Origin of the sequence: Kitasatospora sp. NPDC051984 (genome assembly GCF_044593455.1) — a bacterium.
GTDB lineage: Bacteria > Actinomycetota > Actinomycetes > Streptomycetales > Streptomycetaceae > Kitasatospora.
Map to the genome: position 1 here is coordinate 1 of NZ_JBIUCB010000012.1, position 113,119 is coordinate 113,119.

The 113,119-nt window shown below is 72.7% G+C and carries 106 protein-coding genes (1 of these 106 cut by a window edge); 58 read left to right on the forward strand and 48 right to left on the reverse strand.

Features of this window, described 5'->3' with window-relative positions; genetic code table 11:
• On the reverse strand, positions 1-761 hold a 761-nt coding region (locus ACIHEI_RS22790; protein ID WP_396607864.1), incomplete at its 3' end, for an arginine deiminase family protein.
• 102 nt (positions 762-863) lie between these two features.
• Positions 864-2,360, reverse strand: a complete 1,497-nt coding sequence (locus ACIHEI_RS22795; protein ID WP_396607865.1) for an APC family permease — start codon at positions 2,358-2,360, stop codon at positions 864-866.
• A gap of 414 nt (positions 2,361-2,774) precedes the next feature.
• Between ACIHEI_RS22795 and ACIHEI_RS22800 the strand changes: the two genes are divergently transcribed.
• Entirely contained in the window at positions 2,775-3,401 is a 627-nt protein-coding gene (locus ACIHEI_RS22800) for a GNAT family N-acetyltransferase (RefSeq protein WP_396607866.1), read from the forward strand.
• 69 nt (positions 3,402-3,470) lie between these two features.
• Here the strand turns inward: ACIHEI_RS22800 and ACIHEI_RS22805 are convergent, their stop codons facing one another.
• On the reverse strand, positions 3,471-4,412 hold the full coding sequence (locus tag ACIHEI_RS22805; protein ID WP_396607867.1) for a S8 family serine peptidase: 942 nt from the start codon (positions 4,410-4,412) through the stop codon (positions 3,471-3,473).
• A gap of 341 nt (positions 4,413-4,753) precedes the next feature.
• Here ACIHEI_RS22805 and ACIHEI_RS22810 point away from each other — a divergent pair, with 341 nt between their 5' ends.
• Positions 4,754-9,121 (forward strand): PQQ-binding-like beta-propeller repeat protein, encoded by a 4,368-nt coding sequence (locus ACIHEI_RS22810; RefSeq protein WP_396607868.1) that lies wholly within the window; start codon positions 4,754-4,756, stop codon positions 9,119-9,121.
• Between the two features lie 116 nt (positions 9,122-9,237).
• On the opposite strand, the gene ACIHEI_RS22815 is transcribed toward ACIHEI_RS22810, so the two are convergent.
• The 4 genes from ACIHEI_RS22815 to ACIHEI_RS22830 all read right to left on the reverse strand — a co-directional run bounded on the left by ACIHEI_RS22815 (position 9,238) and on the right by ACIHEI_RS22830 (position 14,159).
• Positions 9,238-9,906, reverse strand: a complete 669-nt coding sequence (locus tag ACIHEI_RS22815) for a class F sortase (RefSeq protein WP_396607869.1) — start codon at positions 9,904-9,906, stop codon at positions 9,238-9,240.
• Positions 9,907-9,988: 82 nt separating this feature from the next.
• A complete protein-coding gene (locus ACIHEI_RS22820) occupies positions 9,989-11,833 on the reverse strand; it encodes a putative Ig domain-containing protein (protein ID WP_396607870.1) in 1,845 nt (614 codons plus the stop codon).
• A 310-nt stretch (positions 11,834-12,143) separates the two neighbouring features.
• Complete coding sequence (locus tag ACIHEI_RS22825) at positions 12,144-12,944, reverse strand: ATP-binding cassette domain-containing protein (protein WP_396607871.1); 801 nt, start codon at positions 12,942-12,944, stop codon at positions 12,144-12,146.
• Positions 12,945-13,022: 78 nt separating this feature from the next.
• Entirely contained in the window at positions 13,023-14,159 is a 1,137-nt protein-coding gene (locus ACIHEI_RS22830) for a TetR/AcrR family transcriptional regulator (protein WP_396607872.1), read from the reverse strand.
• Between the two features lie 119 nt (positions 14,160-14,278).
• Between ACIHEI_RS22830 and ACIHEI_RS22835 the strand changes: the two genes are divergently transcribed.
• The 4 genes from ACIHEI_RS22835 (at position 14,279) to ACIHEI_RS22850 (ending at position 21,186) form a co-directional block, all read left to right on the forward strand.
• Complete coding sequence (locus tag ACIHEI_RS22835) at positions 14,279-15,493, forward strand: glycoside hydrolase family 1 protein (RefSeq protein ID WP_396607873.1); 1,215 nt, start codon at positions 14,279-14,281, stop codon at positions 15,491-15,493.
• A 25-nt stretch (positions 15,494-15,518) separates the two neighbouring features.
• Entirely contained in the window at positions 15,519-16,790 is a 1,272-nt protein-coding gene (locus ACIHEI_RS22840; RefSeq protein ID WP_396607874.1) for an MFS transporter, read from the forward strand.
• Between the two features lie 37 nt (positions 16,791-16,827).
• Entirely contained in the window at positions 16,828-19,284 is a 2,457-nt protein-coding gene (locus ACIHEI_RS22845; protein ID WP_396607875.1) for a beta-glucosidase, read from the forward strand.
• A 261-nt stretch (positions 19,285-19,545) separates the two neighbouring features.
• Complete coding sequence (locus ACIHEI_RS22850; RefSeq protein WP_396607876.1) at positions 19,546-21,186, forward strand: family 20 glycosylhydrolase; 1,641 nt, start codon at positions 19,546-19,548, stop codon at positions 21,184-21,186.
• A 7-nt stretch (positions 21,187-21,193) separates the two neighbouring features.
• On the opposite strand, the gene ACIHEI_RS22855 is transcribed toward ACIHEI_RS22850, so the two are convergent.
• Positions 21,194-22,138, reverse strand: coding sequence for a PQQ-binding-like beta-propeller repeat protein (locus ACIHEI_RS22855; protein WP_396607877.1), 945 nt, complete (start codon positions 22,136-22,138; stop codon positions 21,194-21,196).
• Between the two features lie 202 nt (positions 22,139-22,340).
• Here ACIHEI_RS22855 and ACIHEI_RS22860 point away from each other — a divergent pair, with 202 nt between their 5' ends.
• On the forward strand, positions 22,341-22,757 hold the full coding sequence (locus ACIHEI_RS22860) for a nuclear transport factor 2 family protein (protein ID WP_396607878.1): 417 nt from the start codon (positions 22,341-22,343) through the stop codon (positions 22,755-22,757).
• An 18-nt stretch (positions 22,758-22,775) separates the two neighbouring features.
• Here ACIHEI_RS22860 and lanL read toward each other — a convergent pair whose 3' ends face one another.
• The 4 genes from lanL to ACIHEI_RS22880 form a co-directional block, all read right to left on the reverse strand.
• A complete protein-coding gene (gene lanL, locus ACIHEI_RS22865; RefSeq protein ID WP_396607879.1) occupies positions 22,776-25,292 on the reverse strand; it encodes a class IV lanthionine synthetase LanL in 2,517 nt (838 codons plus the stop codon).
• Between the two features lie 2 nt (positions 25,293-25,294).
• A complete protein-coding gene (locus ACIHEI_RS22870) occupies positions 25,295-25,456 on the reverse strand; it encodes an SflA family class IV lanthipeptide (RefSeq protein WP_392952492.1) in 162 nt (53 codons plus the stop codon).
• Between the two features lie 196 nt (positions 25,457-25,652).
• The gene (locus ACIHEI_RS22875) at positions 25,653-27,896 is read right to left on the reverse strand and encodes an MMPL family transporter (RefSeq protein WP_396607880.1); all 2,244 of its coding nucleotides are present in this window, start codon (positions 27,894-27,896) and stop codon (positions 25,653-25,655) included.
• Positions 27,897-28,031: 135 nt separating this feature from the next.
• Positions 28,032-28,520, reverse strand: a complete 489-nt coding sequence (locus ACIHEI_RS22880; RefSeq protein ID WP_396607881.1) for a tyrosine protein phosphatase — start codon at positions 28,518-28,520, stop codon at positions 28,032-28,034.
• A gap of 348 nt (positions 28,521-28,868) precedes the next feature.
• Here ACIHEI_RS22880 and ACIHEI_RS22885 point away from each other — a divergent pair, with 348 nt between their 5' ends.
• A complete protein-coding gene (locus ACIHEI_RS22885; protein WP_392952501.1) occupies positions 28,869-29,735 on the forward strand; it encodes a hypothetical protein in 867 nt (288 codons plus the stop codon).
• A 180-nt stretch (positions 29,736-29,915) separates the two neighbouring features.
• Positions 29,916-30,557: a hypothetical protein gene (locus tag ACIHEI_RS22890; RefSeq protein WP_396607882.1), complete on the forward strand. Its 642-nt coding sequence runs from the start codon at positions 29,916-29,918 to the stop codon at positions 30,555-30,557.
• 9 nt (positions 30,558-30,566) lie between these two features.
• Here the strand turns inward: ACIHEI_RS22890 and ACIHEI_RS22895 are convergent, their stop codons facing one another.
• Positions 30,567-31,214 carry a response regulator gene (locus ACIHEI_RS22895; RefSeq protein WP_396607883.1) on the reverse strand — a complete coding sequence of 216 codons (648 nt, stop codon included), beginning with the start codon at positions 31,212-31,214 and terminating at the stop codon, positions 30,567-30,569.
• Positions 31,211-32,272, reverse strand: coding sequence for a sensor histidine kinase (locus ACIHEI_RS22900; protein WP_396607884.1), 1,062 nt, complete (start codon positions 32,270-32,272; stop codon positions 31,211-31,213). The genes ACIHEI_RS22895 and ACIHEI_RS22900 overlap by 4 nt, the downstream gene beginning before the upstream one ends.
• Before the next feature lie 239 nt (positions 32,273-32,511).
• Between ACIHEI_RS22900 and ACIHEI_RS22905 the strand changes: the two genes are divergently transcribed.
• The 13 genes from ACIHEI_RS22905 (at position 32,512) to ACIHEI_RS22965 (ending at position 46,167) form a co-directional block, all read left to right on the forward strand.
• The gene (locus ACIHEI_RS22905) at positions 32,512-33,054 is read left to right on the forward strand and encodes a hypothetical protein (RefSeq protein WP_396607885.1); all 543 of its coding nucleotides are present in this window, start codon (positions 32,512-32,514) and stop codon (positions 33,052-33,054) included.
• A gap of 268 nt (positions 33,055-33,322) precedes the next feature.
• A complete protein-coding gene (locus tag ACIHEI_RS22910; protein WP_387642598.1) occupies positions 33,323-33,676 on the forward strand; it encodes a DUF1508 domain-containing protein in 354 nt (117 codons plus the stop codon).
• Positions 33,673-34,053, forward strand: a complete 381-nt coding sequence (locus ACIHEI_RS22915) for a hypothetical protein (RefSeq protein ID WP_396607886.1) — start codon at positions 33,673-33,675, stop codon at positions 34,051-34,053. The genes ACIHEI_RS22910 and ACIHEI_RS22915 overlap by 4 nt, the downstream gene beginning before the upstream one ends.
• A 357-nt stretch (positions 34,054-34,410) precedes the next feature.
• Positions 34,411-35,430 carry a PstS family phosphate ABC transporter substrate-binding protein gene (locus ACIHEI_RS22920; RefSeq protein ID WP_396607887.1) on the forward strand — a complete coding sequence of 340 codons (1,020 nt, stop codon included), beginning with the start codon at positions 34,411-34,413 and terminating at the stop codon, positions 35,428-35,430.
• Between the two features lie 108 nt (positions 35,431-35,538).
• The gene (locus tag ACIHEI_RS22925; RefSeq protein WP_392952527.1) at positions 35,539-36,123 is read left to right on the forward strand and encodes a hypothetical protein; all 585 of its coding nucleotides are present in this window, start codon (positions 35,539-35,541) and stop codon (positions 36,121-36,123) included.
• 289 nt (positions 36,124-36,412) lie between these two features.
• Positions 36,413-38,887, forward strand: a complete 2,475-nt coding sequence (locus tag ACIHEI_RS22930) for a hypothetical protein (RefSeq protein ID WP_396607888.1) — start codon at positions 36,413-36,415, stop codon at positions 38,885-38,887.
• A gap of 94 nt (positions 38,888-38,981) precedes the next feature.
• The gene (gene pstC, locus ACIHEI_RS22935) at positions 38,982-39,992 is read left to right on the forward strand and encodes a phosphate ABC transporter permease subunit PstC (RefSeq protein WP_396607889.1); all 1,011 of its coding nucleotides are present in this window, start codon (positions 38,982-38,984) and stop codon (positions 39,990-39,992) included.
• Between the two features lie 14 nt (positions 39,993-40,006).
• Entirely contained in the window at positions 40,007-41,185 is a 1,179-nt protein-coding gene (gene pstA / locus ACIHEI_RS22940; RefSeq protein WP_396607890.1) for a phosphate ABC transporter permease PstA, read from the forward strand.
• A 32-nt stretch (positions 41,186-41,217) separates the two neighbouring features.
• Positions 41,218-42,897, forward strand: coding sequence for a substrate-binding domain-containing protein (locus tag ACIHEI_RS22945; protein ID WP_396607891.1), 1,680 nt, complete (start codon positions 41,218-41,220; stop codon positions 42,895-42,897).
• A 65-nt stretch (positions 42,898-42,962) separates the two neighbouring features.
• A complete protein-coding gene (locus ACIHEI_RS22950; RefSeq protein ID WP_392952539.1) occupies positions 42,963-43,844 on the forward strand; it encodes a sortase domain-bontaining protein in 882 nt (293 codons plus the stop codon).
• A gap of 98 nt (positions 43,845-43,942) precedes the next feature.
• Complete coding sequence (locus ACIHEI_RS22955; protein WP_392952542.1) at positions 43,943-44,818, forward strand: phosphate ABC transporter ATP-binding protein; 876 nt, start codon at positions 43,943-43,945, stop codon at positions 44,816-44,818.
• Between the two features lie 179 nt (positions 44,819-44,997).
• Positions 44,998-45,549, forward strand: a complete 552-nt coding sequence (locus tag ACIHEI_RS22960; protein ID WP_387642579.1) for a YceI family protein — start codon at positions 44,998-45,000, stop codon at positions 45,547-45,549.
• 186 nt (positions 45,550-45,735) lie between these two features.
• A complete protein-coding gene (locus ACIHEI_RS22965; RefSeq protein ID WP_387863221.1) occupies positions 45,736-46,167 on the forward strand; it encodes an SsgA family sporulation/cell division regulator in 432 nt (143 codons plus the stop codon).
• A 390-nt stretch (positions 46,168-46,557) separates the two neighbouring features.
• On the opposite strand, the gene ACIHEI_RS22970 is transcribed toward ACIHEI_RS22965, so the two are convergent.
• The 3 genes from ACIHEI_RS22970 to ACIHEI_RS22980 all read right to left on the reverse strand — a co-directional run bounded on the left by ACIHEI_RS22970 (position 46,558) and on the right by ACIHEI_RS22980 (position 48,204).
• Positions 46,558-46,860, reverse strand: a complete 303-nt coding sequence (locus tag ACIHEI_RS22970; protein ID WP_396607892.1) for a hypothetical protein — start codon at positions 46,858-46,860, stop codon at positions 46,558-46,560.
• Between the two features lie 361 nt (positions 46,861-47,221).
• Entirely contained in the window at positions 47,222-47,515 is a 294-nt protein-coding gene (locus ACIHEI_RS22975; protein WP_396607893.1) for a hypothetical protein, read from the reverse strand.
• Between the two features lie 158 nt (positions 47,516-47,673).
• Positions 47,674-48,204, reverse strand: coding sequence for a hypothetical protein (locus tag ACIHEI_RS22980; protein WP_396607894.1), 531 nt, complete (start codon positions 48,202-48,204; stop codon positions 47,674-47,676).
• 235 nt (positions 48,205-48,439) lie between these two features.
• Between ACIHEI_RS22980 and ACIHEI_RS22985 the strand changes: the two genes are divergently transcribed.
• The 3 genes from ACIHEI_RS22985 (at position 48,440) to ACIHEI_RS22995 (ending at position 51,393) form a co-directional block, all read left to right on the forward strand.
• Complete coding sequence (locus ACIHEI_RS22985; protein ID WP_396607895.1) at positions 48,440-48,814, forward strand: hypothetical protein; 375 nt, start codon at positions 48,440-48,442, stop codon at positions 48,812-48,814.
• Positions 48,815-48,949: 135 nt separating this feature from the next.
• Positions 48,950-50,083, forward strand: coding sequence for a PLP-dependent cysteine synthase family protein (locus ACIHEI_RS22990; RefSeq protein ID WP_396607896.1), 1,134 nt, complete (start codon positions 48,950-48,952; stop codon positions 50,081-50,083).
• Positions 50,080-51,393, forward strand: coding sequence for an MFS transporter (locus ACIHEI_RS22995; RefSeq protein WP_396607897.1), 1,314 nt, complete (start codon positions 50,080-50,082; stop codon positions 51,391-51,393). Before ACIHEI_RS22990 ends, ACIHEI_RS22995 begins: the two co-directional genes overlap by 4 nt.
• 104 nt (positions 51,394-51,497) lie before the next feature.
• Here ACIHEI_RS22995 and ACIHEI_RS23000 read toward each other — a convergent pair whose 3' ends face one another.
• Entirely contained in the window at positions 51,498-51,770 is a 273-nt protein-coding gene (locus ACIHEI_RS23000) for a hypothetical protein (RefSeq protein ID WP_396607898.1), read from the reverse strand.
• A gap of 244 nt (positions 51,771-52,014) precedes the next feature.
• On the opposite strand from ACIHEI_RS23000, the gene ACIHEI_RS23005 reads away from it, so the two are divergent.
• The 4 genes from ACIHEI_RS23005 (at position 52,015) to ACIHEI_RS23020 (ending at position 56,598) form a co-directional block, all read left to right on the forward strand.
• Complete coding sequence (locus ACIHEI_RS23005; RefSeq protein ID WP_396607899.1) at positions 52,015-53,037, forward strand: ArsR/SmtB family transcription factor; 1,023 nt, start codon at positions 52,015-52,017, stop codon at positions 53,035-53,037.
• 175 nt (positions 53,038-53,212) lie between these two features.
• Positions 53,213-53,764, forward strand: a complete 552-nt coding sequence (locus tag ACIHEI_RS23010) for a hypothetical protein (protein WP_396607900.1) — start codon at positions 53,213-53,215, stop codon at positions 53,762-53,764.
• 129 nt (positions 53,765-53,893) lie between these two features.
• Complete coding sequence (locus ACIHEI_RS23015; RefSeq protein ID WP_396607901.1) at positions 53,894-55,327, forward strand: dihydrolipoyl dehydrogenase family protein; 1,434 nt, start codon at positions 53,894-53,896, stop codon at positions 55,325-55,327.
• A 248-nt stretch (positions 55,328-55,575) separates the two neighbouring features.
• Positions 55,576-56,598, forward strand: coding sequence for an LLM class flavin-dependent oxidoreductase (locus tag ACIHEI_RS23020; RefSeq protein WP_396607902.1), 1,023 nt, complete (start codon positions 55,576-55,578; stop codon positions 56,596-56,598).
• Positions 56,599-56,655: 57 nt separating this feature from the next.
• Here ACIHEI_RS23020 and ACIHEI_RS23025 read toward each other — a convergent pair whose 3' ends face one another.
• Genes ACIHEI_RS23025 through ACIHEI_RS23035 form a run of 3 tightly spaced genes read right to left on the reverse strand, consistent with a single transcriptional unit; the run spans position 56,656 to position 58,638 of the window.
• A complete protein-coding gene (locus ACIHEI_RS23025) occupies positions 56,656-57,321 on the reverse strand; it encodes an ABC-2 transporter permease (RefSeq protein ID WP_396607903.1) in 666 nt (221 codons plus the stop codon).
• Positions 57,318-58,196: an ABC transporter ATP-binding protein gene (locus ACIHEI_RS23030; RefSeq protein ID WP_396607904.1), complete on the reverse strand. Its 879-nt coding sequence runs from the start codon at positions 58,194-58,196 to the stop codon at positions 57,318-57,320. The genes ACIHEI_RS23025 and ACIHEI_RS23030 overlap by 4 nt, the downstream gene beginning before the upstream one ends.
• Positions 58,186-58,638: a GntR family transcriptional regulator gene (locus tag ACIHEI_RS23035; RefSeq protein ID WP_396607905.1), complete on the reverse strand. Its 453-nt coding sequence runs from the start codon at positions 58,636-58,638 to the stop codon at positions 58,186-58,188. The genes ACIHEI_RS23030 and ACIHEI_RS23035 overlap by 11 nt, the downstream gene beginning before the upstream one ends.
• A gap of 121 nt (positions 58,639-58,759) precedes the next feature.
• On the opposite strand from ACIHEI_RS23035, the gene ACIHEI_RS23040 reads away from it, so the two are divergent.
• Entirely contained in the window at positions 58,760-59,305 is a 546-nt protein-coding gene (locus tag ACIHEI_RS23040; protein WP_396607906.1) for a hypothetical protein, read from the forward strand.
• Here ACIHEI_RS23040 and ACIHEI_RS23045 read toward each other — a convergent pair.
• From ACIHEI_RS23045 to ACIHEI_RS23075, 7 genes are all read right to left on the reverse strand, one after another.
• Entirely contained in the window at positions 59,268-59,663 is a 396-nt protein-coding gene (locus ACIHEI_RS23045; RefSeq protein ID WP_396607907.1) for a hypothetical protein, read from the reverse strand. The genes ACIHEI_RS23040 and ACIHEI_RS23045 overlap by 38 nt on opposite strands.
• A gap of 60 nt (positions 59,664-59,723) precedes the next feature.
• Positions 59,724-60,785, reverse strand: coding sequence for a LacI family DNA-binding transcriptional regulator (locus tag ACIHEI_RS23050; RefSeq protein WP_396607908.1), 1,062 nt, complete (start codon positions 60,783-60,785; stop codon positions 59,724-59,726).
• A 142-nt stretch (positions 60,786-60,927) separates the two neighbouring features.
• Entirely contained in the window at positions 60,928-61,764 is an 837-nt protein-coding gene (locus tag ACIHEI_RS23055; RefSeq protein WP_396607909.1) for a hypothetical protein, read from the reverse strand.
• Positions 61,765-62,037: 273 nt separating this feature from the next.
• Positions 62,038-62,859, reverse strand: coding sequence for a hypothetical protein (locus ACIHEI_RS23060; protein ID WP_396607910.1), 822 nt, complete (start codon positions 62,857-62,859; stop codon positions 62,038-62,040).
• A 173-nt stretch (positions 62,860-63,032) separates the two neighbouring features.
• On the reverse strand, positions 63,033-63,866 hold the full coding sequence (locus ACIHEI_RS23065; protein WP_396607911.1) for a hypothetical protein: 834 nt from the start codon (positions 63,864-63,866) through the stop codon (positions 63,033-63,035).
• A gap of 182 nt (positions 63,867-64,048) precedes the next feature.
• Complete coding sequence (locus tag ACIHEI_RS23070; protein WP_392952592.1) at positions 64,049-64,879, reverse strand: hypothetical protein; 831 nt, start codon at positions 64,877-64,879, stop codon at positions 64,049-64,051.
• A gap of 368 nt (positions 64,880-65,247) precedes the next feature.
• Positions 65,248-66,330, reverse strand: a complete 1,083-nt coding sequence (locus tag ACIHEI_RS23075) for a TerD family protein (RefSeq protein ID WP_396607912.1) — start codon at positions 66,328-66,330, stop codon at positions 65,248-65,250.
• A gap of 201 nt (positions 66,331-66,531) precedes the next feature.
• Between ACIHEI_RS23075 and ACIHEI_RS23080 the strand changes: the two genes are divergently transcribed.
• On the forward strand, positions 66,532-68,205 hold the full coding sequence (locus tag ACIHEI_RS23080) for a PP2C family protein-serine/threonine phosphatase (RefSeq protein WP_396607913.1): 1,674 nt from the start codon (positions 66,532-66,534) through the stop codon (positions 68,203-68,205).
• Positions 68,206-68,233: 28 nt separating this feature from the next.
• Here the strand turns inward: ACIHEI_RS23080 and ACIHEI_RS23085 are convergent, their stop codons facing one another.
• Entirely contained in the window at positions 68,234-68,812 is a 579-nt protein-coding gene (locus ACIHEI_RS23085) for a DUF4240 domain-containing protein (RefSeq protein WP_396607914.1), read from the reverse strand.
• A gap of 135 nt (positions 68,813-68,947) precedes the next feature.
• Positions 68,948-69,811, reverse strand: a complete 864-nt coding sequence (locus ACIHEI_RS23090) for a universal stress protein (RefSeq protein ID WP_396607915.1) — start codon at positions 69,809-69,811, stop codon at positions 68,948-68,950.
• Between the two features lie 230 nt (positions 69,812-70,041).
• On the opposite strand from ACIHEI_RS23090, the gene ACIHEI_RS23095 reads away from it, so the two are divergent.
• Positions 70,042-70,728 carry a pyridoxamine 5'-phosphate oxidase family protein gene (locus tag ACIHEI_RS23095; RefSeq protein WP_396607916.1) on the forward strand — a complete coding sequence of 229 codons (687 nt, stop codon included), beginning with the start codon at positions 70,042-70,044 and terminating at the stop codon, positions 70,726-70,728.
• Positions 70,729-70,742: 14 nt separating this feature from the next.
• Here ACIHEI_RS23095 and ACIHEI_RS23100 read toward each other — a convergent pair whose 3' ends face one another.
• Together ACIHEI_RS23100 and ACIHEI_RS23105 are read right to left on the reverse strand one after the other, a co-directional pair.
• Positions 70,743-72,236, reverse strand: coding sequence for a DUF1214 domain-containing protein (locus tag ACIHEI_RS23100; protein WP_396607917.1), 1,494 nt, complete (start codon positions 72,234-72,236; stop codon positions 70,743-70,745).
• A 103-nt stretch (positions 72,237-72,339) separates the two neighbouring features.
• Entirely contained in the window at positions 72,340-73,512 is a 1,173-nt protein-coding gene (locus ACIHEI_RS23105; protein ID WP_396607918.1) for an MFS transporter, read from the reverse strand.
• Between the two features lie 38 nt (positions 73,513-73,550).
• On the opposite strand from ACIHEI_RS23105, the gene ACIHEI_RS23110 reads away from it, so the two are divergent.
• The 6 genes from ACIHEI_RS23110 (at position 73,551) to ACIHEI_RS23135 (ending at position 80,922) form a co-directional block, all read left to right on the forward strand.
• Positions 73,551-74,171, forward strand: coding sequence for a CGNR zinc finger domain-containing protein (locus ACIHEI_RS23110; protein WP_396607919.1), 621 nt, complete (start codon positions 73,551-73,553; stop codon positions 74,169-74,171).
• A gap of 48 nt (positions 74,172-74,219) precedes the next feature.
• Positions 74,220-75,689, forward strand: coding sequence for an SDR family oxidoreductase (locus ACIHEI_RS23115; RefSeq protein WP_396607920.1), 1,470 nt, complete (start codon positions 74,220-74,222; stop codon positions 75,687-75,689).
• A gap of 101 nt (positions 75,690-75,790) precedes the next feature.
• Positions 75,791-78,010 (forward strand): NADP-dependent isocitrate dehydrogenase, encoded by a 2,220-nt coding sequence (locus ACIHEI_RS23120; protein WP_396607921.1) that lies wholly within the window; start codon positions 75,791-75,793, stop codon positions 78,008-78,010.
• 107 nt (positions 78,011-78,117) lie between these two features.
• A complete protein-coding gene (locus ACIHEI_RS23125; protein ID WP_392952622.1) occupies positions 78,118-78,588 on the forward strand; it encodes an NUDIX domain-containing protein in 471 nt (156 codons plus the stop codon).
• Between the two features lie 225 nt (positions 78,589-78,813).
• Positions 78,814-80,154: an NAD(P)/FAD-dependent oxidoreductase gene (locus ACIHEI_RS23130; protein WP_396607922.1), complete on the forward strand. Its 1,341-nt coding sequence runs from the start codon at positions 78,814-78,816 to the stop codon at positions 80,152-80,154.
• 108 nt (positions 80,155-80,262) lie between these two features.
• Complete coding sequence (locus tag ACIHEI_RS23135) at positions 80,263-80,922, forward strand: zinc ribbon domain-containing protein (RefSeq protein ID WP_392952627.1); 660 nt, start codon at positions 80,263-80,265, stop codon at positions 80,920-80,922.
• A gap of 225 nt (positions 80,923-81,147) precedes the next feature.
• Here ACIHEI_RS23135 and ACIHEI_RS23140 read toward each other — a convergent pair whose 3' ends face one another.
• Positions 81,148-81,627: a DUF1877 family protein gene (locus tag ACIHEI_RS23140; protein WP_396607923.1), complete on the reverse strand. Its 480-nt coding sequence runs from the start codon at positions 81,625-81,627 to the stop codon at positions 81,148-81,150.
• A 500-nt stretch (positions 81,628-82,127) separates the two neighbouring features.
• The gene (locus ACIHEI_RS23145) at positions 82,128-82,373 is read right to left on the reverse strand and encodes a hypothetical protein (protein ID WP_387642498.1); all 246 of its coding nucleotides are present in this window, start codon (positions 82,371-82,373) and stop codon (positions 82,128-82,130) included.
• A 161-nt stretch (positions 82,374-82,534) separates the two neighbouring features.
• On the opposite strand from ACIHEI_RS23145, the gene ACIHEI_RS23150 reads away from it, so the two are divergent.
• Both ACIHEI_RS23150 and ACIHEI_RS23155 read left to right on the forward strand, forming a co-directional pair.
• Positions 82,535-83,173 carry a helix-turn-helix transcriptional regulator gene (locus tag ACIHEI_RS23150; protein ID WP_396607924.1) on the forward strand — a complete coding sequence of 213 codons (639 nt, stop codon included), beginning with the start codon at positions 82,535-82,537 and terminating at the stop codon, positions 83,171-83,173.
• A gap of 32 nt (positions 83,174-83,205) precedes the next feature.
• Positions 83,206-83,682, forward strand: coding sequence for a DUF3291 domain-containing protein (locus ACIHEI_RS23155; RefSeq protein WP_392952636.1), 477 nt, complete (start codon positions 83,206-83,208; stop codon positions 83,680-83,682).
• A gap of 95 nt (positions 83,683-83,777) precedes the next feature.
• Here ACIHEI_RS23155 and ACIHEI_RS23160 read toward each other — a convergent pair whose 3' ends face one another.
• The 3 genes from ACIHEI_RS23160 to ACIHEI_RS23170 form a co-directional block, all read right to left on the reverse strand.
• A complete protein-coding gene (locus tag ACIHEI_RS23160) occupies positions 83,778-84,548 on the reverse strand; it encodes a hypothetical protein (RefSeq protein WP_396607925.1) in 771 nt (256 codons plus the stop codon).
• Between the two features lie 43 nt (positions 84,549-84,591).
• Positions 84,592-85,533 (reverse strand): serine/threonine dehydratase, encoded by a 942-nt coding sequence (locus ACIHEI_RS23165; RefSeq protein WP_396607926.1) that lies wholly within the window; start codon positions 85,531-85,533, stop codon positions 84,592-84,594.
• A gap of 66 nt (positions 85,534-85,599) precedes the next feature.
• The gene (locus ACIHEI_RS23170) at positions 85,600-86,253 is read right to left on the reverse strand and encodes a DUF5701 family protein (RefSeq protein WP_396607927.1); all 654 of its coding nucleotides are present in this window, start codon (positions 86,251-86,253) and stop codon (positions 85,600-85,602) included.
• A gap of 200 nt (positions 86,254-86,453) precedes the next feature.
• Here ACIHEI_RS23170 and ACIHEI_RS23175 point away from each other — a divergent pair, with 200 nt between their 5' ends.
• Positions 86,454-87,779 carry a cryptochrome/photolyase family protein gene (locus tag ACIHEI_RS23175; protein WP_396607928.1) on the forward strand — a complete coding sequence of 442 codons (1,326 nt, stop codon included), beginning with the start codon at positions 86,454-86,456 and terminating at the stop codon, positions 87,777-87,779.
• A gap of 47 nt (positions 87,780-87,826) precedes the next feature.
• Here ACIHEI_RS23175 and ACIHEI_RS23180 read toward each other — a convergent pair whose 3' ends face one another.
• Positions 87,827-88,630 carry a VOC family protein gene (locus ACIHEI_RS23180; protein ID WP_392952650.1) on the reverse strand — a complete coding sequence of 268 codons (804 nt, stop codon included), beginning with the start codon at positions 88,628-88,630 and terminating at the stop codon, positions 87,827-87,829.
• Positions 88,631-88,916: 286 nt separating this feature from the next.
• Here ACIHEI_RS23180 and ACIHEI_RS23185 point away from each other — a divergent pair, with 286 nt between their 5' ends.
• Positions 88,917-89,351, forward strand: coding sequence for an STAS domain-containing protein (locus ACIHEI_RS23185; RefSeq protein WP_387642483.1), 435 nt, complete (start codon positions 88,917-88,919; stop codon positions 89,349-89,351).
• Positions 89,352-89,475: 124 nt separating this feature from the next.
• Here ACIHEI_RS23185 and ACIHEI_RS23190 read toward each other — a convergent pair whose 3' ends face one another.
• A complete protein-coding gene (locus ACIHEI_RS23190; RefSeq protein WP_396607929.1) occupies positions 89,476-91,056 on the reverse strand; it encodes a sigma-70 family RNA polymerase sigma factor in 1,581 nt (526 codons plus the stop codon).
• A 602-nt stretch (positions 91,057-91,658) separates the two neighbouring features.
• On the opposite strand from ACIHEI_RS23190, the gene ACIHEI_RS23195 reads away from it, so the two are divergent.
• Positions 91,659-91,949, forward strand: coding sequence for a hypothetical protein (locus tag ACIHEI_RS23195; RefSeq protein WP_396607930.1), 291 nt, complete (start codon positions 91,659-91,661; stop codon positions 91,947-91,949).
• Positions 91,950-91,992: 43 nt separating this feature from the next.
• On the opposite strand, the gene ACIHEI_RS23200 is transcribed toward ACIHEI_RS23195, so the two are convergent.
• Positions 91,993-93,252, reverse strand: coding sequence for an SLC13 family permease (locus ACIHEI_RS23200; protein ID WP_396607931.1), 1,260 nt, complete (start codon positions 93,250-93,252; stop codon positions 91,993-91,995).
• A gap of 142 nt (positions 93,253-93,394) precedes the next feature.
• On the opposite strand from ACIHEI_RS23200, the gene ACIHEI_RS23205 reads away from it, so the two are divergent.
• The 7 genes from ACIHEI_RS23205 (at position 93,395) to ACIHEI_RS23235 (ending at position 99,226) form a co-directional block, all read left to right on the forward strand.
• Positions 93,395-93,700 (forward strand): hypothetical protein, encoded by a 306-nt coding sequence (locus ACIHEI_RS23205; RefSeq protein ID WP_396607932.1) that lies wholly within the window; start codon positions 93,395-93,397, stop codon positions 93,698-93,700.
• Positions 93,701-93,785: 85 nt separating this feature from the next.
• Positions 93,786-94,397 carry a LysE family transporter gene (locus tag ACIHEI_RS23210; RefSeq protein WP_387863302.1) on the forward strand — a complete coding sequence of 204 codons (612 nt, stop codon included), beginning with the start codon at positions 93,786-93,788 and terminating at the stop codon, positions 94,395-94,397.
• 106 nt (positions 94,398-94,503) lie between these two features.
• Entirely contained in the window at positions 94,504-95,997 is a 1,494-nt protein-coding gene (locus ACIHEI_RS23215) for a carboxylesterase/lipase family protein (protein ID WP_396607933.1), read from the forward strand.
• Between the two features lie 217 nt (positions 95,998-96,214).
• Complete coding sequence (locus ACIHEI_RS23220; protein WP_396607934.1) at positions 96,215-97,165, forward strand: aminoglycoside phosphotransferase family protein; 951 nt, start codon at positions 96,215-96,217, stop codon at positions 97,163-97,165.
• A 155-nt stretch (positions 97,166-97,320) separates the two neighbouring features.
• On the forward strand, positions 97,321-97,731 hold the full coding sequence (locus ACIHEI_RS23225) for a hypothetical protein (RefSeq protein ID WP_387863309.1): 411 nt from the start codon (positions 97,321-97,323) through the stop codon (positions 97,729-97,731).
• Positions 97,732-97,910: 179 nt separating this feature from the next.
• Positions 97,911-98,471 carry a hypothetical protein gene (locus tag ACIHEI_RS23230; RefSeq protein WP_396607935.1) on the forward strand — a complete coding sequence of 187 codons (561 nt, stop codon included), beginning with the start codon at positions 97,911-97,913 and terminating at the stop codon, positions 98,469-98,471.
• A gap of 98 nt (positions 98,472-98,569) precedes the next feature.
• Complete coding sequence (locus ACIHEI_RS23235; RefSeq protein ID WP_396607936.1) at positions 98,570-99,226, forward strand: class I SAM-dependent methyltransferase; 657 nt, start codon at positions 98,570-98,572, stop codon at positions 99,224-99,226.
• 38 nt (positions 99,227-99,264) lie between these two features.
• Here ACIHEI_RS23235 and ACIHEI_RS23240 read toward each other — a convergent pair whose 3' ends face one another.
• Together ACIHEI_RS23240 and ACIHEI_RS23245 are read right to left on the reverse strand one after the other, a co-directional pair.
• Positions 99,265-99,537: a helix-turn-helix domain-containing protein gene (locus tag ACIHEI_RS23240; RefSeq protein WP_387642462.1), complete on the reverse strand. Its 273-nt coding sequence runs from the start codon at positions 99,535-99,537 to the stop codon at positions 99,265-99,267.
• Between the two features lie 73 nt (positions 99,538-99,610).
• On the reverse strand, positions 99,611-100,066 hold the full coding sequence (locus ACIHEI_RS23245) for a nuclear transport factor 2 family protein (protein ID WP_396607937.1): 456 nt from the start codon (positions 100,064-100,066) through the stop codon (positions 99,611-99,613).
• A gap of 107 nt (positions 100,067-100,173) precedes the next feature.
• Here ACIHEI_RS23245 and ACIHEI_RS23250 point away from each other — a divergent pair, with 107 nt between their 5' ends.
• From ACIHEI_RS23250 to ACIHEI_RS23260, 3 genes are all read left to right on the forward strand, one after another.
• The gene (locus ACIHEI_RS23250) at positions 100,174-100,752 is read left to right on the forward strand and encodes a TetR/AcrR family transcriptional regulator (RefSeq protein WP_396607938.1); all 579 of its coding nucleotides are present in this window, start codon (positions 100,174-100,176) and stop codon (positions 100,750-100,752) included.
• A gap of 113 nt (positions 100,753-100,865) precedes the next feature.
• On the forward strand, positions 100,866-101,633 hold the full coding sequence (map, locus tag ACIHEI_RS23255; RefSeq protein ID WP_387863319.1) for a type I methionyl aminopeptidase: 768 nt from the start codon (positions 100,866-100,868) through the stop codon (positions 101,631-101,633).
• Positions 101,634-102,192: 559 nt separating this feature from the next.
• A complete protein-coding gene (locus ACIHEI_RS23260; RefSeq protein WP_396607939.1) occupies positions 102,193-102,606 on the forward strand; it encodes a transglycosylase family protein in 414 nt (137 codons plus the stop codon).
• A gap of 177 nt (positions 102,607-102,783) precedes the next feature.
• Here the strand turns inward: ACIHEI_RS23260 and ACIHEI_RS23265 are convergent, their stop codons facing one another.
• The 4 genes from ACIHEI_RS23265 to ACIHEI_RS23280 form a co-directional block, all read right to left on the reverse strand.
• Positions 102,784-103,140 (reverse strand): immunity 51 family protein, encoded by a 357-nt coding sequence (locus tag ACIHEI_RS23265; RefSeq protein WP_396607940.1) that lies wholly within the window; start codon positions 103,138-103,140, stop codon positions 102,784-102,786.
• 42 nt (positions 103,141-103,182) lie between these two features.
• A complete protein-coding gene (locus ACIHEI_RS23270; RefSeq protein WP_396607941.1) occupies positions 103,183-104,595 on the reverse strand; it encodes a hypothetical protein in 1,413 nt (470 codons plus the stop codon).
• A gap of 17 nt (positions 104,596-104,612) precedes the next feature.
• On the reverse strand, positions 104,613-105,308 hold the full coding sequence (locus ACIHEI_RS23275) for a sensor domain-containing protein (RefSeq protein WP_396607942.1): 696 nt from the start codon (positions 105,306-105,308) through the stop codon (positions 104,613-104,615).
• A 176-nt stretch (positions 105,309-105,484) separates the two neighbouring features.
• On the reverse strand, positions 105,485-106,531 hold the full coding sequence (locus ACIHEI_RS23280; RefSeq protein ID WP_396607943.1) for a YihY/virulence factor BrkB family protein: 1,047 nt from the start codon (positions 106,529-106,531) through the stop codon (positions 105,485-105,487).
• 156 nt (positions 106,532-106,687) lie between these two features.
• Here ACIHEI_RS23280 and ACIHEI_RS23285 point away from each other — a divergent pair, with 156 nt between their 5' ends.
• The 3 genes from ACIHEI_RS23285 to ACIHEI_RS23295 are packed head-to-tail and all read left to right on the forward strand — an operon-like array spanning position 106,688 to position 109,630.
• The gene (locus tag ACIHEI_RS23285) at positions 106,688-107,707 is read left to right on the forward strand and encodes a hypothetical protein (protein ID WP_396607944.1); all 1,020 of its coding nucleotides are present in this window, start codon (positions 106,688-106,690) and stop codon (positions 107,705-107,707) included.
• Positions 107,704-108,993, forward strand: a complete 1,290-nt coding sequence (locus ACIHEI_RS23290; protein WP_396607945.1) for a sensor histidine kinase — start codon at positions 107,704-107,706, stop codon at positions 108,991-108,993. Before ACIHEI_RS23285 ends, ACIHEI_RS23290 begins: the two co-directional genes overlap by 4 nt.
• Complete coding sequence (locus tag ACIHEI_RS23295) at positions 108,983-109,630, forward strand: response regulator (protein ID WP_387642441.1); 648 nt, start codon at positions 108,983-108,985, stop codon at positions 109,628-109,630. Before ACIHEI_RS23290 ends, ACIHEI_RS23295 begins: the two co-directional genes overlap by 11 nt.
• 198 nt (positions 109,631-109,828) lie before the next feature.
• On the opposite strand, the gene ACIHEI_RS23300 is transcribed toward ACIHEI_RS23295, so the two are convergent.
• Complete coding sequence (locus ACIHEI_RS23300) at positions 109,829-110,782, reverse strand: polysaccharide deacetylase family protein (RefSeq protein ID WP_396607946.1); 954 nt, start codon at positions 110,780-110,782, stop codon at positions 109,829-109,831.
• Between the two features lie 361 nt (positions 110,783-111,143).
• Here ACIHEI_RS23300 and ACIHEI_RS23305 point away from each other — a divergent pair, with 361 nt between their 5' ends.
• Positions 111,144-112,319 (forward strand): methyltransferase domain-containing protein, encoded by a 1,176-nt coding sequence (locus tag ACIHEI_RS23305; protein ID WP_396607947.1) that lies wholly within the window; start codon positions 111,144-111,146, stop codon positions 112,317-112,319.
• Positions 112,320-112,340: 21 nt separating this feature from the next.
• Here the strand turns inward: ACIHEI_RS23305 and ACIHEI_RS23310 are convergent, their stop codons facing one another.
• Entirely contained in the window at positions 112,341-112,868 is a 528-nt protein-coding gene (locus ACIHEI_RS23310) for a hypothetical protein (RefSeq protein WP_396607948.1), read from the reverse strand.
• A gap of 137 nt (positions 112,869-113,005) precedes the next feature.
• Between ACIHEI_RS23310 and ACIHEI_RS23315 the strand changes: the two genes are divergently transcribed.
• Positions 113,006-113,119: the start of a sensor histidine kinase gene (locus ACIHEI_RS23315; RefSeq protein WP_392952713.1), read on the forward strand. 1,521 nt of this gene lie beyond the right edge of the window; only the first 114 of its 1,635 coding nucleotides appear in the window; the start codon lies at positions 113,006-113,008; its stop codon lies beyond the right edge, outside the window.

Below are 113,119 nucleotides of genomic sequence, written 5' to 3' on the forward strand. Positions count from 1 at the left end.
TGCGCGGTGCCGGTCAGGAACAGCTGCTGGGTGAGGGTTTCGACGGCGGTGGCGGTGGTGCGCTCGCCCATGCCGATCATGACGACGCCCGGGGCGAGGACGTGGACGTCGCCGCCCTCCACGGTGAGGCCCGCGGGTGCGGTGGTGCCGTCGAGCAGCGGGGGCGCGGTCTCGGCGAACAGCGGGTGGAAGCGGTAGATCGCGGCGGTGTGCAGGGTCTCGCGCCGGCGGGCCGGCTTCGCCATCGGGTTGAGGCTGTAACGGGCGCCGATCCAGCAGGAGTTGTCGCGCGGGAAGAGGTGGTTGGGCAGCGGCGGGAGGGCGAAGTCCTGGTCGCCGAGGGTGTGCCAGTGCAGGCTGTGCGGGTTGTGCAGCGGGAGGTCGTTCTTGAGGACGCCGCCGATCAGGTACTCGGCGAGCGTGGCGCCGTCGAGCTGTTCGCACAGGTCCCGGACCGGTTCGACCAGGGCCGGGCCGACGATGGCCGGGGCGGCCACCCGGTCGAGGAGCCAGGCGCGGGCCGGGGCCAGGTCGAGGGTCTCGGCGAGCAGGTCGGTGTAGTGGTGCACGCGCACGCCGTGGTCGCGCAGCACCTGGGCGAAGGCGTCGTGCTCCTCCCGGGCGCGCTTGGCCCACAGGATGTCGTCGAACAACAGGTCGTCGACGTTGCCCGGGGTCAGCCGGGCCAGCTCCAGGCCCGGTCGGTGCAGGATCACCTGGCGCAGGCGGCCGGCTTCGGAATCGACACGAAGGGTGGACATGAGGGTTCTCCCGGGGGTTCGGTGCGGGTGACGCGGGGTCGGACGTTCGGTGCGGGTGACGCGGGGTCGGACGTTCAGTGCGGGTGACGCGGGATCGGACGTTCAGTGCGGGTGACGCGGGGTCAGCGCGCGGCGCAGGACGGCCGGCAGGCCGGCGGGGCGGGTGCGGGCGGCCTTGCGGGGCGGTCCGGGGCGTTCCGGCGCGGTGACGGTGGGTGGGGTCGCGGTGTCCGCGGGCGCCTCGGCGACGGTCCGGGCGTTCGGCCGCTTCAGCCAGACGTAGACCGGGATGCCGAGCAGGATCGTGAACAGGCCGTAGTAGACGGTCTGGTAGCCGCTGCCCTGGATCGACCAGTACGAGAAGGCGAGCGCCAGGACGGTGACGGCGGTGTCCCGCACCAGGCGGCGGCGGTCCAGTTCCTCCCGCCCGCGGCGGACCAGCCAGAACAGCTGGGCGGCGGCCGAGACCAGGTACGGAACAACGGCGGTGAGCACGCTCAGCAGCACGATCTCGGTGAACACGCGGGTGAAACTGGTGTAGCTGATCACGGTGAGCACCGAGGCGAGGACGGTCGCCGAGAGGATGCCGAAGGCGGGCACGTCGCCGCGGCCGCGGGTGCCGGCGAAGGCGGCCGGGAACAGTCCGTCGCGGGCGGCGGCCATCGGCATCTCGGCGCAGATCAGCGTCCAGCCGTTGAGCGCGCCGAGCCCGGAGATGATCGCCGCGACGGCGACCAGGTTCCCGGCCCAGTGCCCGCCCGCGATGTTGTTCACGGCGTCGGTGAACGGAGCGGCGGACGAACCGAGTTGGGCGTGCGGGACGGTGCCGAACACGGCGAGCGTGCCGAGCAGGTAGATCGCCGCGCAGGCGAGGGTGCCGTACACGGTGGCCCTGGGCACGTTGCGCTTCGGATCCCGCACCCGGCCGGCCGCCACCGAGGCGGTCTCCAGACCGATGTAGCTGAACAGCGCGATCGCCCCGGCCGCCGAGACCGCGCCCAGCGCCGAGCCGCCACTGGCGTTGAACGCCCCGAAGTTGCCGGACTTCACGAACACCAGGCCGACCGTGGCCATGAACGCCAGCGGCAGGAACTTCAGCACCGTGGTGACCACCTGGAAGGCCCCGATGCTGCGCACGCCGGCCAGGTTGACGAGGGCCGGCAACCACAGCCCCGCCAGCGCGATGGCGACCGAAGCGCCGGTGTGGTGGCCCTTGTTGACGAACACCTCGACGTAGCCGACCCAGGCCACCGCGATGGCCGCGTTCCCGGCCCAGGCGGTGATCCAGTAGGACCAGGCGGTCAGGAAGCCGGCGAACTCGCCGAACGCCTCCCGGGCATAGACATACGGACCGCCACTGCCGGGCACCCGCTCGGACAATCGCCCGAACGTCACCGCCAGCGCCAGCGCACCGACGGTCACCAGCACGAACGCCACCAGTGAGATCGGCCCGTAGGGCGCGAGGGCCGACGGCAGGGCGAAGACCCCGGTCCCGATGACGCTGCCGACGACGAGCGCGGTGGCGGCCGGGAGCCCGAAGGTGCCGTTGCGCTGCGGCGGTGCGTCGGCCGCGGGCTCTCTGCGATCGGATACGGACATCAAGGGCTCCTTTGCCGGGACACCGGAGGACGGGGACCCGACCGTGCCGGGTGCCTACAGTGGAGATCCTCCGCCCCCGGCCGGGCGCCGCCCCAGGGCCAGGGGTCCCGCTTCCCCCGCCACCGGTCCCGCCCCCCGCACCCCCGTGGTCCCGAACCGCGGCCCCGCCCGCGCGGGCCGACAAGTCCACGACCAGGCGGTGTTGATCGGATGTCCACTCACCGCTGGTTCACTGCGAGCACCGACCCCTTCGAGGCCCCGGGAGGACCAACAGTGGTCGAGCGAACGGCAGTCGGCACGGCCGCGGCGGGCGGTACTCGCGCGCGGCCCCGCACCGGCGGGCGGCCCGACTTCCCGCCCCACCCACCACTCCGTGAGGGCCCGACGATGAATCGCCCGCCCGTGCCTCCGCCCGTGCCCCCGCCCGTGCCCCCGCCCGCGACGCTGCCTGCCCTGGAGACCGCCCGCGTCCGGCTGCGCGACCACCGCGCCGACGACCTCGACGCCCTGCGCCCGGTCTGGGGCGACGCCACCGGGATGCGCCACCTGTCGACCGGCGTCATGGACGACACCCGGATCCGGCGCAGGCTGGCCGAGGCCGTGGCGACCGCAGCCGAGACACCGCGCCGGCACTACCAGTTGGCCGCCTGCCTCCAGGGCGACGATCGCCCCGTCGGCGGCATCCGGCTCTCCGTCGAGGACGACACCACCGGGTACTGCGGCGTCCTCACCATGGCCCGGCACCTCCGCGGCTCGGGCTGCGCCCCCGACATCGGCTGGCTCATGCTCAAGCTCGCCTTCGCCGAACTCGGCCTCACCCGGGTGTGGAGCATGACGTCCCTGGAGAACACCGACGCGATCCGCGCGATCACCCGCTTCGGCTTCACCCCCAACGGCGAGACCGAACGCTACTTCCCCGAAGCCGACACCACCATGCGCCTGCTGACCCTGGAGGTCACCGCGGCCACCTGGTGCACCATGCCGGTCCCGCCCGGCCCCGGGCGTTGCCGCGCACGGCCTGACGGGGCGTCAACTCCGTGATGAATCGGTGGCGGAGGTGCCGGGCGGCCTACGACGGCGAGGTGCTCGCCCGGGACGGCGTCGTCTGCGTCACGCTGAACTACCGACTGGGCCGTTCATGTCGACGCCCGCCGCAGGCGCTCGTACGCGGTCCAGGCGTTCAGTAGCGGCGGTACCACCGAGCGCCGTACGCCGTGGAGGGCGGCTGCGCGGATTTCGGACGGGGTGGCCCGGGGGAAGCAGGAGCAGGAGGGCGAGGGTCCCGGTGACGAAGGGGACGGCCACGCTGGTGCCCGCGAGGGCGAGTGGGCGCTCGCCGGGGTTCAGGTGCACCACGGCCCGGCCCGGTGCGCCGAGGCCGCGGGTGCCGATCGAGCTGCCGAGGTTGGAGAGGTCCATCGGGCGGTTCCGGGTGTCGTAGGCGACGACCGGGATGGTCCAGGGGTGGCGGATCAGGACGGAGCTGCCCAGCCGGCCCTGGTTGCCGGCCGCGACGACGGTGAGTACGTCGTGCGCCGCCGCGTGGTCCAGGGCGGCCGTCAGCTCGCGGTGCCCGCTGCCGGACGGCCGCTCGGGCGCGACGCTCAGGTTGAGCACCCGGGCGCCGGCGTCCACGGCCTCGACGACGGCGGCGGCCAGTTCCTCGGCCGGGGCGCTCAGCGGACCGGCCCGTGCGGCAAGCGGGTTGGCTCGGTGGCCCGCGAAGATGGGACGGATCAACAGGGTGCAGTCGGGGCAGATGCCCGGCGCCGGCGAGGCGCGGTCGGCGCTCAACACGCCGGCGACGAAGCTGCCGTGCACGCAGGGGCCGTCACCGGCGCTCGCGCAGAGCGACCCGCCGGCGGCGTCCGGCCGACCGGGCAGAATGCGCAACCGCCGCCCGGCGAAGGCGGGTTGCTCGACAGCGACCAGGCCGTCGAGCAACCCGACGGCGACCTCCGGCCGCCCGGCAGTCCGCGCCATCAGTGGCCCGAGCCCGATCAGGTCGAGCGGCCTCACCGGCGCGGGTCCGGCGGGCAGCGGGCGTGGCATGGAGCATCTGTATGTACCCCGGTCCGGAGACGAGTTCGCAGTAACACGTGGGTTTCGGGGCGTAAACCTCCTTGGTTGGTGAGCCCGCGGACCGGCTCTGCCGTCGCGCCTCCTCCAAGCTGAACGTCTTCCGGAATCCGTCCGACTCGGGCGCCACCACCCTGAACCCGGCGAACCCGTGAGGTCACAGCGCACAGCCACAATCCGGCGGTGTCGGGCGTTGAATCGCCGGGAACACTGGAGGTTGGACCGGGATGTGGCCGGCAGGTTCAGGCCGTGCCCGGTGAGCTCTTGCCAGGGTGCGAGGAGTCGGACATTCGGGCGGGTTTGGGGGAGACGCCATGCGACAGGGCGCGTTGCTCGCGGGGCGGTACAGGCTGGAGTCGGTACTCGGGGCCGGCGGAATGGGGGAGGTCTGGAGGGCGTCCGATACCGAACTCAAGCGTGAGGTCGCGGTGAAGTTCCTGTTGCACGGGAACGCGGACGGCGGTCTCGATGCCCGGTTCCAGCGCGAAGCCGTCGTCGGTGCGGCTCTGCAGCACCCTGGCATCACCGTCGTCCACGACACGGGCCGGCACGAGGGGCGGCCATTCCTCGTGATGGAGTTGCTGCAGGGACACCCGCTCTCCGCGGTGCTGGCGTCGGCGCCGGGCCCGCTGGCCGTTGACGTGGCGGTCGGACTGGCCCTGCAGGCAAGCGAGGCGCTCGGGGTCGCGCACACGCATGGAGTGGTGCACCGCGATCTCAAGCCCGGAAACCTCTTTGTGCAGCCGGACGGTCGGCTGAAGGTCTGCGACTTCGGCATCGCTCATCTGCTGGATGCGACCAGGGCGCTGACCGGTACGGGCCTCGCCCTCGGCACCCCGTCCTACATGGCTCCGGAGCAGTGGCTCGGCGAGGCCATCGACGGCCGGTGCGATCTCTACGCGCTCGGCTGCGTTCTGTACGAAATGCTGACCGGTCGGCCTCCGTTCACCGGGAAATCGCCGTACGCGCTGATGCGGCAACACGTGGAGGAGACGCCGTCACCGCTGCCTGGTGGGACGGGCATCCCGCTCGGCCTGGCACAGCTAGTTCTGGCCCTGTTGGAGAAGAACCCTGAGAGCCGCCCTGCCACTGCGGACGACGTGGCCCGGCAGCTGAGGCGGATCGCCGCCGGGCGGGGCCCGAATGCTGTCGCACCGGGCGACCCCCATGCCACTTCGACAGGGAGATCCCAGGCGCCCGTCGACGATGCTCTGCGCAATCTTCTGCTGGAGGCAGCCACGGAGCTTCGGGAGCTGCCACAGGCCTTCGAGGCCCGCTGCACGGTGGCGCGCGCCGCGGCGAAGACCGATGCCGAACTCGCCCTCGGGCTCCTTGAGGAGGCCGAGGTCGGTACGCAACTGGGCTATCCACCCGATTCGCTGGTTGGCCTCGCGCGACTGGTCAAGATGGCAGCAGAGATCGCCGACTTCGCGCCGCGCCGCGCCGCGCGCATAGCCGGCGAAGCGGCACCGCTGGTTTTTGAGTATTGGACGGACATCCACGATTTTGCTCGTCGAGATCTCTTCCGCGCATTGGGGAGGACGGTACCGCGGCTCGCCGTCGAACTGGCGATTCGGCACCGCCGGGCCGGATATCTGGAGTATGTCATGGGCGAGATCGCCGAGTGCGACCAAGCGCTCGCAGAGTCGGTCATCGGTGGCTTCAGCGAAAGGTCAGGGAAGCGAGACTACCTGGCTGTTGCTACCTTCCGGCACTTTCTGAAAAACTTCCCGGTTCGAGCAGAGGCGTTCGCGCTGCGGCATCAACTACGGGACGGGTGGGAACGAGACAGGGAGCTTGCACTCGCTTGGGCCCGATTTGATGCCGGAAACGCTCAGCGGATAGCTGCAGCGATCTCCAGCCATTGGAGCCGGATCGATACCCTGTGCGAAATCGCCGCCATCAGCGCTGCGCACGACCCGGAGAAGGCGCGCGCCATTGTGGAGGAAGCCGTCAAGGTGGCTTCCTGGGCGGCCCAGGACATTGCCGGGGAGCTCCAGGAGAAGGCGGCATTGAAGGTCGAGGTGTCGCAGCCGGTCGCGGCGGCCCGTCTGATGAACGAGGCGGCTCGAGTTCTTCGCATGGACCCGGTCGGAGGAACGGGAAAGGAGGATCTCGACAAAAGGCTGCGCAGTATCGCCGAAACACGCCTGCGGATCGACTCGGCGAGCTCCGGCGTTGGCATGGTCGGCAGAAAGACATTGACAATTGCCGAGGCCCGGCGCCGAGCCGAAGAGATCCGGCAGTCGGACGACCGCGTTGAGCGCGCCACGGCACTTGCCCGGCTGGTGGAAGAGTGCCTCCCGGCGGAGCGTACATGGCTACCGCAGGTCCTTCAGGACCGCGGAGGGTCCGCTTCGCGCGGGGACACAGCGCCGGTGCAGAGTGAGCCGGGCGAGGCGCAGGCAGCGCGCGGATACTGGCACACGCATCGAATGTCCAAGGGCGTGGCCTACTGGGGTACTGAGGACGAGCACCGGAATCCGACGATTGGCGCGACGCGGATCGATGATGGGACCACAATATGGTCCGTCGTCCTGAAGGCATCTCGGCGGAGTTCGCGGCGGCGGGCGTACCGGAGAATCGGTGACCTGAGCCTCTCGGAACGTTGGGTCCATTGCACGGTGAAACTTCCCGGAGATCACGGTTCCGGGAATGAGCTGACTCTTTTCGCTATTGACCGGGAGAGCGGCCGCGTCGTGTGGCGTCGGAGCCTCCCCCAGGTCGCTGAGACGGCGTTTCCGAAGATCGTTCTGGATGAAGGTGTACTCCTTCTTGTCTTCGAGCCCGAGGGTGCCCTGGGAGCTGATTTCTTCGCATTCGACACGCAGACGGGGATTCGGCTGTGGCGCCACACCGTCCGCAACGAGAGTGTAAAAGTCAGTCTGACTGCTCGCAGGGTCCTGCTGGATATTCTCGGTGATTACGTCTGCCTTGATCGGGCCATGGGAGCCACTGTGTGGAAGTCCAAGGGGCTGGCGCGGGCCAACGCCGTGGGGAGTGACGGGATAGGTTCACCGCTGTTCGTGCAGGATAGCTTGGCCGCAGTCGGCACAGTGTCGGCAGAAGACGGAGCCAAGGGATGGTCGCATGACTTCCTTCCGTGTAAGGATTTCTCGAGCTGGGAATTTTCCGACTATCACGATCTGGTGGACCGGTGCACGCCGAGATGTGCTGTGTGGAACGACACAATCGTGGTGCTCTCCCGCATCGATCACCACACGCAATACGAGGTGGTGACGGTCCTCCACCTGGCGACCGGCGCGACAGTCTGGGAGTGCGCCATCGCCAAGGCGCCGACGGCCTCCTGGTCGTGGAACATCAGACAGCTCGCACTGCAGGACGAACTTGTGCACGTGGTGTACGCCGCGCAATCCGGCTCCGCCGGCACCTTCCAGGTTCTGTCCCTCGATCTGGGCACCGGACACAGGGTCTGGGAGCGGACGCTGGTGGCCGAGAGAACGGACTCGCCACCCTTCACCTTCGAGCCGGGGCTCGTCATGTTCCGCACCCCGGACGATCAAGAACCTGATCGGAACCGCCCGGCGTCCCTCACTCTTCCCGTCTGCGCGCCACCGAGTGCCGAGGATTCCCGTCTCGGTGCGGACAGATGGATTCCCGGAACCGCTCCGAGGATGCTCGAAGCCGCAAGCCAGTCACGTCAGTTGTTGTGGCGGGCCGAGGCCGGCGTGGTCGGGGGCCTTGTGGTGTCCGGCCACGGCCTGTACTTCCAGTACGCGGACGAGACAGGCAGCGGCGACGGCGTCGTCGACGTGCAGACCGGGACCAGGCAGTGGAGGCGCCCCGGCAATGAGGGGACCTCCACTGACGCCATCGCCCTCGACGGGAGGATCTACCGTCCGCACGAGGGCGGCGGACTGTATGTCATCAAGCCACGCAACGGCTCCCGCAAGCTGCTGCGTGAGCAGTATCCCGGAGGAATCGTCGTTCAAGGGGACGTCGACAACCGCGCTTTCATCGCATCCAAGGGCCGTGTCTCGGCGATGGCGGACGGCCGTGAGCTGTGGTCCACCCAGACTCATGACGCCCCGTCGGACGGCTCGCTGCTCGCTGTGGGTGAGGACCTGCTCTGCCTCAACAGCAGCCCTCTCGGAGCCGGCCATCCAGCGACCTGCCTCAGCGCCCTCGCGGTGTCGGACGGTCAGCCCGTCTGGCACTTCGATTGCGGGGACCTGCCGACCGACGTTTCCTTCGGTGCAGGGCACGTCTTCGCTCATACCGGCACCGCGCTGATTGCGCTGGAGGCAGCCACCGGCACACTTCGATGGCGAGTCGAGCTTCCCTTCCTGCCGCTGGCAGGGCCGAAGCCCGGGTCTCTTGCCGTGGCGTCAGACGTTGTGCTCACTGTCCGGTCCGGCGCACTTCTGGCCTACGATGCCGCGACCGGGGTGCAGCTCTGGGTGAGCCGCTGTTCTCCGGCGAGCGGCCTTCGAGCCGTGGGAGCGGAGGTCCTCTTCCACGACACGGACGCGCTGCACTCCATCGCTGTCCGAACCGGAAAGGCCAACTGGTCGTACGCGATGACATCAGGCGGGGTGCGACCGCTCTTCGACGTGGACCGGATCTATGCCGTCTCCGACGACGGAGCGGTGTCGTGTCTTCAAGTCCCTGATGCACCAGCGCGACCGCCACGTGAACGGTGGCGTCGACTGTTCGGCTGACCGGACGACAAGGTGATCGCCGGGACCACCTCGCGGCAGTCCCCCCGGCGGTAGGCCAGTGAGCGGCGAGGCTGTCCGGCCTCTGCCCAGCCACCTTGCGCTGCGGGACCGGGGCGCTACTGCTGGGCGCTGTTGTAGGGCGGGGCGAGGTGGGCCGTGATGACGAAGTTGTCGACGGCGGGGGTGTTGTCGGGTTTTTCGAGGCAGGTGAGGACGACCAGGCGGCCGGGGATGTCGGACCAGATGGTGGTGTCGTTCGGGAGGTCGGATTTGGGGATGGTGGTGGCCCGGTCGACGACGTAGGGGGTGTCGCTGACGTCGATGATGGCGCCGGGGGCGACGTTGGAGGTGCCGGTTTCGGTGGCGAAGAGGTAGTTGCCGGGACCGACGGCGCCCCGGCGGAGGGAGTGCATGGCCACGTAGACGGTGCCCTCTTCGGGGGCGGTGGGGGTGCCGAGGTTGGTGATGCGGTAGGCGGCGGTGAAGCCGGGGGGGACGACCGAGCCGGCGACCTCGTTCATGGTGCCGAGGGGGACGTCGAGGCCGACCGAGGGGACGATGAAGCGGCCTGCGCCGTCGGGCTTCGCGTCCTGTTGTCGGTGCTGCTCCGGGGGGAGTTCGGCGCCGGGGTCGAGCTGGACGGGCCTGCCGTTCATGTCGACGCCCACTTCGGTGGTGGCGTGGTCGTGGTGGGTGAGGGCGTAGTGGCCGAGGAGGGCGGCGCCGGTCAGGGAGATGGCGGCCAGGAGCAGCACCAGCCATTCGGCGCGGCGGGTCAAGGTCATGGGCGTTGCTGCTCCTCGACACGACCGCCCGCCGGCCCTGGGGGACCGGCGGGCGGTGCGGGATCGGGTGGGACGTGGTGGGTCAGTGGCGGCGCTTTCTGCGTCGCAGGGTGAGGGTGGCCAGTCCGGTGGCGGTCGCCAGGAGCGTTGCCGCGCCGGTGACCGCCCAGGCCAGGGGCGATGCGCCGGTGAGGGCCAGCGAGCCGCCGGTGTCCACGGACGGGCCCTCGGGGTGGGGGCCGCGCGAGGGCTTGTGGGTGGGCTCGTGGGTGGGCTTGTGGGTGTGAGTGGGCTTGGGGGTGGGGGAAGGGGTGGGGCCGGGCGGGGTGATCGGCAGCGCGGTGCCGGCGGACCCGGAGGTGAGGGTGACACCGTCGGGCTGCAGGCCGGACGCGGTGGCGTTGTTGTGCAGGGTGCCGCCGGCGGTGATGTCGGCCTCGGTGGTGGTGTAGGTGGCGGTGCAGTGGGTGGAGGCTCCCGCGTCGAGGGTGCCGCCCAGCGGGGTGGGGGCGCAGGTGACCGGGCCGAGCGGACCGGTGCCGGAGAACTCGATCTCGTTGATCGCCAGCTCGGTCAGTGGCACGTTGCCGTTGTTGAGGACGTCGAAGGCGTACGTCACGACGTCACCGGCCGCGGTGAGTTCGGTGATCGGCCGGCCTTCCGCGTCCGTGGCGGTCGCGGTCTTGGCGAGCGACAGTCCCGGAGCCGCCGGGTTGATGACGATGGTGTACTCGCGCGTCGAGGTGCCGTCGACGGGGTCCGAGACCTGGACGGTGAACGTGTAGCTGCCCGCCGCGGTGGGGGTGCCGGTGATCGTGCCGTCCGGGTTCAGCGTCAGCCCCGGGGGGAGTTCACCGGCGACGAGTGTCCAGGTGAGCTGCGGGTTCGGGTTCTCGGTGGTCGCCTCGACCACGTCCGAGTAGGGGACGCCGACGGTGCCGTCGTGAAGGAACGGGGTGGTGATGCACGGCGGCTGGGTCAGGCCGCCGAACAGGTTCTGGTTCCAGCCGGAGAAGGTGTTGCAGATCAGCGTGGTGGTCGCGGCGGCGCCGGAGTAGCCCGCGATGCCGTACCCCCAGAAGTCGCGCAGCGGCGGCTGGATGGGCGAGCGGCTGATGTCGTTGTAGGAGATGGTGATGTTCGTGCCGCCGGTGACGTTGATCCCGATGTCCGCGCCGTCCGGGCCGGCGATCGTGTTGTGGTCGACCGTCAGGTTGTTCGCGGTGAACAGCAGCATTCCGGTGGAGCTGCTCGCCGAGTTGTTGGCCGTGTACGTCAGCACGGTGTTGTTGGTGAAGGTGCCGCCGGAGTTGAAGTACTGGACCGAGTTCTGCGCGATGTTGCCGGTGATCGGCGGCGGGGGTAGCGGGATGTTCATGTCCGGCGGGCCGAGGGTGGAGCCGGTGACGTTCATGGTCGCGGCGCCGTTGGCGGTCAGTCCGTTCTTCTGGAAATCCGCCACGTTGACGTCGTTGACCGTCACGGTCTGCGGGCCGCCGCTGGTGGCGTCCACCATGATGCCCTGACCGAAGTTGTAGGTCTGGTGCCGGGTGATGCCGATGACCGTCACGTTCGTCAGCGACCCGGACGCGGACAGGAACCTGATGCCGAAGTAGGCCGCGTTGGTGCGGGAGTCGTTCGGATCCCGGGGCAGGTAATTGCCCTGCACCGTCAGGTTCTTGATGTTCATCGTGGTGGCGCCGGTGGCGTTGCTCAGCACCGCGCCCATCAGCGGGTCGGCCAGGGAAGTGTCGGTCGCGGTGATGGTGTGGCCGGCGCCGTCCAGGGTGTACCCGTCCGGGATGGTGAGGTTGTCCGTGGTGGTGCAGTCGCCGGTCAGTGTGATGGTCGTGCCCGAGGTGGACGAGGCGGTGCAGACCGTGCGGATGTCCACCGTCGCCGCCGAAGCGGGAGAGGGAATCCACACCAGCGATCCCGCCGCCACGACGCAGCCGATGGCAGCTGCGCTTAAACAGCGGCGCCGGCCGGACCGCCGTCCTTGTGGGTGCGGGTGTGAGGACGCGGCATTCGTGCCGAATTGTGACGCTCTGATAATCATCATGTGACAACCTCCCCCGGCAGGCTAGGACCGGGACAATCAGGGCATAGGCCAACACTCCGGACGCCCGGGCCGCCCTGACGGCCAATCACCCGTTCGCCGTCCAGGGAGGACGACGAACGGGCTGGGGAAGGCGACGAACGGGCCGGGGGTGGCGAACGGGTCGGGGAGGTGTCGGCTACGCGGGGCGCCGGGCGGGGATGGCGCGGTCGGCCTGGAGGTGGGAAGTTCGCGGAACAGGCCGTCGTGGTGGGCGAGTTCGTTCCAGGTGCCGGTCTGGACGATGCGTCCCCGGTCGACCGCGACGACGCGGTCGGCGAGGCGGGCGTTGGCGAGGTTGTGGGTGACGAGCAGGGTGATCCGGCCGGGGGCGGGGCCGCGCAGCGAGTGCAGGATGCGGTGCTCGGCGCGCGGTCCGAGGTCGGAGGTCGGAGGTCGGCTCGTCGGGGATGAGCAGGCCCGGGCGGCGGGCGGTGCGGAAGAAGGCGCGGGAGACGGCGGCGCGTTGCCAGCCGCCGCCGGAGAGTGCGGCGCCGCCCTGCCGGCCCTGGGCGAGCAGCGTGCGCCAGCCCGAGCGCAGCCGGGCGACGGTCTCGTCGAACCCGGTCAGGGCCGCGGCCGCGGTGACGGCGGGGGCCGGGTCGCCGTCGTACTGGCCGAGGTGGACGTTCTCCGCCGCCCGGAGCGGCCGGCGCGCGAACTCCTGCGGTACGAGGGCGACTTGGCGGAACAGGCCGTCGGCGTCGAGGTCGTCGATCGGGAGGCCGTCCCAGCTGATCGTCCCGCCGCCCGGCTGCGGCAGGTACAGGCCGGAGAGCAGCTTGAGCAGGGTCGACTTGCCGGGCGGCGTGCTGCGTCCTTGGGGGGGGGTGTCCCGATCCTGGCAGGGCGCGTTCGGCGCGTCGGGCGTGGCTCGGACGGGCTCACTCGATCCGGGTAAATCCGCGTCGGCCCCGGCGAGTTGGTGGATGTCGATCACGCCGATGCCGGTCGGGCGTGGCGTGGCCGGGGGCTGCGGCGGGGTCGAGATGGTTTCCGCGTGGAAGCCGTCCGACGGTCAGGGGGTGTGGGGCGGGAGGGGGCCGGTGAGGAGGGCTTCGAGGTCGGTGTCGGCGGGGTCGTAGAGCGAGGCGATCAGGGCGCCGAGGGTGAGGGCGACGAGCCATTGGGCGGTGGTGGCGGCGGCTTCGCCGGTCAATTGGGTGGTGGTTTCGAGGTGGTGGGTGGTGAGGGTGAGGCTGTGGTCGAGGAGGGCGGCCATGTGGTCGTGGGCCGGGTGGGACGGGACGGTGGCCTCGCAGATGAGGACGATCTCGGCGGCGGTCTGCCAGCGGGGGCGGTTGCGCAGGGCGAGCAGTCCGCTGTTGAGGTCGGTCCCGGTGGGGGCCGGGGCGGTCAGCTCGGCGACGACCAGGTCGAGGAGGGCGCGTTTGGTGGGGGCGACGTGGACGAGGGCGGCCTTGGTGAGGCCGGCCTGGTCGGCGACGGCCTGCATGGACGTTCCGTAGTAGCCGTGGTGCGCGTAGAGGCGGGCGGCGGCTTCTACGGTCCGGGCACGCGGGGAGGGGTCTGACGGTACGTCAGGAATGGTAGAGGCGAGGGGAGTTGGAGGTATGGCGGGCGGGATGCCGTTGGTGTGCAGGTCGTTCTCGTAGGCGGCGATCCGGGCGGGGATGTCGATCCGGTCGGGGAAGTAGAGGGAGAGGATCTGCAGGCCGTCCCAGGCCGCGCCGAGGCGGTGGACGGCGAGTTTGACCGCGCGCGGGTCGCCGCCGAGGGGGCCGAGGGCCTGGACGGCGATGCGGGTGCCGATGACGCGGCGGCGGCGCATGAGGTCGTGGCCGGGGTGTTCGGGGCTGGTGGCCTCGCCGAGCAGGGCGGTGAACAGGGGGATCCAGCCGGGCGCGGCCTCGTTGCGGCGGGCGGTCTCGGCGGCGGTCGGGAGTGGGCGTGCCGGGTCGGTGCTGCGCCAGTCGTCGTGGTCGCGGTCGAGGCGGGCGACGAGGGCGGTGAGGATCTCGGCCTTCGAGGAGAAGTGGCGCAGCAGGGCCGGGTGGGAGATCCCGGAGGCGGCTGCGATGTCGCGCAGGGAGGTGGCCCGGTATCCGGTGCTGATGAACAGTTCGTGGGAGGCGTCGAGGATCCGCTCGACGCGTTCTCGTCCGGTCCGGTAGCTGCCCCGCTTGATCGCCATCGCCCCAGTATCGCGGCTGTTCCGGGTCTTCCCAAAAGCTACCACCAGCGTGGTAGCTTTTCGCTCATCGGCGCGGACGAGCACGAACGAGCACGGACGGGCCCGGACTTAGGAGCAACATGGCCGGCTTGCGCGAGGACTTCCTCTGGGGTGCCTCCACCTCCCCCCACCAGGTCGAGGGCAACAACGTGAACGCGGACTGGTGGGCGCTGGAGAACGCCCCCGACTCCCCGCTCCCGGACCGCAGCGGCGACGCCAACGACAGCTACCACCGCTACGCCCAGGACATGGGCCTGCTCGCCGAGGCCGGGCTGAACAGCTACCGCTTCGGGTTCGAGTGGGCGCGGATCGAGCCCGCGGAGGGGCAGTTCTCGCTCGCCGAGCGCGACCACTACCGGCGCATGGTCGATACCGCCCTCGAACTGGGCCTGAAGCCGGTCGTGACGCTCCAGCACTTCACGCTGCCGCGCTGGTTCGCCGAGTCCGGCGGCTGGAAGCGCCCCGACGCCGCCGAACTCTTCGCCCGCTACATCGAGTTCGTCGCCCCCGCGCTGCGCGACGTCGAGTGGGTCTGCACCATCAACGAGCCGAACATGCTCGCCGTGTTCGCCAGCGTCCAGGACACCGTCATGCAGATGATGGGCGCGCTGGACGCCGACGACCCGGAGCAGAAGGCGAAGATGGCCGCCGCGCTGGGCCACGTCAGCCCCGACCAGGAGCTCGGCGAGATCCTCGCGCAGGTGCACCGCCGCGCCGTCGACACGGTGCGCCGGACGACGAACGCCAAGGTCGGCTGGACGGTCGCGCAGCAGGCGTTCACCCCCACCCCGGGCAACGAGGACGTCTTCGAACGTGTCCACCGGACCTGGGAGGGCTTCTACCTCGAGGCCGCCCGCGGCGACGACTTCGTCGGAGTGCAGGCCTACACCAGCCAGCCCGTCGAGGCGGACGGCCCCGTGCCGCACCCCGCCCACCCCGACAACACGCTGACCGGCTGGGCCTACCGGCCGGACGCGCTCGGCATCGCGCTGCGCCGCGCCTGGGACGAGGCCGGCGGCATCCCGCTGCTGGTCACCGAGAACGGCATCGCCACCGACGACGACACCCGCCGGATCGCGTACACCGCCGAGGCGCTCGGCCACCTGGAGGAGGCCGTCGCCGACGGCATCGACGTGCGCGGATACCTGCACTGGTCGGCGCTCGACAACTACGAGTGGGGCCGCTGGGCACCCACCTTCGGCCTGATCGCCGTGGACCGGGAGACCTTCGTCCGCACCCCCAAGCCGAGCCTCGCCTGGCTCGGTGCCTGCGCCCGCCGCGGCGGCCTGAAGTGACCGCGGGTCGGACTCGGAGAGCGAGATGAGCGCGGAAGCCACCGCACCGGCCGAAGACAACGCGGCGGAGGGCCAAGTGCGCGCTGTGCCGCAGGAGTTGCGGCGGCTGTTTCGCGCGGCCCCGTTCGTCGCGGCCGTGGCGCCGATCGCCTACGCCCTCTCGGTCTACTACATCGCCATCCAGGTCGAGCAGTTCGACCCGGACGCGAAAGCCGGGAACCTCGCGGTCATCAACGCCGTGGCCGCCGTGGCCGCGATGGTGGCCCAGCCGATCGTCGGCGTGCTGTCGGACCGCACCCGCAGCCGGTACGGCGCGCGCCGGCCCTGGATGCTGGGCTGCGCACTGCTCGGCGGCGCCGCTCTGGCCACCAGCGGGCTGGCCCCGAACGTGGCCGTGCTGACGGTCTGCGTGATGTTCGTCCAGTTTGGGTTCAACGCTTTTCAGGGCCCGTTCTCCGCGCTGATGCCCGACCGGGTCCCGGAGCGGCTGCGCGGCCGGTACTCGACCGGCGTGGGCCTCGGGCTCGTCCTCGGGGCCGTGGTCGGACCGATCCTCGGATCGGCGTTCGCCGACCACATCCCGCTCGGCTACGCCGTCCTCAGCGGCCTCCTGGTACTCGCCGTCGTGCTGTTCGTGGCCCTCGTGCCCGACCGGGACAACCGCGACGAGCCGCGCCGGCCGTTCTCGCTGCGCGCCTTCCTCTCCGCGTTCTGGGTCAACCCGGTGCGGCACCCCGACTTCTTCTGGGGCTTCGCCGGTCGCCTGCTGCTGTTCGGCGGCTACGCGATGCTGACCACCTACCAGCTGTACCTGGCGCAGGACTACGTCGGCCTGTCGATGGACGACGCGAAGCGGATCGTCCCGCTGCTCGGACTCGCCTCGCTGCCCGGCATCATCGTCTCCACGGCGATCGCCGGTCCGCTGTCGGACCGCCTCGGACGGCGCAAGCCCGTCGTGCTCGTCGCGGGACTGCTGATCGCCCTCGGCGCGGTCGTTCCGCTGGCCCTGCCGACCGTCCTCGGCCTGGCGCTGTCCAACCTGGTGGTGGCGACCGGCTTCGGCGCGTTCGCCTCGGTCGACCAGGCGCTGATGAGCAGCGTGCTGCCCGATCCGGACGACTTCGGCAAGGACCTCGGCGTCCTCAACCTCGCCGCCACCCTGCCGACCGCCGTCGCGCCGATCGCGGCAGCGGGCATCGTGCACGCCTTCGGCGGCTACGGCGCGCTGTACCCGGTGGCCGGCACCGTCGGCGTCCTCGGTGCGCTCGCCGTGCTGCCGATCCGCGGCGCCCGCTGAGCCGATCAACTCCCAACTCCCTTGAAAGGACGCTGTGATGGTCACCTCCCCGCACCTCACCGCACTGCTGGAGCGCCTCACCCTGGAGCAGAAGGTCCGGCTGCTGACCGGCGCCTCCGTCTGGTCGCTGCACGAGGAACCGGCCGTCGGCCTGCGCTCCATCGTCGTCTCCGACGGCCCGACCGGCGTGCGCGGCACCGCCATGGACGACCGCGACCCGTCCGCCAGCCTGCCCTCGGCGAGCTGCGTCAGCGCCACCTGGGACCTGGAGCAGGTCCGCCGGCTCGGCGCGCTGATCGCCGCCGAGGCCCGCGCCAAGAACGTCGACGTGGTGCTCGGCCCGACCGTCAACCTGCACCGCTCGCCGCGCGGCGGACGCCACTTCGAGGCGTTCAGCGAAGACCCGTACCTGACCGGCGAGTTCGGCGCCGCGTACGTCAGCGCCGTGCAGGCGCACGGCGTCGCGACCACCGCCAAGCACTACGTCGCCAACGACGCCGAGACCGACCGGTTCACCGTCGACGTCCGCGCCGACGAGCGGACCCTGCGCGAGCTGTACCTCGCCCCGTTCGAGCGGATGGTCGACGAGGGTGCCTGGCTGGTCATGTCCTCGTACAACTCCGTCAACGGCGCCACCATGTCGGCGAATTCGCTGCTGCGCGACCCGCTGAAGGACGAGTGGGGCTTCGACGGCGTCGTCATCTCCGACTGGACGGCCGTCCGCGACACCGAGCCGTCCGCGAGCTCCGGCCAGGACCTGGTGATGCCCGGCCCCGTCGGACCGTGGGGCGAGGCGCTGGTCGAGGCCGTCCGGGCCGGACGCGTCCCCGAGGCCGCGATCGACGACAAGGTCGCCCGGCTGCTGCTGCTCGCCTCCCGCGTCGGCGCCCTCGAGGGCGCCGCCCCCGTCGTCCCCGTCGAGCGCTGGGACGACACCGCGATCGCCGAGCTGCTGCGCGAGACCGCCGCCGACGGCATGGTGCTCGCCCGCAACAACGGCATCCTGCCCGTCGAGCCCCGGGACGGCCTGACCGTCGGCGTGATCGGCCAGCACGCGCTGCGCGCCCGCGCCCAGGGCGGCGGCTCCGCCACCGTGTTCCCGCACCACGTGGTCACCCCGCTCGACGGCCTGCGCGAGGCCTTCGGCGCCGACTGCGTCCGGTACGCGCCCGGCCTGCCGCCCACCGACGAACTGCACGTCTTCACCCGGGACTTGGTGACCGACCCGGTCACCGGCGGCGAGGGCGTCCACGTCCGCTACCTCGACCAGGACGGCGCGGCGTTCAGCGAGGAGAACTTCCCCTCCGGCCGCCTCGCATGGCTCGGCGACCCGCGCCTGCTCCAGGCCGCCCGCATCGAGATCACCACCCGCCTCACCGCCGACCGGGCCGGCCGGTGCGACCTCGGCTTCGCCGGAATCGGCGGCTTCACGTTCGAGATCGAGGGCGAGAGCGTCAGTACCGAACCGCTGGCCCCCGTCGGCGACGACCCGGTCGTGGCCGTCCTCAACCCGCCGACCCGGGTGTTCCCGCGCGAACTGGCGGTCGGCCAGACCGTCGAGCTGCGGCTGACCTGGACCCCCGCGCCGATGGGCGACTTCCCGTTCGGCGTGATCCAGCTCGGCTACAAGGACGTCTTCGGCGACCCCGCCGAGGAACTCCGGCAGGCCGTCGAGACCGCCGCCGCCAGCGACATCGCCGTGGTGGTCGTCGGCACCACCGAGGCCATCGAGTCCGAAGGCTTCGACCGGCCCGGCCTCGCCCTCCCCGCCGGCCAGGACGACCTGGTCCGCCAGGTCCTGGCCGCCAACCCGCGCACCGTGGTGATCGTCAACTCCGGTTCCCCCGTGGTGATGCCGTGGCTCGACGAGGCGGCGGCCGTGGTGCTGTCCTGGTTCCCCGGCCAGGAGTTCGGCGCCGCCCTCGCCGACGTCCTCACCGGCACCCGCGAGCCCGGCGGCCGACTGCCCACCACCTGGCCCGCCCGCGAGCAGGACGTCCCCGTGTGGAACGTCGAGCCGCAGGACGGCCGACTCGCCTACACCGAAGGCCTGCACATCGGCTACCGGGCCTGGCTCCGGAGCGAGCAGAACGGTGGCAACGCCCCCGCGCTGCCGTTCGGTCACGGCCTCGGCTACACCAGCTGGCAGCTCGGCTCACCGGTGGTGAGTGCGTCGGGCGACCGCCTGGTGGTCGAGACGGAGGTCGTCAACTCCGGTGCGCGGCACGGCAAGCAGGTCCTTCAGGCCTACCTGTCGCGCCCCGGATCGGCGATCGAGCGGCCGGTCGCCTGGCTCGCCGGATTCACCGTCGTGCGCGCGGACGCGGGCGAGCGGGTGCGCGCCCGGATCGAGATCGCCCCGCGCGCGTTCCAGCACTGGGACACCGAGGCGCACGCCTGGGCGACCGAGACCGGCCCGTTCACCCTCCGGATCGCGACCTCCGCCGCCGACCCCGGCCACACCGTCACGGTCACGCCGGTGAGCGGCGAGTAGCCGGGGCCACACCTGGGCTCCCCTTCCTGCCCTCGCGCCTGGGGGCGGGGAGGGGCAAAACGCTGCGGGACCGGAACCTGACGGACGATCCCGCAGCAACTCCCTTACGACCAGCGGGTCGTAGGGGCCCGTCCTGCCCACGCGCCTGAGGGCGGGACGGGACAGGTGCTGCGGGGCCGGAACCTGACGGACGGCCCCGCAGCACCCCAACGGACCCACTCGGGTTCGAAGTTGACCGAGCACCACTGACAGGAGCCTGCCATGGCGACGCCGCCGGACACCGCACTCCACCGCATCCTCCCGGTGCCCCGCACCGCCGTCGCCGCCGGGGAACCGTACCTGCTGCGCCCCGGCACGTCCGTTGTGGTCGGGAGTGACGAACTCCTGGTGGCGGCCGAGGTGTTCGTCTCACGGATGGCGGCGGAGACCGGGGTGGTGCTCGGGAAGCCCGAGTTCGGCGACCCCCGTCCGGGTGCGATCTTCATCGGTGTGGACGCCTCGGATCCGAAGGTCGCGGCCGTCCCGGTGGCGGGCGGCACCTGCCCCGGCGAGGACGGCCCCGGCGCCGAACGGCACACCCTGGCGGTGGGGCCCGAAGGCATCCGGGTGGTGGGCGCCGCTCCCGCCGGCGCGCACCGCGCGCTGACCACGCTGGTCGCGATCGCCGAACAGCTGCCGGTCACCGGGGCGGGCGTCGAACTGCCCGCGCTCGCCGTCGCCGACGGCCCCGCGCTCGCCTGGCGCGGACTGGCGCTCGACGTGGTGAGAGCAACGCTTTCCGTGGAGGACGTGCGCCGGGTGATCGACCTACTGGACCGCTACAAGCTCAACGTGCTGCACCTGCACCTGACCGACGACCAGGCCTGGCGCCTGGAGATCACCGCCCGGCCGGAGTTGACCCGCGACGCCGAGCCCGGCACGTACTTCACGCAGGCCCAGTACCGCGAACTCGTCGCCCACGCGGCGGCGCGCCACATCACCGTCGTGCCCGAGATCGACATGCCCGGCCACAGCACCGCCGCGATCCTCGCCCACCCGGAGCTGTGCTCGGCGGTGCCGACGGCCGTGCCGAGCACGCCCCAGGAGCTGATGGCGAAGCTGATGGCCGGCGAGTTCCGGCCGGTGTGGCTGGAGCCCGGGCGCGAGCAGGTCTGGAAGTTCGTCGACGAGGTCCTCGCCGAGCTCGCGGCCCTCACCCCCGGACGCTTCGTGCACATCGGCGGCGACGAGCCGTTCGGGATGCCGACCGCCGACCACCGCGAGTTCGTGACCCGCGTCCGGGAACGCGTGCGCGCCCACGGCAAGGAGCCGATCGGCTGGCAGGAGACGGTCCGGACGCCGGGTGCCCCCGGCGAGGTCGTCCAGCTGTGGATCGACGAGGAGTTGGCGCCGGACCCGGACGCCCCGTTCATGGCGATGCTCCCGCCGCAGCTGGCCGAGATGATCCTCGCGTCGGCCGGCGACGCGGCAGGGGACACCGAGCTGATGGCCGAGCAGCGCGCCCGCGTCATCGTCTCCCCCTCGGGCCGCACCTACCTCGACCGCCCCTACGCGGAGGCGGTCGAGGGCGAGGACGAGGAGCGGCGCAGCCGACTCGGGCACCGGGGCTATCCGCCGGCGACCGTCGAACTGTCCTGCACCGGGCCCATCGTGGGCATCGACACGGAGGCCGGGTTCGAGGCCGCCGGGTTCGAGGCGGCGATCTGGTGCGAGAGCGTGAACGACGCCGACGACCTGTCGTTCCTGCTGCTGCCACGCCTCCCCGGCCTCGCCGAACGCGCCTGGACGGCGGGTCCGGCGCGGAGTTGGGACGATCTGCGGGTCCGGCTGGGTGCGCAGGCGCCGGGCTGGCGGCGGGACGGGTATGTGTGGTTCCCGGCCCCTACTGTTGACTGGCGCTGATCGGGCGTCAGATTCGGTACACCCGAAGGCTGTTGCGGGTCAGGGTGAGCAGGCGGCCATCGCCGAGGTCCTGGACTGCGGAGATGCGCGTGCCGAGGCGGGTGGTGGTGCCGTCGGGGTGGAGGACGGTGCCCGCCTCGGTGACGGCGGCGGCCGGGGGGAAGACGCCGTGGGCGAGGTGGAGTTGAACGTCGATCCGGTGGACGACCGTGCCGTCGGACGGGTCCACGGCGAGGGCGCCGATGCCGCGTTGGCGGCGCAGCCACAGCAGGCCGTCGGCGAGCACGGGCGCCTCGGGGAGCAGGGGGCCGTCGTGGGTGCGCAGCAACTCCGCCTCGGTGCTGTTGCGTTGGAGGACGGCGACGGACGAGGTGCCGCAGCGGACCGCGCAGCGGTCGGCGTCGAGGACGGTGAACAGCCCGCGCAGCTCGGCGTCCCGGAGGGGCTCGGGCAGCTGCCAGGACTGCTGCTCCCGGCCGGTGCGCGGGTCGATCAGCCAGGCCCGGGATCCGTTGCCGAGCAGCAGCCCGTCGCCCCACGCCACCGGCCGCTGAGTGCGGACGGGTCCGGGCGTCTGCCAGCGGAGCCGGCCGTCCGTCAGGTCGAAGGCCTGTAGGGGTGAGTAGCCGCGCCAACCGCCGGTCAGCACCACGTCGTTGGCCACGGCGAGATATCTGGTGTACCGCTCCACCTCGTCACGCCAGAGGACCTCGCCCGTGGCGAGGGAGAGGCAGCGCAACCCCTGCGAGAGCACCAGGACGCGCGGGCCGACGACCACCGGACGATCGGGCCAATCTCCCACCGGGACATCCCACTTGAGGGCTCCGTCGGCCAGGTCGAGGCAGACCAGGCGGGTGTGCCGTTCGTGCACCAGCACCGAGCCGTTCGCTATCGCCGGCTTCGAATACGCGCCGCGCTGGTGCAGCACCCGGTCCCACAGTTTCGTGACCATGTCGGTCTCCCGCCACTCGGCCGACCGCGCGGTCGGCGTGCGCCCCAGTGGCGAACCGGACAGGATACGCCACCGCTGACAGCGGGTCGACGGTGAGATGCCGGTGACCTGACGGCGGTGCGCGCCATCGTGGTCGTCAACAGGAGGCGCTGCGGCACGTGGGCCGAGGCGCTCAGGACGACGATCGGCAGGGGAGCGGGACATGGACGAGACACTGGTGGAGCGGATGCGGGCGTACCTGGCCGCAGGGCTGGCCATGGACGTCGATGCGCTCGACGCGCTCTACGACTCGGAGTTCGAGAACGTGCGGGTCGACGAGGCGGGGCGTTCGGTGGTGCTGACCAAGGCCGACTTCATGGCCCGCTTCCGCAGCCTGCGGGAACAGGGCATGCGGGTGGGCGACAGCATCGACGACGTCCGGTTCGTGGCGACCAGCCGGCACGGCGACCAGGGAACGGTCATCATGTACCGCACCGAGGGTGGCGGCGACCTGGCCCGGTACAGCTATGTGTGGCGCCGGGAGAACGGTCAATGGACCACGCTGCTGCGGGAGTTCACCTTCGAGCGGGACCTCTCCGGCCTGCTGCGGATGATGGCGGACGCGGCTGCGCGGGCCTGAAGCGGCCGGCCGTCATCGTCAGGGGAGTGGCGCAGGCTCGGTGGGGTCGGCGAGGCGGCGGAGGAAGGTGAGGACGCCCGCGGTGCCGGTGGCGTAGGGGAACGCGGGGCGGGTGAGGCCGGGGTCGGGGAAGACGGGGTGGGGCGGGGGGCCGGCGGTGCGGGTGAGGAGGAGGGTGGCGACGGTGGTGGCGGCGGCGTGGAACTCTTCGGCGGCGGGGGAGAGTTGGAGCATCAGGTTGCCGACCCCGGCCAGGCCGCAGCACTGGGTGACCAGGGGCATCCGCGGGGCGATGGCCAGGCAGGTGCGGGCGGACTGTTCGGCGAGGGTGCGGTACGTGGGGTCGGCGAGCCGGTCCGCGGCGTGGGCCAGGACGGTGCCGATGCCCGCCAGGCCGCGGCACCAGGAGCCGTAACGGCGGGTGGCCGCAGGGTGGTTGGCGGCGTCTATGATCGCGGGGGTGGCGGCGGCGAGCTGCGAGCAGGCGCGGTGCGCGTGCTCGAGGGCGGTCGGGTCGGCGGTGGTGTGGGCGTACTCGAGGAGGAAGTACGCGACTCCGGCGTCGCCGTGGGCGAGGCCCTGGGTGAGTGCGGCGTCGCCCGGGCGCGGTGAGGCGGTGGGGGCGAGGCGGGCGCGGCCGGTGGTGAGCAGGTCGTGGCAGGCGGCGGCGACGGCGAGGTGGCGGGCGCCGTGGTGGGTGTCGTGGTGGGTGTCGCGGCGGGTTTCGTGGCGGGTTTCGTGGCGGGCGAGGTGGAGGTGGCCGAGGCCGATGCCCGCGATGCCGTCGATCAGGTCGGCCTCGGGCGGGCCGCTGCCGTCGGGGCCGTGCGTGGGGAGGGCGATGGCGGGCCCGGGCGGGAGTCCGGCGGCGGTGAGGAAGAGGTCGACGCCGGTGCGGCCGGAGTACAACCCCGGTGGCAGGGTGCGGGTTTGGTGTGCGGTCCAGTCGGCGAGCGCGGTGACGGCGTCGCGGACGCCCGGGCGGTCGAGGTGGTGGAGGAGCTCCAGGCCGAGGCCCGCGCTGCCGCTGTAGAGGTCGATCGGGGTCGGGACGGCGGCGCGGGCGGAGAGTTCGGGGTCGGCGATCCGCCGGGCCTCGGCGACGCAGTACGCGGTGGTGTGGTCGAGGATTTCGGCGAGGAGGTCGGGGGAGAGGCGCGGGCCTGAAAACTTCTGGGCGGTGGCGGCCGGTTTGGCGTTGCGGAGGCGGGCCGCGCCCGCCGTGCGGGCGGTCGCGTCGAGGTCGGTCAACTCGGCGATCAGGGCGCGGACTTGCTGGTGCGCGGCGCCCGGGAGGGCGAACTCCAGGGCGGCCAGGGTGCGTTCGCGGTTGACGGCCGGGTCGGGGTCGGCGATCACCGGGTCCATTCCGGTGGCGGCGAAGTGCAGCGTCATGCCCAAGCCGTAGTAGTCGTCGGCGGGTTGAGCAGCCGTGTCGGGCCGGACCACGGGGTCGCTGTAGCCGGGGGTGGAGCCGGCGGGGCCGGTGCCGTGGACGGCGCTGGTGCCGAAGTCGATCAGGTGGCAGCGTCCGTCGGGGGCGAGGACCACGTTGTTGGGCTTGAGGTCGCGGACGACCACGCCCCGGCGGTGGATGCCGTCCAGGATGCGAAGCAGTTCGCGGGCCAGCGGGAGCACCCGGCGTGGGCCCAACTCGGCGTCGCGGTAGGGGCCGTGGGTCTGGACCTCGCGGCGCAGGTCGCGGTCGCCGCAGCTGGTCATCACCAGGTACTCGTCGTCGCGGTGCCGGAAGTAGTCGAGCGCGCGGGGCAGGCCGGGGGTGGTGACGAGCAGGTCGAGTATTGCGCGTTCGTGGCGCAGGCGGTCGCGGGTGTCGGTGCCGTGGGCGTCCTCGGCGACGTACGCCCGGGCCTGCTTGACCACCACGGTGGTGCCGGTGACCTGGTCGAGCGCGCGGTACACGTTGCCCTGCGGCTTGCGGGTGATGCCGCCGGTGACGCGGTAACGGCCGCCGCCGAAGCCCGAGTTGGTGGCGGGTGCGGGCGGGGAGAACGGGTCCTCGGCCCAGGGCGGGCAGCGGTAGGTGGTGCCGGCCAAGCCGTCGAAGACCCGGCCGTCGGGGCCGGTCATCACGGATTCGAGGCGCCCCCCGCGGCCGGTGCGGTAGTCGCCGGTGAACGGGCCGTACCGGTAGTACACCGGGGCGTCGGGGTCGAGGCGGCGGTCGCTGATGATCTGCGGGCCGAGGTGTCCGCGCAGTGCGGCGGTCAACGCGTGGGCCAGCGGCCGGAGTTCGTCCGGGGCGGGGTAGATCGTGAATGCCTTGCCGACCGAAGCGGCGTTCTCGGTACCGGAGTTGAGGGTGCGCAGGGTGTCCGGGTCGCGGGCCCACTTGGCGTGGCAGACGTGCTGCTCCAGCACCGGCAGGACGAGGGCGAGGACGGTGTGAAGCGTGCTGGGGCGAGCGGAGATGTGGAGCTTCCAACCGTGCTCCATCGCCGGCATCCGCGGATCGAGCAGGTACGACCAGATGTCGTCGGACCAGGCGCGGCGGCCGGCGATGGGCCCGGTCACCGTCAGCGGTCGCAGGCGATGCGGGTGGTGGCGGTCACCCACGGGTCGACCAGGCAGGCGGTGGGGTCGTGGTCGGCGCGGTCGTCGTCCTCGAAGAGGAGGTTGTCGTCGTCGACCAGCAGCGGGCCGGCATCGCGGATCTCGGTGAGGGTGGCAACGGGCATGTGACGCCTCCAGGTCGTGTGGTGTCTCCGGCTGCCGCCGCGGGTCGGCGGACGCCGAGGACCGCCCGGCCCGGTGGGGCCGACGTCCTGGATCACGAAGGTAGGGAGGATCGGTGGAGCTGACAAGGGGGCGGGTCGCTCCGACTTCACGGTTCGCGCACAAGCGGGGCGTGTGCAATCGGATTCGGCGATGAGATCAACTCCGCGGGGGAGGCGCTGTGTTGGAGCCTTCGGTGTCGATGTGCGGAAGCACCCGGTCCATCCACCGGGGCGTCCACCAGGCGGCGTTGCCGAGCAGTGTCATGGCTGCCGGGACCATCAGCAGTCGCACCACGGTCGCGTCGATCAGCACGCTGACGGCGAGGCCGAGGCCCATCATCTTGATCACCACGTTGTCGCTGACGATGAACGCGGCGAACACGCTGACCATGATCAGGGCCGCGCAGGTGATCACCCGCGCCGTGGTCTCCAGCGCGTGCGCCACCGCGCCGCGGCTGTCGCCCGTCACCAGCCAGCGCTCGTGCACCCGGGACAGCAGGAACACCTCGTAGTCCATGCTGAGGCCGAAGATGATCGCGAACATCATCATCGGCACGTAGCTCTCGATCGGGACCTTGCCCGCCACCCCGAGCGCCGGCCCGCCCCAGCCCCACTGGAACACCGCGACCAGCACGCCGTACGAGGCGGCGATCGACACCAGGTTGAGGATCGCCGCCTTCAATGCGACCAACGGCGCCCGGAACACCAGCAGGATGATCAGAAAAGCGAGGGCGACGACCACGGCGATGATCGGCAGCAGCCGGCTCGCCACCAGATCCAGGAAGTCCACCTGCGCCGCCGTGGTGCCGGTGACGTACGTGGCGGCGGCCGTTCCCTTGACGGCGTTCGGCAGCACGGTGTCCGCGAGATGGCCCACCAGGTCGGTGGTGTCCTCGTCCTGCGGGGCCTGCGCCGGGGTGACGGTGGTGAACAGCACGTCACCGTCGCCGCTGGTCTGCAACGGCGCGGTGCTCGCCGCGTTGGGGACGTTCGTCAGCGCCTGCTGCACGGAGGACGCGAGCGCGGGACGGTCCGCGGCCGGGACGGCGGTCTGGTCGACCACCACGGTGAGCGGCCCGTTGGAGCCGGGCCCGAACGCGGCGGACATCAGGTCGAACGCCCGCCGGTCGGTGAAGGACGTCGGGTCCGCCCCGTCGTCGATGTGCCCGAGCTGGATCGACGGCAGCGGAATCGCCAGCACCAGGACCGTCACCAGCCCCGCTGCCAGGTACCACCACGGACGGTGCTCGACCCGGCGCGCGTAGCGGTGCCACATGCCGGTCGGCGACGCGCCGTCCGGTCCGGTGCCCTCAGCGACCGGTGTGCGCACGGTGAAACGATCCATCCGGCGCCCGATCAGGCCCATCATCGCGGGGAGCAGCGTCAGCGCGCCGCACACCGCCGTCACCACCGTGACACCCGCGGCCAGGCCCAGCTTCGCCATGAACGCGATGCCCGACACCGACAGGCCCGCCAGCGCGATCACCACCGTGCAGCCGGAGATCAGCACCGCCCGGCCACTGGTCGCCACCGCGTGGCCCGCCGCCGTCGGCGGGTCCGAACCGTCCATCAGGTTCTGCCGGTGACGGGTCAGCAGGAACAGCGCGTAGTCGATGCCGACGCCCAGTCCGATCATCGTGGCAAGTGTCGGCGCGACCGTCGCGAACGTGGTCAGCGCCGCCAGCAGACCCAGCAGCCCGAGGCCCAGCACCACCGCGACCAGCGCGCTGACCAGCGGCAGACCGGCCGCGATCACGCTGCCGAAACCGATCAGCAGCACCAGCACCGCCACCGCGAAACCGATCAGCTCGCTCACCCGGTCGTCCGGCGCCGGCCGTGCCAACTCGCCCAGCGGACCGCCGTACTCGACCTGCACCCCCGCCTGCCGCAGCGGCGCCACCGCGGTGTCCACCTGCGACAGGTAGTCGTCGCCGAACGTGGTCGGATTGGCGTCGAACCGCACCGTGATGTACGCCGTACGCCCGTCCGAGGAGAGTGGGCCGCCGGGCGGCGCGCTCTGCCCCTGCGGCGGCAACGGATCCTGCGCGGACAGCACGTGCGGCAGGTGCTGGAGGGACGTCACCGCCTGGTTCACCTGGGCCTGGAAGTCCGTCAGCGGCTGGTCGTCGTGCAGCACCACCTGCGCGCTCGTCCCGCCCGCGGACGGCTCGTGCACCTGAAGCACCTCACGGCCGTTCTGCGACTGCGTACCGGGCAACGAGAAATCGTCCGAATACGTACCACCTACGGTCCGGTTGGCGATCTGGGCGCCGGCCAGCACCAGCAGCCAGCCGACGATCACCACCACCGAATGCCGGGCACACCACTCGCCCACCCGCCACAGCAACCCCCTGCGCGGAGCCGCCGATCGGCGCTCGGACCGGTTCTCCGACGCGGGCATTCGGCCCTCCCATGAGTCCACCGTCTGGGTCCATCGTCACCACGCACGGTGACCGGAGCTTCCGACGGTAGGTGGGCCCGCGCCGCCCGCGAGTGCGCGGGCGGCGCGACACGGGCAAATCATCTGAACGCCAGGTCAGGGGGAGGGCGTGAGGGAGTCGGTCCAGGCGCGCTGTTCGGCGGTGTCCGGGACGGCGAGGCCGCGGGCGCGGGCGATGCGTGCCCAGGCGGTGTCGGCGTCCAGGCCGTCGAGGATCTGCACGGATGCCGCGAGCAGGGAGGACCGGCCGATGCCCGCGCGGCAGTGGAACACCAGGTGGGCGCCGGACCGGAGGATTCCCGTCAACTCGTCGAGTGTGGGCCGTATTTGGGCGTGTTCGGGGGTGGTGAAGTCCGGGATCGGCAGGCTGTGGAAGCGGAGGCCGGCCGCGACGGCGAGTTCCGGTTCGGTGGTGAGGCCGAGTTCGGCGCACTCCGGTGCGGTCAGGGCGCTGACCAGGTCGGTGACCCCGGCGGCGGCGAGGGCCGCCAACTCGTCGGCCAGCCAGTCGCCGCCGCGCGGGCGGGCCATGGTGCTCAGGCGGCCGGGGGCGGGTCGTTCGACGGTGAACAGGGTGGGGCGCATGATATTCCTTTTGCGGCGACGGGCTTTTGCTGGCTTCGATGGTCGGAAATAGCCGTGAGGGAACGGGAGTTGGACCTGTTCCTGCGGTGGCTGGCCCGCTGCGGAGGAGCACCAGAACGGCCGGTGGCCGGGCTTGCTCGGCAAGTGCGGGTGGAGGCGGGCGGCGTGGAGAAGCTCGCGCGCCTGCCGAAGATAGCACCGGTTTGCGGGCGATGCGTGCTGGGCCGGGGTCGGCGGCCACGGATTCGGCGAAGAACTTTACCCACAGAGGGTGATGACATTGCATCAGCTTGGTGCGTGTTATCTTCGCGATCGAAACATCGGAGCAAGATCCCGAGGGGGGAGATCATGCGTCGACGCGTGATCCGTACTGCGGCGGCCGGCCTGCTGGCCGCCGCCGCCATGGTCGGCCTGGTGCCGACTGCCCAGGCCGCCGATCCGGTGCCGCCGTCGCCCAAGTGCACGCTGTCGCAGGACCCGTGGCCGGGCTCGGTCGAGCTCTACCGGGGGCACGAACTGCGGTCGGGTGACAGCCTGGTCGCCATGGACAAGGTCTCCAGCCTGGTGATGGAGGCCGACGGCAACCTGGTGCTCTACCTGCTCAACTCCACGGGCGGCCCGAAGCACGTCATCTGGAGCAGCGGCACCTCGGGCCACCCCGGCGCCTACGCCGTCCTGCAGGCCGACAGCAACTTCGTGGTGTACCAGGCCGGCGGCAGCGCGGAGACCGGCGGCGCGCTCTGGTCCTCCGGCACCCAGGGGCAGCGCAGCGGCGTCGTGCGGCTCTACCCGGGCGGCACCCTCTCGGTCGCGACCGATGGCCGGGGCTGGTCGACCTACACCTTCGAGACGCCGTCCGCCTTCTGCCCCGGGATCCCGGGGTCGCGGGGGCTGATCACCTCGGGTTCGTGGACCCAGTCCGCCTCGGTCTGGCTGGTCGTCCAGCCGGACGGGAACATCGTGATGTACCGCAAGCGCGACGACAAGGTGCTGTGGTCCTCCGGCACCTGGGGCAACCCCGGAGCCATGCTGCAGATGCAGGAGGACGGCAACCTGGTGCTCTACAAGCCCGCCGCCCAACTGACGGACGCGATCTGGTCCACCGGCACCTCGTGGAGCCCCGGCGCGTACGCCCTGCTCCAGGACGACGGCAACTTCGTCATCTACAAGCGCGGCGGCGGCGCGATCTGGTCCACCGGGACCTGGGGGCAGTAACTCCCCGCGCACGACACCGAAGAGCGCCACTCCCCGTTGACCATGCAGGGCTGCGGGGGGAGGCGTTCGCCACGCCGTCGTGCTCGAACTCCTTGTCCTCGCACGGGTGCTGGAACACGGGCGGCGGACGCGCTGCCCCATTTGCCGCCGAATGGCCGGCAACCCGGCACACTGGACCTCATGAGTTCCCCCACCAGCCACCTTCCGACCGCCCCGATCGCCGACTCGATCACTGATGGGGACGCCGTCCGGCCGCAGCTGACCGAGGCCCGGCGGGCCGAGTTGCTCGACTCGCTCAACGAGGCCGTCCGGCACCCCGAACTCTTCGGCGGTACGGCGGCCGTGGTCGAACTGCTCAACACGCTGGCCGCCGCCGACCCGGACGGCGAGCGCGGTACGGCCTGGATCGCCGACACCAACTCCCGCACCATCTCCACCCTGTTGCGCGGCAGCTTCGGCGAGGCCGACCCGCCGCTGGTCGCCTCCCAGTACGGCGAGGATGCCCACCGGCGGGGCTGGCTGCGGCTGGACCGGGCGCTGGGCGGTGAGGAGTTGCGGCAGCTGTTGGACCGGGTGCTGGACTGGGCCGAGGACCGCCGTCAACTGGCCGATGTCATCGCCGAGTTCGGTGAGCCCTCGGTGGTGTACGGCGATCCGGCGCCGGACGCCCCGAAGACCCTCGGCTATGCGAGCGAGGACCGGGACGCCCCGGTCGCCGTGTTCCACTTCGGGGCGCAGGGCGTGCTGTACGCGGTGCGGATCGGCGAGAACCCGCTCGGTGACTGGGCGCTCACCCCGGCGGGCCTGAAGCTGTTCCACTGAGCGCGGGAGTCAGTGGCGCGCGCGGTGGGCCAGCGCCCAGGCGGCGATGCCGACGCGGTTGCGGGTGGCGAGTTTGCGCTGGATGTTGGCCAGGTGGTTCTTGACGGTGCCGGGGGAGAGGAACAGGTCGGCCGCGATCTCGGCGTTGGTCGCGCCGTCCGAGACCAGCTCGGCGATCTGCCGCTCGCGCGGGCTGAGGGCCTCGCGCGGGGCCTGCTGGGAGGGCTCCGGCGGGGCGTAGTGGCGTAGCAGTCGGAGGGTCAACTGCGGGCTGATCAGGGTGTCTCCGGCCATCGCGGCGCGGATCGCCTCTGCCAGCAGGGCGGGGCTGGAGCGCTTGAGCAGGAACCCGCTGGCCCCGTGGCGGAGCGCCGTGTGGACGTACTCGTCGAGGTCGAAGGTGGTGACGACGACCACCCGGAGCGGGTCGGCGACGTCCGGGCCGGCCAGTTGGCAGGTGAGGTCCAGGCCGTCGAGGTGTGGCATGCGGATGTCCGCGAGAACGACGTCCGGCCGTATCCGGCGGGCGAGTTGGAGCGCGGTGCGGCCGTCGGGGGCGTCGGCGACGACCTGCATGTCCGGCTGGGCGTCGAGGATGATCCGGTACGCGGTGCGGATGTCCTCGTGGTCGTCGGCGAGCAGGATCCGGATGGTCACGGGGTCTCCGGGTGAGGGGTCGGGGCATGTGGGGTTTGCGGGAAGGCGGCGGTGATCTGCCAGCCGTCCGGGACGGAGCCGGCGTGGAACGTGCCGCCGAGGGCCTCGACCCGGGCGGCCAGACCCGCCAGGCCGTGACCGCCGCGCGGACGCGAACGCCGGGCGGCGGACGGGCCGTCGTTGTGCACGAGCAGCTCCAACCGGTCGCTGGTGCAGGCGAGTTCGATCCGGACGGTGCGGGCGGTCGGGGCGTGGCGGCGGACGTTGGTGAGTGCCTCGACGGCGATCCGGTGGACGGTGGCGGCGCACTCACGTCCCACCGGGCCTGCTTCGATGGCGAGTTGGACGGTCGGGCCGCCGGTGGCCGTGAACCGGGCGGCCAGCTCCGGGAGTTCGTCCAGGCTGCGGTGTGTCGTGCGGTCGGAACCGTCCTCGGGCCGGTCGGGGGCGCGCAGCAGGTCGACCGTGCGGTCCAGCGAGGAGAGGGCCTGCTGCCCGGCCTGCTCGATCCGGGCGAACAGCGCGGCCGCCCGGTCCGGTGACTGCTCGGCGAGCAGTGCCCCGGCCTGCGCCAGCGCGACCATCCCGCTGACGTCGTGGGCGACGAAGTCGTGCAGGTCGTGGGCGAGTTCGAGCCGCTGGGCGTGCCGGGCGGCGGCCACGGCCCGCTCGCGCTGACGGTCGAGCGAGTGCAGGTAGCGGCCGACCGTGCAGGCGACGGCCACCGCGAGGGCGCCGAACGCGAACAACGGCGGCTCGAAGCCGACGAAGCGCATCGGCCAGCCGAGCGTGGCCAGCGCCGGCCACAGCGCCGAGCGGTGCCGTCCGTGCCGGACCGCGAGCGCCACCAGCCCCAGCAGCGCGGCGAGTTCGACCACCCCGGCCAGCCCCACGGCGGGCGCCCCGGCACGGTACGGACCGGCCCACCCGGCGGCGAGGCTGAGCGCGACGGAGAGCGCCGCCGCCGGTTCGGTCCGTCGGGGCCGGTACAGCGCCCACGTGATCACCGCTCCGGACACCGCGAACCCCGCTGCGTCCCAAAGGAGTTCGCTGCTCATAAGCGCACTCCGGCGGGTGCTGCTGCTGTGGTGGGGCGCTCTCGCGTGTACGCGGCTGCCCCTTGGTCCCCGTTCATGTGATCACCCTAGGGGCGACCGGGCCGGGTGCGGGTGTGCCGATCGGCACATCTCCGGCCCGGGGCTTGGCCGTTCGGCATCTGCCGGCGGGGTGGGGGCGGGCAGCAGAGTCCTCGGTGCGGCCGGCGGTCGGCCGGCCAGGCACGAGAAGAGGACGAGCAGTGAGTGAGAACATGGAACCGGCACCGCGGTGGGCCGTACGGGCGGCGCGGGCGGCGGCCTGGTCGGTGGTGCCGTCGGGCCTGTGGCGGGTTGCGCTGGGTGTGGGTCTCCCGGTGGGCTTCCACGGAGACCTGGAGCGGATGTTCGGCCGTTGGATGCCCGGCTGGGGCACGGTCTACGTGCTGGCTCTGAGCGCGCTGGCGGAGGCACTGGCGTTCCTGACGATCGGCCTGGTCCGCCCCTGGGGGCGGCGGGTGCCCCGTTGGGTCCCTGCTTTCGGCGGCCGGATCTTCCCCGCCTGGGTGGCCCTGTTCCCGGCCACCCTGGGGGCACTGGCGGTGACGGCGGTGACCTGGTCCGCGGCAATGGGCCCGTGGCAGCACAACATGAGCAACCCGGACTCGCCGCACGGCCTCGCGGGCGTGATCATGACCCTGTGCTACCTGCCCCTGGTGGCCTGGGGCCCGCTCCTGGCGGCGGTCACGGTGGACCACGCCCGCCGCGCCCACAACGCGTCCAGGGTGGTCGCGGTTCGGGTCTGAGACTCCCTTGCCGATGCACCCACCGACTCGCCCTGGGCGTCCGCCAGTTGGCGGATCCCATGGCGGTGGGTGCATTAACAAGGGAGAACTTCGGGGCGAACAGAGGCAGCTCAGGAGGGATTCCGCTTCCGGACGTCGTCTGTGCACACATAGCGTTCGCGGCGTGACGATGTGCGTCCGGTTCGTGCGTGTGTGCGGGGCGGGCGGGCGTGCGGCGCCGTGGCCGAGGGCGGTCTCGGGCCGGTGGAGACCCGGGGGGTGGCGGGCGGTGCGCGGGGAGGGCCTGGGTACGGAGCGGGCGGCGAACGGGCGGTTCCAGTGGCAGTTGAAGGCGTTGAACGGGCGGGTGGTGGCGGTGTCCTCGTCCGTCTACGACTCCCCCGGGGACGCCGAGCGGGCGTTCGCCGAACTGGTGGCGCTGGGGCCGGCGTTGGTGGCGCGGATCACCCATGTGCGGGGTGGGCTGGGCTGGACCTGGGTGGTGCCGGGGGTGCGGGGTAATCCGCTGGTCAAGTCCAGTCGGGCGTACGAGCGTTACGCGACGTGCCAGAACGCGTTCCGCCGGTTCATGGCGTTGCTGGCCCGGATGGCGGAGACCGCCGCGCCCGGGGCCGGGCGGTGAGCGGCCCGCGGCTGGTGCCGGTGCGCGGTGCGGACGGACGGGCCGGATGGTCGCTGGTCGCCGCGAACGGGCGGCGGCTGGCCACGGCCGTCCGGGGCTACCGTTCGGAACCGGAACTGGCGTCCGGTGTGGCCGAGTTGCTCGCCGAGCGGGCGGCCCTGCGGTTCGTGCTCAGTCAGAGCGAGGACCGGCAGTGGACCTGGACCGCGTACCTGCCCGCCCGCAGTACCCGGGCCGGGGCGGGCGGCGGGGAGGCGGTGGCCCGCAGCGCCCGGGGCTACCTGCGGCGCGACCAGTGTCGGCAGAGCGTGACCGGGTTCCTGCGGGGCGTCGAGCACGTGCGGCGGATGTGGCGAACGTCCGGGAATCCCTGGTGAGTTGAGGTGTGCGAAACGGGCTCCCGGATGTTCACGAGGGGGGTTCGTGTTTGTCCGGGCGGTGTCGGTGGTGCGGGGGTGAAGCGGAGATGGCCGAGGTGCCCCCGTGAGCACACCTGGAGAAGAACGTGTCCATGGCGGGGAGGAAGGGTGAAGGTGCCCCAATCAGCCCTCTGGCCAGGAAAGTTGCGAGAGCGCGGCAAGGGCGGACGGCGGGGCGGGGGAGCCGGAAGAGCCTTCCGGGTGGCGGTCGGCAGCGGCGAGGATCACTCCGCCGGGAAGCCGCGGAGCTGCCCGGTACCGGACCCCGCCAGGTCCGGTCCAGCGAGGCACGATCCCCCTCGGAGGAAGAGGACCATGCGTCACACCGCTGCCAAGGCGCTCGCGGCCGTTGCGTTCACCGCCGCCCTGTCGACTGTTGCCACCGTTCCCGCCATGGCGGACCCCGCCGCTCTCCCCGCCGCGAAGGACATCGTCGGCGTGGGCTCGGACACCACGCAGGCGCTGTTCACCCAGTTCTCCACCGACTACAACGCGACCCTGCCGGCCAGCGACACCACCACGCCGCGCCTGTACAGCTGGGACGCCACCGGCACCAGCCCGATCACCCCGAAGTCGGGCGGCTCCACGATCGCCCGCCCGAACGGCTCGGGCGCCGGCATCAGCGCGCTGAACGCCACCAACAACCTCACCCTGGACTTCGCCCGTTCCTCCCGCGCCGCCCAGTCCACCGACCCGGCGAGCGACGACTTCGTCGCCTTCGCGAAGGACGCGGTCACCTGGTCCGCCCCGACCGGCGGCCTCGCCCCGGCGAACCTGACCACCGCGAACCTGGTCGACATCTACACCTGCGTCAAGACCGACTGGTCGCAGCTCGGCGGCGGCAACGGCGCCATCAAGGCGTACCTGCCGCAGAGCGGCTCCGGCACCCGCTCCTTCTTCCTGCAGGCCATCGGCAACGTCACCCCGGGTGCCTGCGTCGTCAGCGGCCCGGAGGAGAACGAGGGCACCGACTCCCGCCTGACCGACCCCGGCGCCGTCTTCCCGTACTCCGTCGGCCACTACGTGGGCCAGCTGAACGGCCACACCACCAGCACCGACAACCGCGGCACCCTGACCCTGCGCAACGTCAACGGCGTCGCGCCGCTGACCCCGACCAACACCCTGAGCCCCGCCTTCGCCGGCGGCAGCTACGGCCGCGTGCTGTTCAACGTCCTGCGGGACGGCGACTACACCGCCACCACCACCCAGGGCACCGCGCTGCGCGCCATCTTCGGCCCCACCGGCTGGATCTGCGGCCCGACCGGCCGCGCCGACATCATCAGCTACGGCTTCCTGCCGCTGCCGGGCGCCGGCTGCGGCGCGATCATCCACTGACCTTCCGCCCTGCTCAACCACCGCCGCCCGTCCCGCAGTTCACCGGGGACGGGCGGCGGCCCACGCGCCGTGCACGACGTACCCCGCACCCAGTTCGAAGGAGCCACGATGTCCCGCACGTTCGCCCGGATCGCCGCCGCTGCCGCCGGCCTCGCGATCGCCGTCACCGCCGCCTCCGCGACCACCGCCTCGGCCGCGCCCGCGGCCGGCAACGCGGTGATCCGCGAGAGCAACGCGTTCTTCCAGCAGGCCGCGCAGGCGGGCATCGTGGCCGTGCCGCTGCCCACCGCGACCGCCGGGTACGACGCGAACACCGGCCTGTCGGCGAGCTTCCCCGTCACCGACGGCTCCGGCAACCTCGCCCAGTTCTACGGGAACATCCAGTTCGGCGGAGGCCTGCTGTTCGTCGACGCGCGGACCGGCAGCGCGGTCGCCTTCCGCCAGTTGGCGTTCTCCGTCGACAACTGGCAGGTCACCGGCGTCCCGGACGGCTCCACCACCCCCGTCGCGCTGTTCGACCCGGCCGGCGACACCGTGGTCACCAAGAGCGGCACCACCCAGAACCTGTCGGCCTCCTCGCTGACGCTCGACCCGGCCGGCGCGCAGTACCTGGACGGCAAGCTGCGCACCTCGTTCTTCACCGCGGGCCAGAGCGTCGGCTCCTTCACGGTCGCCTACACGCCCGCCTCCTGACGCATCGTCACACGCGCAACTCCCGTACCGCCCGACTCAGCAGGGTCGGGCGGTACGCGCGTTCGTGAGCTGATGAAGCATCAGTTCCGTTGATTCGGGCACCAATTGGGGCCTCGTACACCTGGTGGACAGCATCCGGTCAGACGTGAATGGCCGAATATCGTCGGAGCCGCCGAACGTCGCCGCTCCGCTCCCTGTCATCCGTGCGTGCCTGCTCCGGTGCGCCGTCGCCGGAGGTGCTGTGCCGATGAGAGTCCGCCCGTCAGGGGCCAGAACCCGATCACGCCCGTTGCAGGCCTGGCTGGCGGCCGTGCTGACGTGGACGCTGGGCGCCGCGGCCGTCCTGCTGCCGCTCGGCGGGACGGGCGTCCAGCAGGCGCAGGCCGCCGCCGGTACGACCGTGCCCGGGCCGCCCCGCTGGGACCCGTTCACCTGGACGAGCGGGCCGCGCGGCTCCGTCACCGTCACGCCGACCAGCGGCCTCGGGAACCAGGTGCTGCACGTCAGTTGGACCGGATTCACGCCGACCGTGGACGCCGACTTCCAGCCCGTTCCGGTGGTGCAGAACCCGCACGGGAACTCCGGCTTCGACAAGGTCGCCCGCTACCCGGTGCGGATCTACCAGTGCCGGGGCGAGGACCCGAAGGTCACCGACTGCTACGGCTCCAGCCTGTACAACGCCGACCCCGCCAAGGGCTTCCTCCAGGAGCGGCCCGCGCCCGGCACCAACACGCCCGAGTTCCCGTCCAACATGGTGATCGCGGCCACCCGTCCGGACGGCAGCGGCGAGGCCGACATCGAGGTGTGGACCGCGCAGCAGAGCCAGACCCTGGGCTGCGACCCCAAGCACAAGTGCTCGCTGGTGATAGAGGCCAACTACGGCGGCGACTCGATCGGCGCGAACCAGTATCCGATCGGCGAGATCAACTGCGACGACCACTCGGTCGACTCCGACGGCGTGTTCAACACCGCGAGCGACAACGTGGTGGCCGTTGAGAACACCGGCGGGAAGCGCTGGGCCAGTGGCGAGGCCTGCTCCTGGGCCAACCACGTCGTGGTGCCGCTGGACTTCGGCCCCACCCCGGCGGCCTGCGTCGCCAAGAACGCCGACTTCACCGCGATCGGCCTGGAGATGGCCGACCGCGCCGTCCAGCAGTGGCGGACCGGCCTGTGCCAGGGCAACAACCCGCTGACCGTCCAGTACACCTCGGGCGGCGGCGAGCCGCAGGCCCGGTCGGCGTTCCTCGGCGGCTCCGGCGCCGACATCGCGCTCACCTCGATCCCCGACCGCAACCCGGCAGGCCGCCCGTACGTGTACGCGCCGCTGGCCAACAGCGCGATCTCGGTGGTCTTCCTGGTCGACGACGGAGACAGCCACCGGCAGATCCGCAGCCTGAAACTCAACCAGCGCCTGCTGGCCAAGATGCTGACCCAGAGCTACCGGCTCGGCACCGACGACGGGACCGACAGCGTCAAGGGCAACCCGATGTGCGTGTTCGCCGACCCCGAGTTCCTGAAGCTCAACCCGTCCGGCGCCAACGGCCCCACCTGGCCCGGCTGCCTGGCCGGCGGCACCTTCGCCGCCACCGCCCCGATCGTGGTCGGCGGCACCACCGACCTGGTCACCCGGCTGACCACCTGGATCGCCGCCGACCCGGACGCCGCCGAGTTCCTCCAGGGCGCCGCCGACCCGTGGGACGCGCACGTCAACACCAAGTACCTGCGCTCCAGTTACCCCGGCTTCCCGGTCGACGCGTTCCAGCCGCAGGACTACTCCGGCAAGAACAACTGGAAGCAGTACGAGTGGAACCCGGTGCTCGGCGGCCTCGGCCAGGTGCTGCGGATGACCCTGGAGGTCCGGCCGTCCTGCCTGAACCCCGATGAAGTCCAGGGCCAGCACGCCAAGTGCATCAGCCAGGACAACGGCAAGCGCGCCCTGTTCGCCATCATGGACTCCGGACAGGCCCAGGCGATGAGCCTGCCCGAAGCCCAACTCCCCAACCCCGCAGGCGGCTTCACCACTCCGACGATCGGCGCCATGCAGGCCGCCGCCGCCGACATGCCGCTCGACTCCGCCACCGGCACCCAGCAACTGCCGTACGGCGACGGCGACTCGGCGTACGCCAAGGACAGCAAGGCCTACCCGCTGACCATGGTCCAGTACGCCATGGTGCCCACCCGCGGCCTGCCCGAGGACAAGGCCGGCGCGGTCACCCGCTTCCTGCGCACCGTCACCGACCCCGGCCAGGGCCAGATCTACGGCCGCCAGCCCGGCGAACTCGCCGCCGGATTCGCCGGTCTGACGGACAATCAGCTGAAGGCGGCGAAGGCCGCGGCCGGACACGTCGCCACCCAGGACAGCGCCCTGCCCGGCAACCAGACCGCGCCCGGATCCGGCGAGGGCGGCAACTCCGGTGGAAACGGCGGAGGTTCGGAAGGCGGCGGCGGAAACCCCGGCGGCGGTGGCGGCGGCGCCGGTACTGCCGACGGCGCCCCCGGCGGCAGCACCCCGAGCGACAACGCCGCCCCCGGCGGCAGCGCCAAGCCCAGCGGCAGCGCCTCGCCCACGCTCGGCGCCAAGTCCGTCGGCCAGTCCGCCGCCGACCGGGCCGGCCTCGCCCGCCTGCTGCTGCCCGTGATCCTCGCCACCGGCGCCGTCCTGCTGGTCGGCGGACCCGCCGCGCTGCTCCTCGGCGGCACCCCCGCCGGCGCCGAACTCCGCCGCCGGGCAGGCCGGATCGGCGCCCGCCTGTTCGGCCGCTGATCCGTCCCGTCGGGGGGCGCCCCGCGCGCCCGCCCGACCCGCGGCAGACCGACGTCCCGCCCCACGAACCCTCACCGCGCGGAGAGTTGACACCATGACCGCCGCCGTCCAGCCGACGGAAACCCGCGTCCCACCACCCGACGCCGACCGGCCCCGGCCGATCAGCGCCCCCGCCTCGCCCGCCGACCGGGCCTTCCGCGGCCTGCTGCGCGCCGCCGGCCTGTCCGTGTTGGCGCTGATGGGCCTGATCGCGTTCTTCCTGCTGCTGCGCGGCACAGAGGCGCTGGACGCCGTCGGCTGGTCCTTCCTCACCGAGCAGCGCTGGCGCACCGCCGCACACTCCTTCGGCATCGCCGCGGTGCTGCCCGACGGCATCCTGATCGCCGTGATCGCGCTGTGCATCGCGGTACCGGTCGCGCTCACCGCCGCGCTGTTCATCTCCGAGTACGCGCCCGTCCGGCTGCGGCCGATGCTGATCTCGCTGGTCGACCTGATGGCCGCCGTCCCCAGCATCGTCTACGGCCTGTGGGGCCTGTTCTTCCTCCAGCCGCGGATCGTCGGCCTGTGCCGCTGGCTGGCCGTCCACCTCGGCGGGGCGCTGCCGTTCCTGGAGGTGCGCACCGGCGACATCGCCACCTCCTACACCTCGTCCACGTTCATCGCCGGCACCGTGGTCTCCCTGATGATCATCCCGATCATCACCTCGCTCAGCCGCGAGGTGTTCTCACAGGCCCCCGCCGGTGAACGCGAGGGCGCGTACGCGCTCGGCTCCACCCGCTGGGGCATGGTCCGCACCGTGGTGCTGCCGTTCGGACGCGGCGGCGTGATCGGCGCCGTGATGCTCGGCTTCGGCCGCGCGATGGGCGAGACCATCGCCGTCGCGCTGATCATCTCGCCGGTGTTCCGGCTCTCCTGGCACGTCCTGGAGAACGGCGGCAACTCGATCTCCTCACTGATCGCCCTGCGCTTCAGCGAGTCCGACACCCTCTCGCTGTCCGCGCTGATGGCCGCCGGACTGGTGCTCTTCGCCCTCACCCTGATGGTCAACGTGGCCGCCGGGTTCATCATCAGCCGGTCCCGGTCCGGCGCCTCGACCTCGGACTGACCGGAGGGCCGACAATGACAACAATCGGTGCACAGAACACAATTGATGACCCGTCAGATTCGGGAGAACAGCAGCGGATCCGCCTCGGCGGCGTCACCCGCGAGGAAGTCCTCACCATGGTGGGCGCCGGCGCCGGCTCGCTCGCCCTGGACTGGCTGCTGTACGAGCGCATCCTGCCGTTCAGTGGCGCGTTCGGCTTCCTGCTCTGCTGGTACCTGCTGTTCCTCGCCCTCTACGCGATCGCCGGACGCCTCCAATGGGACGCCCTGACGGTCCGCGAACGCCTCGCCACCGCGCTCGCCTGGAGCTCCGGCCTGCTGGTGCTCGCCCTCATCGGCGACCAGATCGGCTACGTGGCTTACCGGGGAGTGGACGCCGCCCGGCACCTCAACTTCTTCACCGAGACCATGCGGAGCACCGCCGCACTCGACCCGATCACCTCCGGCGGCTGCCTGCACGCCGTGGTCGGCTCGCTCGAACAGCTCGGCATGGCCACCCTGTTCTCGGTGCCGCTCGGCGTCCTCACCGCGGTCTTCCTGGTCGAGGCCGGCCAGACCCGGCGCGGCGCCCGCCTGGTCAAGCCCGTCCGGGTGCTGGTCGAGGCGATGACCGCGCTGCCGTCGATCGTCGCCGGACTGTTCGTCCTCGGCGTGGTCGTCCTCACCCTCGGCGTGGAGAAGAGCGGCTTCGCGGCGTCCCTCGCGCTCACCGTGATGATGATGCCGATCGTCACCCGCGCCGCCGAGGTCGTCGTCAGGCTCGTCCCCGGCACCCTCAAGGAGGCGTCCTACGCGCTCGGCGCCAGCCAGTGGCGCACCGTGTGGCACGTGGTGCTGCCCACCGCCCGGCCCGGACTGACCACCGCCGTCGTGCTCGGCATGGCCCGCGGCGTCGGCGAGACCAGCCCGGTGCTGCTCACCGCCGGCTTCACCACCCGGCTCAACCTGGACGCCTTCCACGGCAACCAGACCAGCCTGCCGCTGTTCGTCTGGAACTACATCAAGCAGCCCTACCCCGACATGGTGGCCCGGGCGTTCGCCGCCGGACTCACCCTGATGGCCGTGGTGCTGATCCTGTTCGTCACCGCCCGCATCCTCGGCCGGCACCGCACCCCGACCGACCGGCGCACCCGCCGCCCGCTGCGCCGGGCTCGCGCTGATGCGTCCAACTCGCTTGTACAGGCGGCGAACTGATGACCCCTCAGCTGAGAAGGAAGACCCGTCCCGTGCGACTCCGTCACCTGACGTCGGCGCTGCTCGCCGCCGCGCTCGCCCTGCCCGCCGCACTGCTCGGCGCGACACCCGCGTATGCCTCCACCTCGCTCAAGGCGGACGGCTCCAGCTGGGCCGGGCCGGCCATCGACCAGTGGCGGCGCGACGTCCAACCGATGGGCATCGAGATCGACTTCACCGGCAACGGCTCGGCCGCCGGCCGCGTCCAGTGGTCGATCGGCCAGGACGACTTCACCGCCTCCGACGTGCCGTTCCGATCCAAGCCCGACAGCGGCGTCAACGGCGGCGGGGCCAGCAACGGCCAGGGGCAGGCGGAGAACCCGGTGTACGCCTACTCGTACGTGCCGATCACCGCCGGTGGCACCGCGCTGATGTACCACCTGGAGGTCGGCGGCAAGCGGGTCAACGACCTGCGGCTGTCCCCGGACACCATCGTCGACATCTTCACCAACAAGATCACCTCCTGGGACGACCCGAAGATCACCGCCGACTACGGCCGCGCCCTGCCGAAGATCCCGATCACCCCGGTGGTGCGCTCCGACGGCTCCGGTGCCAGCGCCCAGTTCACCCGCTGGATGGAACACACCCACAAGGGCCAGTGGGACGCCTACTGCACCCAGGTCAACGGCGTCAGCTGCGGCGACTACACCGAGTTCTTCCCCGCCGCCGGCCGGATGACCGCGCAGAACGGCTCCGACGTGGTGGCGAACTACGTCCAGTCGCCGACCGGCATCGGCGCGATCGGCTACGACGAGTACGCGTTCGCCAAGCGCAGCGGCTGGCCCGTCGTCAAGGTGCTCAACCCGGCCGGGTACTACACCCTGCCGACCGCGTCGAACGTCGCCGTCGCGCTGACCGCCGCGAAGATCCGCGGCGTGGACGACAACACCTCCACCAGCGACCCCGACTACCTGCAGCAGAACCTCGACGGCGTCTACACCAACAACGACCCGCGCTCCTACCCGATCTCCTCCTACAGCTACCTGATCGTGCCGCGGGCCGGCACCTCGATGCCCGTGACGCCGAAGTTCAACGACGCGAAGGGCAGCGCGCTCAGCCGCTACCTGGCGTACGTGCTGTGCGGCGGCCAGCACGAGGCCGACGACCTCGGCTACTCGCCGATCCCGCGCAACCTGGTGCGCGGCGGACTCCTGCAGACCCAGCACATTCCCGGCAACGCCAGCCCCGTCGATCCGAACACCCTCTCCAACTGCCCCAACCCGACCTTCGATTCGGGCGGCCAGCTGATCGTGCTGAAGAACGCCGCGCAGCCCAGCCCCTGCGACAAGAAGGGCAGCCCGCTGGACTGCACCGTGCAGAACGGCCAGGCCGTGAACACCGGTGGCGGCAAGAAGTCCGGTGGCGGCAACGGCGGTTCGGGCACGGGGGACAACGGCGGCGGCGCCGGCGCCGGCTCGGGTGATGCCGGGGCCGGCGGTGGGACCGGAACGCAGGCCGTCGATCCACAGACCGGCGAGATCGTCGACAACTCCGGCTCCGGTGGCGGAAGTTCGAGCGGCAACGCACCCGGGACGGTGGTCGCGCTCGGCGGGCGCCCGCAGGACTGGCTGCTGTCCACCCTCACCGCGCTCGAGCTGCTCGGCGTGGTGACCGTCCCGCCGCTGCTGGCCGCGTGGTGGCGTCGCCGCAACTCCACGGCGGGGACCCGGTGAGCTTCGTGACCGCCGCAACAGACCTGGCACCCCGTCCCGTTGGCACCGCACCCGAGGAGAACGGGATGACCGCGACCGCCGTGGAGCGGCCCCCCATGTCGCCCTCCAAGACCGGTAGTTCCACTGCGCCCGGCCGCGGGCGACGGCGGCTGCTGGCCGTCGCCTGGTCGGTGACACTCGCCGCCGTGCTGCTGCTCGGCTTCGTCGGCTACCTGTTCGCGCTCTCCGGACTGCAGGAGGCGCGCCACCAGACCACCGCCTACGCCACCCTGCGCGACCAGCTCGGCAAGGCCACCGCGCCCACCGGGCCGACCACCGACGGTGCGCCGGTGGCCGTACTGGACATCCCGGCGCTCGGCCTGCACCAGGCCGTCGTGGTCGAGGGCACCGGCGGCCGCGACCTGATGCGCGGCCCCGGCCACCGCCGCGACACCGTACTGCCCGGACAGCCCGGCGTGGCCGTACTGTTCGGCCGCTCCACCGCGTTCGGCGCCCCGTTCGCCGGACTCGCCGGGCTGCACGTCGGCGACGGCATCGACATCACCACCGGCCAGGGCACCTTCCACTACACCGTCAACACGTCCGGCGACGGCGACCACCCGATCCGGGACACCGCGCCCAACCGGCTGGTCCTCGTCACCGGGGACTCCGACTGGATCCCCACCAGCACCGTGCTGATCGGCGCCCGCCTCGACGGCGAGCCCGAGGCGCTCGGCGCCCGCCGCCCCGCCGCCGCACCCACGGACAAGGCGCTGGCCGCCGACAAGGGCGCCCTGTCAGCCCTCCAACTCTGGTCGCTGGCCCTGCTGCTGTCCGTCGTCGGCGCCGGAGTGACGGCCCGGTACTGGCGGCGCAGCGCGACCTACCTGTGCTTCGCGCCGGTCGCCGCCGCGCTGCTGTGGGCGGTGTACGAGAACGCCGCCGCGCTGCTGCCCAACGTCTACTGACCCCGCTGCTTTCCCCGTTCTGCCGCTCGTACTGCCGCTCGTTCTGCCGCTTGTACTGCCGCTTGTACTGCCGTTTGCCGGAGAGGACCCGTCCGCCCATGACCGAGACCGCACAACCGTCGTACGACGCAGCCGAGTTGGTGAAGGACCCGACCGATCCGCCGACCGTTCCGCTGCCCGCCGTCGCTCCCTCGGGGACGCTCTCCGGACTCGAGACCCGCGACCTGACCGCCTGGTTCGGGCAGCGCAAGGTGCTGGAGCGGGTCTCGTTGCAGATGCGGGCCGGCGAGATCACCGCGCTGATCGGACCGTCCGGCTGCGGCAAGTCCACCTACCTGCGGATCCTCAACCGGATGCACGAGATGGTGCGCGGCGCGGCACTGGCCGGCGAGGTGCTGCTCGACGGCGAGGACGTGTACGCCACCGGCCGCCGTCCCGCCGAGGTCCGGCGCCGGATCGGCATGGTGTTCCAGCGGCCCAACCCGTTCCCTGCAATGTCGTTGTACGACAACGTGATCAGCGGGCTGAAGCTGGCCGGCATCAAGGCGAGCCGCGACGAACGCGACCACCTGGTGGAGTCCAGCCTGCGCCAGGCCGGCCTCTGGACCGAGGTCAGCAACCGCCTCGGCACCCCCGGCGGCGCACTCTCCGGCGGCCAGCAGCAACGCCTGTGCATCGCCCGCTCGCTGGCCGTCTCCCCGGACATCCTGCTGATGGACGAACCCTGCTCCGCCCTCGACCCGACCTCCACCCGCCGCATCGAGGAGACCATCGCCGAGCTGCGCCACCGCCTGACCATCGTCATCGTCACCCACAACATGCAGCAGGCGCAGCGGGTTTCGCAGTCCTGCGCGTTCTTCCTCGCCTCCCACGACACCCCCGGCCGGATCGTCGAAGCGGGCCCCACCGAGCGCCTGTTCACCGACCCCGCAGACCCGCGCACCGCGGACTACGTCAACGGCCGCTTCGGCTGAGCCCTTACCGCTTGCGCCGCTCCGGCCCGGATGACGGTGTGTCACATCCTGGCCGGGCGGCGCGAACGCCTAGCGTGGACGGGGCGACCGTTGATGTAGACCGCGGTGCACCTGCCGGAGTCACCTCGTCAAGTCGCCGCGTCACCACGTCTTCACCGTCACTGAGGAGAGCGCAGACCATGACCGTCAGCCTGCCCGAGCTCACCGGGGACTACGTCCTCGACCCCGCCCACACCCGGATCGGCTTCGTCGCCCGACACGCCATGGTCACCAAAGTGCGCGGCGCCTTCCACCAGTTCGAGGGCACCGCGCACCTGGACGGCGCCGACCCCTCGCGCTCCACCGGCGAGTTGGTCATCAAGGCCGCCAGCATCGACACCGGCGTCGAGCAGCGCGACCAGCACCTGCGCACCAACGACTTCCTCGACGCGCCGAACTTCCCCGACATCACCTTCCGCACCACCTCCGTCGAGAAGAAGTCCGACACCGACTACCGGGTCACCGGCAACCTCACCATCAAGGACACCACCCGCCCGGTCACCATCGACTTCGAGTACACCGGCAACGCGGTCGACCCGTACGGCAACCTGCGGGTCGGCCTGGAGGGCTCGGTGACCATCAGCCGCAAGGACTACGGCGTCACCTGGAACGCCGCCCTGGAGGGCGGCGGCGTACTGGTCGGCGACAAGGTGGTGCTCGAGTTCGACGTCTCCGCCATCAAGCAGAAGTAGCGACTCGTCAACCTCCGTTGACCTGCCGCAGCGGGAAACCGCTTTCCCGCTGCGGCCGGTGACCCGGCCCCAACCCTCGGACGACCTGCCCGCGCCGTACCATGTGGACCCGCCCGTCCATCGGACGCATACAACACCCCACCCGGGGAAGGCGGTTGCGGACATCGGAACGAGGAGACCCGCCTGATGCGCACGTGCGTCGAACGCCACCTGCCCGTCCACGTGTTCGGCCCGACCGGGGGACGCCGCACCATGATCTGCGGCTACCACCCCCGCGACCCGTACGCCGTCCGGCTCACCTTCCCCGACGGCGCCCCCGACGGCGGCGTCACCTGGCTCATCGCCCGCGACCTCCTCGCCGCCGGCCTGGCCGGCCCCGCCGGCAACGGCGCCGTCCGCATCCGCCCCTGGCCCAACGGCCGCCTCCGCCTGGCCTTCCGCGGCACCGACGGCACCCGCGCCACCGTCCTCGCCCCCACCGCCCCCCTCACCGAATTCCTCACCGCCACCCACACCCTCGTCCCCCCGGGCACCGAACCCACCCACCAGCCGGCCCCCTCCGACCCGTCCCCCCTCTTCCCCGACCGGCAGCAGCCCCTGACGCCGGACCACCCGTGACGAGTTGCCTCGTCCGAACGACCGCTCCTGGCGAAGTGCACCGCGTCCGCCGCTCCGGCCAGCCATTCCAGCAACTCGGCCCGCAGGCTGCACGCCTCGTCGTAGAACACGTCGCGGACCTCCATTCGAGGGTCCGACAGGAGAGCGGCGACGACGGAGACGGCCGCGGCGGTCGAGCTGTACACCGTGTTCTGGTGGAGGACCAGCGAGGACAGGTCGCGCACCGCGCGCCGCCGGGCGGTGGGGTTCTGGGCCAGGAGCTGGGACAGGATCGTCTCGGTGCGTGGCGCCTCAGGCTCGTCGGGGCAGCAGTGGTCCAGCGGAACCCAGTTGATGCTGGCCAACAGTGCCTGCGCACCCACCCCCGACCCCGCACGGCGACGCGTCACGCTATTTGCGAACCGGGTCGATTACGACGAGCAGAAGAACGAGCGCCCCCACGCAGACGGCGAAGCAGGCGAGGACGACACCGATCATGCCGAGTGCCGTGGCCCGCGTGGACAGGTTCTGCTTGACGATCGCGGCGTTGCCGAAGGCGCCGACCGCGGCGACGGCCGCGCCGAACGGGCCGGCGATGAAGATCGTGGCGAAGGGGAGGAGGATGAGGGCGACCTGCCAGCCCTTCATGTAGGTGAAGAGGCCGACCTTGGCGGTGCGGTTGTTGGGTGGGGGGAAGGTGGGCTGATTGGCCATGGGGACTCACTTTCGGGCGCCCTGGCTGGAGCGTTGGTGGCTGAGGGGGCGGTCGGCCGGTGACCGGGCCTGACGGGTGGTCGGAGGGCGTTGTCGAGAAGGTCGGACGGCGCGCAACCTGCCGGTCAGGCGCGGTGGTTGAAGACGCGGGCCGTGTCCTGGAAGGCCGGCGTGAAACGGCCGACGTCCGCGGCTCGGGTCGCCAGCGCCGGGCCCCCGGACGCCGTCACCTCCGCGAGCGCCGACTACAGGGCCTCGCGTGCGGCGGTGACATCCGAATCAGCCGCCCGCACCCCACCAGCTCACCGCCGTCCGGCTCGGCGACCGCGCTTCTTCCGCGACCTGCGCCGGGGGCGTCGCGTCACTTGCCGATCGCGGCGGCTATCAGTGCGGCCGCCACCAGGAAGACGACTCCGCTGGCGAGGACGACGCCGATCATGCTGAGGGCCTTGACCGGCGTGGACAGGTTCGTCTTGGCGATCGCGGCGTTGCTGAGTGCGCCGATGGCGCCGATGGCTCCGCCGATCGCGCCGCCGGCGAAGAGCAGGGCGAGGGGGATGAGGGTGAGGGCGAGCTGCCAGCCGTTGAGGTGACCGAAGCGGCCGCCGTTGGCGCTGGAGTCGTTGAGCGGGGTGAGCATGGGCTGCTTGGTCATGGGGGGTCGCTTTCGGGGGCGTTGGGGAAGGGCGGCCCCGCGCGGGCGACGGCTCCGGGGTGGTGTCCCGGCGGGCGTTCGGGTGCCCTGGCGGGAGCGTTGGTGGATGAGGGTAGCAGCCGGGGTGGTTGCGGTGGTTGCCGAGGGGAACGCCCAATTCACGGGCGGAGGTTGATGAAGACTCGGGCCGCGTCCTGGAGGGCCGCCGTGAAGCGGTCGATGTCGGCGGCGCGGGTGAAGAGCGCAGGCGTGACTCGGACGCAGTCGCCGCCGGTGGGGCCGCCGCGGCGGACGGTGAAGATGCGGTGGCGGTCCATCAGGTAGCGGGCGAGGGCCTCGTTGTCGGCCGGGGAGGTGCGCCCGGCGATCCGGAACGAGGTGATCGCGCCGTACATCGCCGGGTCGTCGGGGGTGAGGATCTGGACGTTGCCCAGGGTCCGGGCGGGTGCGACCCAGCGGTCGCGGAGGTGGCGCAGGCGGGCTTGTTTGGCGGGGGCCGCGCCGAGAGCGTGGTGGAAGTCGAGGGCGGCGGGCAGGGTGAGGACGGTGGCGGCGTCCAGGGTGCCGTTGCGGAGGCGGGAGCGGAGCTCGTCGGGTGGTAGGTCTCGTCGGCGAAGGCCCGGTCGATGTCGTCGAGGCGTTCGCGGCGGACGTGGAGGAAGCCGAGGCCGAGCGGCGCGCCGATCCACTTGTGCGGGCTGACGGCGGCGAAGTCCGCGCCGAGGTCCGGGCGGTGAAGGTAGCGCGGGCGCCGTTCCGGAGCGGGCTTCGTCCCCCGTGCGGGTGATGCCGCAACGGGGCCCGACGTCAACGCTGTTCGAACCCGGGGCCGTTGCGGCTGCGGGCGAAAGCGGACGGCGCGGGCGTCGAATCGCACACGTCCTCACGGCAGCTTTACGTGTCTGGTCGGGTACGTTCGGTGACGTGACGGAACGGTTCGGTGGGCGACGCGAGTGGAGGCTCCTGTGCGTCGTCGCCGTGCTGTCCGCGCTGCTCCACCTGCTGGTCTGTGCGCACGGCCCGTTCACCGGCATCTCGCCCAGCGCGGACTCGGTGCCGAGCGCGGCGGCGCACTGCCCGTCGCCGTCGGATCGGCCCGACGGTCCGTCGCACCAGGAGGAGTGCCAGGGGGCCGACCAGCCGGCGATGGCGGACCAGCACGAGACGGGTCCCCATGCCGCCTCGGTCGCGCTGCCCGCCCCGGCGCCGCGCATCGCGGCGGCTCAACCGCCGTACGTACGCGCCGCGGTGGACCGCGGCGGCACCACGAGAGCGGCACTGGGCAGCTGGCGGACCTGACAGGGCCCGCCGTCGCGGCATGCCGCCGTGCCCCTGGCAGGCACCCGGCGCCGTGACGGCCGCGCGCACCCCGCCCGCCCGTCACCGCAGCGGTCTGCCTCCTTCCGGATCGGCGGACCGCAGGAGAGCCCTGCCATGACCCACGCCGTCGCACGCCCCGAAGTCCCCGCCACCCCCGCCCAGTTGATCGCCGCCGCGGCCCGGCCCGCCCACACGCCCGCCGGCCTGGTCGGTAACACGCCGATGCTGTGGATCGGCGAGCCCTTCACCACTCCGGGCCGCGGCTTCTGGGCGAAACTCGAAGGCCGCAACCCCGGCGGCATCAAGGACCGCCCGGCCCTGCACATGGTCCGCGCCGCCCGCGAACGCGGCGAACTGCGGCCCGGAGCCCGGATCGTGGAGTCCACCTCCGGCACTCTCGGCCTGGGCCTCGCGCTGGCCGGAGTCACCTACGGCCACCCCGTCACCGTCGTCACCGACCCAAACATCGAACCCCTGATGACCGGAATGCTCGCTGCCCACGGCGCCGAGGTCGTCGTCGTGAACACCCCGCACCCGCAAGGCGGTTGGCAGCAGGCCCGGCGCGACAGGGTCGGCGAACTGCTCGCCGCCCACCCCGGCTCCTGGTGCCCCGACCAGTACAACAACCCCGACAACGTCACCGCCTACCGCCCGCTCGCCCACGAGCTCATCGCCCAACTCGGCCGCATCGACGCCCTGGTGGTCAGCGTCGGCACCGGCGGCCACTCGGCCGGCATCGCGGGCGTCCTGCGGAGCTACTTCCCCCGGCTGCGCGTGGTCGGCGTGGACGCCACCGGCTCCACCATCTTCGGCCAGCCCGCCACCACCCGCCTGATGCGCGGCCTCGGCAGCAGCATCCACCCCCGCAACGTCGACCACCGGCTCTTCGACGAGGTCCACTGGGTCGCCGCCCGCGAAGCCGTCTGGGCCGCCCGCGCCCTCGCCATCTCCCGTTACGCCAGCGGCGGTTGGAGCGTCGGCGCGGTCGCCCTCGTCGCCCGCTGGCTCGCCGCCACCAGCGCACCCGAGACCCGGATCGCCGCGATCTTCCCCGACGGCCCCCAGCGCTACATCGGCACCGTCTTCAACGACGACTACTGCCGCACCCGCGGCCTGCTCGGCCACCGACCGCCCGAGCACCCCGACGAGATCGGCCACCCCCGCGAACGCGCCGTCACCCGCTGGACCCGCTGCAGGACCGTCCTCAACCCCCTTGCCGCGCAGCCCGGTTCGGAGGCCTCCCGATGAAGACGCTCTGGCAGCAGACCCGCCGCTTCAGCCCCACCGCCCGGCTGCTGATGGCCAACCAGTTCGCCATCAACCTCGCCTTCTACATGCTGATGCCCTACCTGGCCACCCACCTCGCCGACGACCTCCAACTCGCCGCCTGGACCGTCGGGTTGGTCCTCGGCGTCCGCAACCTCTCCCAGCAGGGCATGTTCCTGATCGGCGGCACCATCGCCGACCGCTACGGCTACCGCGCCCCCATCATCGCCGGATGCCTGCTGCGCACCGCCGGATTCGCGCTGCTCGGCTGGGCCGACTCGGTGCCCGCCCTGCTCGCCGCCTCCGCCGCCACCGGCTTCGCCGGCGCCCTGTTCAACCCGGCCGTCCGCGCCTACCTGGCCGCCGAGGTCGGCGAGCACCGGGTCGACGCCTTCGCCACCTTCAACGTCTACTACCAGGCCGGCATGCTGCTCGGCCCACTCGTCGGGCTCGCTCTGCTCACCGCCGACTTCGCCGCCGTCTGCACCGTCGCGGCCGCGATCTTCGCCGCCCTGTCGCTGCTCCAGTGGCGTGCCCTGCCGCCCCGCCGACGTTCCCCGGCTGAAGTCGTCCCAGCGGAAAGCGTGTTGGCGCAGTGGCGGACCGTCGTCTCCAACCGGCCCTTCCTGCTGTTCTCCGCCGCGATGATCGGCTCGTACGTGCTGACCTTCCAGGTCTACCTCGCCCTGCCGCTGGCCGCCGACCTGATGCTGGGCAGCGACGGCACCAAGGCCACCACCGGACTGTTCATCGTCTCCGCCGCCGTCGCGGTCGCCGGACAACTGCGCCTGACCGGCTGGGCCAAACGCACCTGGACGCCGTCGCAGGCCCTGGTCCGCGGACTCGCCGCGATGGGGCTGGCGTTCGTCCCGCTCGCCCTGCTGCCCCGGCACGCCGGCTGGGCGGGCACGGCCCTTCAACTCGCCACGCTCACCGCCGCGGTGGCGGTGCTCGCGGCGGCCGGCGCCGTGGTCTACCCCTTCGAGATGGACACCGTCGTCACGCTCTCCGGCAACCGCCTCGTCGCCACCCACTACGGCCTCTACAACACCGTGTCGGGGCTCGGCATCACCCTCGGCAACCTCGCCACCGGCGCCCTCTGGGACCACTCCGCGCAACACGGCACTCTCTTCGTCCCCTGGCTGACCCTGGCCGCCACCGGCCTGCTCTGCGGCCTCGCCGTCCACCACCTCGCCCGCACCGGCCGCCTCGACCGAGCCCCGGCGGGCCCGGAACCGGCGCCGACCGGGCAGGCCGGAGGGCCGAACTGCCGTGCAGCCGAGCGAAATTGACAAACTGTCGTGCGCGACGTAGAGGCGTCGCGGATCGCCGACGTCTCTACGTCACGCACGCCCGAGGCCGCCCCGTGCCGGCCTCGGGCGCGTCCTGCGTTCGATCAGCTGGCGTAGACCATGCCGGCAAAAAGGCCGCCCTCGGGGACGCACTTGTAGTCCTTCACGTTGGACGCCTTCATGAAGAACGCGCGGCGGTTGTCGCAGGTCGACTTGGCCGAGTAGTACTCGCCGGTGTGCTGCCAGGTGTACACGGCCTGGACGGCGGACCCCGACGAGGCGGGGGAGGGCGTGGCTGCCATGGCCGGCCCGGCCGCGGCTCCCAGGGCGAGCGCGGCACCGACAGCGGTGGCAGCGAGAGCACGACGAATACGCATGATTGCCTCCATAGGTGGTTTCTCGAGTCAGGCGGCCCTTCGGCCCGGGGACCCGCCGGTTTCTCGCGCCCCCCGGCCCGCCGCCCTCGGGATCCATCCTGGCGGTGTCGGTGGGTGCGGCCCCACCCCTTTCGGTCCTCGCCGAAATGCCCTGGGGGGAGGCCTACTTGATGCATTCGCGGGTGACCGGAGACGATGGAAGCCGGGAAGGTGGGCGTCCGAACAGAACCCGGGAGGGCCTCACGTGCTGCGCATCCACTTCACCCCGGAGGATCTCGCCCGGACCCGGATAGCGACGACGTGGGGCCCGCTCGGCGAGACGTTCCTCGCGCTGACGACTCTGCACCAGCCGCACGGCACGGCGATGTTCGGCGCATGGCGGCAGGAGGTCCACGCCCGTTCCCCCTCCCTCGTCCATCCGGCCTCGTCCCTCTTCCGGGAAACCGTCCTGGACCTGTTCACCGTCACCGGCGCCGCATCGTCCGTCGAGGAGGGGATCGAGGCGCTGCGGGCGGCTCCGGCGGAGCTCCTGCGTGACGAACTCGAAGGGGCCGACGAGGCCCGGGCCCGTTTCTCGCGCTGCAAGGGCCCCTGGGCGGGTGTGACGTGGGGCGACATCGCGTACGACCGGGGGGACCGTGAGGAGCTACTGGTGTTCCTCCGTGACGTGCACCGCATCGCCGTGGCCCCCCACTGGCAGCGAATCCTGTCCCGCCTGCGGGCCGAGCAGACCACCCACGCGCTCAGGCTCGCGCAGGACGGGCCCGAGGCGATGTTCGCCGGCCTGCCGCCGGAGTTCCGCTGGAAGCCGCCGACGCTGGAGATCGGCAGAGGAGCGGTCACGGGCACCGTCGACCTGAAGGGGCGCGGCCTGCTGCTGGTCCCGTCCGCGTTCTGCCGGACCAGGCCGATCAGCTACGCGGACGTGCGTGACGAACAGGCGCCTGTCCTGCTGTTCCTCCCGGTCATGCGCGGTGTCTCCGATGCTGCCGCGCTGCTGACGACGGCCCGGCACGGGATCGACAGCGCCTTGTCCGCACTCCTGGGCCGCACCCGGGCCCAGGTCCTGCACGCCATCGGCGACGGCCCGTGCACCACCGGCAAGCTCGCCGAGCGCATCCGCGCGTCGCTGCCCACCGCGAGCGAGCACGCCTCCGTCCTCCGCAAGGCGGACCTGATCACCACCACCAGACGCGGCAGCGCCGTCCTGCACGCTCTCACCCCGCTCGGCAGCGCCCTGCTCAACGGCCGGCACTTCCGGACTTGATCACCCGGCGCCCCGGTCCAGTGGGTCTGCGTGCCAACTCCCGCCGGGCCAGGTAGCCGTACCGGCGTGACCTGAAGCCGTGGGGCGACCCGTAGTACAGTCCGCCGAAACGATCACCATGGGGGGACTTATGGCAAAGGCGCGGCGCAGACGGATCGCGTGGTGGCTGAGGGGCTTGGCGTTGGTGTCGGCCCTGGTGTACCTGCCGGGACTTCACGCCTCGTACTCGGGTGGGCTGGTGGAGGTCGAGCGCTGGCTCAACCACCCGATGCTGCTGGGTGGGATCGCGGTCGCGCTGTTCGTGGTCTCGCTGGTGGTCGAGCTGGAGTTCCGCACCTGGGTGTCGCAAGTCGGCTGCGCGGTCGGGTTGGTGGCGCTCCTCTTCGTCGGACTGCCGTTCGCCTGGCTGGTGTTCATCTTCGGCGGGGACGGGCTGGACGTCACCCGGCAGCCCGGCTCGGAGCACCCGGACCAGGTGCTGGCGGTCACCAACGTCGCTGCCTCGATCGACCCGATCTACCAGGTGCAGGTGCTGACCGGCAGCGGCTGGTCCGCCCGCCACTGGGATCTCGGGGTGTGGGACGAACGCGACGGGCGCGGCTGGTTCAAGGGCGCCGAGTGGTCCGGGCCGAACCAGATCACGGTGACGTCGGAGAAGGAGATCGCGGTCTTCACCCTGGACCCCGTCAGCGGTCGGCCGGGCGAGCCGGTAACAACGAAGCGGTAGTTCACTTGGCCACGTTGGCCACGTTGGCGCCGTCGCGCAAAGCTCGTGGTGTACGAATGGGCTTGCGGTGCGTCGTCGGACGCCCCGGACCATGCGACACGGACGACGAAGGCGGGAGGGCGGCTGCTGATGGGTACGGACGGCGACAGCTACGACCTGGTGGTGCTCGGAGCGGGGCCGACGGGCGAGAACCTGGCGGATCGGGCGCGGGCCGGTGGGCTGAGCGTGGCGATCGTCGAGAGTGAACTCGTCGGCGGGGAATGCTCGTACTGGGCGTGCATGCCCAGCAAGGCGCTGCTGCGCCCGGTCGCCGCGCTCGCGGACGCCCGGCGGCTGGCCGGGACGCGGGAGGCCGTCGGCGGGGAGCTCGACGCGGGGGCGGTGCTGAAGCGGCGCGACGACTTCGCCTCGCACTGGCACGACGACGGGCAGGTCGCCTGGTTGACCTCCGTCGGCATCGACCTGGTCCGCGGACACGGCCGGCTGGACGGCGAGCGGCGCGTCACCGTCGAGACCCCCGAGGGCGGTTCGCGCACCCTCACCGCGCGCCATGCCGTCGCCGTCTGCACCGGGACGAGGGCCGCGCTGCCGAAGCTTCCCGGGCTGGCCGAGGCCAAGGTGTGGACCAGCCGGGAGGCCACCTCCGCGAGTAGCGTGCCCGGACGGCTCGCGGTGGTCGGCGGCGGTGTCGTCGCGGTCGAAATGGCCACCGCCTGGCGGGCGTTGGGCAGCGAGGTCACGCTGCTGGTGCGCGGCAGCAGGCTGCTCGACCGGACCGAGGACTTCGCCGGACAGCTGGTCTCCGACGGGCTGCGGGAGGCCGGGGTGGACGTCCGGCTCGGCGTCTCCACCACCGCCGTGCACCGCGCCGAGGACGGCACGCTCACCCTCGACCTCTCCGACGGCACCCGACTCCCCGCCGACGAAGCCCTGTTCGCCACCGGACGCGTCCCCAACACCGGCGACCTCGGCCTGGACACCGTCGGTCTCACCCCCGGCCACTGGATCACCACCGACGACACCGGCCTGGCCACCGACGTCCCCGGCGGCTGGCTGTACGCCGCCGGCGACGTCAACCACCGTGCCCTGCTCACCCACCAGGGCAAGTACCAGGGCCGGATCTTCGGCCAGGTGATCGCCGACCGCGCCGCCGACCGCCCCCTCGACCTCGCGCCCTGGGGCCGCAGCGTCGCCACCGCCGACCACACCGCCGTCCCGCAGGTCGTCTTCACCGACCCCGAGGTCGCCGCAGTCGGGCTGTCCCGGCGCCAGGCCGAGGACGCGGGCCTGCGGGTGCGCGCCGTCGACTACGAACTCGGCAACGTGGCCGGCGCCTCGCTGTACGCCGACGGCTACCGGGGCCGCGCCCGCGCCGTCGTCGACCTCGACAAGGAAACCCTGGTCGGCATCACCTTCGTCGGCCCCGGCGTCGCCGAACTCCTGCACTCCGCGACCATCGCCATCGCCGGCGAAGTCCCGCTCGCCCGGCTCTGGCACGCCGTCCCCGCCTACCCGACGATCAGCGAGGTGTGGCTGCGCCTGCTGGAGACGTACCGGGGCTGAGCCTCAGGGGCGGAACGTACCGGGGCTGGGCCTCAGGGGCGGAACGTACCGGGGCTGAGGCCGGAACGGTCGGACGCGGCGGGCGAGGTGACGGGAGGATTTCGCGCCATTGCGGTGGCACGACGTCCCGTCACAATCGCCCGCCGCCCCGTTGATCGCGCCGCCCTCGGTGTGTGAGCGTGGCGGGAGCGGGACGGGCGGCCGTGCGGGGCCGTCGCCGCGCGCGGAGGAACCCCAGGAGGAACCCGGTGCCCACCCCCGACCGGCCACTGCGTTCGCTGGGTTTCCTGACCATCGGACTGTTCGACGAACACCGGCCCGCCGAGGGCCACGAAGCCACCCTGCGGCTGATCGAACTCGGCGAACAACTCGGCTTCGACAGCGCCTGGTTGCGCCACCGGCACCTCCAGTACGGCATCTCCTCGCCGCTCACCGTGCTCGCCGCCGCCACCCAGCGCACCCGCCGGATCGCCGTCGGCACCGCCGTCACCCCGCTCGGCTGGGAGAACCCGCTGCGGTACGCCGAGGACCTGGCGACCGTCGACGTGCTGTCCGGGGGACGGCTCAACCCCGGTGTCAGCGTCGGCATCCCCGCGCACTACGAGGACGTGAAGGACGCGCTGTACCCCGACTCCGCCGAGCGGGAGGACTTCGGCTACGGCCGGGTCGAACGGCTGCTCGGCCTGCTGCGCGGCGACGCGGCAAGCGCTTTCCGCGGCACCGAGGGCATCGAGTCGTACTCGGAACGCGTCCAGCCGCACATCCCCGGACTGGCCGGGCGGGTCTGGTACGGCGGCGGCAGCCTGCGCTCCGCCCGCTGGGCCGGGCAGCACGGACTGAACCTGCTCACCAGCAGCGTGGTGAAGGCCGAGGAGAGCGCGGATTTCACCGCCAACCAGCTCGCCCAGGTCCGCGCCTTCCGGGCCGAACACCCTGACGGCGAACGGGCCCGGGTCTCGCAGGGCCTGGTGGTGATCCCCACCGACAGCGCCACGCCCGCCCAGCGCGCCAAGTACCGCGCGTACGCGGCCTCCCGGCACGCCCGCACCCTCGCCCCGCAGGGTCCCGGCGGGCTGCTGTTCGCCCCCGACCTGGTCGGCGGCTCCGAACAGCTCGCCGAACTGCTGTACGCGCACGCCGCGTTCCGCGAGGTGGACGAGGTGGCGTTCGCGCTGCCGTTCACCTTCGAGTCCGAGGACTACACGCAGATTCTCACCGACCTCGCCACCCGCCTCGGCCCGCTGCTCGGCTGGAAGCCCACCGCCAACTGACCGTGTGGGCCCGCGCGGTAGCGAACCAGCCCGGAGGAAAGGTGAGTTGGCCGTCCGTCAGCCCGATCCACGCGGCAGCGGCGACAGGCATCGGGGCCGGGGCCGAGTCCGGGGCCGGGGTTCGGGCAGGCGGACGGCCAGCAGCGCGGAGAGCGCCACGGTGGCGAGGCCGGCCGGCCAGAGCAGGGGCAGCCAGGGGCGGACGGATTCGAGGGTCAGGTGCAGCCGGACCACGGCCGTCATCACCAGCACCAGCGGGAGGGTGGTGGCCAGCACGCTCACCCGCGCGTAGCCGAAGCGGATCAGCAGCGGGAACTGGATCGCGATGTTGACGGCGAACAGCGCCCAGCACAGCGTCAGCACCATCAGCACGTCGTGCGTGCCGAGCGGCGTGCCCCCGGCGCGGGCGATCAGGACGGCCGCCGCCGTGCCCGCGCCGACGGTGGCGACGAACCCGGCCAGCGCCCAGACGTAGTGCCCCAGCAGCACGGTGCGGCGCGGCACCGGCAGCACCGCGTACAGCGTGGCCAGCCCCGACCGGTCGGCCACCACGAACGGGTGGACGGCGATCAGCGGGGCCAGCAGGACGGCCAGCACCGGCAGCAGCCGGGCCGGCTGGTGGGCCAGCACCAGGACCATCACGCCGAACACCAGCAGCCCCTGGGCGCGGTACGGCGCGACCGTGCGCAGGTGCAGCACGGTCACCCGGGCCAGGGCGGTCATCGCGTCACCCCGCCGGTCCGCGCCGGGGCGCCGATGTGGACGGCGATCTGCTCCAGGGTGGGCGCCTCCACCAGCACGTCGCGGCCGAGCAGGTCGGCCTCCTCGGTGTGCACCAGCGCCTCGGCGCCGGTCGCCGTCCGGCGGGGGCCGATCAGTTCGACGCCGATCAGGCCGGTCAGGTCGTCCGGCCCGCCGCGTACCACCCGGTACGCGTTCAGGATCTCGTCTTTAGTCCCTGCACGGATGATCTGGCCGCCGTGAATGATCGTCAAATGATCGCCGATCCGGTCAAGATCGGTCGTGATGTGCGTGGAGAAGAGCACACTGTGTCCTTCGTCGAGCAGAAACTCTCCGATGATGCCGACCAGTTCGTCCCGGGCGACCGGGTCCAGCCCGCTGGTCGGCTCGTCCAGCACCAACAGCCGCGCCCGGTGCGACAGCGCGACGGCGATCATCAGCTTCATCGACCTGCCGCGCGACAGGTCCTTGACCTTCGCCCGCGGGTCGAGGCCGAACTCGTCCAGTAAGTGCCGCCAGCGGTCGCCGTCCCAGCGCTGGTAGAACGGGCGCAGCGTGCGCTCGACCTCGGCGAGCCGCCACTCGCCGACCAGGTAGGAGTGGTCGAGCACCACCCCGACGTCCTGCCGCAACTCGACCGGCCCCGGCGCCCGGTGGCCGAGCAGCTCGATCTCGCCGCCGTCGATCCCGCGCATGCCCAGCAGGCAGCGGATGGTGGTGGTCTTGCCGGCGCCGTTCGCGCCGATCAGCCCCATCACGTACCCGGTCGGCAGCTCGAAACTCACGTCGCGCAGCGCGAATTCGGGGCCCGCGGTGGCGTGCACTCCGCGCAGGGCGAAAGCGAGGTCACTTGGCATCGGCCACCTCCCTCGACCCTTCGTGCACGTTCCTCGACCCTTCGTGCCCGTTCCTCGACCCTTCGTGCGCGTGCTCCGGTTCGGCCTCGATCAGTCCGTCGAGCATCCGGATCACGTCCTCCCGTTCGAGCCCCGCCCGCCCCGCCGCGTCCAGCGCCGCCTGCAACCCGTCCTCCACCTGCCGCAGCAACTGCTCCCGTACCAGCGCCGAATCCAGCGGCAGCACGAACGCGCCCTTGCCGGGGACGGTGGTGATGAACCCGTCCGCCGACAGCTCCGCGTAGGCCCGGCCGGTGGTGATGATGCTTATCCGCAAGTCGCGTGCCAGTGCCCGGACGGACGGCAGTGCGGTGCCCTCGGTGAGTTCCCCCGAGAGGATGGCGAGCCCGATCTGGTCCTTGATCTGCTGATACAGCGGGACCCCGGAACTGTTCGACAACACCACGCGCACGGTGGCGCCCCCTTCGCCTCGTCTCATACTGTTCATGGACACTATAGACAGTCAGGACAGTATGAGTGGAAGGGAGTTCGTCACATCCGTTGCCGTCGGGCAGCATGGCGGGATGCCGGATCTGCTGTGGGACGACGTCAGGGAGTTCTTCGACCCCGACCTGATGGGTGCGCTGCCCGACGTGTCCGTGCCGGGCGCCTCGGTGGCGGACTGGCAGGCGCTGTTCGACCTGGTCGGAACTGCGGGGTGGACGTGGGAGTACCTGGTGGGCGGCGTCGCCGGGCAACTGCCGTGCGCCGCCGAGGTATTGGCGCGGCCCGCCGATGCGGAGACGGTCGAGCTGCGGGTGCGGCCGGTCCCCGGCGTGCTGGCGATCTTCCGGCTGCTGTCCGACGAGGAGATCGACTTCGACGTCGACCTGCGCGAGTTGCAGGGCCAGACCGGAGTCGACCACCTGTGCCACCTGCTGCGCACGATCGGCCGCCGACTCGGCAAACCGGTGCAGCTGGCCGCCGAAGGCGACTACGGGCACCCGGTGTTGGGCTTCGACCCGGCGGCGGACCGAGTGGTGCTGCTGGCGGATCCGCCTTCCAGCAGCTGCCCACTCCGTCGCGGGCCGGTCAGTTGTTGCCTGCGGTGTCCGGAGGGGGCGGCGTGAGGTCGGCCGGCGGCTTCCTGGTGAACATGAACTCCTCCAGGACCGCCACGAGTTCGGGCCGACTTCGGGTGCTCCAGCTGCCGAGGTAGGTGTGCACACCGGCCGGAACACCCTTCCGCTTGAACCCGGCCAGGACGAGGAAGTCGACCTCGTAGCGCCCCTCCGGATCCCCCTCCGGCTCCCAGCGCGCGTCGAAGCACAGCCCGTCGCGCACCAGGTGACCACTCACCAGCACCGACCCGTAGAGCCACTCCATGGTCTCCGGCGAAGGGTCCACGGCGTAGAGGCTGTTCATGTCGATCACCCAGCCGGGCGCCACCCGCAACGGCTGCAACCCCCGCCACGTCTCGCTCGTCACCGCCCCACCTCCGCACGCGTATTGGCCTCGGCCCCCCATGATCGCAGGTCCGCGGCGGGCTCAGCAGGACTGGCGGACCACCAGGTGGGTGGGCAGGACGACGGAGCGGGACGGGGACGGGTCGCGGAGGAGTTCGACGGCCCGGGCGCCGAGGTCCTCGACGGGCTGGCGGACGGTGGTCAGTCCGGGGCGGGCGGTGGCGGCGGCGGGGGAGTCGTCGAAGCCGACCACGGCGACGTCGTCCGGGACGCGGCGGCCCAGCCGGCGCAGCGCGCGCAGGGCGCCCACGGCCATCGCGTCGGAGGCGGCGAACACGGCGTCCATGTCCGGGAATTGACCGAGCAGCCGGAGCATCGCGTGCTCGCCGGAGCGGGATCCGAAGTCGCCGTACGCGACGGCGCAGCGGGCCTGGTCGTCGTGGTCGAGCAGGGCGCGGCGGTAGCCGGCCAGGCGGTCCGCGCCCGCCGCGGTGTCGGGCGGCCCGGCGATGGTGGCGATCCGGCGGCGACCGGCCCGGTGCAGCAGGCGGACGGCGGCGCGGGCGCCGCGCAGGTTGTCGGCGTCCACGTGCGCCAGGCGTTGCGACTGCGGCGGCCGCCCCAGCGCGACCACCGGCACGCCCGCCGCCTGCAACAGCCCCGGCAGCGCGGGATCCCCCCACCGTCCGACCAGCAGCACCCCGTCGACATGCCCGCCGCACAGGTACCGCACCAGCGACGGCCTGGCCGGCCCCGGGCCCGCCGTGATCACGGCCAACTCCCGCTCGGGCGCGACGCGTTGAGCCCCCGCGAGGAGCCGCGCCGGGAACGGATCGGCATGGAACCGCAGCACGTCCGCGAACGCGACCACGGCGATCGCACCGGTGTCCCGCGCGCTCGCGGTGGGCGCCCGGTGGCGGACGTACCGCAGCTCGAGGGCGGCGGACTCGACCCGGGCGGCGACCTGCGCCGAGACCGGCGCGGACCGGTTCAGCACCCGGGACGCGGTGGCGCTGGACACCCCCGCGTGCGCCGCGACCTGGGCAAGCGTCGGCCCGGGCGGCGGGGGACTCGGGAACGGGACGGCGCCGCCCGGCAGTGAGTCGGCACCGTCGGGGCGGGGGAGCGGGTGAACGGGCAACACGGCCGCCCTTCCTGGCACGGAACGGGGTATGCCGTGGCCACCCGCCCGGGGCCACCGGTGTCCGCACCGTAGGTGCTGGTCGGTGCACCGTCAAGGGTGCGCGCGGCAACGGAGCCGGCGCACCCCAGGGAGGGGCGAGCGGCTACCAGTTGCCCCAGGTGCCGGTGCTCCAGCGGACGGTGCCGTCGAAGCTGTAGAGCACGAAGTTGCCGTCGTCCTGCACCTTCGCGTGGTTGCCGGTCTGGCCGTGGTACGGGAGGGACCAGATGACGCCGGCGTCGGCGGAGAAGAGGTACAGGGCACTGTCGTACGCCGCCTCCGAGATGTGCGCGGACACGCCCGGGTGGCCGTAGGTCCCGGTGGACCACAGCGCGGCGCCGTCGCGCTTGCGGTAGAGCACCAGGTTCCCGTCGGTCTGCATGATCAGCCAGACCGAGTTCGACTCGATCCAAGCGCCGGGCCGGATGTCCAGGTGCTTCCAGTCGAGCGTGGTGTTCGGGTCGCCGGGGCCCGGGGTGTATCCGGAGGGGCTCTGCCAGAGCGCCCCCCAGTCGGAGACCACCAGCTGGCCGTTCCACAGAAAGGCGTGCGCGCCCGGGTGGCCCCAGCTCCCGGTGCTCCACAGGGCGCCGCCGCTTTCCGGGCTTCCGCCCTGGCGGTAGATCACGAAGTTGCCGTCGGGCTGCATGTAGGCGTAAGCGCCGGGGTTGTTGTAGGTGCCGCTGGCCCAGAGCACCGGGCCGCGGTGGCCGTTGTCGCCGTCCAGGTAGATCACCAGGTTGCCGTCCGCCTGCATCACCAGTTCGGACTCGCCATTGATCACGCTCTGCCCGGGCATGAGCTTCTGACCGCTCGGCAGGTCCGTGCCGTCCGTGGCCGGCGGCGTCGTCGCCGTCGCGGTGACGGCGGGAGCCGCCATGCTGATGACGGCGGCGCCGAGCAGGGCCGCCGTGGCGCGCCTGAATACGTTCTTCCGCATGGGTGCGGAACCCCCCTTTGTTCCTTGCGCCCGCGATTCGCGTGGGCGCACGATTCGTACACCGTGAACATTCGTACGCCGTGAACTGCGCGTCCCGGCACGTGGTTTCCGACGCCGAAGCCACCGCCCGGGCGTGGAAAACGGCGCCCCGACAGGCAGCGGCCGAGGCCCGCACCCGGGGCAGGGCGGTGCGGATCGACTCCCGCGTACAGGGACGCTGTCCTCCGCACTGCCCCGCGCGCCTTCCGGCCCGGCCGGGCCGCAAGGCTCCGGTTACCAGTTGCCCCAGGTGCCGGTGCTCCAGCGGGCGGTGCCGTCGCTGCTGTAGAGGACGAAGTTGCCGTCGTCCTGCACCTTCGCGTAGTCACCGGGCCGGCCGGCGACCGGAAGGTACCAGGTCCGCTGGGTGCGGAGGCTGATGACCGTCAGGGCGCTGGAGGTCGTGTATCCCGAGAGGTGTGCGTTTGCCTCCGGGTCGTAACTCCCGCTGGCCCACAGCACGGCGCCGTCGCGCTTGCGGTAGAGCACCAGGTTCCCGTCGAGCTGCATGACCAGCCAGACCGAGTTCGACTCGATCCAGCTGCCGGACGGCATGTCGGAGTGCGACGCGTCGAGCGTGTCGGTGGCCGCGCCGGGGCCGGTGTGGCTCCACCAGTAGGTGCTCGGGCCGGACACCGCCAGCGAGCCGTTCAGCAGCTCGACGCCGACGCCCTCGTGTCCCCAGCTCCCGCTGTTCCACAGGGCGCCGCCGGTGGCCGGGCCGCCGCCCTGGCGGTAGACGACGAAGTTGCCGTCGGGCTGCATGTAGGCGTAAGCGCCGGGGTTGTTGTAGGTGCCGCTGGCCCAGAGCACCGGGCCGCGGTGGCCGGTGTCGCCGTCCAGGTAGAGGACCAGGTTGCCGTCGGTCTGCATCACCAGCTCTGACGCGCCGCTGATCATGCTCTGCCCCGGCATGAGCTTCTGACCGCTCAGCAGCCACGTCGCCCGGGTGGCCGGCGGCGTCGTCGCCGTCGCGGTGACGGCGGGAGCCGCCATGCTGATGACGGCGGCGCCGAGCAGGGCCGCCGTGGCGCGCCTGAATACGTTCTTCCGCATGGAGCGGAACCCCCCTTTGTTCGCGGGCCCACGATTTGCGTGTGCGAACGATTCATACACCCTGAACTGCGGTTCTCGGCAAGAGCTTTGTCGATGTTGTGCGGTACCGGTCCGGCCACGGCCGGGGACGCGACTGCGCCCCCGGCCGGCACGCCCCGGGGAAGGGCGACCGGCTACCAGTTGCCCCAGGTGCCGGTGCTCCAGCGGGCGGTGGCGTCGCCGCCGTAGAGGACGAAGTTGCCGTCGTCCTGCACCTTCACGTAGTCACCGGGCCGGCCCCCGATCGGGAGCGACCAGGTCGGGCCGTCGTGGATGTCGATGAGGTACAGGGCGCCGTAGTTCGGCGAGCCCAGGACAGCCGCGTACGTGTCGGAGTGGCCGTACGTCCCGGTGGACCACAGTACGGCGCCGTCGCGCTTGCGGTAGAGCACCAGGTTCCCGTCGGTCTGCATGATCAGCCAGACCGAGTTCGACTCGAGCCAGGTGCCGGACGCCAGACTTGAGTTCTGCGTGTCGCGAGTGTCCTTCAGCGGGCCGTCGAACGGGCCGGGTCCGGTGTGGCTGTACCAGTACCGGCTCCAACCCGAGACTCCCAGCTGGCCGTTCAGCAGATAGGCGTACGCCTCCGGGTGGCCCCAGCTTCCCGTGCTCCACAGGGCGCCGCCGGTGGCCGGGCCGCCGCCCTGGCGGTAGACGACGAAGTTGCCGTCGGGCTGCATGTAGGCGTAAGCGCCGGGGTTGTTGTAGGTGCCGCTGGCCCAGAGCACCGGGCCGCGGTGGCCGGTGTCGCCGACCAGGTAGAGCACCAGGTTGCCGTCCCACTGCATCACCAGCTCGGTCTCGCCGCTGACCATGCTCTGCCCCGGTACGAGCTTCGCACCGTTCGGCAGGTTCGTGCTCTGCGAGGCCGGTGGCGTCGCCGTGGCGGTGCCGGCGGGTGCGGCGAGGGCGATGACGGCGGCGCCGAGCAGGGCCGCGGTGGCGCGCTTGAAGACGTTCTTCCGCATGGGTGCGGACCCCCCTTGTTCCGTGCGCCCACGATTCGCGGGGGCGCACGATTTGTACACCCTGACCTGCCGGGCCCGGCAACCATGTTGTTGACGCTGCGCCGGCACCGTTCCGGCCGCGTGTGGTGTCGCGGCTGCGCCCCGGCCGAGGTGGACGGCCGGGGCGCGGGGAGGACTACCGGTTACCAGTTGCCCCAGGTGCCGGTGCTCCAGCGCGCGGCGGAGTCGGCGCCGTAGAGCACGACGTTGCCGTCGTCCTGCACCTTCAGGCGGTCACCACCGCGGCCGGGGATCGGGAGCTGCCACACCGGATCGCCCTGGCTGCTGATGAACAGGGCCGGGTTCGCCGTGCCCCAGAGGTGCGCCATCACGCCCGGGTGGCCCTGGGAACCGCTGGACCACAGTACGGCGCCGTCGCGCTTGCGGTAGAGCACCAGGTTCCCGTCGAGCTGCATGATCAGCCAGACCGAGTTCGACTCGATCCAGCTGCCGGACCACAGGTCCATGTGATTCGAGTCGAGCGAGTCCCCCGGGGCGCCGCCGCTCGGGGTGAGTCCGGTCTTGGTGGTCCAGTAACCCTCTCGACCGATGACTGCCAGCCAGCCGTTCTGCAGGAAGAGCGTCGCGTCCGGGTGGCCCCAGCTCCCGGTGCTCCACAGGCCGCCGCCGGTGTCCGGGCCGCCGCCCTGGCGATACACCACGAAGTTGCCGTCGGTCTGCATGTAGGCGTACGCGTTCGCGTTGCCGTAGGTGGCGCTGGACCACAGCACCGGGCCGCGGTGGCCGGTGTCGCCGACCAGGTAGAGCACCAGGTTGCCGTCCGTCTGCATCACCAGCTCGGACGCGCCGCTGACCATGCTCTGACCGGGCAGGAGCTTCTGACCGTTCAGCAGCCTGGTGGCCTGGGTGGCCGGCGGCGTCGTCGCCGAGGCGGTGACGGCGGGCGCCGCGAGGGTGATGACGGCGGCGCCGAGCAGGGCCGCGGTGGCGCGCTTGAAGATGTTCTTCCGCATAGGTAGCGGAACCCCCCTTGTTCCGTGCGTCCACGGTTCGTGTGGACGTACGATTCATACACCGTCTCCTGCTCGGCGCGCCACGCGATTTTTCGATCTTGTGCGACGCTCGCCCCGCCCGTGAGCAGCGCCAACTGCCGGTCGTGGACGACGCGTTGCGCCCGGGCAAGGCGCCGGACCGGTTACCAGCCGCCCCAGGTGGTGGTGCTCCACCGTGCGGTGCCGTTGCTGCCGTAGAGCACGAAGTTGCCGTCGTCCTGCACCTTCGCTCAGTCCCCCGAACTGCCCGGTCCGGCAAGCGATTTGTCGACCGATCCGGCTGCGCCCCGGCCGGGGGTGGGTGGCCGGGGCGCAAGGGGGGAGCGGGGTCAGTCCTCGTAGTAGTTGTTGACGATCACGTCCGGGCTGTCGTCGTCGAACGCCTCGGCCAGCAGCGCGCCGCCGACCAAGCCGGCCGCACCCGCGCCGATCAGCGCGCCGGTGCCGAAGCGGCGGCCGCCCTGCTGCTGCTCGGGCTGGGCGCCCGGGTAGCCGCCCTGCTGCGGGTAGCCGGGCTGGGTGTAACCCTGCTGCTGGGGGTAGCCCGCAGCGGCGGGGGTGGCGTAGTACGGCGGCGGGGTGGTCTGGACGCGCTGGGCGCAGGCGCCGCAGGACTGGATCTGGCGCGGGACGCCCCACTGGGGGGACCACAGGACGGCCGTGGTGCCGGGACCGTGCGCGGGGTCGAAGAAGCAGGTCACCGGGGAACCTCCGGAAGTCTCGGGCAGGGCGGGAACCGGCACCGCCACGGTCGGCGTGGGAACCGGCGCGGGAACGGCGGCAGGGGCGGCGGCGGGCATCGGCGGAACCGCAGGAGCAGCCGGGGCCGCAGGAGCGGCCGGTGCGGCCGGCGCCGGGGCGAGGACCGCGACGCCGAAGTCGGTGGCGATGCCGGCCAGGCCGGAGGCGTAACCCTGCCCGATGGCGCGGAACTTCCAGCCGCCGCCGTTCCGGTAGAGCTCGCCGAAGACGACGGCGGTCTCGGTGGTCACCTCGGGGCCGAGCTCGTAGCGGGCCAGCTCGGTGCCCGCCGCGTCCGCCACGCGGACGTACGCGCCGCGCACCGAGCCGAACGCCTGCCGGCGCTCGTCGGCGTCGTAGATCGCCACGGTGAAGACGATCCGCTGCACCCGTTCCTCGACCGAGGCCAGGTCGATGCTCAGGCGTTCGCGGTCGGTGCCGTCGCCGGGGTCGCCGAGGTGTGTGACGGCGCCGTCGGGGCTGGTGAGGTTGTTGAAGAAGACGAAGTGCTGGTCGGAGAGCGCCTTCCCGTCGGCGTCGCACAGCAGCGCGTTCGCGTCCAGGTCGTACGCGGCGGCGGCCTCCCACCCGAGGCCGACCAGGACGGTCGTCGGGCCCTTGCCGTCCCGGAGCACGGGAACGTTTGCGCCCTTGGCCAAGGCCGTTGACATGCGGGTCCTCCACTCGAACCGAAGATCGTTCCGTGCCGACAACGCCCCGCCTGAGCTGGGGGTTCCCGGGCCCGCGGAAGGGTGGTGACGTAGTGTCGATCCGGCAGCCGGCGGGGCTCACCCGTCCGGGCCGGTGCGGTCGCCGGGCGGCGGGGCGGGCCGGAACAGTGACAGGGAACGCCGAGCGGAGAGGGGCGGGGGTTGGACGGGCGAGCCGGGCAGGCCGACTGGGGCGAGGCGCTGCGCCGCACCGTCCGCCGGCTGCGCGAGGAGCACCCGGGCCGCTCGCCGGAGCTCGCGCCCGGCCCGCCGCCGATCGTCCCCGACGCCGCGCTCGACCCGGACCTGGCCCGCCCGCCGGAGCAGGACCTGTACCGCCTGCTGGACGCCGTCCCGCAGGCGGCCGTGCTCGCCGAACCCGTCCGGGACGGCGACGGCGCGGTGCTGGACCTGGCCGTGGTGATCGCCAACGAGGCCGTCGTCCGGCACCCGCACCACCCCGAGCAACTGTCAGGGCCCTTCGCCGCCGGGCACGGCGTGTCGCTGCGGGAGGCGTACCCGGGGCTGTGGACGGAGCAGGTCGCGGACGCCGTCGAGGAGGTGCTGCGCACCGGGCACGCCGCCCGTGCCCTGCCGGTGCGCTGGGACGGCGCGGGCCCGGACGGCACCGCCCGCAGCCGCCGGGAGCGGCTCACCGTGCACCGCCTCGGCCGCCGCCTGCTGCTGCTGTGGACCGACGACCGGACCGAGCAGGCGGCCCGGGCCGCGCAGCGGATCGCCCGGGTCGGCTGGGCCGAGTGGAGCCTGCGCGACGGGCGGCTCGACATCTCGCCCGGCCTGGCCGTGCTGCTCGGCCGCACCCCGGACACCGTGACGCTGAGCGTCCCCGAGGTGCTGGCCCGGGTCACCGAGACCGCCCGCCCGGCGCTGTACCGCGCCCTGGACAAGCTGCTCACCACCGGCGCCGACATCGACGTGCTGACCGAGCTGTACGGCATCGGCCGCCCCCGCCGGATCCGGCTGGTGGCCGAGGTGGTCCGCGACGAGGACGGCCCGATCGAGGGCCTGCGGGCCGTCCTGCAGGACGTCACCGAGCTGTACGAGAGCCAGCGCCGGCTGCGCGAGCAGCAGGAGGAGACCGAGCGCCAGGCCCGCCGCGCCGACGCCGAGCACACCGTCGTCAAGCGCCTGCAGGACGCGCTTCAGCCGCGCTCCGCGACCCTGGTCGGCCTCGGCGTCACCACCGCCGTCGCCTACCGCCCGGCCGAGGGACCGGTCGGCGGCGACTGGTTCAAGGTCCGTCAACTCCCGGACGGCCGCGCCCTGTTGGCCGTCGGCGACGCCCGGGGTCACGGGCTGGACGCGGTCGCGCTGATGTCCATGCTGCGGCACGCGCTGGCCGGGCTGGCGTTCACCGGCGCGCTGGTGGAGTCGCTCGGCGGCTGGCTCAACCGGATCGCCAGCGACGACAGCGACGAGTCCACCGCCACCGCGATCGTCTCCCGCTACTACCCCGACCGGCACCTGCTGCGCTGGATCTGCGCCGGCCACCCGCCACCGGTCCTGCTTCGCGCCGGCCGCGCCACCCTGCTGCCCGCCGAGGTCGGCCCGCCGTTCGGCGTGCTGCCGACCGTCGGCTACCGGGCCGTCGAGACGCTCGTCCGGCCCGGCGACACCGTGCTGCTCTATACCGACGGCCTGATCGAACGACGCGACCAGGACATCGACGTCCGCCTCGCCGCCCTCTGCGCGGCCGTCGAGGCGCACGCCGCGGAACCCGAGCTCCAGGACCTGGTGGACGCCGTGGTCCGCGACATGTCCGGCCCGCTCTCGGAGGACGACGCCACGCTGCTGGCGTTCCGCTTCGGTCGCTGACGCGTCGTCAACTACCTTGCAGAGCTGGTCAATCCACGAGGTAGAGCGCGGCCAGGCGGGGCAGGCGGCGGTGCATCTCGGCGTCGTCGTCGAAATCGAAGGACTCGCCCATGCCCGCGCGCCGTTCGGCGAATACCTTGATGCGGTCGATGCCCTGATCGGCGAGGTGGAGTTCGTAGGCCCGGTGGAAGGCGTCCCGGTCGCCGGTGCGGCGCTCGAAGGCGTGCGAGGCCGCGTAGTTGACGTCCTCGTTGAAGAACACGTCCTCCGCGTCGAAGCGGTTCTCGCCGGCCGCCGCCGGGTGCTCGGCGATCACGTCCGGCCCGGCGAGCACCTTCTCGTACCAGGCGCGGCCCTCGGCGATCACGCCGGCCCGGAAGTCCATGAAGGAGTCGTCCGAGCAGCCGCCGCCGATCAGGTAGGCCGCCGCCCAGATGTCCCACCGGTACAGGGCGTCGTGCAGGCGGACGAAGCAGACCTTGAAGCGCAGGATCTCCGCCTCCGGGCGGGCGGCCAGCACGTCCACCAGCGCCCGCTCGAACGGCACGGCCGGTGTGGTCGCCGCCCGGGCGGAGTCGATCAGCTGCCAGAACTCGTCGTTGTCCATGGCGGCCAGCCTGCCCGCCGGGTACGACACTGCCCGCAACCATGCGGCCGCCCCGTCGCCACCCGGAGGCGGTGGGTGGTGACGGGGCGGCCTGGCGACCCGGCCCGGGGGAGGGACCGGGGGCTTGAGGAGGTGTCAGTCGTGCGGGACGACCGCCACCGGGGCCTGCGCGTGGTGGATCACCGCGTGCGCGACCGAACCGAGCTTCGGGCCGATGTTGAGGGCGCGGGTGCGGCGGCCCACCACCACCAGGTCCGACTGCGCCGACGCCTCCACCAGCGCGGCCGCGCCGCCGCCGGTCCGGACGTCCTCCAGCACCAGGGTGCGCGGGTACTTCTCCCGCCACGGCGCGACCGCGTCGGAGACCATGCCAACGGCCAGCGCACCGAGCTCCTGGCGCTCGCTCTCCACCGGGACCCAGCCCGCGTAACCGTAGGTCGGCGGCAGCTCCCAGCCGTGCACCACCCGCACCCGGGCGCCGCGCAGTTGCGCCTCCTCGAACGCGAACTCCAGGACGGCGTCCGCCGGTTCGAGCGCGTCGAAGCCGACCGTCACCTCCGGCTCGTCCGACTCCGGCGCCGGGCCGCCCTCGCGGACCATCACCACCGGCGTCTTCGACCGGCCGGCCACACCCAGGCTCACCGAGCCGACCAGCAGGCCGCGGAACCCGCCCAGGCCCCGGGTGCCGATCACCAGCAGCTGCCCCTGCTCGGCGGCGGCCGTCAGGCCGTCGATCGCCGAGTCCGGCAACAGCTCCGAGGAGACCGCCACCCCCGGGTACGCGGCGGCCAGCTCCTGGACGAGGTCGCCCAGCATGTTCTGCGCGCCCATCTCCACTTCGTCCATTTTGACCAGGTCGTTGACCTTCCGGCCCATGTAGGGCCAGGCGTGCAGCAGGCGCAGCGGCGCCCCTCGCCGGCCGGCCTCCTGGGCGGCCCAGTGCGCGGCGGCCCGGCTGCGGACGGACGCGTCTACGGCGGCGAGAACGGGACGAGTCATGGCGATGCCTTTCGCTGTTTGAGTCCCGGCGGGCCCTGCCGCCCGCCTCGGGAGTCGTTGACCACTCTTCCCCCACCCCCTGGGGGCCGCCATGGGTCGCCGGGCCCGCCCGGGTGGGCCGTTGGTCCCTTCGGCGGAGGCGGGCGCCGCGGTGGGCCCAAACGGGCCCAAGGCCTCTGACGGAGCCGGGCGCGGGCGCGCACCATGGAGCTACCACCACCATCAGGGAGGTGACCGAAGTGACCGACGAACACGTACCTGCCACACCGCTCGCCCGGCGCTTCGCCGACCGCCTCGCCGACCTCGGACTCACCGAGGCGCGGGCCGCGACCAGGGCCGGCATGTCGATCGCCTACCTGCGCCGGGTGCTCGAACTCGGATGCGACTTCGACCGGCCCGCACTGCTCCGGCTGGCCGCGGTCCTCGGCCTGGATTACCAGGAACTCGTCTCCGGCCGCCCCGCGGAACGCGTCCACGCCACCGAGCCCCGTCCGGACGGCCCGCCGCTGGTCGGACCCCCCGTCCTGGGTGAACTCACCGTCCCCGAATGCTGGAGCCGCCTCGGCACCGGCGGCCTCGGGCGCCTCGCCCGCACCGGTCCCGACGGCCCCGTGGTCCGACCGGTCGGCTACCTGGTGCACGACCGGACGATCCTCTACCGCACCAACCCCGACGGCGCCCTCGCCCCCGGCGCGGGTGGCGAGGCCAAGACGGGCGGCGAGGCCGCGTTCGAGGCGGACCGCGCCGGTGCCGACCTCCACGAGGGCTGGAGCGTCCTGATCATCGGCCCCCTCGAGTACGTCACCGACCCCGCCCTGCTCGCCGAGCTCCCCCAGCCCCCCGCGCACGGCCGCTGGGTCCGCCTGACGCCCGACACCGTCACCGGCCGGACGATCCGGACCGCCTCGGGCGCGTAACTCGCTGACGGGGCTCAGGCGTTGCTGTGGTCGCCGGCGTCTTTGACGAAGTCGCCGGGCTTGTACCGGCGGTCGAAGAAGGCCTGTTCCGGGCCGTACCAGCGGATGACGGCGAACCAGCCGCGGCCGGGGACGGTGCGGATCCAGTTCGGGGCGCCCGCCGGGTGGCGTTCGGGGCCGATACGGAGGGTGACCGACCCGTCCGGGTTGGGGGCGATGTCGTCCATGCCGTTGAGGGACGAGAAGGTCTGGCCGCGGACGTCGATCTGGGCGGCGGTCTCCGCGTCGTACAGGGTGAGGGACCAGAAGAGCCGGGCCGGCGGGTCGGCGGGCAGGTCGATGCGGTAGGTGTGTTCGCCGGTGAGCAGGTCGCCGTCGTGGTCGCGGTAGGCGCCCGCGTACTTGGCGCCGGAACCGACGACCGAGGTGATCATGCCGGTGCTCATCGAGTAGTGGTTGACGAACATGTGCGCCTTGGCGTTCACGTCGGTGTGCCCGGTGGCGCGGTCGCGGAACTCCTCGTCCAGCAGGGTGTGGAAGAAGTCGTCCTGGGCGGTCTTCGCGTGGGCGATCCACTGGCGGTCGGCCCACCACCGGGCGCCCGGCTCACGGTCGTAGCGCGAGGCCAGGGTCTTGGCCGTCTTCCAGCCCGTCCGCGCCGCCAGGTCCAGCAGTTCGCGCTGACGCCGCGTCGGGGCGAACAGCCCGCCCTTGCGGATGCCCAGCGAGGCCAGGACGCCGTGCATGTAGGGGTCGACCTGGTCGACCCGGTCGGCCTGGACGAAGGCGTCGAGCACGTCGAAGAACGTGCCGTCCCGGGGGAAGAGTGCGTCGGCCCGGGTGTCGGAGGCATGGGCGTGGTGCATCGGCTCCGCGTCGCCGTGCAGCGGGCGCAAGCGGATGCCCTCGATGGCCGCGATGCCCGGTGACAGGTCGTCGACGGAGCTGAAGAAGCCGCGCAGCAGGAAGTAGATGTTGTCGGTGCGGCTGCGGTAGACGAAGAAGTCGTCCCACTCGCCCGCGCTCTCCGGCTCGGCACCGTCCGGGACGATCAGGTAGCGGCCGCCCTCGCCCCGGTCCGGGCCGGGCACGCCGATGTCGCCGAGGAACTGCCGCCCGTCGATGACCGGCCCGGTGAGCGGGCGGTGCCAGAAGTCGTCCACCAGCCCCTGAACCCCGGGCGCGGCCTCGACGACGAGCGGGCCGGTCACGCCCAGGTCCGCGAAGGCCATGCCGTAGATGACGTCGCAGTTCGGGGTGGTGATCAGCGTCCGGGGCTTCAGCCGCTTCTCGAACACCGCCATCACCTGGTACCCGCGCCCGACCACCGCACCGAGCCCGTCCCGCATCGCGCACGCGCTCACCGTCGGCAGCGCCCACAGGTAGACCTGGGCGGCGCGCTGGAAGAACAGTTCGTCCTCCAGGGCCTGCGCAGACTCCTCGGTCGGATAGCCGCCGACGAACGGCAGTGCCGCCAGGTCCTGGTAACGGTCGGGTGCGGACGTCATGTGGACACCTCTGGTCTGAGTGCGAACCGGGGGATGGCAGACCGCACAATAGCCGCAAAAGGTACATGGGGTGACCGGCGCCGCACCGAGCGTGACGGGGGTGTCAGGCCGGGCCGCGGCTGGGGCGGTGGAGCAGCGCCGGGGCGGCTGTCAGGGTGGCGGCGAGGGTGAGGGCGGCGGGTACGGAGTGGGTGGCGAGCGGGCCGGCCAGGGCGGTGCCGAGGGCGAAGGCGGTGATTTTGAGGCTGGCGCCGGTGGTGAAGATCTGGCCGCGCAGGTGGGCGGGGGACTCGCGGTGGCGGACGGCGAACAGGCCGGTCAGCAGTGGGCCGTCGCCGAGGCCCGCCAGGGTGGCTGCCGCGAGCAGCACCCATGGGTGGCCGTTCGCGCCGGTCGCGGCCAGGGCCAGTGCGGCTGCCTGCAGCAGCGCGCCGATGCGGACGGCCGTGTCCGGCGGGAGCAGGTGGGGGCGTCGGGCGAGCGCCGCGTTCGCCAGCAGGGCGGCCACCGCCGTGCAGGTCAGCAGCAGCGGTCCGCGGCTCGCGCCGCCGAGCGCGCGTTCGCCGAGCAGCGGCAGGCAGGCGGCCAGCATGCCCTGGCCCGCGCAGGCGCCGACCGAGACGAGCGTCGCCCGGGCCAGCGTCGGACGGGACGTCAACACCCTTAGGCCGGAGGCGAGTTCGGAGCGCACCGAGCCCGTTGCCCGGGCGGCGGCGCTGCGGGCGGGGAGCGTCCAGGCCGCCGGCAGGGCCGCGGCGATCAGGGCCGCCGCGAGCAGGACCGCCGCGTTCGCGTCGAGGGCGACCGCGAGCAGCCCGGCCAGGGCGGGGCCGGCCAGGGCCGCCGCGTCGTAGGTCATGGCGTCGAGGGCGGTGGCGCGGGGGAGCCGGTCGGGCGGGGTCACCCGGGGGAGTTGGGCCGTCCAGCCGCCGGAGAGGGCCGGGCCGAGCAGGCCGGTGGCGGCGGCCAGCGCAAGGACCGCGGGCAGCGGGAGCCGGCCCAGGGCGGCGAGGACGGCGAGCAGGCCGGCGGCGTACAGCGCGAGGGCCCGGGCGAGCAGGCGGCCGGGGTGGCGGGCCCGGTCCAGGTGGACGCCGAGCAGGGGGCCGCCGACGGCCGAGGCGGCGGTCAGGGCCGCCAGCAGGGCCGAGGCCTCGCCCGCCGAGCCCGCCGCGGCGAAACCGGCCAGCAGCAGGGCGGGCCCCGACATCTCGTCACCCGTTCGGGCCAACGCGGCCCCCGCCAGACACCGTCCGGGGAAAGAACTCCTGATCACCCGCCGGACGCTACGTCGGTAACGGAAAACTCGACAAGATGCGTTACATTGCCGACGTGCCGACCACCCCCGCCACCGAACCGCCACCGAAACCGTCCGTCCTCACCTCGGCGGCCCGCGCCACCGCCGTCATCAACGCCTTCGCCGCCGACCACGCCCCCGAACCGGCCGCCCTCGCCGCGATCCTCCGCGCCCACGGCGAACCCGAGCCCGTCCACGTCGCGGCCGAGGACGTCGACGCGCTGCGCACCGCCGCCGCCCGCCTGCGGGAGGTGTTCGACGCGCCCGACACCGACCGCGCGGCCGCCGCCCTCAACCGCCTGCTGCGCGAACGCACCGGCCCACTGCGGCTCACCACCCACGGCGGCGCCACCGGCTGGCACCCGCACCTCGACCAGGACGACGACGCCCCGTGGGACGACTGGCTGATCGCCTCGTCCTGCCTGGCCCTCGCCGTCCTGCTGTGGGAACGCGGCCGCCCGCCCGGCGGGAGCTGCGCCGCGGCGCGCTGCCGGAACGTGTACCTCACCCAGGGCAGCGGCCTCGAGCGCCGTTACTGCTCCCGTCGCTGCGCCACCCGCGAACGCGTGGCCGCGCACCGCCGCGCCCGGATCGCGGCGACCCGCGATGGCCGGGACGAGGATGATCGGCTGAACTGACCGGGCCGGGGCGGGAATCGGCCCGGCCGAGCGAGGAGGCGGTGGCAGGTGCGGTGTCTGGTGACGGGGGCGACGGGGTACCTCGGTGGGCGGCTGGTGCCCGAACTGCTGGCGGACGGCCACCAGGTGCGCTGCCTGGTGCGGGAGCCCGCACGGCTGCGGGACCACCCGTGGCGCGGCGCGGTGGAGGCCGTCGCGGGGGACGTCACCCGGCCCGAGACGCTCGACGGGCCGCTGGACGGCATCGAGGTCGCGTACTACCTGGTGCATTCGCTCGGCACGGGGCCGGGCTTCGAGGCCAGGGACCGGGCGGCCGCCCGCGCGTTCGGGCACGCGGCGGCGCGGGCCGGGGTGCGGCGGATCGTCTACCTGGGCGGACTGGTGCCCCCGGACGTACCGGAGGGACAGCTCTCGCCGCACCTGCGCTCCCGGGCGGCGACCGGCCGGGCGCTGCGCGAGGGCGGGGTGGCCGTCACGGAGCTGCGGGCGGCGGTGGTGATCGGCTCCGGGTCGGCGTCGTTCGAGATGCTGCGGCACCTGACCGAGCGGCTGCCGGTGATGGTCGCGCCGCGCTGGGTGGACACCCGGATCCAGCCGATCGCCGTGCGTGACGTGCTGCGACACCTGGTCGGCGCGGCCGGGCTGCCGGACGGGCCGGACACCGACCGGGCGTTCGACATCGGCGGGCCGGAGGTGCTCACGTACCGCGCGATGATGCAGCGCTACGCCCGGCTGGCGGGCCTGCGGCGCCGGCTCGTCGTCGCGGTGCCGGTGCTCACGCCCGGCCTGTCGGCGCTCTGGGTCGGCCTGGTGACGCCCGTCCCCGGTGGGCTGGCCCGGCCGCTGGTCGAATCGCTGCGGCACGAGGTGGTGTGCGGCGAGCACGATCTCGCCCGGTGGATCCCGGACCCGCCCGGGGGCGCGATCGGCTTCGACCGGGCCGTCACCCTCGCGCTGCGCCGGATCCGCGACGACGAGGTCACCACCCGCTGGTCCTCGGCCTCGCTGCCGGGCGCGCCCAGCGACCCGCTGCCCACCGACCCGGACTGGGCGGGCGGCAGCCTGTACCAGGACGTCCGGGAGCGGCACGTGGACGCGTCGCCGCAGGCGTTGTGGCAGGTGGTGGAGGGGATCGGCGGCGAGCACGGCTGGTACTCGTTCCCGCCGGCCTGGTGGGTGCGCGGGGCGCTGGACCGGCTGGCGGGCGGCGTCGGGCTGCGGCGCGGACGCCGTTCGCCCGGGCGGCTGCGGGTCGGCGATTCACTGGACTTCTGGCGGGTCGAGGAGATCGAACCCGGCCGGCTGCTGCGGCTGCGCGCCGAGATGCGGCTGCCCGGTCTGGCCTGGCTGGAGCTGACCGTCACCCCCGAGGGCGACGGCGCGCGCTACCGGCAGCGCGCCCTGTTCCACCCGCACGGCCTGGCCGGCCAGGCGTACTGGTGGTCGGTCGCGCCGTTCCACGCGGTGGTGTTCGGTGGAATGGCACGCAACATCGCCGCCCGCGCGAAGGCGCACTGAGACCGGTGGACGGACTCCGAGTGGGGGGTTGGTTGCGGAGATGCCCCCGAGTCGAGATATCTTGACGTCAAGACGTTGCAGACGTGGAAGCTGGAGCTACGGTGACTGACTCGACCATCATCTACACCCACACGGACGAGGCCCCCGCCCTCGCCACGTACTCCTTCCTGCCGGTTGTCCAGGCCTACGCCGCCACCGCAGGTGTGAGCGTGGAGACCCGTGACATCTCGCTGGCCGGTCGGATCATCGCCGTCTTCCCGGAGTTCCTCCAGGAGGACCAGCGCATCGCGGACGCCCTCGCCGAGCTGGGCGCGCTCGCCAAGACCCCCGGCGCGAACATCATCAAGCTGCCGAACGTGTCGGCGTCCATGCCGCAGCTGAAGGCCGCCATCGCCGAGCTGCAGGCCCAGGGCTACGCCCTGCCGGACTACCCGGACGAGCCGAAGACCGACGAGGAGCGCGACATCCGCGCCCGGTACGACAAGGTCAAGGGCTCCGCCGTCAACCCGGTGCTGCGCGAGGGCAACTCCGACCGCCGCGCCCCGCTGTCGGTGAAGAACTACGCCAAGACCCACCCGCACCGCATGGGTGCCTGGTCGGCCGACTCCAAGACCAACGTCGCCACCATGGGCGCCAACGACTTCGCGTCCACCGAGAAGTCCGCCGTGATCGCCGCGGACGGCGCGCTGCGCATCGAGCTGGTCACCGAGGACGGCGCCGTCACCGTGCTGCGCGAGAACGTCCCGGTGCTGGCCGGCGAGGTCGTCGACGCCGCCGTGATGCGCGCCGCCGCGCTGAACGAGTTCCTGGCCGCGCAGGTCGCCCGCGCCAAGGCCGAGGGCGTGCTGTTCTCGGTGCACCTCAAGGCCACCATGATGAAGGTCTCCGACCCGATCCTGTTCGGCCACGTGGTGCGCGCCTTCTTCCCGAAGACCTTCGCCGCGTTCGGCCCCGAGCTGGCCGCCGCCGGTCTGAACCCGAACAACGGCCTCGGCGGCATCCTGGCCGGCCTGGACAAGCTCGCCAACGGCGCCGAGATCAAGGCCTCCTTCGACGCCGAGCTCGCCGACGGCCCGGCCCTCGCCATGGTCGACTCCGACAAGGGCATCACCAACCTGCACGTCCCCAGCGACGTCATCGTGGACGCCTCGATGCCGGCCATGATCCGCACCTCCGGCCACATGTGGGGCCCGGACGGCAAGGAGGCCGACACCCTCGCCGTTCTGCCCGACAGCAGCTACGCGGGCGTCTACCAGGCCACCATCGACGACTGCCGCGCCCACGGCGCGTTCGACCCGGCCACCATGGGCTCGGTGCCGAACGTCGGCCTGATGGCCCAGGCCGCCGAGGAGTACGGCAGCCACGACAAGACCTTCGAGATCGGCGCCGCCGGCACCGTCCGCCTGGTCGACGCCGATGGCGAGACCGTCCTGGAGCAGGCCGTCCAGCCCGGCGACATCTTCCGTGCCTGCCAGGCCAAGGACCTGCCGATCCAGGACTGGGTCAAGCTGGCCGTCACCCGCGCCCGCGCCACCGGCGACCCGGCCGTGTTCTGGCTGGACTCGAACCGTGCGCACGACGCCGTGCTGATCGAGAAGGTCAAGAAGTACCTGCCGGAGCACGACACCGAGGGCCTGACCATCGAGATCATGTCTCCGGTCGAGGCCACCAAGTACTCCCTGGAGCGCATCCGCCGCGGCGAGAACACCATCTCGGTCACCGGCAACGTGCTGCGCGACTACCTGACCGACCTGTTCCCGATCCTGGAGCTGGGCACCAGCGCCAAGATGCTGTCGGTCGTCCCGCTGATGGCGGGCGGTGGCCTGTTCGAGACCGGCGCCGGCGGCTCCGCCCCGAAGCACGTCCAGCAGCTGGTCAAGGAGAACTACCTGCGCTGGGACTCGCTCGGCGAGTTCTTCGCGCTGGCCGCCTCCTTCGAGCACCTGGCCACCACCACCGGCAACGCCGGCGCCAAGGTCCTCGCCGACACCCTGGACCGCGCCACCGGCACCTTCCTCAACGAGGACAAGTCGCCGTCGCGTCGCCTCGGCGGCATCGACAACCGCGGCAGCCACTTCTACCTGGCCCTGTACTGGGCCCAGGAGCTGGCCGCCCAGACCGAGGACGCCGCGCTCGCCGCCGCGTTCGGCCCGCTCGCGCAGTCCCTCGCCGAGCAGGAGCAGACCATCGTCGACGAGCTGATCGCCGTCCAGGGCCAGCCCGTCGAGCTCGGTGGCTACTACCAGCCCGACCCGGCCAAGGCCGCCGCCGTGATGCGCCCGTCGAAGACCTTCAACGACGCGCTCGCCACGCTGGCCTGACGCCACGGCAGTTGCTGACCGGTCGCGCCGCCGTCGGCCCCCTCGCGGGGGTCGGCGGCGGCGTGCCGTGTCTGCGCGTCCTGTCTCCCGCGCGTAGGGTGCGGGGCATGGCGACCCCGAAGTTCATCCTCGACCTGCGTGAGCACATCGGGCACGCTCCGCTGTGGCTGTCCGGCGTGACCGCGGTGGTGGTGGAGGACGGGCGGATCCTGCTCAACCGCCGCTCCGACAGTGGACGTTGGGCACTGCTGCACGGCATCGTGGAACCCGGCGAGCAGCCCGCCGACGCGGTGGTGCGGGAGGTCCTGGAGGAGACCGGCGTCACCGTCCGCCCCGAGCGGATCACCAGCGTCCACACCCTCCCCGCGTCCGTCTGCGCCAACGGCGACCAGGTCCAGTTCCTCAACGTCGCCTTCCGCTGCCGGTTCCTGACCGGCATCGCGCACGTCAACGACGACGAATCCCTCGCCGTGGAGTGGTTCCCGCTGGACGCGCTGCCGCCGCTGTCCGCGAACGACGCCTTTCTGCTCGGCAAGGCGCTGGACGACGCCCCTTTCTCGTGGTTCGCCCTGGGCTGACCCGTCGGTGGAACTCCCGTGCCGCGCAGCGCCGTTGGTACGTCGGCGGCCGAGACGTCCTTCGTGCGGGTCGAAGTCCGGCACCCGGACGGGCGGATGGCGGCGCTGACCAACCCGATCCTGCTGCGCTGACCGCGAAGTTCGGGCGGTGCGCTTCGGGCGGGTGCTGACGGTGGGGTGCGCGTCCCGGTGACGGTGCGCGCCGGGTCGCTTAATGTACGGGTCATGAGTCCTGCGGACAGGGCGGTCGGGGACCGCGGCACGGCGGTGGTGATCGGCGGGGGGCTGGCCGGGTGTCTGGCCGCGTGGGCGCTGCGCGGCGTCGCGCGGCGGGTGGTGGTGGTCGAACGGGTCCGCTACCCGGACGGCGCGGCCTTCCGGGCCGGCGTCCCGCAGGCCCGGCACGGGCACCTGCTGCTGGAGGCCGGGCACCGCACCATCGACGAGCTGATGCCCGGCGCGCTCGCCGAACTGCTCGACGCCGGAGCCCAGTTGGTGTCCATTCCGAGCGGCCTGCGGGTGCTCACCTCGGTGGGGCACCTCGCCGCCTACGACAGCGAGGTGACGATCCTCAGCTGCAGTCGGCCACTGCTCGACCGTACCGTGCTGGACCGGGTCCGCGGCGAGCCGTCGATCGAGATCCTGGAAGGCACCGAGGTGGTCGGCCTGCTCGGCAGCCGGCGGGGCGTCACCGGCGTGCAGGTGCGCGAACGCGGCCGCGAGGGCGCTCCCGTCACCGACCTGTCCGCCGAGCTGGTGATCGACGCCGCCGGGCGCGGCACCCGGTCGGGGCGGTGGCTGATCGGCCTCGGCTTCCCCACCACGCCCGTCGAACGGATCGACGCCGGTGTCGCCTACGCCAGCCGGTTCTACCACCGCCCGCCCGGGCGTGAGGACCAGCTCGCCCTCGACGTGCAGACCCGGGCCCCCGAACACGGCCGGTTCGCCGTCCTGCTGCCTGTCGAGGGCAACCGCTGGATCGTCAGCCTCGGAGGCATGCGCGGCTTCGAACCGTCCATCCAGCCCCAGGAGTTCGAGAAGCAGCTCGGCGAACTCCGCGACCCCGCCATCGCCGAGGCCATCGCCGGCGCCGAACCCGTGGGCCCCGCCCGGGGATTCGTGCCCGGCCCCAGCGTGTGGCGGCGCCACGAGCGCACCGACCCGTCCGGCTTCCTCGCCCTCGGCGACGCCTCCTGCACCTTCAACCCGGTCTACGGGCAGGGCATCAGCGTCGCCGCGCTCGGCGCCCGCGCGCTGCGCGAAGCCGCCCGCCGGCACGGCGGACTCGGCACCGCCACCGTCCGCGAGGCCCGCCGGGCGATCGGCACCGTCACCAAACACCCCTGGGTGATCGCCGGCAACGAGGACGTCCGCTTCGCCGGCACCATCGGCGGCGAGCGCGGCCCCGTCGTCCGGCTCCAGCACCGCTACCTCGACCGCGTCCTCATCCGCGCCACCACCGACGCCACCGTCTCCGCCACCTTCCACCGCGTCGTGTCGATGGTGGAACCGCCGAGCGCGCTGTTCCGTCCCTCCGTGCTGGGACCAGTCCTGTTCGGTCGTTGACGCACCATCAACGTCCTTTCCGGGCAACGGTTCCGGCTCCGCGCAACCGTGTGGGAGCCTGTGTGACTGAGGCGAACATGTGAGAAGTGTGGGGGAACGGCGGCGGCCATGAGTGAGATCTACTTCAGCAACAACTACCGCGACCTGAGCGAGCAGCACGGAACCGGCGCGGGATTCCAGTTCGAGTTCTCCTGCTCGCGCTGCTACGACACCTGGCGCTCACCGTTCGAGCCCTTCCGCACCGGGCAGGCCGCGAGCTGGATCAACAAGGGCGTCAGCGCCGCCTGGAGCCTGCTCGGCGGTAGCGCCTCCAGCGGCCTCACCAACGCCGCCGACGGCCTGGCCGGCGCCAGCTGGGGCAGCGGCCGCGACACCGCCTTCGAGCGTGCCGTCACCAACGCACAGCAGCACTTCAACCGCTGCGCCCGCTGCACCCACTACGTCTGCGAACGCTGCTGGAGCGCCGCCCAGGGCCTGTGCCTCGACTGCGCACCCGACACCGCCGCCGAGGCCGTCGCCGCCCAGCAGCGCGGCCTCAACGACGCCGTGGTCGAGAACGCGTACCGGCACGGCCAGTCCCAGGCCCAGCAGTTCGACGTCACCGCCGCCCGCCAACTCGTCTGCCCGCAGTGCAGCGCCGACACCCACGGCACCCCGTTCTGCCCGTCCTGCGGGTTCCGCCTCGCCCAACCCCCGCAGTGCACCTCGTGCCACGCGGAGCTGCCCGCCAACTCGGCCTTCTGCCCGAGCTGCGGCACGCGTCGCTGACCGGCCGCCCGTCAGGCCCGGCCGCTTTCACGGCGGCCGGGCCTCGGGGTGTTGGCCGACAGCGGTCGGCGGAGGAGCGGGACGGCGGCGGCCACTTCCCGTTGGGCTCGGGGACGTCGGTGGTCCGGCTCGGCTGGTCGGTGATCGGAGCGGCGAGTGTGAGTGGCCTTCGGGGCAGAGGCGATGCGAGGCTTCCGCGCCCGGGCTCGGACGACTCCCCGCCACTCAGAACCAGAACGCCTTGACGACTGCGTTCCCGGATCGGGCGGCCGTTCGGTAGAAGGTGGCGAGCCCGTGGTGGTGGCTCAGGTAGTTCTCCCGGTCGAGGGCCGGGTCGCCGCAGTCTTGCAGCGCGGTGCCGGAGGCAGTCCAGAGCACGTCGAAGTCGGCGGTGCGCAGGAACAGGGCGGCTTCCCTCACCCGGTCGGGCCGCAGGGTCACGAACGGGGGACCGTCCCCGTGGAACACGAGTTCACCGCCGTAGATCGGCAGCCCGCTCGGATCCGCGGCGTCCTCCGGGCCGTCCGGGGTGCCGGTGTAGAGCTGGTTGAGGCCGGCGAAGTCCTTCTCGACCGAGTCGGCGATCCCTGCGGTGCACTCGTTGTGGTGGTCGGCCCAGGACGCCCACATGAAGGCCTCCAGCCAGGCCCCGTCCGGGCGGACGTCCGCCGGTGGGACGGCGCGAAGGTGCAGGTGGTAGCTCATGGGGCCGTCCGTCGAGGGTGCTCCGGTTTGACGTCCGGAACGTAGCGGACGGCGCCGACACTTCTCCTTTGCGCTGGGTCTGAGCGCGGTCGGTCGTCCGGACGAGGCGACGCATCTCCTGGTTGCCTGCCGAGGCTGCGGTCGCAGGCGACTTCACGCGAGCGGCCGCGCTGCTGCCGAGGTGAGTTACCCGGGGCTGAAGGAGCGCACCACCCCATACCTGGCGGCCTGCCTGGCCGGCCACGGCCAGTGGTCGGCCGCCAGGGCTCTCGCCGACGAGCTGACGGACCCCACCAGCCGGGGCCGGGCGCTCGCAATGATCGCGGCCCGTCGCGGCCCGTCCCCCGAGGGGCGGCTGTTGCTCGCCGAAGCGTTGGGGCGCTCGCGCCGTGGGACGAGCTGGTCGAGGAGTTCGCGACCGTCGCCCCCGAACTCGTCCCGCTGCTGGTGGACCTGGTGCTGGCTGACGCAGAACCGGCTACCGGGACCCCGTGAGCCCGTCAGGTCCCGTTCGTCGGCAGGACGAGGATCCGCTCCGGGTCGTACAGGCACCAGTACGCTGCCGCGCCGATCAGCCGGAGGCGGCACCACGGGGTGCCGTCCGGGGCGTGCCACCAGGCGTTGATGCGGCCGAGGGTCCAGGTGGCGGTGTCGTCGAGGCGGACTTCGACGGGTTGGTAGGCGGGGCGGACTTCGGGTTCCGGCGGGGACCAGGTGGGGTCGGTCTGAAGCTGCGGAGGGAGCACGGTGGGCCTCCTTCGAGTCCGATCGGTGGAGATCACTCTACAGAGGTGTAGATAGTGGTGGCGGGGAATCCCGGAGCATGGCGCAACGTCGTCGGTGCGGGCAGTGGATTCGCGCCACGAAGGGTTCTTTCGAACACGACCATTGGTCATAGACTCGGTGGATGGCTTCTGAGGACGAGGGCGACTCGTACGCGGCGCTGGGCGCGCTGGGTGATCCGGTGCGGCGCCGGCTGTACCGGCTGGTGGCGGCGGCGCCGGAGGAGGTGGGGCGGGACGCGGCGGCGGAGGCGGCGGGGATCTCGCGGTCGTTGGCGGCGTTCCACCTGGACAAGCTGGTCGAGGCGGGGCTGTTGGTGGTGTCGTACCGGCGGCTGTCGGGGCGGACGGGGCCGGGTGCGGGGCGGCCGGCGAAGCTGTACCGGCGGGTGGAGGGGGAGTTCGCGGTGTCGGTGCCGCCGCGTTCGTACGACACGGCGGGGCGGTTGCTCGCGGAGACGGTGGAACGGGCTGGGCTGGAGCGGGAGTTGCAGGCGGCGGCGAAGGCCGAAGGAGTGGCAGCCGCGACGGGGGCGGACCTGGAGGGGGTACTGCGAGCGCGCGGGTACGCGCCGTTCTGGGACGGCGAGGTGCTGCGGCTGCGGAACTGCCCGTTCCACGCGTTGGCGCAGGAGTTCCCGGGGCTGGTGTGCGGGATGAACCTGGCGCTGCTGGACGGTCTGGCGGGGGAGGAGTGGACGCCCGCGATGGAGACGTGCGCGGGCGGATGTTGCGTCGCCCTGTCTAAAAACAAAAATCGTTGACGTTAGATTGTGGGCCACGCCATGCTTGGCCCATGACTGGCTATCACCTCGCGCAGATCAACGTCGGCCGCCTCGTCGCGCGGCCCACCTCCCGGCGGGTCGCCGAGTTCATCGCACAGCTCGACGAGATGAACGCGCTTGCCGAGCGCAGCCCGGGCTTCGTCTGGCGGATGGTGGACGCCACGGACGCGAGGGCGCAGGCCGCGTACCCGGAGATCAGGGACGAGCAGGTCCTGATCAACTGCTCGGTGTGGGAGTCGGTCGAGGCGCTGTGGGAGTACGTGTTCCGCAGCGACCACCTGCGGGTGCTGAGTCGCCGCCGGGAGTGGTTCGAGCATGCCGACCGTCCGCTCCAGGCGCTGTGGTGGGTGCCGGCCGGCCACCACCCGAGCGTCACCGAGGCGATGGGGCGGATCGCCCACCTGCGCGAACACGGCAGCGGCCCGGAGGCGTTCACCTTCCGCGACCGCCACCCGGCGCCGGACGGGCAGGTGGCGGACGCGCACTGAAACAGCGGCTGAAGCAGTGACCGAAGCAGTGACTGAAACAGCGGCTGAAGCGGTGACCGAAGCAGTGACTGGAACAGCGGCTGAACCAGCGGGGGTCAGACGCCGGCGGCCAGGGGGCTCAGGCGGACGATGGTCAGGTCGAGTTGGCCGAAGCCGTCCTCCCAGCCCACCACCGGCTCGCAGCCGTACTTGTCGAGGCCCCGGGCGGAGGCGTCCTCGAGTATCGGCATCAGGCCCTCCTCGCCGTCGGTGAGGAAGTAGGCGAGGTGGGCGCGCAGGCCGGGGTGCTCGATGGTGGCGAGGCCCTCCTCCCAGCTCTCCTCGGGCTCGGCCTCGAACGGCACCAGGTCCTCGGGGGTGCGGCCGGTGTCGAGCGCGGCGCGGAACGCGTCCAGCAGGGTGCCGTCGGAGCGCAGCCGGGCGAAGAACACCACCCAACTGCCGGGAAATTCAGCGAGGTTGACGCCGTGCTGCGCCACCAGTGGGGCGAGGTCGGCGCCGCGGATCAGGCCGTCGCCGAAGCAGGCGGCGGCGACGGCGGAGGCGAACGGCTCCGGCAGGGCGGGCGAGTCGCGGTCGGCGGGTATCGCGAAGATCGAACCGGCGGCGTCGAACACCGGGGTGCGGAGACTGTCGTCGAACAACGAGCAGTCCCAGTGCACCGGTTCGGCGCCGCTCAGCGCCTGCGGCCGCACCCAGGCGGCGTCCCGGTCGAACTCGACCTCGTGGATCAGATTGCCGCTGACGCCGGCCACGTACACCGCGTCCGGGTCGTACTCGTTCAGTGGCCGGCCGAGCATCATCCCGAAGGCGTCGGCGAGTTGACGGTCCCAGTCGTCCGCGACCGGGGTGTGGTGAGAGGTCATGGGCGGCACCGTAGTGCCGCCGTCCGACAGCACGCCAAAGGAGTCAGCCGAGCGTGCCCGGATCGGTGTTCGCCCCGCACAGCACCACGCACACCCGCTCGCCCTCGGCGGGCCGGTACGCGCCGCCGGTGAGCGCGGCCAGCGCGGTCGAGGCGGCATGCTCGACGGCCAACCGGTGTTCGTCCCAGAGGAGTTGACGGGCGCGGACGATCTCGCTGTCGGGGACGAGTGCGGTGCTTGCGCCGTCCTTCCCGGCGGCCCACATGGCGGTCGCGGAGGCCCGCCGGGCGCCGAGCGCGTCGGCGGCGACCGAGTCGACGGGGACGTCCACCGGACGGCCCGCCGCCATCGCGGCGTGCAGCGCCTGCGAACCCTCCGGCTCGACGGCGACGGTGCGCACCCCGTGCTCGCGGGCCGCCGTGGCCACGCCTGCGAACAGGCCGCCACCGCCGACCGAGACCACCACCGTTTCCAGCGAAGGGAGTTGACGGCGGATCTCGTCCAGCAGGGTGCCCGCGCCGGCCGCGATCAGCGGGTGGTCGTAGGCGTGCGCGGCCAGCGCGCCGGAGGCCGCCGCGTACTCCTCGCAGGCCGCCAGCGCCTCCGCGTACTCGCGGCCCACCTGTCGCACCTCGGCGCCGTAGCCGCGCAGCCGGGCCACCTTCACCGCGGGGGCGTTCTCCGGCACGAACACCGTGGCCCGGACGCCCTGTTGCTGCGCCGCCCAGGCACACGCCAGGCCCGCGTTGCCACCGGAGGCGATGGTCACGCCCGGGTCGGGGAGCGTGCCGGCCTCGCGGTGCGCCTGCAGGAAGTTCTGCGCGCCCCGGGCCTTGAACGACCCGGTGTGCTGCAGGAGTTCGAGCGCCGCCCAGACCTCACCGCCCACGCCGGGAACGTCGAGCGGGGCCACCGCGACGGGCCGGACCCGTCCGGCGATCCGGTCGCCCGCGGCCTTGATGTCGCCGTACGTGAGCTGGTGCACGCTGCTGCTCCTGCCGCGTCGAGGGTGCGCGGGCCGGTCTGGGCCCGCAACCGTTCGGATCCGACGTTACCCGCCCTGGCGCCCCCGGCCCGTCGCGGAGGCGAAGCCCAGCCAGGTGTGCCGGTTGCCCGCCCAACACCAGCCGACCTTCGGGGCGTTGCGGCGCTCGCGGCCGTCCCGCCCGGTGCCGTTGCTGATCCAGATCGCCGGGGTGCGGGCGTCGAGGGTGCCGTTCGGTTTGCGCAGCCGGGAGCCGATGGTCATGAAACAGCGATTGCGTTCCAGTGCGTCGGGCTGCTGGAGCACCCAGTGGATGCCCTCGGTGAGCAGCAGCGGCGTACGGGCCTCGTCCGTGAGGGCGGGCAGCGCCTCGTCCGGGCTCCAGTTGGCCATCCGGTCGCCCCGGTCGACGCCGGTGAGCAGATAGAGGGGAGAGTCGGGCAGCGCCACCGTGTCGAGCGGGGCGAAGTCGTCGACGTCCGGCATGTCGACGACGACGAAGCCCGGCCGGTCGTCGCGGCGCAGCAGCGGCGTGAGCGCGGACGCGGGTGCGCGGTCCGGGTGGACGGCGAGCAGGGCGCCGTCGCCGGTCTCGGCGGCTTCGGCGAAGGCGCGGACCTCGGCGGCGGACAGGCCGGCGAGCTCGGGCACCCCCAACTCGATCAGGCGTTCGGCCTGCATCGTGAGGGACGGAAGGACGGTGGACGCGGTTTCGGGCACGACGCTCCCAGAGCGGCGAGGCAGCGGGGACCTCGGGTGAACGAGACCACCTGCCGAGTTGTTCCCGCGCCCCCAGAACGCTCATCCGGAACGGCGCGCGCGCCGATGACCGGACGGGACGACCGTCCCCCGCGGCCCGCCCCGGTCCGCGCACCCCAACGCCCAATCCCCGGGCCCGAGTACGAAAGCCGCACACCCAAATGACCCTCGCCCTCGTCCTGTTCACCCAGGACCTGCGCCTGCACGACAACCCCGCCCTGCACGCCGCCCGCGCCGCCGCCGACCAGGTGGTTCCGCTGTTCGTCACCGATCCGGCGATCGCCGCCGCCGGCTTCGACGCGCCCAACCGCCGCGCGTTCCTTGCCGGTTGCCTCACCGACCTGGACGCCTCGCTGCGCCGCGCCGGCGGCCGGCTGCTGGTGCGCGAGGGCGACACCGCCGAGCAGACCGCCCGACTGGCCACCGAACTCGACGCGGCGAGCGTGCACCTCGCCGCCGGGGTCAGCGGCTACGCCCGGCGGCGCGAACAGCGGCTGCGCCACGCGCTCGGCGACCGCCTGCGGGTGCACGACGGCTCGCTGACGGCCGTGCCGCCCGGCGCCGTGACACCCGCCGGACGCGACCACTACGCCGTGTTCACCCCGTACCACCGGGCCTGGCAACAGGTCCGCCGCCGCACCCCGCTGCCCGCGCCGCACACCCTCAACACTCCAACAGGGCTGAAAAGCAACGAAGTTGAGGTGGTCAAGCCCACCGCCCGCAGCCTCCCCGAGCCCGGCGAGAGCGCCGCCCGCCGCGCCTGGCAGCACTGGCACACCGCGCAGTACGCGCAGCTGCACGACGACCTCGCCGCCGACGGCACCTCGCACCTCTCGCCGTACCTGCACTTCGGCTGCCTGTCCGCGAACGAACTCGTCCACCTCGCCGAGCGGCGCGGCGGACCCGGCGCGGAGGCGTTCGTCCGGCAGCTGGTGTGGCGCGACTTCCACCACCAGGTGCTGGCCGCCCGGCCGGCCGCCGCGCACGCCGACTACCGTGCCCGGAACGACAGTTGGCGCACCGACGAGGCCGAACTCGCCGCCTGGCGGCAGGGCCGCACCGGATACCCGATCATCGACGCCGGGATGCGGCAGCTCGCCGAGACCGGCTGGATGCACAACCGGGCCAGGCTGCTCACCGCGAGCTTCCTGGCCAAGTCGCTGTACCTGGACTGGCGGCTCGGTGCCCGGCACTTCCTCGACCACCTGGTCGACGGCGACGTGGCCAACAACCAGCTGAACTGGCAGTGGGTCGCCGGTACCGGCACCGACACCCGCCCCAACCGGGTCCTCAACCCGATCGCCCAGGCCGACCGTTACGACCCGGAGGGCGCGTACGTCCGCCGCTGGGTCCCCGAACTCGCCGAGCTGCCAGGCCGGTTGATCCACCGCCCCTGGCAGGCCGGCCACCGACCCGCCGACTACCCCGCCCCGCTGATCGCCCCAGGCAGCACTGCGGACCGCCTGCGCGAGGCTCGGGGAATCTGACGATACGTCAGGACTACGTCAGGACTCTTTCGGTGCCTGACGATCCGTCAGGACGCGCGCGGCGCCGGCGTCATCAGCACGAAGTCCGCGCTCGCGCCGTCCACGCACATCGCCATCCGTCCGATGCCGGGCGCGTCCACCGGGCCCGTCAGCACCTCGCCGCCCTTGGCGCGCACGGTGGCGGCGGCCGCGTCGCAGTCGGTGACCGTGAACACGGGGTGCCAGCACGGCACGCCCTGGGACACCGCCAGCTGGTCCGGCGGCACCTGCAGCACGCCGCCGTGCATCCGCTCCGCGGGCTGCCCGGCCGGGGTGACGATGGTGTAGGTCATGCCCCCGCCGCCCGGCATCGGCATGTCCTGGCGCTGCCAGCCGAACACCGTCTCGTAGAACGCCAGCGCCGCCGACGCGTTCGTGGTGTACAGCTCCGTCCAGCACAGCGCGCCCGGGTCGTCCGTCGCCTCCAGGCCGCGCGCCCGGCCCGGCGTCCAGGCCGCGAACTGGCCGCCCTGCGGGTCGCTGAACTGCGCGACCGACGCCCAGCCGTCCGCGTCCTGCGGCTCCAGCCGCACCGTGCCGCCCGCCCGCATGACGGACGCGGCGGTCTCGTGGACGTCCGGGGTGAAGAAGTACACCATCCACGCCGAGCGGGCGCCCCGCTCGGTGAGCAGCCCGATCCCGGCGGCCGTCCGACCGCCCGATTTGGCCAGCCCGAAGGCGCCGCCGCTGTCCTCCATCGGCTCGAACTCCCAGCCCAGAACCGCCCCGTAGAAGTCCCCGGCGGTGGACACGTCCGGCGTGCCCAGGTCGAGCCAGCACGGTGAACCGGGCACGAAATCGGTGGTGATCATGGTGGTCTCCCTTCGCCGGGCACTCCTCCCCAGCCTGTCACCGGCCCCCGCCCGGCGCGTCCCGGCCCGGACCGGCGGGCGGCGGTCCCGGTACCGCCAAGCGGAGGAAATCCTGTGCAGATCGTCGGGTGGAGCATGGAATTCGATCGTCGAACGGACCCTGGCCATGACATTTCGCGGAAATTCCTCCCGCTGGCCGCGAAATCGTCACCTGCAACAGGGTTCGGACCGCAGGAATCGGGCAGAGGCCGCATACCCCCAGCGATCCCAGGAGAAAGGCACCAGAGTGGCACTGAGCGTGAGCTACGGGGAACGGTACGGCTGGACGGTCGTCCAGGTCGCCGGCGAGGTGGACATCAGTGGAGTCTCCGCACTTCGGGAGCGCCTCCAGCGACTGGTCACCGAAGGCTGTCTGCGCATGGTGGTGGACATCAGCCGGGTCGACTTCTGCGACTCCACCGGCTTCGCCGTCCTGGTCGCGACCCGTCGCATGCTGTCCTCCCGCGGCGGCCGGCTCCGGCTGGTCCTCCCCGGCCCCGAGACCCACACCCGCAAGATCCTCCAACTCTTCGGCATCCAGCGGATCTTCGACGTCCACGACTCGGTCGACGACGCCCTCGCCGACCTGCGCGAGGCGGCAATGACCGAGAGCACCCTGACCGCGGACGCCGCCGACGCCGTCCCGCGCCCCCGCGAGAGCAGCCGCGCCGCCGCCGACTGACCGGCCCCGCCGCCGACCGACCCGCCCGGCGCGGGGGCCGTCAACGGCGACGGCCGCACCCGCCCGCAGTGGACAAGCCCGCAGCGTCAACGGCGACGGCTGCGGCACCCACGGCCGCGAGGCATCAGCTCGGAGTACCGAAATCCTGCGTCCACCAGGGCCCACCCGCGCCCTGGTGCACCCCCACGCCCAGCTCGGTGAACTCGCAGTTCAGGATGTTCGCCCGGTGGCCCGGGCTGTTCATCCAACTGGCCATCACCGCCGCCGGGTCCTTCTGCCCGCGCGCGATGTTCTCGCCCCAGCCGCTCCACTCGTAGCCGGCGGCGTCGATCCGCTGCTGCGGGCCTTCGCCGTCCGGGTTGGTGTGGTCGAAGAACTCGCGGTCCGCCATGTCGTCCGACTGATCCTGCGCCGCCGCCGCCAGCTGCCCGTTCGCCGAGAGCGCCGGACAACCCGCCTGCGCGCGCTGGGCGTTGACCAGATCCAGCACCTGCTGCCCGAGATCCCCGGCCCGCTTCCCGGTGGACGGCGCGAGCGCCCGCGACGAGGGCCGGGCCGAGACCGTCGGCTTGCCGGACGGCGACGCCGAGGGCGATGCGAACGGGGAAGACGACGGTGAAGCGGAGGCCGACGGCGAGGCGGGGGCCGAAGCGGCCGCCGGAGCGGCCAGCGCCTCCGCCTGCTCCGCACCCGCCCCCACCGGCTGCCGCAGCGCCTCCGGGTGACCGTCCGAGGTCGGCGACGAGCCCGGCAGCACGACCGCCACCAACAGCCCCGCCGCGACCGCCGCCACCCCGCCGCCCACCAGCAACCCCACCCGGCCCGGCCCCCGGCGCGCCGCCGCCCGCCGGCCGTGCCGGGACCCGGCCCGGTGCGAACCGCCGCGCTGCGACTCGTTCCCGGGCGCGCGCCGGTGCGAGGACGCGCTGCCCGCCAAACCCGTCGGCAGCGCCCAAAGGCCGTCCGGCAGCGGCACCATCGCCAGGCCCGCCAGCAGCCCCTCGGCCGGCATCAGCCCGCGCCGGTGCTCGCCGCACACCGCGCACTCGCGCACATGACGGCCGATCCGCTTGCGCCACAACGCGCTCGGCACACCGTCCCAACCCGCCGTCAGCTCCGCCAGCCACGCGCACCCCGGCACTGCGGCCAGCGCCCGCACCGCCATCCGGGCCGCCTCCAGCTGACCCTTCATCCGCTGCACCCGCACCGCCGCATGCTGCGGCGACACCTCCAGCGCCGCCGCCAGCTCCGCCCGGGACAGCTCGCCCGCCGCCTCCAGCCACCACAGCGCCAACAGGTCCCGGTCGCCCTCGTCCAGCCAGCGCGTCGCCTCCGCGACCTCCCGCCGCTGCTCCGACAGCCCCAGCCGGACGATCGTCAGCCCGACGAAATCGGCGGACGGATCCGCGACCGCCGCCGCGTCCGGCGCCTCGCGCACCGCGCCCTCGTCGCCCTCGTCCCGGAACCGGCGGCGCACCTGGTTCAGCGCGATCGCCACCAGCCAGCTGCGGAACCCGGCCGGATCCCGCAGCCCCGGCAGGCCGTCCACCGCCCGCAGCATGGTCTCCTGGACCACGTCGTCGGTGTCCGGATGCCCCGACAGCGCCCGGCCCACCACGTTGTACACCAGCGGCAGGTGGTCACCCACCAGCTCCGCCACCGCCTGCCGGTCGCCGTGCTGCGCCCGACCGACCAGCGTCGCCACCTGCCCACTGTCCACAGCCCGGTCCGTCCTCGTGTTCTCGCGTCGTGCCCTCACACCATCGGAGATCCACCGGCGGGCGGCGGATAACGGAAAAGTGCGGGGAGATTTCTCCGGACCTGCGGGGGAATCTCCCCGGCCCGGGCAGGAAACGACCCTATGGCCTGCGGTGCGGCCGTTTCCAGGCGCGACCGGTGGGGGCGGCGGGACATTCATCCCGCCCGACCAGGCCGTTCGGCCGGTCGGTGGAACGGCGCGAGCGGTATTGAACGCGTTCAGATCTGTGCCATGATGTGGCCGCGAACCATGGGAATCAGGGGGGAGCGGTGGCGGATCCGGCTGCGGTGAACGACTGGCGGCGAAGGGCGCGTCTGTGGGGGCTGGTGGTCGGCTGGTTGGCGCTAGGGCCTGTCCGGCCGATCTTGCCGGGCGCGCGACGCCGGATCATCCCGCCTGGACGCACCGGCAAAACATCCAAGTACACCCAGTACGAGGACGTTTCGCCGGCACGCCCAGCCGGGCGCCCGACGCCGCGCGCTGATCCGACAAGATCGACCGGACAGGCCCTAGCTCCCGTCGGGCTTCTCGCCGGGATGCTTCTCGGGATGATGACCGGGCTCGTCGGGCTGCTGCTGGGGCCGGTCGCCCTCGGCACCGTCCCGGCCGCCTGCCTGGGCCTCCACCTCGGGCGGAACAGCGAGTGGCTGGCGCTGGACATCGCGTTCGGGGGCGGGATCGTCGTGCTGCCCCTGGTCGCCGCCGTGCTCGGCACGTGGAGCGCGGACGAGTTCACGGCCTGGATGTGGGCCATGGCGGTGGCGGGCGCGGTGCTGTACGCCCTGCCGCTGCTGATCGCCGGCGAGGTGGCTGCGCGGGCGGCCCGAAAGCCGCACTGACCGGCGCGTCGGGCGGCGGCGCCACGCGAGTGCGTGGGCGCCCTCAGGTGCCCAGCAGGCGGAGGGACGCCCAGAGCGCCAGTACGGCGGTGGCCAGGGTGGCCGGGGTGGTGAGGGCGCCGAGGCGGGTGAAGGTGCGCAGGCCGCCGTCGTCGATCGCGCGGTCCTGGACGATGCGCCGCCACAGCAGGGTGGCGAGCGAGCCGGCGTACGTCAGGTTGGGGCCGATGTTGACGCCCAGCAGGACGGCCAGCACCGCGCCCGGGCCGGACGGTGCGGCGAGCGGGACGAGCAGCAGCGTGGCGGGCAGGTTGTTGACCAGGTTGGCCAGCAGCGCGGCCAGGCCCGCCAGTGCGAACAGCGTCGGCAGCGAATCGCCGGACGGGACCAGCGCGGCCAGCCACCCGGCCAGTCCGTTGTCCACCACCGCCTTCACCACCACGCCCAGCGCCAGTACGAAGGCCAGGAACGGCACCGCCGCCGCGTGCACGATCCGGCGGGTGTCCGTTCGTCCCGCCGCCAGCGCCCGGACCGCCAGCACCGTCGCGCCGAGTGCCGCGGCCCACGCCGGGGAGACGCCGAGCGCCGAGGCGACCACGAAGCCGGCCAGCGTGCCCGCCACCGTCAGCAGCGCGAACCGGGGCAGCCGGGGGCGTTCGGCGGGCGCGGGCCGGGCGGCCGGGACGGCGAGTTCGGCGGCGAAGAAACGGCGCAGCAGCAGGTACTCGACGCCGACGGCGCCGAGCCACGGCAGTGCCATCAGTGCGGTGAACCGGCCGAAGGTCAGGCCGCTGGCGGTGAACGCGAGCAGATTGGTCAGGTTCGACACCGGCAGCAGCAGCGACGCCGTGTTGGCCAGGTGCCCGCACGCGTACACGTGCGGCCGGGCCCGGACGGCGAGGACGCCCGCCGTCGCGGCCACCACCGGCGTCAGCAGCACCACCGTCGCGTCCAGGCTGAGCACCGCCGTCACCACCGCCGCCACCCCGAACACCTGGCCCAGCAGCCGCACCGGACGGCCGCCCGAGGTGCTCGCCATCCAGCGGCCGCACGCCTCGAACAGCCCCTCGTCGTCGCAGAGTTGGGCCAGTACCAGGACCGCCGCCAGGAACCCCACGACCGGTCCGAGTCGCCCCAGCTCACCCCATGCCGCGGCCGGGGACACCGCGCCGACCGCCACCAGCAGCCCCGCCGCCGGCACCGCCACCACCGCCTCCGGCCACCCGAACGGCCGCCGCACCGCACTCACCAGCACGACGCCCAGCAGCCCCAGCGACAGCACCTCGGCGCCCATCGCGCCCATCCCTGACCTCTTCCGACCTGCGACTTTCCGCCCATCGGGCGACCGGTCCCCATTCAAGCAGGCGCTCCCGGGCGCCGAGTGGCCCGTCCGTCGGATATGACTGACATTCGGTTAATCGCTTCGGATGTGTGGAGGGCTGGTCGTGGTGAACTGCCGGGACGCGTGGCGCAGGGCGCTGGAAGCGGGATTCTCGATCGGATCGGTGGGGTCGTTCCTGTCGATCGGGTCGGCGTACTCCGTGCTGTCGATCGGATCGGTGGGCTCGGCGCTGTCGCTCGGCAGCGTCGGCTCGTCGTGCTCGGTGCTGTCGGTGGGCTCCTGGCGGAGCGCCGCGTCCGTGCTGTCCGCGGACTCGGTGCTGTCCCTGCTCTCCTACCGCTCGGTGCTCGCGCGGCAGGCCGCGCACCAGCGGCGCGGGGGAGCGGGCTGCCCGCCGCAGGTCGAATGAACTCTCGTTGTTCGCAAGGGCGTTGGCTGCCGGGTGGGGCGAAAATGAGGTGCGGGCGGGCGGGTCCGGCCGCCATCGTGAGGGGATGGCGACAAGCGCGGCGGTCGAAGGCGTAGTGGCGGGACTCGGGGTGGCGGTGCCACTCGGCGCGGTCGGGGTCCTGCTGCTGCAGGAGGGCCGCCGCGGCTGGGCCCCCGCCGCCGGCGGGGCGACGGCGGTCGCGGCGGTCGATGGCGCGTACGCCACGGTCGCCGTACTGGCCGGCCCCCGGGTCGCCCACCTGCTCACCGGCCACGAGAGCGCGGTGCGCGCCGTCTCCGCCCTGCTGCTCGGCGCGATCGCCGTCCACGGCCTGCTCGGCCTGCGCCGCACCGCCGAACCCACCGAACCCGCCGAGGCCCCGTCGGTCGGCAGCGCGGCCCGCGCGTTCGTCCGCTTCGCCCTGCTGACGCTCGTCAACCCGCTGACCGCCCTGTACTTCACCGCCCTGATCACCGCCCGGGGCGCGGACGCCCGGGCCGGCGCCACCGCCTTCGTCACCGGCGTCTTCCTGGCCTCCCTGGTCTGGCAGCACCTCCTCGCCGCGGCGGGCGCCTTCGCCGGCGCGAAGCTCGGCCCCCGGGTGCGGCGCTCGACGTACGCGGCGGGCTACGGGCTGGTCGCCGTGCTGGCGCTGCGGCTGGCGTTCAGCGGCTGAACTGGGCGTCCGGCAGCGGGAATTCGGTTGCGGGAATTCGGTTGCGGAGACGCTGATCGGGCGAAAGGCTCCATTTGCCCCGAGCCCCTTCGAAACTGGACATCCGATGAGCAGCGTCATAGTCAGCACCCGCCACGGCCAGGTCCGCGGCCGCCTCCACGACGGCACCGCGGCCTTCCTGGGAATCCCTTACGCCGCACCGCCGTTCGGCGCCGACCGGATGCGGCCGCCCCGGGCCCCCGAACCATGGAGCGGCGTGCGCGACGCGCTCGTCCCCGGCCCCAGCGCCCCGCAGCCCGGCTACGCCCCCGCGATGGCCGGACTGCTGGTGGAGGCCGGCCCGCAGGGCGAGGACTGCCTCAACCTCAACGTCTGGACGCCGGCGCCGCATTCGCCCGGCGAAGGACTGCCCGTCATGGTGTGGATCCACGGCGGCGCTTTCCGCAACGGCTCCGGCTCGCTGCGCACCTACGACGGCACCGTCCTCGCCCGCGACGGCGTCGTCTGCGTCACCCTGAACTACCGGCTCGGCGCCGAAGGCTTCCTGCTGCTGCCCGACGGCACCGCCAACCTCGGCCTGTTGGACCAGATCGCCGCGCTGGAATGGGTGCGCGACAACATCGCCGCGTTCGGCGGCGACCCCGGCAACGTCACCGTCTTCGGGCAGTCCGCCGGAGCGATCGGCATCACCGCGCTCATGACGATGCCCTCGGCCGACGGCCTGTTCCGGCGCGCCATCACCCAGAGCGGCGCCGGACACCACGCCCACACCCCCGAGACCGGGCGCCGCATCACCGAACGCCTGGCCGAACTCGCCGGTGTCGAGTGCACCGTCGAAGGCCTCGCCGCCGTCCCGCCCGCGGAGTTGGCCGCGGCCAACGGCCGACTCGCCCAGGAGATCGCCCGCAGCACCGAACCCGCCCAGTGGGGCGAGTCCGCCGGCGGCGGCACCACCGTCCTGCCGGTCGCCGGTACCGCCACGCTGCCCGAACGCCCCGTAGACGCCATCGCCGCCGGCGCGGGCCGCCACCTCGACCTGCTCACCGGCGTCACCGCCGAGGAATTCCGCCTGTTCCTCGTCCCGCTCGGCATGGCCGACCGCATCAACGACGGCTTCCTGCACGGCTTCCTCGCCGCCCTCGGCCTCGACCCCGTGGCCGCACGCGCCACCTACGCCGAGACCCGACCGCACGCCACCGCCGCCGACCTGTTCTCGGCCGTGATGACCGACCACGGCTACCGCGTGCCCGCCCTCCGCATCGCCGAGGCCCGCGCCGCCCACGGCGCGGACACCTGGTTCTACGAATTCACCGAACCCTCCCCGGCCCTCGACGGCGCCCTCGGCGCCTGCCACATGGCCGAACTCGGCCCCGTCTTCGGCCACTTGAACGACCCGCTGCTGAACAACCCCCTGCTCTCCGCACACCTCCGCAGCGCCTGGACCACCTTCGCCCACCACGGCCACCCCACCGCCGACCAGCTGCCGCCCTGGCCCCCCTACCTCCCCGGCCGCGCCGTCATGCGCCTGAACGCCACCGCGTCCGGCGTCCACCACGACCCGGCCCGCGCCGAACGACTCCTCTGGACGAAGCTGCGCTGACCGCGACCGCGACCGCGACCGCGCCCGGCGCGCCCGACCAGGGAGGGCCATCGACGTCAGGGCTCCTCGACCAGGCCGGTGGCGAAGGGGAAGTTCTCCAGGAACTCGCGCCGCCGGAGCTCTGGCTCGGCCCCGGCCAGGTCGGCGAGGACCCGTGTCCGGGCAGCGTATTCGACCTCTCAACGGCCGGTCCTTCGTTGCGAGTTAAGGTGAAACCGTGATCGGGATTCCGGAGGACTTCGCGCGGAGCACCGTGGCTCGGGAGGGTGAACCGGGGCGGGTGTGGGTGGCAGGGTTGCCTGTGCTGGTCGGGGGGCTGCTGGAGCGGTGGGGGTGTCGGCCGGACGGGGCGGTGGGGCACGGGCAGGTCGGGGTCGTGGTGCCGGTGCGGACGGCCGACGGGGGGCCGGCCGTGCTGAAGGTCTCGTTCCCGCACCCGGGCAACGCACATGAGGCGGACGCGTTCGCCGTCTGGGGCGGCCGCGGTGCGGTGCGGCTGCTCCGGCGCGACGACGCCCGGTTCGCGATGCTGCTGGAGCGGGCCGGCCGGCGCACCCTCGCCGAGCACCCGGACGTCGCCGTGGACGAAGCCGTCGCCATCGCCGGACGCCTCACCCACCGGCTGGCGGTGCCCGCGCCGTCCGGACTGCCACGCCTCGCCGACCGGTCCGGGCAGTGGGCGGCCGACCTCCGCAGGGACGCCGACCGGCTGCCCCGGCCGCTGCCGCGCCACGTGGTGGACACCGCGATCGCCACCGTCCGCGAACTCGGACCCGACCAGCCCGACACCCTCGTCCACGGCGACCTGCACCTCGGCAACATCCTGCCCGCCGAGCGCGAACCCTGGCTGGCCATCGACCCCAAGGGCTACGTCGGCGACCCGGCCTACGACGCAATCACCCTGCTCCGCAGCCGATTTGACGACCTGCTCGCCGCAGGCGACCTGCGGCGGGCCGTGCTGCGCCGACTCGCGATCTACGCCGAAGCCGCCGAACTCGACCACCGGCGCGTCCGCCGCTGGGCCCAGGCCCGCGCGGTGAGCGCCGCCCACTGGGGGCGGGAGCACGGCGACCCGGACTGGCTGGTCGAAGTCACCGACCGGATCGCGCAGTTGCTGTGCGTCAACCACCCGTCCCGCGCGCGGAGTACGGGCCGGGTCGAGACCTGAGACTCCACGCCGGTTACCTGCGCGGAAAGCGGAGGTTGCCGTCCGGGAACGGATGCCGGTGCCGGCCCGAGCTGCGGCGGGGCCGTCTTGAACTGGCGGCCGGGGATGCAGGATGCTCACTCGCGGAGGATCAACCTGCTTTGGGCGGAGGAGAGTTGGACTGGGCTCACGCGGCCGGTTACGGCGCCGTCGGGGGAGCGGTGGTCGAACTGGTGGTCGCCAATGGGCGGTTGCTGGCGTGGCAGGCGGCGCGGCACCGGGCGCGGCAGGAGAGACGGCGGCGAATGCCGCCGCTGCGCCATTACGTCGACTTCTCGGCGGACCTGGCGGCCGGGCTGAGCCGGATCGCACTCGGGGCGGTCACGGGGTGGCTGCTGCACTCCCAGATCACCGGACTGTACGCGGCGGTGGCGGCCGGGGCCTCGGCGCCCGCGCTGTTGCGGCAGATCGGGTCGTTCACCTCCGCGCAGGCCGTCCTGAGGGGCGAAGAACCGCCGGTGGCCGGGGAGCCCGAAGACCAGAGGCCCGTGCCGGTGCCGGGGCGGCCGGGGGAGGTCGGGTCATGAGCTTCGGACGTCGCTACCTGGACTCGCTCATGGCCGATGGGCCGACGCCGGCCCCGTTCCGCCCCCGACTCGGGCCCGAAGTGCCCTGGTGGCGGCGCTACTTGGCGTCGCTCGTCGGCGTCGAGCCGCCCGCGAGGACGGAACGTGCGGCGGACGCGCCGGTGCGGGAGACCGGGTTCGTGGTGCTGCGCCCGGTGGTGCAGCTGAAGCCGGCTGCCTGGGTGGGCCCGCGCGGAAGGGTGGAGGTGGCACGTCGGCGGCGCGTTCGGTTGACGCCCGGGCTGGCTTTCGTCGCGGCCGCTGCCACCGTGCTCGCCGGTGTGGTTCTGTTCGTCCCGCACGGTACCGACCGCGATCCGGCGGTGCCGCCCCCGGCGCCCTCGTCGTCCGCTTCCCGCGGTGCCGCACCGGCGGGCTGCGGCGAGGCGCAGCGGGCGCTGGACGCGTACCGGGCAGCGTCGGCGTCAGCGTCAGCGTCGGCGTCGGCGTCGGCGGGGACGGAAAGCGCGGGGCAGGCCGCCTCGGCGCGGGCGGCGAACATCGCTTTGCAGTCCGCGAGTTCGGAGGCGGACCCGTATGTCCGGACGGTGATCCTCAAGCTGGCGGACGAGTTCCGGGAACTGAGCCTCCGCCTGGACGGCACGGCGAGCGGCGATCCCGGGCAGGCGGTGGCGGACATCGAAGCCGACACCACGCTGCTCGAACACCGGTGCGCGGAGAGCCTGTTCGGTTCGCCCTGACCTTCGGCGTTCAGGGCCGAGCAATCCGGACGAGCAAAGCGGAAGTTGGCGATCCGTTCGGGCCGCTGATTGTCGGCGGCGGATGGGAGGGTGCTCGGATGGACACCCGCCTGCACGTCATCGCCGAGTACTGGAACGACGCCGCTCCCGCCTTCGACCAGGAGCCCGATCACGGACTGGGGGCCGAGGCCACCCGACAGGCCTGGGTACGGCGGGTGGCCGAGTGGGTGCCCGGCGGGCCGCTGGACGTGCTGGACGCCGGGTGCGGGACGGGGTCGCTGTCGCGGCTGTTGGCGGAGGCCGGGCACCGGGTGACGGGGGTGGACCTGGCGGCCGAAATGGTGGAGCGGGCCCGGGCGAAGCTGGCCGGGGCGGGGCTCGCCGGGCGGTTCATGGTGGGGGACGCCTCGCGGCCGCCCGTCGAAGCCGAACGGTTCGACGCCGTGCTCTGCCGGCACCTGCTGTGGACGCTGCCCGACCCGGAGGCGGCGCTGCGGCACTGGACCACCCTGCTGCGCCCGGGCGGCCGGCTGGTGCTGATCGAGGGCCGGTGGCGCGAGGCGGGCGCGGAGTCGGAGCCGTACGCGGAGGGCGTGGGCGAGCTGCCGTGGGCGGGTGGTGCGAGCGCGGAACAACTTGCCCGTGCGGTAGGGCCGTTGGTGCGTGAACTGCGGGTGGAGCCGTTGTCGCAGGACGCCGAACTGTGGGGCGGCCCGGTGTCGGACGAGCGGTACGCGGTGCTGGCGACCGCCTGAGGCGGGGCCCCGGTCAGGGCGACGGTGCTGGAGTGGGGTCAGCCGGCGGCGCGCCGGTCGTCGGCGACCACGCCCAGCCAGACCTGGGCGGCGTCGTCCAGCGGGACGTCGAGCGCGGCGCACAGGCCGACCACGGTGCCGAAGCCGGGGCTGGGGAGACGGCCCATCTCGATCTTGCGGAGGGTCTCGGGGGAGATGCCGGCGCTCTGGGCGACGGCGACCGGGTCGCGGCCGGCCCTGGTTTCGCGGAACAGCGCGCCCAGGCGCCGGCCGGCTTCGATCTGCTCGGGGGTGAGGGGGATTCGCACCATGCCGCCACGCTACCGACCGCGGTGGCCCGCCGTCGCCCCGCCCGGGAGCCCGGCAGGATCCGGAAGAGAGGGCCTATCGCACCGGCAGCTCGGGTTCGCCGTCCTGCCGGGGGCCGAGGATGCGGCGGTCCGCGGCATCGATCCGGACGTCGTCGATGCTGGCCTCGCGCCGCCGCATCAGGCCGGTCGGGTCGAACTCCCACAGCTCGTTGCCGTGGCTGCGCCACCACTGGCCTTCGTCGTCGTGCCACTCGTACTGGAAGCGGACGGCGATCCGGTCGCCGTCGAACGCCCACAGGTTCTTGCGCAGGGCGTATTCGTGTTCGCGGGCCCACTTGGCGGTGAGGAAGGCGATGATCTCGGGGCGGCCGGTGAGGAAGGTGTCGCGGTTGCGCCACACCGAGTCGGGTGTGTAGGCGAGGGCGACGCGCTGCGGGTCGCGGCTGTTCCAGGCGTCCTCGGCGGCCCGGACCTTGGCGAGCGCGCTGTCGCGGGTGAACGGCGGGTGGGGCGGTCGGTCCTCGGTCATGGTGGGCCCCTCGTTCGAAAGGTGGAGAACGGCCGTTCTCCATCGGCGTCGGACGCTAGGCTAGGGAACGACCGTTCTCCATGTCAATCCCCCGCAGGAGTGCGCCGATGCCCGCCCCGCTCACCGAAGAGCAGACCCGGCAGGACCACGAGAAGCTGCTGGACTCCGCCGAAGCGCTGTTCTACGAGAAGGGCATCCGCGCGGTCGGCATGGACGAGGTGCGGGCCGCCTCGGGGCTGCCGCTCAAGCGCATCTACCGCCTCCACCCCACCAAGGACGACCTGGTGGTGGCCGTGCTGCGCCGCCGTGACCTGCGCTGGCGGGGCGGGCTCACCGCCGCCGCCGAGGCGCACGCCGAGCCGCGGGCCCGGCTGCTGGCCGCGTTCGACTGGCTGGCCGACTGGTGTGCCGAGCCGGGCTTCCGGGGCTGCGCCTGGATCAACGCGTTCGGCGAGATGGGTCCGGCCTCGCCGGCCGTGCTCGAGGAGGTCCGTTCCCACAAGGACGCCTTCCACCGGCAGTTGGCCGACTGGTGCGCCGCCGCCGGCCTCGCCGAGCCCGCGCCCGTCCAGCTGCTCGCCGAGGGTGCCATCGTCACCGCCGCGATCGCCGGTACCGACGCCCCGGCCCGGCAGGCGCGCGCCGCCGTCGAGGCGATGCTGGGGAGCGGGTCCGACGGCAGCTGAAGTGGGCGGTATTTAAATACCGTTCTGCTGCTAGGGTGTCCCCGTCCCGCCGGTATTCAAATACCGGCAGCCTCGGAGCGGGCGGCGCGCTGCCGCTGTGCAGGGAGCGTGTCGTGATCGAGTACAAGACCCCACAGGCCATCGAGAAGATGGCCGTCACCGGCCGGTTCGTCGCCGAGACGCTGGCCGAACTGTCCGCGATGGTCGAGCCCGGCCGCCAGGTGATGGACCTGGAGCACCAGGCCAGGAAGCTGATCGAGAAGCGCGGCGCGGTCTCCTGCTACTGGGACTACGCGCCGTCGTTCGGCCGCGGCCCGTTCCGCAACGTGATCTGCCTGTCCGTGAACGACGCGGTGCTGCACGGGCAGCCCCACCCCTATGTGCTGCGCGACGGCGACGTGATCAGCCTGGACTTCGCGGTGTCGATCGACGGCTGGGTCGCCGACTCCGCCGTCACCGTCATCGCGGGCACGGCCGCCGAGCAGGACGTCCGCCTGATCGACTCCACCCGGGCCGCCCTGGACGCGGCGATCGCCGCCGCGGTGCCCGGCAACCGCACGGGCGACCTGTCGGCGGCCATCGCCAAGGTCGGCCACGCGGCCGGCTACCGGATCAACACCGACTTCGGCGGCCACGGCCTGGGCCGCACCATGCACGAGGACCCGCACATCGCCAACGTCGGACGGGCGGGGCGCGGCCTGGAACTGCGCCCCGGGCTGACGCTGGCGCTCGAGCCGTGGTGGTGCACCGGCACGGCGGAGCTGCGGGTGGACCGGGACGGCTGGACGCTGCGCTCGGCGGACGGCTCGCGCGGCGCGCACTCCGAGCACACCGTGGCGATCACCGAGGACGGGCCGCGGGTGCTCACCGCGCTCTCCTGAGCCGCGCTGTCTGCGGCGCGCCGCCCTGCGGCGCGCCGCCCTGAGGCGCACCGCCCTGAGGCGCCGATTTCGCCACGGTCGGTGCCCGGCGAGTGAGCGGACCGTGACCGTTGTGGCCCGGCCCACCGCCGGAAGGGCGGGCGATCGGCAGTCGGTTGCCGCTCGACTGCGCGGCGTGTGCGGTGCGCCGGCGGGGGAGGCTGAAAGCCGGTGAGGCCGGTCACAAGACGGGCCGGCCGGGCCCGGAAAATCGCGGGCCGACGGGCCGCGGAAGCCCGATTTACCGCCGGTAATGCGGCTCTGACCTGCACAGACCTTCGAATGCTTGGACATCGGCCAGAACGCCCGTAGCTTCGTAACCAGTGCAGGGCGCACTACCCGGGATCACCCGACATCAACGCCCCGGAGCGGCCACCGAGTCGCATCGCACGGGCAGGGTGACCGCGACGGAGAGCAGGTCGGTCAACCGACCGCACCGTCCGATCAACAGGCGTGAAGCAGCAGGCCCGCCAGGGCCCTGGTTCCGCCTTGCCTGCCCGGGGCAGCCGAAAGGATTCGCATGATCTTCCGTAACGAGACCGCCACCGCCACGACCGCCGCCGCCACCGCCGAGAAGGGCAGCCGTACCCGCAAGCGCGTCCGTGCCGCCATCGTGGCGGGTGCCGCAGTGGCCGTTCTGCCGGTGGCCGGACTCGTCACGGCGACCGGGGCCCACGCCGCCGACGCGTCCACCTGGGACAAGGTCGCCCAGTGCGAGTCGACCGGCAACTGGGCGATCAACTCCGGCAACGGCTTCTACGGCGGTCTGCAGTTCACCAACTCCACGTGGGCCGCGTTCGGTGGCACCGCGTACGCCCCGCAGGCCAACCTGGCCACCAAGGCGCAGCAGATCTCCGTCGCTGAGAAGGTGCTCGCCTCCCAGGGCCCCGGCGCCTGGCCGGTCTGCTCGGTCGTCGCCGGTCTGACCAAGTAATGCCGGTCTGACCAAGTAATGCCGGTCTGACCAAGTGTTACGGTCACCCGCTGACCGGTCCGCCCCGCCGGACCACCCGTACACGCCGACGGCCGCCCCTCACCTCGGGAGGGAGCGGCCGTCGGCGTGTCCGCGTTTCCGGGGACGCGGCGGGTCCGCGGTCGGCTGGGGCGCCGATCAGTCGAACCAGTCGGGCTCGGCGGCGTCGATCAGCTCGCGCAGCGTCGGCCGGTCGTGGAACGCGCCGGACAGCATCGCGCCGAGTTCGCGCAGCGCCGCCGCGTCCTCGCCGTACGCCACGAACATGCCGGCCTCCGGGTCGTAGCCGAACCGGCCCTCCAAGTGCGGCGCGCGCGAACGCACCGCGGAACGGGCCACCGCCTCCCAGCTGTAGCCGCCGTTCGGCTGCCCGGCGGCCTCGAACACCTCGTCCACCGCGACCATCCGATCGTCCGACAGCAGCAGGCAGTACGAGCCGGGCCGGTGGTCGTACTCGAAGAACCGCAGGGGGGCGTACATCTCACGATCAGTCATGGCCCGGACGGTATCGGCGGCCACCGACAGCCGGGAGACGGATCAGAACGGGTCCGGCACCGCGTTGTCGTTCTCGTCGTAGAAGGTGGTGCGCTCCAGCACGCCGGGCAGCGTGTGGATCAGGTACATCTCCCAGTCGGTGACGCCCGGGGCGCGTTCCCAGGTGGCGGCGTAGGCGGGGATCCGGCCGTTGGCGTCGAACGGGAAGGTGCGCATGCCGTCCTCGTACGCGCGGCCGCGGGCCAGCACGTTGGGCAGGTCGGCCTTGCTGAGGTCCTTCAGTGAGACGTGGATCCGATAGTTCGGGTCCTCGAGCCGGCCGATCAGCTCCCGGCGTAGTTGGGCCTTGGTGAGGTCCATCAGGTGCTCGTAGCCGTACCGTTCGGCGAACGGCTGCACCCGGCCGCCCAGTCCGAGCGCGAGGTTGCGAGGCGGCGGGACGGCGGACGCGGGTGTCGGGGCCTCGACCTCGTCGGTGCCGCTGATCACGGCCCGCTTGCCGTTCACCAGCGTGACCGCCGCGCCGCCGGTGTTGAGTGTGTCGTCGAACGCGCGCTCGGCGGCGGTCGGTGGCCGGGACGGGTCGCGCAGCGACAGGCCGCGGTAGGTGCCGTCGCCCTGGGTGGCCAGGGCGTCGAAACGGCGGGTCGGCCCGGCCGTGCCCGCGTTCGCCATCGCGAACTTGGTCAGCGCGCCGGGGGACAGCACGGCGTCGACCGGCCGGGGGTCGACCGTGACGCCGTGCCGGTCGGCGTACGAGTCGAACGGCCCGCGACGCAGCGCGCCGGAGGCCCGGTCGCCGCCGTCGGTGCGGGTGGCCGTGACGGACGGCCGGACGCGGTCGACGGCGGTGCCCGGGTCGGTGGCGGCGGGCGGGGTGGCGAGCCGGGCGAGCAACTCGGTGGCCATCTGGTCCACCAAGTAGCCGCGGGCGCTCTGCAAGGTGCTGCGCTTGGAGGCCAGTTCGCCCTTGCGCTTGTCCAGGTCGGCCTGCCCGGACTTGATCGCTTCGCCTTCGTCCGCGATCTTGCTGGCCTTGTCCTTGAGCTGCTTCTGTTCGGAATTGATCGCATCGGCTTCGGCGTTCAGCGCATCCGCGACGGACGGCGGCGCACCGTTCGGGTACTGCGCGACCACCTCGTTGTGCTGCCGGATCTTCTCGTCGTTGGCGTCGAGCGCGTCGAGCACCGCCTTCGACTGCTCGTTGTACGCGCTGGTCCGCCGGTCCAGGTCGGCCTGCTGCCCGTCCAGGCTCTGCTGGGTCGGCAGCTCGGCCAACTGGCGGTTGAACGTGGTGAGCTGGTTGTTGAGGGTGGGGGAGTAGGCGCTGCCAGGGGCGACCGGCTCGATCGCGGCCGCGCCGGCCGAGGACGCCGCGCCGTCCGAGGAGGCCGCGCCGGCCGGTGGCGCGAGGGCGAACAGGGCGGCCGTGCAGGCCAGCGTAAGGGTCGCCAACTTCCGCAGCCGGCCCGTCACTTGGCACGCTCCGCCATCCGGTCGGCCAGCGCGCGGGCGGCCGGGCGGCCGTCACCGGCCTGGCAGACCGCCGACTGCAGCACGGTCGACCCGGCCAGCCGGGCCTCCCGGTAGCACGCCCAGCCGTCGCCGTGGTCCTGGGTGGCCGTCCAGGTCAGCGCGGTGTCGGTGGCGCTGTCCACCCGGTACGTCCAGCGCGAGGCGTTCGCGCCGGAGGCGTCCCGGACGGCGGTGGTGCACGCCTTGAGCCCGTCGGCGAGCGTGCCGAACACCTCCGACGCCAGGTCGGCGGTGGCGTACCGGCCGACGGTCTGGGTGGCGGTGTGGTCCGTCGACGTGGCGGAGTCCTGCTGCGCCACCGACACGAACGCCGTCCAACCCCCCTGATAGACAACGGTGGTGGCCGGTCCGACCGCCACCGAACAGCCCGGCGGGTCGGCCGGCAGCGGGGGCGCCGGTTCACTCGCCCGAGTCTGCTCGTTCAGCGTGCTGCCGACTGCCTTGCTGACCTCGTCCGCGGGCAGCACCACTGCCTGGACCGTCCCCGCCACCACCCGTGGCGAGGCGTCGTTCGCGGGCCACAGCCACCACGCCACGCCGGCCGCCACCGCGACCAGCAGCGCCGCGCCGGCCCCGATCAGCCGCCACCGCCCGGACCGGCCGGGCGCCTTCGCCTCGCTCCCACTGCTCATCGGACTGCTCATCGGCTCTCCCAAGTTCCTCGACGGCCGACACCGCCGGGCGGCGGCGCCGGAAGGAAATCAGGTGCGGCCGGTGGCCCGGCCGTCGCCAACAGTGTCCGTTCAACTGCGATGAAAGCGAAGCGATTTGAGCGAATGCGAGGTTTCCGTCGGGCGGCTGTGGGAGGCTACCGCCGCTCCTCGGGCCCCTCCTCGTCGCCGTCCTTCTCCGGCTCGGGCTTCGGCTCGGGCACAGCTTCGGTCTCCTCCGGCTCCGGTTCGGGCGCGACGAACTCGACCGCCACGCGCTGCTCGGGGCGGCGTTCCTCCTGGCGGGCCAGCGACTCCAGCACGTCCTGGTCAGGTCCGGTCAGCGGCGGCTGGAGCAGCGAGCGCGGCCACAGCCGGCGGGCCAGCACCACGTTCGTCTCGGACGCGTACACGGTGATCTGGGACGCCAGGTACAGCCAGGACAGCAGGCCGATGACCGTCGCGAAGAAGCCGTACACGGCGGTGGCGTGGCGCAGTTGATGCGCCACCAGCACCGCGCCGAACGCCTGCAGGACGGTGAACAGCGGGCCCGCGAGCAGGCTGCCCGGCAGCAGGCGGCGGGTCGGCACCTCCTTCGGCGTGAGGATCCGCAGGCAGGCCATGAACACCGCGGTGTTCAGCACCGCCGACAGCAGCAGCCCGCCGACCCGGGCGAGCGTGCCCGCAAGCGTGGTGCCGACCAGCGCCGCAGCGGCTGTGGTCACCACCAGTCCGATGCCCAGCGCGCCGAACAGTGCCAGGCTGCGGGCCAGCCGCGGCCAGTAACCGGGCCGCCGCACGCCCGGGACGTTCCACACCTCGGCCATCGTGTGCTGCAGCACCTGCGCGATGCCCAGCGCGCCGTACAGCAGGCCGAGGATGCCGATCACCAGCGCCAGCCCGCTGCCCTGCACCGAGTGCACGTTCTCCCGCAACTGGTCGCCGATGATCGGAAAATCGGCCAGCGCGGAGTTGACCACCGCCTCCTGCGCCCCCGGATGACCGTGCAGCACGAAGCCCAGCACGGTGGAGAGCAGGAGCAGCAGCGGGATCAGCGACACGAAACCGTAGTAGGTGATCAGCGCGGCCAGCAGCCCGCCCCGGTCGTCGCCGTACTTCTTGATCACGCCGAACACCGCGGCCGGCGGCCGGTGCCGCTGCTGGGTGCGGTCGACGGCACGCAGCGCGCGCTCGATCGGATTCACTGGCAGTCCTTCCTGCTTGCCGGTTGGCACCCCCGCACCTATCGCGGACCGGTACGGACCGTCACCCACCGGCGGGCCGCGCTCCCCCGAACGGGGGAGCCGAGTCCCCTGTCCGGGGGAATCGACCCACCCCCGGCCATTGGGATCGTCGGAGCCATGACGACACCGAACCTCCCGGCAAATACCCGCCGGGGCCGCCTGCGGACGCTCATCTGCGCCGGAACGATCGCCGCCACTCTGCCCTACCTGACGCTGAAGGCCGCCTGGGTCGCGGGCAGCAGCATCGGCGTGCACGGCGACGGCATGCACAGCGGCGCCATGATCGGCGCCAACCTGGCGACCCTCGGCATGGACGCGATCGCGGCCGCCCTCGCACTCGCCCTGGCCCGCCCCTGGGGACGGCGGATCCCCGGCTGGCTGCTGATCCTGCCGATGTGGGTGGCCACCGGCCTGCTCGCACCGATCGCCCTGGTGGTACCCGTCGCGGCCGTGGTCGGCGCGCTCACCGACGGCTTCTCCTCCTCCGGCAACCCGGGCCAGGACTTCATCGACGGCTGGGTGTACGCCCTGGTCTACGGCGGGTTCGGCCTCCAGGCACTCGGACTGGTCGCCGGGTTCGTGCTGCACGCCCGCGAGCGCTGGGCCGGCGTGTTCACGCTGCGCCTGCGCGACCTGCCCACCGGCCCGGCCGCCGGGGCACGCCGGCTGATCGCGGCCGGGGTCGCCGCGTTCGGCCTGATCCCGGTGGGCATCCAGCTGTCCTGGGCGTTCGGCAGCCACGCCCTTCGCCCCGGCGACACCCGCACGGCGAGCCAGTCCCTGATCGTCGACAGCGGGTACGCCCTGATCATCCTGGCCGGCCTGATCGCCATGCTGGCGGTGACCCGGCAGCGGCAGGACGGCCGACCTGCCCTCCGGTGGCTGATCACGGCCTGGGTGGGCACCGGGACGGCCTTCGGCTGGGGGTTCTTCTGGCTGATCACCTCGTCCCTCAGCACCCCGCTGAACAAGGGCGACGACATGCGCGGCCTGGCACTCGTCGGCGGGTTCCAGACGCTGGCGGGCGCGGTGCTCGCCACCGTGCTGGCCCTGATGGTGGTCCAGGCCGCCGCCGCACCCGCCGGGCAGGGGGCGTCCGAGGACGGCGGCGACCGGAGTGGGATGATCCCGGCGTGACGCTACGGGGGGAGGTCCGCCGGACCGCCCGGGCCCTGATCGGCCGGGCGGCCCTGCGGCGCTGGGCGCTGCTGATCCTGGGCGGCGCGATGATGACGCCGTTCTGCTTCGTGACCAACATCGCCCTCGGATTCGTCCTCGAACCGACAGCCCCGGCCACCTCGCTGCTCCGGTCACTGGTGTTCCAGATCGTCGCCTACCTGGCCGCGCTGCCACTGGTCGCCGCCACCGCCGCGACCCTGCCCTCCGTCCGGCAACTCGAGTCGGCGATCGTCCGGACCCTGCTCCCGGTCGGCCCCTGGGGCGAGCGCCCGGACGACGGGACGGCCTCGCGCGGACGGACCGCCGCCTGGGCCGTCCTGCACCTCGGACTCGGCGCGCCCGTCTCCGGGGCCACGCTGGCCGTCCCGCCCGCCGTCGTCGTGCTGCTGACCGTCCGCCCGTTCCTGGACTCGCCCCCCGGATGGCTGGGCGCCGTTCCGGCCTGGCTCGGCCCCGCCGCCGGCCTGCTGCTCGCCGTGCTGCTGCCGACGGCCGCCCGGGCGGCGGGCCTGGTACTCGAACGCTCCGCGCCCGCGCTGCTCGGACCGTCCGCCGCCGAGAAACTCGCCGAGGCCGAACGCCACAGCGCCCGCCTCGCCGAACGCAACCGCCTCGCACGGGAGTTGCACGACTCCGTCGGCCACGCACTCGGCGTGGTCACCCTGCAGGCCGCGGCCGCCGGCCGGATCCTCGACCGAGACCCGGAGTACGCCCGCCGCGCCCTCGCCGCCATCGAGGAAGCCGCCCGGTCGGCCGCCGACGAACTCGACCACGTCCTCGGCCTGCTCCGCGAGGAGAGCCCCGGCCGCACCCCCCAACCCGACCTGCGCGACATCCACCGCCTCGCCGACACCGCCCGCGCCACCGGCTCACCCGTCGCACTCACCGTCGGCGACCTCGACACCACACCCGCCGTGGTCTCCCGCGAGGCCTACCGCATCGTCCAGGAAGCCCTCACGAATGCTCTCCGCCACGCCGCCGGTTCACCCGTGGACGTGACCGTCGAGGCCGCCGCGGGCGAGCTGCGCCTGCGGATCTCCAACCCCCTGCCCGCTGCGCGCCGCCCCACCCGCCGGGGCGGCCGAGGCACCCGAGGCATCGCCGAACGCGCCCAACTCGTCGGCGGCCACGCCGAGTTCGGCCCGGTCGACGGGCACTGGCAAGTGACCGCCCGACTGCCGATCACCCTGGCCCGCCCTTTCACCGAACCACCGACCGCCCCGGAGGGGACCCGTGAGCGCTGACCCCATCCGGGTGCTGATCGCCGACGACGAACCGTTGGTCCGGTCCGGCCTGGCCGTGATCCTCTCCGCCGAACCCGACATCGAAGTGATCGGCGAGGCCGAGAGCGGCGCCCAGGCCGTCGCACTCGCCCGCACCCTGACACCCGACGTGGTGCTCACCGACGTCCGGATGCCCGCACTCGACGGCATCCAGGCCGCCCGGCGGATCCTCGACACGGTCGTCCCCGCCCCCCGGGTCGTGGTCATCACCACCTTCGAGAACGACGACAGCGTCCACGACGCGCTGCTCGCCGGGGCCGCCGGCTTCCTGCTCAAACGCTCCCGGCCGGAGGCCATCGTGCAGGCCGTCCGGCTGGCCGCGTTCGGCGACACCTTGATGTTCCCCGACTCGGTGCGCGACCTGGCACTCCGTCACCGCCGCGAGGCCACCCCGTTCGCGCACCCGCTCTCCGACCGCGAACAGGAAGTGCTGCGCCTGATGGCCGCCGGACTCGGCAACGCGGAGATCGCCAGGTCGCTGTTCCTCGGCGCGGAGACCGTCAAGACCCACGTCGCGAACATCCTCACCAAGCTCGGCGCCCGCAACCGCACCCACGCCGTGGTCATCGCCTACCGCTCCGGCTTCGTCGCCCCCTGACCGTCACCGCCTCCCCGGCGGCCGCCGACAGGACCGCCCCGAGCTCGGCGGTGAAGGTGAGCGGCCCGGGCGGCGTCCGGACGGTGGGCGCGGCGACGGGCACGCGTCGGCGGGGGACGTGCGGCAGCAGCTCGGCGGTCATCGGCGCACGCCAGCGGGGTGCGGTCGGCGCTGTCGCCCGGTTTCCCGGGTGTGCCGTCAGAGGTAGTCCTCCAGGCGGCCGATGGCGAAGCCCTCGGCGGTGGCGGTGTCGACGACGCGGCGCAGCATGTCGGACATGGTGCCGTTCCAGCCGGCGGCCGGGGCGCGGAAGTGGGTGAGGATGATGTCGCCGGAGTGGAGCATCTCGTCCGAGTAGCGGTACTCGAGGTGGTCGGGGAACGCCTCCTCGGTCCACAGCGCGACGGCCGTGACCCCGCAGGACGCGGCGGTGCGCAGGGCGGCGGGGGTGTATTCGCCGTACGGGGGACGGAAGAGGTAGGGGCGGGTGCCGATCTCCTCCTCCAGGCGGTCCTGCTGGTCGCAGATCTCGCGGCGGAGCGCGTCGGCGCCGAGGCGGCGCAGGTCGGGGTGGTTGATGGTGTGGTTGTTGACGGACACGCCGCGGTCGTTCATGGCGCGGAAGTATCCGTAGTCGGAGCGGGCCAGGTAGTCGGAGACGAACACGGACATCGGCACGCCCAGTTCGGCGGCCATCTCGGCGAACTCCGGGTCCTTCTCGGCGCCGTCGTCCACGGTCAGGAACACCACGTTGTCCTCGGTGGGGACGCGGCGGACGACCGGCGGCAGGCCGTCGGCGAGGAGCACGTTCGGCCCCTCGGTGAGCTCCGGTTTCTCGGCGGGCGCGGCGGGCGCCGTCAGCGGGAGGGCGGCCAGGCCCCAGCGTCGGGCGGCCGTGAGCGCGGCCTCCTTCTCCCGCGACTGCCGCTCCGCTTCGGACAGTTGACCGTTCATCTCCTGTCCGGCCGCGCCCCCCGGGGCGGCGGCGGCCGGCTGGACGGCGGGCGGCGCGGCGGGGGCGGAGGCGGCGTGGGTGTCGCCGTCGTCCTGGGAGTGCAGGGCGGTGCAGCCGGTGGTGAGGGCGGCGAGCGCGGTGAGGGCGGCGAGGTGGCGGCGGTGCGAGGGCCTGCGGCCACGGTTCTTCGTCGGCATACCGGCCGATGATCCCCTTGTCGCACCATGAGTAATCGGTTCCTCACTCGGCCGGCGCACGTTCGTTCCTCGTCGGCCCCTCGTTCGGCGTGCCGTCGCCCTGTCACCACTGTTCGAGCGCCCGCGCGGGTCGTGCGCCCCCGTACGACCCTGGCGCGCCCTGGCGGGGGAGATGCGGCCGACGGGAAGATAGGGTCTTCGCCGCGTGCGCGGCGGTCGTCGTCAGGGGAGGAGTGGTTGCGATGGGTGAGCACGAGAAGCCCGCGCCGGACCCGGGCCAGGGCACCCCGCCGCCCGGGAACTCGGACGGGCAGGTACCGCCCCCGCCGCCAGGCACCGGCAAGCGGCGCAAGTAGGCGCGGTGGCAGAGGAATTGGACCTGCCGTCGTACCGCGACCGGCTCGACCGGACGATGGCGGAACGCGGCGCGTGGCCCGAGGGCTCGCCGTGGGTGCGTGACGCGGTGGCGGCACTGCCCCGGGACGGGTTCGCGCCCGGGCGCCTGTGGCGGTGGGACGGCCTGGCCTGGCAGCCCGTGGACCGGACGGCCGATCCGGCGGGCTGGGCAAGTGAGTTGTACCGCTCGCCGGACGAGGCCGCGGTGACGCAACTCGGCGACGGCCTGCCCACGTCGAGCCTGTCCTGCCAGGCCGTGGTCGCCGACATGGCGGACAGCCTGCGGCTGGAACCCGGGCAGCGCGTCCTCGAACTCGGCACCGGCAGCGGCTGGAACGCGGCACTACTGGCGCGGCGCGCCGGGCCCGGCCGGGTGGTCAGCGTCGAGGCGGACGCGGCTCTCGCCGCCGCCGCGGCGGAACGGCTCGCCGCCGCCGGCCTGGGCGTCGAAGTCCGCACCGGCGACGGCGACTTGGGCGCGCCCGGCCGGCCCCCGTTCGACCGGGTGATCGCCACCTACGCCGTCGAGGAGATCCCCTGGGCGTGGATCGAACAGACCGCCCCCGGCGGACGGATCGTCACCCCCTGGGGCCGCCTCGGCCACGTCGCGCTCACCGTCGCCGAGGACGGCAAGTCCGCCACCGGCTGGATGCAGGGCCTGGCCCGGTTCATGCCCACCCGCACCCAACACGCCCACCAGCAGCGGACGTTCGCCGAAATCCGCGGCACCGCAGAACCTGATCGCCGAGGCGCCACCGACCGTGACCCGGCCCAAATCGCCGACCCGTGGGGCCTGGGCTTCGCCCTGCGCGTCGCCCTCCCCGACCTGACCGTCCGCACCGGCCACGACCAGGACGGCACCAGCGCGTGGATCACCGACGGCCACTCCTCCTGGGCCGTCCTCTCCGCCCGCCCCACCGGCGGCGCCTGGACCACGCAGGGCGGCCCCCGCCGGCTCGCCGACGAACTCGAAACCGCCTGGACCGGATGGGAGACCGCCGGCCACCCCGGCGTCTACGACTACGGCCTCACCCGCACCCCCACCGAGCAGTACGCCTGGGCCAACGACCCCGACACCGGCCCCCGTTGGCCCGCGATCGGCTGCCCGCCGGGGGAACGGCGCGGCCCGACGCCGGTGTGACGGCCGGGCAGGGCCTCCGGCTCAGCCCAGCGAGGCGGCGAACGCGCCTGCGGCGGCGTTCTCCGCGGACAGCATGATCTTCCCGCGGTGTCCCACCTCGACCTGGTAGAACTTCGGTCCGGTTGGCACCATCGGTACCAGCACGTGCAGCTTGCAGGTGGTCCCGACCCGCTTGGCGTCGGCCAGCGCCCCGACGGCGACCACCTGGCCGGTCGCGTCGTAGACCGTGACCGCGGTGCCTTCGGAGATGTCGTCGTACCCCCGCAATCCGGCACAGGAGCCGTCCTCGGTGGCGGCGTTCGAGCCCGTCAGCGACATCCAGCCGCTCAGCGTGAACACCTTCGGCGTCGACTGCCGCTCGGCTGAAGCCTGCTCGGAGCCGGAGAGCCACCAGGCCGCGCCGACGCCGCCCGCGCCGACGAGCACCCCTGCCACGCCGGCTGCGACCGGGAGCAGCCAGCGCCGCGTGCGAGCGGCGGGGGCGCCTGCGGGGGGCGGTTCGGCGGGCATGGGCGGAACGGTGACTTCGGAGAGGTTCTCTTCGAGCATGGGCCCGAGCGTCGCAGCTTCTTCATGAAGCCGGGGAAGCAGTGTCTGAACTGTGATGATCGACTTCGCGATGACCGCTGGTCCCGGCCGGATCCGGGGGCGGCGGGTGGGTGTGGGGCCGCTAGGGTCTGAGGGTGATGCGTGAGTGGGTGGAGCGGGCGGTTCCCGGGCCCTGGTCGTGGCGGCTGGTGGTCCGCGAGGTGCTGGGCGGGCTCGTGGTGTGCGGGCTGGCGGCGCTGTGTCAGAAGGCG

Coding starts and splice junctions, on each gene's coding strand:
- ACIHEI_RS23140 (WP_396607923.1), bottom strand. CDS start 81,627: ATGAGCTACCACCTGCACCTTCGCGCCGTCCCACCGGCGGACGTCCGC.
- ACIHEI_RS22830 (WP_396607872.1), bottom strand. CDS start 14,159: ATGGCGATCAAGCGGGGCAGCTACCGGACCGGACGAGAACGCGTCGAG.
- ACIHEI_RS22795 (WP_396607865.1), bottom strand. CDS start 2,360: ATGTCCGTATCCGATCGCAGAGAGCCCGCGGCCGACGCACCGCCGCAG.
- ACIHEI_RS22975 (WP_396607893.1), bottom strand. CDS start 47,515: ATGACCAAGCAGCCCATGCTCACCCCGCTCAACGACTCCAGCGCCAAC.
- ACIHEI_RS23015 (WP_396607901.1), top strand. CDS start 53,894: ATGGGTACGGACGGCGACAGCTACGACCTGGTGGTGCTCGGAGCGGGG.
- ACIHEI_RS23250 (WP_396607938.1), top strand. CDS start 100,174: ATGCCCGCCCCGCTCACCGAAGAGCAGACCCGGCAGGACCACGAGAAG.
- ACIHEI_RS22860 (WP_396607878.1), top strand. CDS start 22,341: ATGGACGAGACACTGGTGGAGCGGATGCGGGCGTACCTGGCCGCAGGG.
- ACIHEI_RS23245 (WP_396607937.1), bottom strand. CDS start 100,066: ATGACCGAGGACCGACCGCCCCACCCGCCGTTCACCCGCGACAGCGCG.
- ACIHEI_RS22875 (WP_396607880.1), bottom strand. CDS start 27,896: ATGCCCGCGTCGGAGAACCGGTCCGAGCGCCGATCGGCGGCTCCGCGC.
- pstC (WP_396607889.1), top strand. CDS start 38,982: ATGACCGCCGCCGTCCAGCCGACGGAAACCCGCGTCCCACCACCCGAC.
- ACIHEI_RS22880 (WP_396607881.1), bottom strand. CDS start 28,520: ATGCGCCCCACCCTGTTCACCGTCGAACGACCCGCCCCCGGCCGCCTG.
- ACIHEI_RS23155 (WP_392952636.1), top strand. CDS start 83,206: ATGACTGGCTATCACCTCGCGCAGATCAACGTCGGCCGCCTCGTCGCG.
- ACIHEI_RS23150 (WP_396607924.1), top strand. CDS start 82,535: ATGGCTTCTGAGGACGAGGGCGACTCGTACGCGGCGCTGGGCGCGCTG.
- ACIHEI_RS23110 (WP_396607919.1), top strand. CDS start 73,551: ATGCGTTACATTGCCGACGTGCCGACCACCCCCGCCACCGAACCGCCA.
- ACIHEI_RS23040 (WP_396607906.1), top strand. CDS start 58,760: ATGCCGGATCTGCTGTGGGACGACGTCAGGGAGTTCTTCGACCCCGAC.
- ACIHEI_RS22955 (WP_392952542.1), top strand. CDS start 43,943: ATGACCGAGACCGCACAACCGTCGTACGACGCAGCCGAGTTGGTGAAG.
- ACIHEI_RS22900 (WP_396607884.1), bottom strand. CDS start 32,272: ATGAGCAGCGAACTCCTTTGGGACGCAGCGGGGTTCGCGGTGTCCGGA.
- ACIHEI_RS23260 (WP_396607939.1), top strand. CDS start 102,193: ATGATCTTCCGTAACGAGACCGCCACCGCCACGACCGCCGCCGCCACC.
- ACIHEI_RS23160 (WP_396607925.1), bottom strand. CDS start 84,548: ATGACCTCTCACCACACCCCGGTCGCGGACGACTGGGACCGTCAACTC.
- ACIHEI_RS23195 (WP_396607930.1), top strand. CDS start 91,659: ATGATGACCGGGCTCGTCGGGCTGCTGCTGGGGCCGGTCGCCCTCGGC.
- ACIHEI_RS23310 (WP_396607948.1), bottom strand. CDS start 112,868: ATGCTCGAAGAGAACCTCTCCGAAGTCACCGTTCCGCCCATGCCCGCC.
- ACIHEI_RS23135 (WP_392952627.1), top strand. CDS start 80,263: ATGAGTGAGATCTACTTCAGCAACAACTACCGCGACCTGAGCGAGCAG.
- ACIHEI_RS23200 (WP_396607931.1), bottom strand. CDS start 93,252: ATGGGCGCGATGGGCGCCGAGGTGCTGTCGCTGGGGCTGCTGGGCGTC.
- ACIHEI_RS23210 (WP_387863302.1), top strand. CDS start 93,786: ATGGCGACAAGCGCGGCGGTCGAAGGCGTAGTGGCGGGACTCGGGGTG.
- ACIHEI_RS23240 (WP_387642462.1), bottom strand. CDS start 99,537: ATGGTGCGAATCCCCCTCACCCCCGAGCAGATCGAAGCCGGCCGGCGC.
- ACIHEI_RS22970 (WP_396607892.1), bottom strand. CDS start 46,860: ATGGCCAATCAGCCCACCTTCCCCCCACCCAACAACCGCACCGCCAAG.
- ACIHEI_RS22925 (WP_392952527.1), top strand. CDS start 35,539: ATGTCCCGCACGTTCGCCCGGATCGCCGCCGCTGCCGCCGGCCTCGCG.
- ACIHEI_RS23070 (WP_392952592.1), bottom strand. CDS start 64,879: ATGCGGAAGAACATCTTCAAGCGCGCCACCGCGGCCCTGCTCGGCGCC.
- ACIHEI_RS22805 (WP_396607867.1), bottom strand. CDS start 4,412: ATGCCACGCCCGCTGCCCGCCGGACCCGCGCCGGTGAGGCCGCTCGAC.
- ACIHEI_RS23285 (WP_396607944.1), top strand. CDS start 106,688: ATGACGACACCGAACCTCCCGGCAAATACCCGCCGGGGCCGCCTGCGG.
- ACIHEI_RS22890 (WP_396607882.1), top strand. CDS start 29,916: ATGAGTTCCCCCACCAGCCACCTTCCGACCGCCCCGATCGCCGACTCG.
- ACIHEI_RS22920 (WP_396607887.1), top strand. CDS start 34,411: ATGCGTCACACCGCTGCCAAGGCGCTCGCGGCCGTTGCGTTCACCGCC.
- ACIHEI_RS23065 (WP_396607911.1), bottom strand. CDS start 63,866: ATGCGGAAGAACGTCTTCAAGCGCGCCACCGCGGCCCTGCTCGGCGCC.
- ACIHEI_RS23030 (WP_396607904.1), bottom strand. CDS start 58,196: ATGCCAAGTGACCTCGCTTTCGCCCTGCGCGGAGTGCACGCCACCGCG.
- ACIHEI_RS23180 (WP_392952650.1), bottom strand. CDS start 88,630: ATGATCACCACCGATTTCGTGCCCGGTTCACCGTGCTGGCTCGACCTG.
- ACIHEI_RS22965 (WP_387863221.1), top strand. CDS start 45,736: ATGCGCACGTGCGTCGAACGCCACCTGCCCGTCCACGTGTTCGGCCCG.
- ACIHEI_RS23085 (WP_396607914.1), bottom strand. CDS start 68,812: ATGGACAACGACGAGTTCTGGCAGCTGATCGACTCCGCCCGGGCGGCG.
- ACIHEI_RS23055 (WP_396607909.1), bottom strand. CDS start 61,764: ATGCGGAAGAACGTATTCAGGCGCGCCACGGCGGCCCTGCTCGGCGCC.
- ACIHEI_RS23000 (WP_396607898.1), bottom strand. CDS start 51,770: ATGCGTATTCGTCGTGCTCTCGCTGCCACCGCTGTCGGTGCCGCGCTC.
- ACIHEI_RS23215 (WP_396607933.1), top strand. CDS start 94,504: ATGAGCAGCGTCATAGTCAGCACCCGCCACGGCCAGGTCCGCGGCCGC.
- ACIHEI_RS22855 (WP_396607877.1), bottom strand. CDS start 22,138: ATGGTCACGAAACTGTGGGACCGGGTGCTGCACCAGCGCGGCGCGTAT.
- ACIHEI_RS22810 (WP_396607868.1), top strand. CDS start 4,754: ATGCGACAGGGCGCGTTGCTCGCGGGGCGGTACAGGCTGGAGTCGGTA.
- ACIHEI_RS22950 (WP_392952539.1), top strand. CDS start 42,963: ATGACCGCGACCGCCGTGGAGCGGCCCCCCATGTCGCCCTCCAAGACC.
- ACIHEI_RS22815 (WP_396607869.1), bottom strand. CDS start 9,906: ATGACCTTGACCCGCCGCGCCGAATGGCTGGTGCTGCTCCTGGCCGCC.
- ACIHEI_RS23060 (WP_396607910.1), bottom strand. CDS start 62,859: ATGCGGAAGAACGTATTCAGGCGCGCCACGGCGGCCCTGCTCGGCGCC.
- ACIHEI_RS23300 (WP_396607946.1), bottom strand. CDS start 110,782: ATGCCGACGAAGAACCGTGGCCGCAGGCCCTCGCACCGCCGCCACCTC.
- ACIHEI_RS23100 (WP_396607917.1), bottom strand. CDS start 72,236: ATGACGTCCGCACCCGACCGTTACCAGGACCTGGCGGCACTGCCGTTC.
- ACIHEI_RS23090 (WP_396607915.1), bottom strand. CDS start 69,811: ATGACTCGTCCCGTTCTCGCCGCCGTAGACGCGTCCGTCCGCAGCCGG.
- ACIHEI_RS22885 (WP_392952501.1), top strand. CDS start 28,869: ATGCGTCGACGCGTGATCCGTACTGCGGCGGCCGGCCTGCTGGCCGCC.
- ACIHEI_RS22835 (WP_396607873.1), top strand. CDS start 14,279: ATGGCCGGCTTGCGCGAGGACTTCCTCTGGGGTGCCTCCACCTCCCCC.
- ACIHEI_RS23025 (WP_396607903.1), bottom strand. CDS start 57,321: ATGACCGCCCTGGCCCGGGTGACCGTGCTGCACCTGCGCACGGTCGCG.
- ACIHEI_RS23235 (WP_396607936.1), top strand. CDS start 98,570: ATGGACACCCGCCTGCACGTCATCGCCGAGTACTGGAACGACGCCGCT.
- ACIHEI_RS22990 (WP_396607896.1), top strand. CDS start 48,950: ATGACCCACGCCGTCGCACGCCCCGAAGTCCCCGCCACCCCCGCCCAG.
- ACIHEI_RS22960 (WP_387642579.1), top strand. CDS start 44,998: ATGACCGTCAGCCTGCCCGAGCTCACCGGGGACTACGTCCTCGACCCC.
- pstA (WP_396607890.1), top strand. CDS start 40,007: ATGACAACAATCGGTGCACAGAACACAATTGATGACCCGTCAGATTCG.
- ACIHEI_RS22850 (WP_396607876.1), top strand. CDS start 19,546: ATGGCGACGCCGCCGGACACCGCACTCCACCGCATCCTCCCGGTGCCC.
- ACIHEI_RS23175 (WP_396607928.1), top strand. CDS start 86,454: ATGACCCTCGCCCTCGTCCTGTTCACCCAGGACCTGCGCCTGCACGAC.
- ACIHEI_RS23130 (WP_396607922.1), top strand. CDS start 78,814: ATGAGTCCTGCGGACAGGGCGGTCGGGGACCGCGGCACGGCGGTGGTG.
- ACIHEI_RS23265 (WP_396607940.1), bottom strand. CDS start 103,140: ATGACTGATCGTGAGATGTACGCCCCCCTGCGGTTCTTCGAGTACGAC.
- ACIHEI_RS22870 (WP_392952492.1), bottom strand. CDS start 25,456: ATGCCCGTTGCCACCCTCACCGAGATCCGCGATGCCGGCCCGCTGCTG.
- ACIHEI_RS22995 (WP_396607897.1), top strand. CDS start 50,080: ATGAAGACGCTCTGGCAGCAGACCCGCCGCTTCAGCCCCACCGCCCGG.
- ACIHEI_RS22845 (WP_396607875.1), top strand. CDS start 16,828: ATGGTCACCTCCCCGCACCTCACCGCACTGCTGGAGCGCCTCACCCTG.
- ACIHEI_RS23125 (WP_392952622.1), top strand. CDS start 78,118: ATGGCGACCCCGAAGTTCATCCTCGACCTGCGTGAGCACATCGGGCAC.
- ACIHEI_RS22840 (WP_396607874.1), top strand. CDS start 15,519: ATGAGCGCGGAAGCCACCGCACCGGCCGAAGACAACGCGGCGGAGGGC.
- ACIHEI_RS23275 (WP_396607942.1), bottom strand. CDS start 105,308: ATGAGCAGTGGGAGCGAGGCGAAGGCGCCCGGCCGGTCCGGGCGGTGG.
- ACIHEI_RS23075 (WP_396607912.1), bottom strand. CDS start 66,330: ATGTCAACGGCCTTGGCCAAGGGCGCAAACGTTCCCGTGCTCCGGGAC.